95 protein-coding genes and 19 pseudogenes (2 of these 114 running past the window's edge) are annotated in these 111,498 nt (G+C 69.2%); 44 read left to right on the top strand and 70 right to left on the bottom strand.

Annotated elements, in window-relative coordinates; translation table 11 throughout:
* Positions 1 to 818, bottom strand: the 5' portion of a protein-coding gene (locus ACFJGX_RS08445) for a class I SAM-dependent methyltransferase (protein WP_382154041.1). Its footprint begins 58 nt before the window's first position; only the first 818 of its 876 coding nucleotides appear in the window; it begins with the start codon at positions 816 to 818; its stop codon lies off the left edge, out of view.
* A 54-nt stretch (positions 819 to 872) separates the two neighbouring features.
* Here ACFJGX_RS08445 and ACFJGX_RS08440 point away from each other — a divergent pair, with 54 nt between their 5' ends.
* From ACFJGX_RS08440 to ACFJGX_RS08430, 3 genes are all read left to right on the top strand, one after another.
* Positions 873 to 1,916 carry a serine/threonine protein kinase gene (locus ACFJGX_RS08440; protein WP_382321994.1) on the top strand — a complete coding sequence of 348 codons (1,044 nt, stop codon included), beginning with the start codon at positions 873 to 875 and terminating at the stop codon, positions 1,914 to 1,916.
* A 271-nt stretch (positions 1,917 to 2,187) separates the two neighbouring features.
* Positions 2,188 to 2,637 carry a MarR family winged helix-turn-helix transcriptional regulator gene (locus ACFJGX_RS08435; protein ID WP_382321996.1) on the top strand — a complete coding sequence of 150 codons (450 nt, stop codon included), beginning with the start codon at positions 2,188 to 2,190 and terminating at the stop codon, positions 2,635 to 2,637.
* A 61-nt stretch (positions 2,638 to 2,698) separates the two neighbouring features.
* The gene (locus ACFJGX_RS08430) at positions 2,699 to 3,127 is read left to right on the top strand and encodes an organic hydroperoxide resistance protein (RefSeq protein WP_382321998.1); all 429 of its coding nucleotides are present in this window, start codon (positions 2,699 to 2,701) and stop codon (positions 3,125 to 3,127) included.
* A 92-nt stretch (positions 3,128 to 3,219) separates the two neighbouring features.
* Here ACFJGX_RS08430 and ACFJGX_RS08425 read toward each other — a convergent pair.
* The 12 genes and pseudogenes from ACFJGX_RS08425 to ACFJGX_RS08370 form a co-directional block, all read right to left on the bottom strand.
* Positions 3,220 to 3,552: pseudogene (locus tag ACFJGX_RS08425) on the bottom strand (hypothetical protein); the annotation flags it as partial.
* Between the two features lie 93 nt (positions 3,553 to 3,645).
* Positions 3,646 to 4,593, bottom strand: a complete 948-nt coding sequence (locus ACFJGX_RS08420; protein WP_382322000.1) for a response regulator — start codon at positions 4,591 to 4,593, stop codon at positions 3,646 to 3,648.
* Between the two features lie 25 nt (positions 4,594 to 4,618).
* Positions 4,619 to 5,744: pseudogene (locus ACFJGX_RS08415) on the bottom strand (ATP-binding protein).
* Positions 5,745 to 5,797: 53 nt separating this feature from the next.
* A complete protein-coding gene (locus ACFJGX_RS08410; RefSeq protein WP_382325743.1) occupies positions 5,798 to 7,123 on the bottom strand; it encodes a sensor histidine kinase in 1,326 nt (441 codons plus the stop codon).
* Complete coding sequence (locus ACFJGX_RS08405; RefSeq protein ID WP_382322004.1) at positions 7,116 to 8,546, bottom strand: class I SAM-dependent methyltransferase; 1,431 nt, start codon at positions 8,544 to 8,546, stop codon at positions 7,116 to 7,118. Before ACFJGX_RS08405 ends, ACFJGX_RS08410 begins: the two co-directional genes overlap by 8 nt.
* A 115-nt stretch (positions 8,547 to 8,661) precedes the next feature.
* Positions 8,662 to 10,608 (bottom strand): molecular chaperone HtpG, encoded by a 1,947-nt coding sequence (gene htpG, locus ACFJGX_RS08400; protein ID WP_382322007.1) that lies wholly within the window; start codon positions 10,606 to 10,608, stop codon positions 8,662 to 8,664.
* Positions 10,609 to 10,690: 82 nt separating this feature from the next.
* On the bottom strand, positions 10,691 to 11,719 hold the full coding sequence (locus ACFJGX_RS08395) for an esterase/lipase family protein (protein WP_382328194.1): 1,029 nt from the start codon (positions 11,717 to 11,719) through the stop codon (positions 10,691 to 10,693).
* Between the two features lie 302 nt (positions 11,720 to 12,021).
* On the bottom strand, positions 12,022 to 13,443 hold the full coding sequence (locus ACFJGX_RS08390; RefSeq protein ID WP_382322011.1) for an 8-oxoguanine deaminase: 1,422 nt from the start codon (positions 13,441 to 13,443) through the stop codon (positions 12,022 to 12,024).
* Position 13,444: 1 nt separating this feature from the next.
* The gene (locus ACFJGX_RS08385) at positions 13,445 to 14,869 is read right to left on the bottom strand and encodes a nucleobase:cation symporter-2 family protein (RefSeq protein WP_382328192.1); all 1,425 of its coding nucleotides are present in this window, start codon (positions 14,867 to 14,869) and stop codon (positions 13,445 to 13,447) included.
* Positions 14,870 to 15,007: 138 nt separating this feature from the next.
* Positions 15,008 to 15,914: pseudogene (locus tag ACFJGX_RS08380) on the bottom strand (LysR family transcriptional regulator).
* Positions 15,915 to 15,919: 5 nt separating this feature from the next.
* Entirely contained in the window at positions 15,920 to 16,597 is a 678-nt protein-coding gene (locus tag ACFJGX_RS08375; protein WP_382328190.1) for a pseudouridine synthase, read from the bottom strand.
* 458 nt (positions 16,598 to 17,055) lie between these two features.
* Positions 17,056 to 17,790 (bottom strand): Crp/Fnr family transcriptional regulator, encoded by a 735-nt coding sequence (locus ACFJGX_RS08370; protein ID WP_382322015.1) that lies wholly within the window; start codon positions 17,788 to 17,790, stop codon positions 17,056 to 17,058.
* Positions 17,791 to 17,953: 163 nt separating this feature from the next.
* Here ACFJGX_RS08370 and ACFJGX_RS08365 point away from each other — a divergent pair, with 163 nt between their 5' ends.
* From ACFJGX_RS08365 to ACFJGX_RS08325, 9 genes and pseudogenes are all read left to right on the top strand, one after another.
* A complete protein-coding gene (locus tag ACFJGX_RS08365) occupies positions 17,954 to 19,900 on the top strand; it encodes an AMP-binding protein (protein ID WP_382322017.1) in 1,947 nt (648 codons plus the stop codon).
* 17 nt (positions 19,901 to 19,917) lie between these two features.
* Positions 19,918 to 20,715: an ABC transporter ATP-binding protein gene (locus tag ACFJGX_RS08360; RefSeq protein ID WP_382322018.1), complete on the top strand. Its 798-nt coding sequence runs from the start codon at positions 19,918 to 19,920 to the stop codon at positions 20,713 to 20,715.
* A 14-nt stretch (positions 20,716 to 20,729) separates the two neighbouring features.
* A complete protein-coding gene (locus ACFJGX_RS08355) occupies positions 20,730 to 21,659 on the top strand; it encodes a branched-chain amino acid ABC transporter permease (protein WP_382153993.1) in 930 nt (309 codons plus the stop codon).
* Between the two features lie 27 nt (positions 21,660 to 21,686).
* Positions 21,687 to 22,765: pseudogene (locus ACFJGX_RS08350) on the top strand (branched-chain amino acid ABC transporter permease).
* 91 nt (positions 22,766 to 22,856) lie between these two features.
* Complete coding sequence (locus tag ACFJGX_RS08345) at positions 22,857 to 24,194, top strand: ABC transporter substrate-binding protein (protein ID WP_382322020.1); 1,338 nt, start codon at positions 22,857 to 22,859, stop codon at positions 24,192 to 24,194.
* Between the two features lie 114 nt (positions 24,195 to 24,308).
* Positions 24,309 to 25,118, top strand: coding sequence for an ABC transporter ATP-binding protein (locus ACFJGX_RS08340; protein ID WP_382322021.1), 810 nt, complete (start codon positions 24,309 to 24,311; stop codon positions 25,116 to 25,118).
* Positions 25,119 to 25,238: 120 nt separating this feature from the next.
* Positions 25,239 to 26,492: a phenylacetate--CoA ligase family protein gene (locus tag ACFJGX_RS08335; protein ID WP_382322022.1), complete on the top strand. Its 1,254-nt coding sequence runs from the start codon at positions 25,239 to 25,241 to the stop codon at positions 26,490 to 26,492.
* A gap of 157 nt (positions 26,493 to 26,649) precedes the next feature.
* The gene (locus ACFJGX_RS08330) at positions 26,650 to 27,636 is read left to right on the top strand and encodes a tripartite tricarboxylate transporter substrate-binding protein (RefSeq protein ID WP_382322024.1); all 987 of its coding nucleotides are present in this window, start codon (positions 26,650 to 26,652) and stop codon (positions 27,634 to 27,636) included.
* 83 nt (positions 27,637 to 27,719) lie between these two features.
* On the top strand, positions 27,720 to 28,736 hold the full coding sequence (locus ACFJGX_RS08325) for a Bug family tripartite tricarboxylate transporter substrate binding protein (RefSeq protein WP_382322026.1): 1,017 nt from the start codon (positions 27,720 to 27,722) through the stop codon (positions 28,734 to 28,736).
* A gap of 158 nt (positions 28,737 to 28,894) precedes the next feature.
* Here ACFJGX_RS08325 and ACFJGX_RS08320 read toward each other — a convergent pair whose 3' ends face one another.
* Entirely contained in the window at positions 28,895 to 29,224 is a 330-nt protein-coding gene (locus tag ACFJGX_RS08320) for a DUF1840 domain-containing protein (RefSeq protein WP_382322027.1), read from the bottom strand.
* A gap of 183 nt (positions 29,225 to 29,407) precedes the next feature.
* On the opposite strand from ACFJGX_RS08320, the gene ACFJGX_RS08315 reads away from it, so the two are divergent.
* The 9 genes and pseudogenes from ACFJGX_RS08315 to ACFJGX_RS08275 all read left to right on the top strand — a co-directional run bounded on the left by ACFJGX_RS08315 (position 29,408) and on the right by ACFJGX_RS08275 (position 38,437).
* A complete protein-coding gene (locus ACFJGX_RS08315) occupies positions 29,408 to 31,852 on the top strand; it encodes a bifunctional salicylyl-CoA 5-hydroxylase/oxidoreductase (protein ID WP_382322029.1) in 2,445 nt (814 codons plus the stop codon).
* The gene (locus ACFJGX_RS08310; protein WP_382322030.1) at positions 31,849 to 32,349 is read left to right on the top strand and encodes a MarR family winged helix-turn-helix transcriptional regulator; all 501 of its coding nucleotides are present in this window, start codon (positions 31,849 to 31,851) and stop codon (positions 32,347 to 32,349) included. The genes ACFJGX_RS08315 and ACFJGX_RS08310 overlap by 4 nt, the downstream gene beginning before the upstream one ends.
* Entirely contained in the window at positions 32,346 to 33,203 is an 858-nt protein-coding gene (locus tag ACFJGX_RS08305) for an enoyl-CoA hydratase family protein (RefSeq protein WP_382328188.1), read from the top strand. Before ACFJGX_RS08310 ends, ACFJGX_RS08305 begins: the two co-directional genes overlap by 4 nt.
* An 85-nt stretch (positions 33,204 to 33,288) precedes the next feature.
* Positions 33,289 to 34,403 (top strand): annotated as a pseudogene (locus tag ACFJGX_RS08300) (acyl-CoA dehydrogenase family protein).
* Between the two features lie 119 nt (positions 34,404 to 34,522).
* Positions 34,523 to 35,677: pseudogene (locus ACFJGX_RS08295) on the top strand (AMP-binding protein); the annotation flags it as partial.
* Positions 35,678 to 35,698: 21 nt separating this feature from the next.
* Positions 35,699 to 36,103, top strand: coding sequence for a hypothetical protein (locus ACFJGX_RS08290; protein WP_382328643.1), 405 nt, complete (start codon positions 35,699 to 35,701; stop codon positions 36,101 to 36,103).
* A gap of 82 nt (positions 36,104 to 36,185) precedes the next feature.
* Positions 36,186 to 36,581: a RidA family protein gene (locus tag ACFJGX_RS08285; RefSeq protein ID WP_382322031.1), complete on the top strand. Its 396-nt coding sequence runs from the start codon at positions 36,186 to 36,188 to the stop codon at positions 36,579 to 36,581.
* 190 nt (positions 36,582 to 36,771) lie between these two features.
* Positions 36,772 to 37,988 (top strand): annotated as a pseudogene (locus tag ACFJGX_RS08280) (PQQ-dependent sugar dehydrogenase).
* A 131-nt stretch (positions 37,989 to 38,119) separates the two neighbouring features.
* Entirely contained in the window at positions 38,120 to 38,437 is a 318-nt protein-coding gene (locus ACFJGX_RS08275) for a c-type cytochrome (RefSeq protein WP_382322033.1), read from the top strand.
* 28 nt (positions 38,438 to 38,465) lie between these two features.
* Here the strand turns inward: ACFJGX_RS08275 and ACFJGX_RS08270 are convergent, their stop codons facing one another.
* Positions 38,466 to 38,690, bottom strand: a complete 225-nt coding sequence (locus ACFJGX_RS08270; RefSeq protein WP_382153949.1) for a hypothetical protein — start codon at positions 38,688 to 38,690, stop codon at positions 38,466 to 38,468.
* Positions 38,691 to 38,789: 99 nt separating this feature from the next.
* Here ACFJGX_RS08270 and ACFJGX_RS08265 point away from each other — a divergent pair, with 99 nt between their 5' ends.
* On the top strand, positions 38,790 to 39,395 hold the full coding sequence (locus tag ACFJGX_RS08265) for a hypothetical protein (protein WP_382322034.1): 606 nt from the start codon (positions 38,790 to 38,792) through the stop codon (positions 39,393 to 39,395).
* 21 nt (positions 39,396 to 39,416) lie between these two features.
* On the opposite strand, the gene ACFJGX_RS08260 is transcribed toward ACFJGX_RS08265, so the two are convergent.
* The 8 genes and pseudogenes from ACFJGX_RS08260 to urtA form a co-directional block, all read right to left on the bottom strand.
* Entirely contained in the window at positions 39,417 to 39,665 is a 249-nt protein-coding gene (locus ACFJGX_RS08260; RefSeq protein WP_291120365.1) for a PsiF family protein, read from the bottom strand.
* A gap of 450 nt (positions 39,666 to 40,115) precedes the next feature.
* Positions 40,116 to 40,457 carry a zinc ribbon domain-containing protein gene (locus tag ACFJGX_RS08255; protein WP_382322036.1) on the bottom strand — a complete coding sequence of 114 codons (342 nt, stop codon included), beginning with the start codon at positions 40,455 to 40,457 and terminating at the stop codon, positions 40,116 to 40,118.
* A 10-nt stretch (positions 40,458 to 40,467) separates the two neighbouring features.
* Positions 40,468 to 41,694, bottom strand: coding sequence for a formamidase (fmdA, locus tag ACFJGX_RS08250; RefSeq protein ID WP_382322038.1), 1,227 nt, complete (start codon positions 41,692 to 41,694; stop codon positions 40,468 to 40,470).
* 42 nt (positions 41,695 to 41,736) lie between these two features.
* A pseudogene (gene urtE / locus ACFJGX_RS08245) lies at positions 41,737 to 42,428 on the bottom strand (urea ABC transporter ATP-binding subunit UrtE).
* Between the two features lie 13 nt (positions 42,429 to 42,441).
* A complete protein-coding gene (gene urtD, locus ACFJGX_RS08240; RefSeq protein ID WP_382322041.1) occupies positions 42,442 to 43,185 on the bottom strand; it encodes an urea ABC transporter ATP-binding protein UrtD in 744 nt (247 codons plus the stop codon).
* Entirely contained in the window at positions 43,182 to 44,402 is a 1,221-nt protein-coding gene (gene urtC / locus ACFJGX_RS08235) for an urea ABC transporter permease subunit UrtC (RefSeq protein WP_382328186.1), read from the bottom strand. Before urtC ends, urtD begins: the two co-directional genes overlap by 4 nt.
* Before the next feature lie 24 nt (positions 44,403 to 44,426).
* Complete coding sequence (gene urtB / locus ACFJGX_RS08230; RefSeq protein ID WP_382153929.1) at positions 44,427 to 45,341, bottom strand: urea ABC transporter permease subunit UrtB; 915 nt, start codon at positions 45,339 to 45,341, stop codon at positions 44,427 to 44,429.
* 67 nt (positions 45,342 to 45,408) lie between these two features.
* Positions 45,409 to 46,687: pseudogene (urtA, locus tag ACFJGX_RS08225) on the bottom strand (urea ABC transporter substrate-binding protein).
* A gap of 148 nt (positions 46,688 to 46,835) precedes the next feature.
* Here urtA and ACFJGX_RS08220 point away from each other — a divergent pair.
* Both ACFJGX_RS08220 and ACFJGX_RS08215 read left to right on the top strand, forming a co-directional pair.
* Entirely contained in the window at positions 46,836 to 50,261 is a 3,426-nt protein-coding gene (locus ACFJGX_RS08220) for an ATP-binding protein (RefSeq protein WP_382328184.1), read from the top strand.
* A 4-nt stretch (positions 50,262 to 50,265) separates the two neighbouring features.
* Positions 50,266 to 51,171: a response regulator gene (locus ACFJGX_RS08215; protein WP_382328182.1), complete on the top strand. Its 906-nt coding sequence runs from the start codon at positions 50,266 to 50,268 to the stop codon at positions 51,169 to 51,171.
* A 105-nt stretch (positions 51,172 to 51,276) separates the two neighbouring features.
* Here ACFJGX_RS08215 and ACFJGX_RS08210 read toward each other — a convergent pair whose 3' ends face one another.
* Positions 51,277 to 51,507 (bottom strand): hypothetical protein, encoded by a 231-nt coding sequence (locus ACFJGX_RS08210; RefSeq protein WP_382322048.1) that lies wholly within the window; start codon positions 51,505 to 51,507, stop codon positions 51,277 to 51,279.
* Positions 51,508 to 51,741: 234 nt separating this feature from the next.
* On the opposite strand from ACFJGX_RS08210, the gene ACFJGX_RS08205 reads away from it, so the two are divergent.
* Positions 51,742 to 52,296 carry a bacterioferritin gene (locus ACFJGX_RS08205; RefSeq protein ID WP_382322050.1) on the top strand — a complete coding sequence of 185 codons (555 nt, stop codon included), beginning with the start codon at positions 51,742 to 51,744 and terminating at the stop codon, positions 52,294 to 52,296.
* Positions 52,297 to 52,314: 18 nt separating this feature from the next.
* Here the strand turns inward: ACFJGX_RS08205 and ACFJGX_RS08200 are convergent, their stop codons facing one another.
* From ACFJGX_RS08200 to ACFJGX_RS08180, 5 genes are all read right to left on the bottom strand, one after another.
* On the bottom strand, positions 52,315 to 52,923 hold the full coding sequence (locus ACFJGX_RS08200; protein ID WP_382322051.1) for a class I SAM-dependent methyltransferase: 609 nt from the start codon (positions 52,921 to 52,923) through the stop codon (positions 52,315 to 52,317).
* Positions 52,924 to 52,925: 2 nt separating this feature from the next.
* On the bottom strand, positions 52,926 to 53,687 hold the full coding sequence (locus ACFJGX_RS08195) for a PIG-L deacetylase family protein (protein ID WP_382322052.1): 762 nt from the start codon (positions 53,685 to 53,687) through the stop codon (positions 52,926 to 52,928).
* A complete protein-coding gene (locus ACFJGX_RS08190) occupies positions 53,675 to 54,718 on the bottom strand; it encodes an acyl-CoA dehydrogenase (RefSeq protein ID WP_382322054.1) in 1,044 nt (347 codons plus the stop codon). The genes ACFJGX_RS08195 and ACFJGX_RS08190 overlap by 13 nt, the downstream gene beginning before the upstream one ends.
* Entirely contained in the window at positions 54,715 to 55,398 is a 684-nt protein-coding gene (locus ACFJGX_RS08185) for a glycosyltransferase (RefSeq protein ID WP_382322055.1), read from the bottom strand. The genes ACFJGX_RS08190 and ACFJGX_RS08185 overlap by 4 nt, the downstream gene beginning before the upstream one ends.
* A gap of 97 nt (positions 55,399 to 55,495) precedes the next feature.
* A complete protein-coding gene (locus ACFJGX_RS08180; protein WP_382322056.1) occupies positions 55,496 to 56,326 on the bottom strand; it encodes an NmrA family transcriptional regulator in 831 nt (276 codons plus the stop codon).
* 160 nt (positions 56,327 to 56,486) lie between these two features.
* Here ACFJGX_RS08180 and ACFJGX_RS08175 point away from each other — a divergent pair, with 160 nt between their 5' ends.
* Positions 56,487 to 57,452, top strand: a complete 966-nt coding sequence (locus tag ACFJGX_RS08175; protein WP_382322057.1) for an AraC family transcriptional regulator — start codon at positions 56,487 to 56,489, stop codon at positions 57,450 to 57,452.
* A 14-nt stretch (positions 57,453 to 57,466) separates the two neighbouring features.
* Here ACFJGX_RS08175 and dkgB read toward each other — a convergent pair whose 3' ends face one another.
* Together dkgB and ACFJGX_RS08165 are read right to left on the bottom strand one after the other, a co-directional pair.
* Positions 57,467 to 58,276, bottom strand: a complete 810-nt coding sequence (dkgB, locus tag ACFJGX_RS08170) for a 2,5-didehydrogluconate reductase DkgB (protein ID WP_382322058.1) — start codon at positions 58,274 to 58,276, stop codon at positions 57,467 to 57,469.
* Between the two features lie 24 nt (positions 58,277 to 58,300).
* A complete protein-coding gene (locus ACFJGX_RS08165; RefSeq protein ID WP_382322059.1) occupies positions 58,301 to 59,509 on the bottom strand; it encodes an MFS transporter in 1,209 nt (402 codons plus the stop codon).
* Between the two features lie 99 nt (positions 59,510 to 59,608).
* Here ACFJGX_RS08165 and ACFJGX_RS08160 point away from each other — a divergent pair, with 99 nt between their 5' ends.
* Together ACFJGX_RS08160 and ACFJGX_RS08155 are read left to right on the top strand one after the other, a co-directional pair.
* Positions 59,609 to 60,499, top strand: coding sequence for a LysR substrate-binding domain-containing protein (locus ACFJGX_RS08160; protein ID WP_382153902.1), 891 nt, complete (start codon positions 59,609 to 59,611; stop codon positions 60,497 to 60,499).
* A 23-nt stretch (positions 60,500 to 60,522) separates the two neighbouring features.
* Positions 60,523 to 61,308, top strand: coding sequence for an IclR family transcriptional regulator C-terminal domain-containing protein (locus ACFJGX_RS08155; protein WP_382322060.1), 786 nt, complete (start codon positions 60,523 to 60,525; stop codon positions 61,306 to 61,308).
* A gap of 16 nt (positions 61,309 to 61,324) precedes the next feature.
* Here the strand turns inward: ACFJGX_RS08155 and ACFJGX_RS08150 are convergent, their stop codons facing one another.
* Both ACFJGX_RS08150 and ACFJGX_RS08145 read right to left on the bottom strand, forming a co-directional pair.
* On the bottom strand, positions 61,325 to 61,762 hold the full coding sequence (locus tag ACFJGX_RS08150; RefSeq protein WP_382328180.1) for a tripartite tricarboxylate transporter substrate-binding protein: 438 nt from the start codon (positions 61,760 to 61,762) through the stop codon (positions 61,325 to 61,327).
* A gap of 73 nt (positions 61,763 to 61,835) precedes the next feature.
* Positions 61,836 to 62,156: pseudogene (locus tag ACFJGX_RS08145) on the bottom strand (tripartite tricarboxylate transporter substrate-binding protein); the annotation flags it as partial.
* On the opposite strand from ACFJGX_RS08145, the gene ACFJGX_RS08140 reads away from it, so the two are divergent.
* Positions 62,086 to 62,322 (top strand): hypothetical protein, encoded by a 237-nt coding sequence (locus tag ACFJGX_RS08140; RefSeq protein ID WP_382328178.1) that lies wholly within the window; start codon positions 62,086 to 62,088, stop codon positions 62,320 to 62,322. The pseudogene ACFJGX_RS08145 and the gene ACFJGX_RS08140 overlap by 71 nt on opposite strands.
* A gap of 14 nt (positions 62,323 to 62,336) precedes the next feature.
* On the opposite strand, the gene ACFJGX_RS08135 is transcribed toward ACFJGX_RS08140, so the two are convergent.
* The 4 genes from ACFJGX_RS08135 to ACFJGX_RS08120 all read right to left on the bottom strand — a co-directional run bounded on the left by ACFJGX_RS08135 (position 62,337) and on the right by ACFJGX_RS08120 (position 64,662).
* Positions 62,337 to 63,158 carry a class II aldolase/adducin family protein gene (locus ACFJGX_RS08135; RefSeq protein ID WP_382322062.1) on the bottom strand — a complete coding sequence of 274 codons (822 nt, stop codon included), beginning with the start codon at positions 63,156 to 63,158 and terminating at the stop codon, positions 62,337 to 62,339.
* A 121-nt stretch (positions 63,159 to 63,279) separates the two neighbouring features.
* Positions 63,280 to 63,732, bottom strand: coding sequence for a LysR substrate-binding domain-containing protein (locus tag ACFJGX_RS08130; RefSeq protein ID WP_382328176.1), 453 nt, complete (start codon positions 63,730 to 63,732; stop codon positions 63,280 to 63,282).
* On the bottom strand, positions 63,704 to 64,168 hold the full coding sequence (locus tag ACFJGX_RS08125; protein ID WP_382328174.1) for a LysR family transcriptional regulator: 465 nt from the start codon (positions 64,166 to 64,168) through the stop codon (positions 63,704 to 63,706). The genes ACFJGX_RS08130 and ACFJGX_RS08125 overlap by 29 nt, the downstream gene beginning before the upstream one ends.
* Positions 64,169 to 64,179: 11 nt before the next feature.
* Positions 64,180 to 64,662, bottom strand: coding sequence for an Lrp/AsnC family transcriptional regulator (locus tag ACFJGX_RS08120; RefSeq protein WP_382322064.1), 483 nt, complete (start codon positions 64,660 to 64,662; stop codon positions 64,180 to 64,182).
* Positions 64,663 to 64,763: 101 nt separating this feature from the next.
* On the opposite strand from ACFJGX_RS08120, the pseudogene mdeB reads away from it, so the two are divergent.
* A pseudogene (mdeB, locus tag ACFJGX_RS08115) lies at positions 64,764 to 67,366 on the top strand (alpha-ketoglutarate dehydrogenase).
* Here mdeB and ACFJGX_RS08110 read toward each other — a convergent pair.
* Positions 67,350 to 68,339 carry a 2-hydroxyacid dehydrogenase gene (locus ACFJGX_RS08110; protein WP_382325747.1) on the bottom strand — a complete coding sequence of 330 codons (990 nt, stop codon included), beginning with the start codon at positions 68,337 to 68,339 and terminating at the stop codon, positions 67,350 to 67,352. The pseudogene mdeB and the gene ACFJGX_RS08110 overlap by 17 nt on opposite strands.
* Positions 68,340 to 68,486: 147 nt before the next feature.
* Between ACFJGX_RS08110 and ACFJGX_RS08105 the strand changes: the two genes are divergently transcribed.
* The 5 genes and pseudogenes from ACFJGX_RS08105 (at position 68,487) to ACFJGX_RS08085 (ending at position 74,680) form a co-directional block, all read left to right on the top strand.
* Entirely contained in the window at positions 68,487 to 68,966 is a 480-nt protein-coding gene (locus tag ACFJGX_RS08105) for a hypothetical protein (protein WP_382322066.1), read from the top strand.
* A pseudogene (locus ACFJGX_RS08100) lies at positions 68,960 to 70,002 on the top strand (class I adenylate-forming enzyme family protein); the annotation flags it as partial. The gene ACFJGX_RS08105 and the pseudogene ACFJGX_RS08100, both read left to right, overlap by 7 nt.
* Positions 69,979 to 70,488 (top strand): hypothetical protein, encoded by a 510-nt coding sequence (locus tag ACFJGX_RS08095; protein ID WP_382328641.1) that lies wholly within the window; start codon positions 69,979 to 69,981, stop codon positions 70,486 to 70,488. The pseudogene ACFJGX_RS08100 and the gene ACFJGX_RS08095, both read left to right, overlap by 24 nt.
* 268 nt (positions 70,489 to 70,756) lie before the next feature.
* Positions 70,757 to 72,853 carry a phospholipase D-like domain-containing protein gene (locus ACFJGX_RS08090; RefSeq protein WP_382322068.1) on the top strand — a complete coding sequence of 699 codons (2,097 nt, stop codon included), beginning with the start codon at positions 70,757 to 70,759 and terminating at the stop codon, positions 72,851 to 72,853.
* A 123-nt stretch (positions 72,854 to 72,976) separates the two neighbouring features.
* Positions 72,977 to 74,680, top strand: coding sequence for a DUF6396 domain-containing protein (locus ACFJGX_RS08085; protein WP_382328172.1), 1,704 nt, complete (start codon positions 72,977 to 72,979; stop codon positions 74,678 to 74,680).
* A gap of 57 nt (positions 74,681 to 74,737) precedes the next feature.
* Here the strand turns inward: ACFJGX_RS08085 and ACFJGX_RS08080 are convergent, their stop codons facing one another.
* From ACFJGX_RS08080 to ACFJGX_RS08055, 6 genes are read right to left on the bottom strand one after another with little or no spacing between them, the layout of a single operon-like run.
* Positions 74,738 to 76,051, bottom strand: coding sequence for an amidohydrolase family protein (locus ACFJGX_RS08080; RefSeq protein ID WP_382322070.1), 1,314 nt, complete (start codon positions 76,049 to 76,051; stop codon positions 74,738 to 74,740).
* On the bottom strand, positions 76,045 to 76,875 hold the full coding sequence (locus ACFJGX_RS08075; RefSeq protein ID WP_382322071.1) for a creatininase family protein: 831 nt from the start codon (positions 76,873 to 76,875) through the stop codon (positions 76,045 to 76,047). The genes ACFJGX_RS08080 and ACFJGX_RS08075 overlap by 7 nt, the downstream gene beginning before the upstream one ends.
* A gap of 11 nt (positions 76,876 to 76,886) precedes the next feature.
* The gene (locus ACFJGX_RS08070) at positions 76,887 to 77,954 is read right to left on the bottom strand and encodes a Rieske 2Fe-2S domain-containing protein (protein ID WP_382322072.1); all 1,068 of its coding nucleotides are present in this window, start codon (positions 77,952 to 77,954) and stop codon (positions 76,887 to 76,889) included.
* Between the two features lie 17 nt (positions 77,955 to 77,971).
* A complete protein-coding gene (locus ACFJGX_RS08065; RefSeq protein ID WP_382322073.1) occupies positions 77,972 to 78,973 on the bottom strand; it encodes an ABC transporter substrate-binding protein in 1,002 nt (333 codons plus the stop codon).
* A 48-nt stretch (positions 78,974 to 79,021) separates the two neighbouring features.
* Positions 79,022 to 79,843 carry an ABC transporter permease gene (locus ACFJGX_RS08060; RefSeq protein ID WP_382153863.1) on the bottom strand — a complete coding sequence of 274 codons (822 nt, stop codon included), beginning with the start codon at positions 79,841 to 79,843 and terminating at the stop codon, positions 79,022 to 79,024.
* Complete coding sequence (locus ACFJGX_RS08055) at positions 79,840 to 80,691, bottom strand: ABC transporter ATP-binding protein (protein WP_382153860.1); 852 nt, start codon at positions 80,689 to 80,691, stop codon at positions 79,840 to 79,842. Before ACFJGX_RS08055 ends, ACFJGX_RS08060 begins: the two co-directional genes overlap by 4 nt.
* A gap of 163 nt (positions 80,692 to 80,854) precedes the next feature.
* Here ACFJGX_RS08055 and ACFJGX_RS08050 point away from each other — a divergent pair, with 163 nt between their 5' ends.
* The gene (locus ACFJGX_RS08050) at positions 80,855 to 81,778 is read left to right on the top strand and encodes a LysR family transcriptional regulator (protein WP_382322075.1); all 924 of its coding nucleotides are present in this window, start codon (positions 80,855 to 80,857) and stop codon (positions 81,776 to 81,778) included.
* Here ACFJGX_RS08050 and ACFJGX_RS08045 read toward each other — a convergent pair.
* The 7 genes and pseudogenes from ACFJGX_RS08045 to ACFJGX_RS08015 form a co-directional block, all read right to left on the bottom strand.
* Positions 81,775 to 82,725: a PDR/VanB family oxidoreductase gene (locus ACFJGX_RS08045; protein ID WP_382328170.1), complete on the bottom strand. Its 951-nt coding sequence runs from the start codon at positions 82,723 to 82,725 to the stop codon at positions 81,775 to 81,777. The two genes, ACFJGX_RS08050 and ACFJGX_RS08045, sit on opposite strands and share 4 nt — an antisense overlap.
* 87 nt (positions 82,726 to 82,812) lie before the next feature.
* Complete coding sequence (locus ACFJGX_RS08040) at positions 82,813 to 83,139, bottom strand: hypothetical protein (protein ID WP_382322077.1); 327 nt, start codon at positions 83,137 to 83,139, stop codon at positions 82,813 to 82,815.
* A gap of 21 nt (positions 83,140 to 83,160) precedes the next feature.
* Positions 83,161 to 84,090, bottom strand: a complete 930-nt coding sequence (locus tag ACFJGX_RS08035; RefSeq protein WP_382322078.1) for a hypothetical protein — start codon at positions 84,088 to 84,090, stop codon at positions 83,161 to 83,163.
* Positions 84,091 to 84,115: 25 nt separating this feature from the next.
* Positions 84,116 to 85,003 (bottom strand): patatin-like phospholipase family protein, encoded by an 888-nt coding sequence (locus tag ACFJGX_RS08030; protein WP_382328168.1) that lies wholly within the window; start codon positions 85,001 to 85,003, stop codon positions 84,116 to 84,118.
* Between the two features lie 10 nt (positions 85,004 to 85,013).
* Positions 85,014 to 85,361 (bottom strand): hypothetical protein, encoded by a 348-nt coding sequence (locus tag ACFJGX_RS08025; RefSeq protein ID WP_382328166.1) that lies wholly within the window; start codon positions 85,359 to 85,361, stop codon positions 85,014 to 85,016.
* A 79-nt stretch (positions 85,362 to 85,440) separates the two neighbouring features.
* Positions 85,441 to 85,584, bottom strand: a pseudogene (locus tag ACFJGX_RS08020) (alpha/beta hydrolase); the annotation flags it as partial.
* 475 nt (positions 85,585 to 86,059) lie between these two features.
* Positions 86,060 to 87,814, bottom strand: coding sequence for an ATP-binding protein (locus tag ACFJGX_RS08015; protein ID WP_382328164.1), 1,755 nt, complete (start codon positions 87,812 to 87,814; stop codon positions 86,060 to 86,062).
* 173 nt (positions 87,815 to 87,987) lie between these two features.
* Between ACFJGX_RS08015 and ACFJGX_RS08010 the strand changes: the two are divergent.
* Positions 87,988 to 89,336, top strand: a pseudogene (locus ACFJGX_RS08010) (esterase-like activity of phytase family protein).
* A gap of 18 nt (positions 89,337 to 89,354) precedes the next feature.
* Here ACFJGX_RS08010 and ACFJGX_RS08005 read toward each other — a convergent pair.
* The 6 genes from ACFJGX_RS08005 to ACFJGX_RS07980 all read right to left on the bottom strand — a co-directional run bounded on the left by ACFJGX_RS08005 (position 89,355) and on the right by ACFJGX_RS07980 (position 95,785).
* Positions 89,355 to 90,005 (bottom strand): response regulator transcription factor, encoded by a 651-nt coding sequence (locus tag ACFJGX_RS08005; RefSeq protein WP_382153834.1) that lies wholly within the window; start codon positions 90,003 to 90,005, stop codon positions 89,355 to 89,357.
* 93 nt (positions 90,006 to 90,098) lie between these two features.
* Positions 90,099 to 91,724, bottom strand: coding sequence for a class I adenylate-forming enzyme family protein (locus ACFJGX_RS08000; protein WP_382322081.1), 1,626 nt, complete (start codon positions 91,722 to 91,724; stop codon positions 90,099 to 90,101).
* A 2-nt stretch (positions 91,725 to 91,726) separates the two neighbouring features.
* Positions 91,727 to 92,707, bottom strand: a complete 981-nt coding sequence (locus ACFJGX_RS07995; protein WP_382322082.1) for a Bug family tripartite tricarboxylate transporter substrate binding protein — start codon at positions 92,705 to 92,707, stop codon at positions 91,727 to 91,729.
* Between the two features lie 20 nt (positions 92,708 to 92,727).
* Positions 92,728 to 93,984 carry a thiolase family protein gene (locus ACFJGX_RS07990; protein WP_382322083.1) on the bottom strand — a complete coding sequence of 419 codons (1,257 nt, stop codon included), beginning with the start codon at positions 93,982 to 93,984 and terminating at the stop codon, positions 92,728 to 92,730.
* Positions 93,981 to 94,973, bottom strand: coding sequence for a fumarylacetoacetate hydrolase family protein (locus ACFJGX_RS07985; RefSeq protein WP_382322084.1), 993 nt, complete (start codon positions 94,971 to 94,973; stop codon positions 93,981 to 93,983). Before ACFJGX_RS07985 ends, ACFJGX_RS07990 begins: the two co-directional genes overlap by 4 nt.
* On the bottom strand, positions 94,970 to 95,785 hold the full coding sequence (locus ACFJGX_RS07980) for a cyclase family protein (protein WP_382322085.1): 816 nt from the start codon (positions 95,783 to 95,785) through the stop codon (positions 94,970 to 94,972). The genes ACFJGX_RS07985 and ACFJGX_RS07980 overlap by 4 nt, the downstream gene beginning before the upstream one ends.
* Here ACFJGX_RS07980 and ACFJGX_RS07975 point away from each other — a divergent pair.
* From ACFJGX_RS07975 to ACFJGX_RS07960, 4 genes and pseudogenes are all read left to right on the top strand, one after another.
* Positions 95,775 to 96,059, top strand: a pseudogene (locus tag ACFJGX_RS07975) (TetR/AcrR family transcriptional regulator); the annotation flags it as partial. The gene ACFJGX_RS07980 and the pseudogene ACFJGX_RS07975 overlap by 11 nt on opposite strands.
* A gap of 268 nt (positions 96,060 to 96,327) precedes the next feature.
* The gene (locus ACFJGX_RS07970; RefSeq protein ID WP_382328162.1) at positions 96,328 to 96,579 is read left to right on the top strand and encodes a hypothetical protein; all 252 of its coding nucleotides are present in this window, start codon (positions 96,328 to 96,330) and stop codon (positions 96,577 to 96,579) included.
* 136 nt (positions 96,580 to 96,715) lie between these two features.
* Positions 96,716 to 97,246 (top strand): annotated as a pseudogene (locus ACFJGX_RS07965) (hypothetical protein); the annotation flags it as partial.
* 41 nt (positions 97,247 to 97,287) lie between these two features.
* Complete coding sequence (locus tag ACFJGX_RS07960; RefSeq protein ID WP_382328640.1) at positions 97,288 to 97,680, top strand: helix-turn-helix domain-containing protein; 393 nt, start codon at positions 97,288 to 97,290, stop codon at positions 97,678 to 97,680.
* A 289-nt stretch (positions 97,681 to 97,969) separates the two neighbouring features.
* Here the strand turns inward: ACFJGX_RS07960 and ACFJGX_RS07955 are convergent.
* Positions 97,970 to 98,870, bottom strand: a pseudogene (locus ACFJGX_RS07955) (LysR family transcriptional regulator).
* A gap of 121 nt (positions 98,871 to 98,991) precedes the next feature.
* On the opposite strand from ACFJGX_RS07955, the gene ACFJGX_RS07950 reads away from it, so the two are divergent.
* Positions 98,992 to 99,429: a PACE efflux transporter gene (locus tag ACFJGX_RS07950; protein WP_382322088.1), complete on the top strand. Its 438-nt coding sequence runs from the start codon at positions 98,992 to 98,994 to the stop codon at positions 99,427 to 99,429.
* A 121-nt stretch (positions 99,430 to 99,550) separates the two neighbouring features.
* Here the strand turns inward: ACFJGX_RS07950 and ACFJGX_RS07945 are convergent, their stop codons facing one another.
* From ACFJGX_RS07945 to ACFJGX_RS07920, 6 genes are all read right to left on the bottom strand, one after another.
* Entirely contained in the window at positions 99,551 to 100,366 is an 816-nt protein-coding gene (locus tag ACFJGX_RS07945) for a crotonase/enoyl-CoA hydratase family protein (RefSeq protein WP_382322089.1), read from the bottom strand.
* A gap of 3 nt (positions 100,367 to 100,369) precedes the next feature.
* Entirely contained in the window at positions 100,370 to 100,999 is a 630-nt protein-coding gene (locus tag ACFJGX_RS07940) for a TetR/AcrR family transcriptional regulator (protein ID WP_382322090.1), read from the bottom strand.
* A gap of 84 nt (positions 101,000 to 101,083) precedes the next feature.
* Entirely contained in the window at positions 101,084 to 102,055 is a 972-nt protein-coding gene (locus tag ACFJGX_RS07935) for a PDR/VanB family oxidoreductase (protein ID WP_382322091.1), read from the bottom strand.
* Positions 102,056 to 102,067: 12 nt separating this feature from the next.
* Positions 102,068 to 102,859, bottom strand: coding sequence for an SDR family NAD(P)-dependent oxidoreductase (locus tag ACFJGX_RS07930; protein WP_382322092.1), 792 nt, complete (start codon positions 102,857 to 102,859; stop codon positions 102,068 to 102,070).
* Between the two features lie 7 nt (positions 102,860 to 102,866).
* On the bottom strand, positions 102,867 to 103,844 hold the full coding sequence (locus ACFJGX_RS07925) for a Bug family tripartite tricarboxylate transporter substrate binding protein (RefSeq protein WP_382322093.1): 978 nt from the start codon (positions 103,842 to 103,844) through the stop codon (positions 102,867 to 102,869).
* 46 nt (positions 103,845 to 103,890) lie between these two features.
* Positions 103,891 to 105,165 carry a Rieske 2Fe-2S domain-containing protein gene (locus tag ACFJGX_RS07920; RefSeq protein ID WP_382322094.1) on the bottom strand — a complete coding sequence of 425 codons (1,275 nt, stop codon included), beginning with the start codon at positions 105,163 to 105,165 and terminating at the stop codon, positions 103,891 to 103,893.
* Between the two features lie 154 nt (positions 105,166 to 105,319).
* Between ACFJGX_RS07920 and ACFJGX_RS07915 the strand changes: the two genes are divergently transcribed.
* Together ACFJGX_RS07915 and ACFJGX_RS07910 are read left to right on the top strand one after the other, a co-directional pair.
* Positions 105,320 to 106,069 carry an IclR family transcriptional regulator gene (locus ACFJGX_RS07915; RefSeq protein ID WP_382153793.1) on the top strand — a complete coding sequence of 250 codons (750 nt, stop codon included), beginning with the start codon at positions 105,320 to 105,322 and terminating at the stop codon, positions 106,067 to 106,069.
* 79 nt (positions 106,070 to 106,148) lie between these two features.
* On the top strand, positions 106,149 to 106,505 hold the full coding sequence (locus ACFJGX_RS07910; RefSeq protein WP_382328638.1) for a DUF1090 domain-containing protein: 357 nt from the start codon (positions 106,149 to 106,151) through the stop codon (positions 106,503 to 106,505).
* Positions 106,506 to 106,524: 19 nt separating this feature from the next.
* On the opposite strand, the pseudogene ACFJGX_RS07905 reads toward ACFJGX_RS07910, so the two are convergent.
* The 6 genes and pseudogenes from ACFJGX_RS07905 to ACFJGX_RS07880 all read right to left on the bottom strand — a co-directional run.
* A pseudogene (locus ACFJGX_RS07905) lies at positions 106,525 to 108,119 on the bottom strand (MFS transporter).
* A gap of 55 nt (positions 108,120 to 108,174) precedes the next feature.
* Positions 108,175 to 109,077: a 3'-5' exonuclease gene (locus tag ACFJGX_RS07900; protein ID WP_382328160.1), complete on the bottom strand. Its 903-nt coding sequence runs from the start codon at positions 109,075 to 109,077 to the stop codon at positions 108,175 to 108,177.
* 169 nt (positions 109,078 to 109,246) lie between these two features.
* On the bottom strand, positions 109,247 to 109,666 hold the full coding sequence (locus tag ACFJGX_RS07895; protein ID WP_382328636.1) for a Bug family tripartite tricarboxylate transporter substrate binding protein: 420 nt from the start codon (positions 109,664 to 109,666) through the stop codon (positions 109,247 to 109,249).
* 7 nt (positions 109,667 to 109,673) lie between these two features.
* Positions 109,674 to 110,204, bottom strand: a pseudogene (locus tag ACFJGX_RS07890) (Bug family tripartite tricarboxylate transporter substrate binding protein); the annotation flags it as partial.
* Between the two features lie 91 nt (positions 110,205 to 110,295).
* The gene (locus tag ACFJGX_RS07885) at positions 110,296 to 111,258 is read right to left on the bottom strand and encodes a Bug family tripartite tricarboxylate transporter substrate binding protein (protein WP_382328158.1); all 963 of its coding nucleotides are present in this window, start codon (positions 111,256 to 111,258) and stop codon (positions 110,296 to 110,298) included.
* Positions 111,259 to 111,299: 41 nt separating this feature from the next.
* Positions 111,300 to 111,498, bottom strand: the end of a protein-coding gene (locus tag ACFJGX_RS07880) for an FAD-dependent oxidoreductase (protein ID WP_382328156.1). Its footprint extends 1,568 nt past the window's final position; only the last 199 of its 1,767 coding nucleotides appear in the window; the start codon falls outside the window, past its right edge; it ends in the stop codon at positions 111,300 to 111,302.

The raw sequence follows: 111,498 nt of genomic DNA, 5'->3' as shown, positions 1-111,498 counted from the left end.
AAACGCTGCCTGGCGCGCTCCTGCGTGCCATGGCGGTCCGAGCCCATTCTACGGGCCAGAATCAATTCGTTCTTGAGCGAGTGTTCCCACCCCACCAGCTCGGTGACGGTCACGCTGTAACCCTGGGCTTCGAGCTGCAGGCAGCGCAGCACGTTGGTGATCTGGCTGCCGAACTCGCGCGTGTGCAGCGGGTGGCGCCAGAGCTCGGCCAGCGGTGTGCGCGACAGGCTCAGCGCCTTGTGCTTGCGCATCACGCCGGCCACCTCGGCCTGGCAGCACGGCACCAGCACCATGTGGCTGGCCTGCTTGGCCAGGCCGAACTGGATCGCGTCGTCGGTCGCGGTGTCGCAGGCGTGCAGCGCGGTCACCACATCGACCGTGGGCGGCAGCGCCGGGTGGGTGAGCGCCTGTTGCACGGTGGTGGCGAGAAAGTCCATGCGCTCGAAGCCCAGGCGCGCGGCCAGGGCCTGCGATTTCTCCACCAGCTCGGCGCGGGTTTCCACGCCGGTCACGCGGCCCACCGGCTTGTCCTTGAAGAACAGGTCGTACAGGATGAAGCCGAGGTAGGACTTGCCCGCGCCGTGGTCGGCCAACGTCACGTCGCCGCGCGCGGCCAGCACCTCGGCCAGCAGGGGCTCGATGAACTGCACGAGGTGATACACCTGTTTGAGCTTGCGCCGCGTATCCTGGTTGAGCTTGCCCTCGCGCGTGAGGATGTGCAGTTCCTGGAGCAGCGCGACGGACTGGCCGGGCCGCAGTTCGGGCAGCTGCTCTTGCAGCGTGGGCGTGGGCCGCGCATTCGCCTTGTGTTTCGACATGCGCCGATCATAGGTGAGCCCCTTTGGCCTCATGGCCAGCAGCGACAATCGCGCATGATTTCCAACAACGACAGCAGCAGCCACCCCTACAGCACCCTCACACCCGACGTGGTGCAGGACGCGCTGGCCCACATCGGCCTGTGGGGGGACGGGCGCCTGAGCGCGCTCAACAGTTTCGAGAACCGCGTGTACCAGATCCATCTGGAGGCGCCGGTGGAGGGGGTGGATCAGGTGGTGGCGAAGTTCTACCGGCCCGGGCGCTGGAGCGATGCGCAGATCGCCGAGGAGCATGCTTTTGCCGAGGAGCTGGTGGCGGCCGAGATTCCGGCGGTGCCGCCGCTGCGCGTGCAGGGCGAGACGCTGCACCACTTCGGCGGCTTCACGTTCGCGGTGAGCCCGCGCCGGGGTGGGCGCCGGCCCGAGCTGGACAATTTCGAGGTGCTGGAGTGGATCGGCCGTTTTCTCGCGCGCATCCACACCGTCGGCGCGCAGCGACCGTTTGCGGTGCGCCCGGCGCTGGATGCCGCGGCCTTCGCGCACGAGCCGCGCGACTGGCTTATGGCGCATGCGGCGATCGCGCCCGAGGTGCGTGGTGCCTGGGCTTCTGCGCTGGAGGAGGCGCTGGCCCTGATCGAGGCGCACCCGGTGCTGCGGGCGGGCGCGGTGGTGGACGAGGACGGCATTCAGCGCATCCGCCTGCACGGGGATTGCCACCCGGGCAACATTCTCTGGACGCCCGAGGGCCAGCCGGGCGCGGGCCCGCATTTCGTGGACCTGGACGATGCGCGCATGGGGCCGGCGGTGCAGGATCTGTGGATGTTGCTGTCGGGCGATCGGCGTCAGCAGATGCAGCAGCTGGGGGCGCTGGTGGACGGCTATGAACAGTTCCGGCCGTTCGATCGCCGTGAGTTGGCGCTGATCGAGCCTCTGCGGACTTTGCGCCTGATCCACTACAGCGCCTGGGTCGCTCGGCGGTGGGACGATCCCGCTTTTCCGATCAACTTTCCCTGGTTCGGCAGCCGGGACTATTGGCAGGGACAGGTGGACATGCTGGTGGAGCAGATCGAGGAGATGCAGGGTGAGCCTTTGATGGCCTGAGTCCTGTTTCTGTTTGAGACCTCGCGGGGGCCGGTGGCGGTGCCCGCGTTCTCCGGCCCTGCTCGCGGGCGTCTGCCTGGGTTCGCCACCACCCTCTCGTCAACACCGCATGCAGTCATCCAACGTGAGGGCAACCGCGAGCAGGGCCGGAGAACGCGCACCCACGCCAGCCACCCTCGCACCATGTCACCCCAATGAAAGCCCCCAACCCCAAAATGGTTGCTCAAAATTAAATTGCACACAATACAAACAACCCATACAGTACCACCCCATGAAGACCGAAAGCCTCCCCAGCGACCAAGCCCTCAAGCTCGACCACCAGTTGTGCTTCGCGCTCTACTCCGCCTCGCTGGCGATGACCAAGCTCTACAAGCCCCTGCTCGAAGAGATGGGCCTCACCTACCCCCAATACCTCGCCATGCTCGTGCTGTGGGAAAACGACGGCGTCACCGTCTCCGAACTCGGTGACCGCCTCTACCTCGACTCCGGCACCCTCACCCCCCTGCTCAAGCGGCTCGAAACCGCCGACCTCGTGACCCGCCTGCGCGACGTGCAGGACGAACGCCGCGTGCTCATCCGCCTCACCGCCGCCGGCCGCAAACTCAAGGCCCGCGCCGCGCGCATCCCCGGCTGCGTGCTGCAAGCCACGCAATGCGACGTGTCCGAAGTGATGGCGCTCACACAGCAGGTGCAAACCCTGCGCGACCGCCTCACCGCCTGATCATTCCCTTTCACCCACCCCCAGCTTCCACCCGAAGCCCTTCAACCTCAGGAGCCACACCATGCCCACCTCCCTCGACAAAGTTCTCTACACCGCCCGCGCCCACACCACCGGCGGCCGCGACGGCGCTTCGCGCAGCGACGACGGCCTGCTCGACGTCAAGCTCTCCCCGCCCAAGGCCATGGGCGGCGCCGGCAACGCCACCAACCCCGAACAGCTCTTCGCCGCTGGTTACTCCGCCTGCTTCATGGGCGCGCTCAAGCACGTCGCCGGCATGAAGAAAGTGGCCGTGCCCGCCGACGCCTCCATCGACGCCGAAGTGGACATCGGCCCGATCCCGGCCGGCTTCGGCATCGCCGCGCGCCTGGCCGTGAGCCTGCCCGGCGTGGACCGCGCCGTGGCCCAGGACCTGGTGGACACCGCCCACAAAGTGTGCCCCTACTCCAACGCCACCCGCGGCAACATCGACGTGACCATCACGCTGAAGTAAGCCCTTCCCTGGCACCCAGCAAAAAAAGCCCACCGGTTCGCACCGGTGGGCTTTTTTTCTGATGCTTTTCGCGGCGCTCAGTTGCGGTCGTGCGGATCGTGGATCACCGTGCTGGTGCCCACCCCCACGCCCACGCTGGCCCCACTGTTGCCGATGCGCGTGCTCGTCCCCACCCCCGCGCCGGCACTGACCTGGCCGCGCTGGTTCACACCCACCCCGACGCCGACCGGTCCGACACCGGTGCTCACACCGGCACTCACCCCGCCGGTGCCCGCGCCCACGCCGATCGAAAACGGGCCCAGGGGCACACCCACCCCGATGCCCACGCCTGCCGAGCCACAGCCGGCCAGCAAGGCGGCTCCCGCCAGCAACACCCCCGCGACACCGCGGAGGACAACAGAGTGGTTTTGAGGTGAAGTGGTCATGGCACGGGTCCTTGAATGCGGAACAGATGCCATTGTGAGCGCGGGTTCAGCCAAAAGTGCCCTCCGTTGTGCAACGTTTCGTCACAAGCCCGCTCAGACGCCCCCCTGGCCCAGGCGCTCGATCGCGTCCGCGAGCCAGTCCGTCGGCAGAGCGGCTGCTTCCACAGGCCGCACCGCCCAGGCGCCGTCCACGGCCACCGCCTCGGCCAGCCCACCCTGCCAGAGCAGCCAGGCCAGCCAGGCGCACTGGGGCGCCGTCGGCCATTCGCCCACCGGCAGGGAGAGCAGCGCCGTCAACACCGTGCCGTCGGCCAGTTGCACATGGTCCCCCTGGAGTTCGCCGCCCAGGGCCTGGGCCAGCACCGACAGGGCGCCCGCACCGTCGCGCCGCGGGCCGAACTCGCGCAGCCACTGGCGCAGGTGGGCCGCGATGGCCGCGCCGCGCTGGGCCTCGGCCTGCATCAGGTCCGCGTGGTCCCAGCGGTTCCAGTCGATGGCCGGCTGGGTGCTGCCCACGCGCAGCGCGGCCTGGGCAAAGCGGTGCAGCGCCTGCTCCACGTCCTCGCTGTGCACCGCCGCGCCCACCATCAACAGCGCCGACAGGCGGTTGGCCAGCAATTGGCCCTGCTGGGCCATCAGCCGGTCGCGCATCAGGCTGTCGCGCTCGCTGCGCAGCTCGGCCAGTTCGAGCGCGTTCTTCAGGTCGGCGCGCAGGCTCTCCAGCTCCCAGGGCTTGTTGATGTAGCGGTAGATCTCGCCGGTGTTGATGGCCTCGATGGCATCGCCCAGTTCGGAATACGCGGTGGTCAGCATGCGCACCACGCCGGGGTAGTACTCGCGCGCATGGCGCAGCAGCTCGTTGCCGTACTCACCCGGCATGCGCTGGTCGCACACCAGCACGGCGATCTCGGCGCCATGCGCCGCGAGCATCGCCCGGCCCTCTTCCACCGAGGTCGCGGTGAGCACCGGTGCCAACGGACTCACCAGGCGCTCGAAGTACTTCAGGGCCATGGCCTCGTCGTCAACGTACAAAATTTTCACGGGCTTCACGGATTCTCCTGACTGGTCATTGCGCGAAAGGGAAATAGAGGGACACGCTGGCGCCTTGGCCGGCCTCGGACCTCACGACGATGGAGCCGCCCAGCGAGGTCATCACGCGGCGGCAGAACACCAGGCCCATGCCGCTGCCCCCCGCTGCTGGCGCGGGTGGTCAGGGGTTCGAGCGTCAAGCGGCCCAACACCTCGGCCGGAATGCCGGGGCCGTTGTCGCGCACCTGGATGGCGGCCTGCACCGGCAGGCCCGGCGCGGGGGCCTCGCGCAACAGCACCACGTGCACATTGGGCTGGGCCGGCGGGTTCGGGCGCAGTGCCAGCACCGCATTCTTGACCAGGGTGCAGAGCACGAGGTAGAGCAGGTCCCGGCGGCCGGGCAGCACGAAATCGTCGGCGAGATCGCTGGTGAGCCACTGCGCCTCGTCGTGGTCGAACGGGTATTCCTCGCGCACCGCCTGCACCAGGTCGCTGGCGCGCAGGCTGGGCGCGCTGTCGGGCTGGTAGGCGTCGCGCGCGGTCTGCACGAAGGTCGACACCAGCGACTGCGCGTACTCCGCCCGGCGCTGCGCGGCCTCGATCATGAACAGCACGTCGCCCGGCTTCTGTTCCTGGATGTGCGCCACGCCACGGTCCCCTTCCGTGGGGTCGACATGGCGCTCGCGCATGGCCGACAGGTAACCCTGCACCGTGGCCAGCGGCGTGGTGACCTCGTGCGCCAGAAAACCCAGGGTCTCGCGCAAGGTGGCCGCTCGCCGCTCGATCAGGGCCCGCTCGCGCGCGCGTTCCTGGCTGGCCTGCAGCGCGTCGCGCAGGGACTGCCGGGTCAGCGCTTCGTCCAGCGGCTTCTCCAGGATCTTTTCCACGTGCCCCTGGTTGACAGCGGACATCGCCATGTCCTTGTCGGCGTAGGCCGAGACCAGCAGGCGCGCCACGTGCGGGTACTGCTGGCGGACTTCGCTGAGCAGGGTCACGCCGTCGCGCTGCGGCATGGCGTAGTCGGTGAGCAGCACGGCCACCTCGTGGCCGCGCTGGGCCAACACGGCCAGGGCCTCGTCCGCGCTGCCGGCGGTGAGCACCACGAACTCGTCGCCATACAGGCGGGCAAACCACTTGCAGGCCTGCAGCTCGTCGTCCACCATCAGGATGGCATGGGCGCCCAGCAGGCCGCGCGTCACGGAGGCGTCGTCGGATTTCATTCGGGCCTCGGCAGGTCAAAGGTGAATTCGGTCCAGCTGCCCAGCTCGCTTTCCACCGCCAGCGTACCGCCATGCCGGTGCACGATGCCGTAGCTCACGCTCAGGCCCAGCCCCAGACCGGCCCCCACATCGCGGGTGGTGAAGAAGGGCTCGAACACCCGACTCAGGTTGTCCGGGTCGATGCCCGAGCCGTTGTCGCGCACGGAAACGCCCAGGCGGTGGCCTTGCAGGGTGGCCGTCACCGCGATGCGGGGCTGTTCGCGCTTGGCCGCCTGCAGGGCGAGCGCGGCATTGCTCAACAGGTTGATCAGCACGCCGATGATGGCCGGCTCGTCGCCCAGCACGTGGCTGTCCTGCGGCAGATCGATCACCACGTCGACGCCCTTGAGTTCGTAACCCGCCAGCCGCACGGCCGAGCGCACCGCGTTCTCGAGCAGGAAGGGACGCAGGCTGTCCTGACCGGGCTTCTGGTAGGCGAAGGTCTTGAGGTCGGTGACGATGTTCTGGATGCGCTGCATGCCTTCACGCGCATCGACCAGGCTCTCCTTGAGCATCTCGTCGCTCTGGGCGCCTTTGCAGGTCAGGCCCATGTTGATCGCCATCAGGCTGTAGTTCACCGGGTTGTTGAGCTCGTGCAGCAGGCCGGCCGAGAGCGTGCCGATGGCCGCCATCTTCTCGCGCTGCAGCAGCTGGCCCTTGACCTCGGCCAGCGTCTGGTTGATCTCGCGCAGCGAGGCGTTCTTCTCGGACACCTCGTGCTGCAACTGGAACAGGCGCAGACGGGCCTTCTCGTTGAACCAGGTGCACACCGCGCTGGCCCCGGCGGAGAACAGGATGAACAGCGAATTCGTCACCATGCGCGCCGTGCTGCTGGCCGCGTCGGGGTGCAGCGCACAGGCCACCACATAGAGGACCAGCGTGACGACGCCAAAGCCGATGCCTTCGAAGAAGCTGATCGGCAGGATGATGCCGACCGCGTACAGCGCCAGGTGCAGGCCCACGAAGTAGATCGACTGCGCGCCGTCGGTCTCGTAGATCATGAAGGCGATCATGATCTGCGGCAGCAGCAGCCAGAGCATGGTGAGCGAGCGCACATGGCGGCGACCGAATTCGGTGAACAGCACGCGCAGGATGCCCAGCGTGAGCACCACCACCAGCACGCGCAGCAGGGTGAATTCGAGCAGGCAGTCCGGGTACGAGAAATAGTCCAGGCCGAAGCCCGCGAGCACCAGCACGATGGACGTGATGCTGCCCGCCTTGCTGTAGGTCAGGCGGAAGTCCGAGAGCTGCTGCTCGTAGGGCGAGCTCGGCCGGTCAGCCATTTTCAAGTGCCATGGCCTTCAGGTTTGCGTTGACCACCACTTCCGCGAAGATGTTGACGCCCGTGGCGTCGGTGTACATGATCGCGGGCGCGTTCACCTCTTCCATCACGGACTGCATCTGCTTCTCGTCGCGGTAGATCAGGTGCCACTCCAGCAGGTGCTCCATGCCGTAGCGCTCCGGGTTGTCGGCGTGCACGTTGGTGACCAGCAGATGGGCGCCCGGGTTGCTGCGCGAGAGGAAGTAACGGATCAGCCGCGCGCACACCTTGTCCGACAGGTAGTCGAACAGGCCGGCGCAGTAGACGAAATCGAAACCCTCGCCGTCGGCCGGTGCGGTGTCGCGGGTGGCGCGCTTGAGCAGCTCGTGCACCGATTCCTGCACGTACTCCACCTGCACCTTCGACTTGTGCAGCTGCGCGGCCTCCTCGATCTTCTGGCGCGTGTAGTTCAGGGTCTCCAGGCTGAAATCGATCAGGGTGAACTGCAGGCGCGAGAGGTCTTCGCCGGTGGCGATGAGCTTCTGGATCTCCACGCCCGGTCCGCAGCCCACGTTGAGGATGCGCACCGGCCGGCCCTTGCTGGCGGCGCTGGCCACGGCCTTCTTGAGGAACTCGACCAGGATGTCGATGCGGTTGCGGTGCGCCACGGCCACCGCCGCGCGCAGGAACATGGCGTTGACGAGCTGGATGTAGGTGCTGCTGCCCTGGCGCGGGTCGCCCAGGATCTGGTTGACCATCTCGTAGTCACCCGCATAGCCCAGCGGCTTGGCGAAGGTGCGGTAGACGAAGGGCGCGCGCAGCACCAGGGGGTGCAGCGCCGTCTGTGCGAAAGACCGGTGCAGCAGCGAGTCTTCCACCGGCAGGCGGGAGGCCTCGTCCTCCAGCCGCACCAGGAACTCCTTGCCCTTGATCATCAGGGGCTCGGCCATCGCGCCGAACACCTCGTCGGTCAGGCGCCCGTCGGGCAGGCGCGGCAGGGAATCGACCATGTCGGCCTGGTCGATCCAGCGCGCGGTCTCGGACAGGAAGGCACGGAACTCGCTGATGGTGACCTGGTAGCTCTGCCGGATCTTGAAGCGCGACTCCCAGTCGGCCACGAAACGGGCCGCCTCTTCGCGCACCTGGCTCACGTTGCCCCGGATCGCGTTGAGGTCGGACCATTCGTCGATGAGCGCCACCGAGATCACCGCCATCAGGCCGGTGTTGAGCAGGCTCACCACCACCGCCTTGCCCTTGTAGATGATGCGGTCGCCTGACCGAATGGTCAGCTCGCTGAGCACCTCGCTCACCTGCACGATGGAGTACGGGTTGTAGATCTCCATCACCAGCGAGCGCCGCTGCAGGCTGGTGAGGGTGCCGCGCGCGCTCTCTCCCTGGCTGTTGCGGAAGGTGACGACGTGATCGAATGGTCGCTGTAGGTACACGTTGTGGCCGGTGGATCAGGTGGACGGGGCAGGTGCGGTGCACTGCGCCTTTGAAGACTCCCCGGCCCCGAGTGTAGTCAACCCCCATGCCGTGCTCATGGCACGGGGTTTGTCCTCAGACCAACAGGGCGTTGACGCGCTTCACATAGGCCGCCGGGTCGTCCGGCAGACCGCCTTCGGCCAGCAGGGCCTGGTCGAACAGGATGTGGGCCAGGTCGTCGAAATGCGCGCTGCCTTCGAGCTTTTTCACCAGCGCGTGTTCGGCGTTGACCTCCAGGATCGGCCGCACCTCCGGCGCGGGCTGGCCGGCCTGCTTGAGCATGCGGGCCAGCTGCGTGGAGTAGTCGCCGTCCTCCACCACCAGGCAGGCCGGGGAGTCCACCAGGCGCGAGGTGACGCGCACGTCCTTGGCCTTGTCCTTGAGGCTTTCCCTGAGCCGCTCCAGCACCGGTTTGAAGGTCTCGGCGGCGGCCTCGGCGGCCTTCTTCTCGTCCTCGTCCTGCAGCGAGCCCAGGTCCACCGCGCCCTTGGCCACGCTCTGCAGCGGGGTGCCGTCGAACTCGTGCAGGAAGGACAGCGCCCACTCGTCCACGCGGTCGGTCATCAGCAGCACCTCGATGCCCTTCTTGCGGAACACCTCCAGCTGCGGGCTGTTCTGCGCGGCCGCGCGGTTGTCGGCGGTGATGTAGTAGATCGCGGCCTGGCCTTCCTTCATGCGGGCCTTGTAGTCGGCCAGCGCGGTCAGCGCCGTGCCATGGGTGCTGGCAAAGCGCAGCAACCTGGCGATCTTGTCGCGGTTGGCGAAGTCCTCGCCCAGGCCTTCCTTGAGCACAGCGCCGAACTCGGCGTAGAACGCGGTGTACTTGCCCACGTCCTTCTCGGCCGCGGCCTTGTCCTCGGCCGAGACCACGTCGGTCACGCCGTCCGCGCCTTCGCCCGGCGCCGGCGCCTGGTCCTTCTTCGCCAGGTCTTCCAGCATCGCGAGCACGCGGCGGGTGTTGCCTTCGCGGATCGCCTTCACGTCGCGGCTTTCCTGCAGCAGCTCGCGGCTCACGTTGAGCGGCAGGTCGGCCGAGTCCACCACGCCCTTGACCCAGCGCAGGTAGGAAGGCATCAGGGCCTCGGCCTCGTCCATGATGAAGACGCGCCGCACGTAGAGCTTGATGCCGGCCTTGCGGTCGCGGTTCCAGAGGTCCTGCGGGGCCTTGGCCGGGATGTAGAGCAGCTGGGTGTACTCGGTGCTGCCTTCCACGCGGTTGTGGCTCCAGGCCAGCGGCGCCTCGGTGTCGTAGCTCAGGTTCTTGTAGAACTCGGCGTACTGCTCGTCGCTCACGTCCTTCTTGCTGCGGGCCCACAGCGCGTTGGCCGAGTTCACGGCCTCCCATTCGTCGAGCAGCACCTGCTCGCTCTTCTCGGCGTCCCACTCTTCCTTCTGCATCAGGATGGGCAGGCTGATGTGGTCGGAGTACTTGCCGATGATGGACTTGAGCTTCCAGCGGTCGAGGTAGTCGCTGGCGTCGTCGCGCAGGTGCAGGATCACGCTGGTGCCGCGCGCGGCGCGCTCGAGGGTCTCGACCTCGAAGTCGCCCGTGCCGCCGCTGGTCCAGCGCACGCCCTCGGCCGCCGGCAGGCCGGCGCGGCGCGATTCCACGGTGATCCTGTCGGCCACGATGAAGCCGGAATAGAAGCCCACGCCGAACTGGCCGATGAGCTGGGCGTCCTGCTTCTGGTCGCCCGAGAGGCGGCTCATGAAATCCTTGGTGCCGCTCTTGGCGATGGTGCCCAGGTGGTCGATCGCCTCCTGCGCGCTCATGCCGATGCCGTTGTCCGTGATGGTGATGGTGCGCGCCTCGCGGTCGAAGGCCACGCGCACCTCGAGATTGGGCGCGTCCTCGAACAGGGCCGCGTTGTTCAGCGCCTCGAAGCGCAGCTTGTCGCAGGCGTCCGACGCGTTGGAGACCAGCTCGCGCAGGAAGATGTCGGGGTTGGAATAGAGCGAGTGCGTGACCAGGTGCAGCAGCTGCGCCACTTCGGCCTGGAAGGACAGGGTTTGTTTGCTCATGGGGGTCGACTGACGTGAAAACGAAGGAACGCGCTCCGGAAGAGCGCAACGCGAGGCGGAATTATGGGCTGGCCGCCGGATTTCAAGCCTCGACCACGGCCGGCGCCAGCCAGGCCCGCAGTTGCTCGGCCACCACCGGGCTGGAGAGCAGCTCCAGGTGGCCCGTGCGGTGCACCGTGCGCTGGCTCTCGCGCGCGAACACCAGCCGGTGCCGGGGGTCGTCGTGCTGGCCCAGCGCGCTGCGCAGCGGCACCAGGCCGTCGCCGGTCAGGCGGTCGGCCAGCAGGCCGCGCTGCGGCGCCAGCGTGGCGGCGATGGTGAAGCAGGCCACGCCCTCGGGCAGGGGCAGGGGTTCGCGGTGGTCGGCACTGGAGCCGAAGCGCTCGCGGCCCTGCCAGTCGGCGTCGCGCACGTGGCCGTGGCGCAGGTCGGTGATGCCGGCGCTGCGCAGCTGGCCCAGGCGCGTGAACGGCGCGGTGAAGGGGGTCGAGGCCAGCAGCACGTCCACCCCATGGCCGGCGCGCTCCAGCGGCGCGCCCTGGTGGGGCGTGCCCAGGAACACCAGGTGCTGGAGCAGCGGGCGCCAGCGGTGGTCGGCCTGCCGGCCCTCTTCGCAGGCGGCGCGCGCCACCAGCCCGCCCATGCTGTGGCCGATGAGGGTGATGGAGGCCAGCGGCACTGGCGACTGCGCCACCAGCACTTCCAGCTGGCGCGCGAATTCGCGGCCGTTGGTGGAGGTGTGCAGGCCGCTGTTGTAGCGCAGGTAGACCGGCGTGGCGCCCAGGGCCTGCGCGAGGAAGGCGCCGTGGTCGTGGCCGTTGCGTTGCCATTGCGTGTCGTTCATGCACAGGCCGTGCAGCAGCACGATCAGGTGCGGCGTGGCCGGCCCCAGCCGCTGATGCAGCAGCGGCCGGTTCTCCAGCGGCAGGCGCCGGCCCGCGTGGCGCAGTTCCATGGCCTGGGCCAGCGGGTTGCCGGTTTCCAGCAGGCGGTCGCCCAGCACGCCGTTGAGCGCGGCCAGCACGGCCTCGCGGCCGGGCGAGGGCTCGGGGTGGCGCGTGGGGTCGTCCACCATGGGCAGCAAGGTGCGCCAGCGCGCTGTCCAGCCCATGGCCCACCAGCTGCGTGACGCCGCGAATGCCCTGGTAGATCTGGCCGGTCAGGCCGCCGGTGCGGCCCGGCTCGAGGCCGGCGGGCAGGCCCAGGCGGTTGCGCACCGCCTGGTGCACGCCCTCGGCCACGCCGATCGCGCCGGTGGTGGCCTGCGTGACGAGTTGCACCGCGGCCTTCAGGTCGGCCGGGCGCACGTGGCGCAGCAGCGCCTCGCGGGTGGGCTTGAGCGGGGTCATGGGCCATTGTGGCCCCGGAAGGTGCGGGTGTGTGTGACAGGATGCGCGCCGCCGCCCTGCCCTCTCAGGCGGTGTGCGGGTGCCGGGCCGATTCGTAGAGGGCGCGCGCCAGCGCGCGGTGGCGCGCCAGCAGGGGGTCGAGTTCCATGCCCACCAGGCGGCCGTCGCGCACCCGCACGCGGCCGTTGATCACGCTCAGCGCCACGTCCGCGCTCTGGCAGAACACCAGCGCGGCCACCGGGTCGTGGCCGGCACCGGCGTGCGCCACGCCACGCAAGTCGAAGGCCACCAGGTCGGCCGAGAGGCCGGGCACCAGCGCGCCGATGTCGTCGCGGCCCAGCACGCGCGCGCCGCCCAGGGTGGCGATCTCCAGCGCCTCGCGCGCGGTGAGCGCGGCGGGGCCGAAGCCCACGCGCTGCAGCAGCATCGCCTGGCGCACCTCGCCCAGCATGTGGGCGCCGTCGTTGGAGGCGCTGCCGTCCACGCCCAGGCCCACCGGCACGCCCGCGCGGCGCATCGCTCCCACCGGGGCGATGCCCGAGCCCAGGCGCATGTTGGAACACGGGCAGTGCGCCACGCCGGTGCCGGTGCGGCCGAACAGCGCGATGCCCGCCGGGTCGAGCTTGACGCAGTGCGCATGCCACACGTCGCGGCCGACCCAGCCCAGGTCCTCGGCGTACTCGGCCGGCGTCATGCCGAATTTCTCGCGCGAGTAGGCGACGTCGTTGTCGTTCTCCGCCAGGTGCGTGTGCAGCGACACGCCGTGCGAGCGCGCGAGCACGGCCGATTCGCGCATCAGGTCGCGCGAGACCGAGAACGGCGAACACGGCGCGAGCACGATGCGCCGCATGCTGTGGCGCGAGGCGTCGTGCCAGCGGCCGATCAGGCGCTCGCTGTCGGCCAGGATCGCCGCCTCGCTCTCCACCACCGAGTCGGGCGGCAGGCCGCCGGCGCTGCGGCCCACGCTCATGCTGCCGCGCGCGGCGTGGAAGCGCATGCCCATGGCGTCGGCGGCCTCGATGGAATCGTCCAGCCGCGAGCCGTTGGGGAACAGGTAGAGGTGGTCGCTGGTGGTGGTGCAGCCCGAGAGCATCAGCTCGGCCATGGCCGTCTGCGTGGACACGCGCACCATCTCGGGCGTGAGCCGGGCCCACAGCAGGTAGAGGTTGTTGAGCCAGCCGAACAGCTCGGCGTCCTGCGCCTCGGGCACCACGCGCGTGAGGCTCTGGTACATGTGGTGGTGGGTGTTCACCAGCCCGGGCATCAGCACGTGGCCCTGCAGGTCGATGGCTTCGGCGCCGCCGCTGGCGATCGCCTCGCGCCAGGGCGCCGGCAACTCGGCCGTGGGCCCGACCCACTCGATCGCCGGCCCGTTCACCACCACCGCCCCGTCGGCGATCTCGCGCCGCTGGGCGTCCATGGTGACCACCACGTCGGCGTGGCGAAGGATCAGGGGGGCGGCGGCTGCCTGGGCAACAAGGTTCATGTCATTCCGTTCCGTGTGAAGTGCGCGCGGCCAGCAGGAACGAGCGCTCCTTGGACACCACGCCGTGGTAGAAAAGGTTGAGCACCATGGCCGCGCAGGTCCCCAGCACGATACCGCTGTGCGTGAAGGGGTGCGTCCAGGCCGGCAGGTGCTGGAAGAAGTTCGGTGACAGCGTGGGGATGAGCCCCAGGCCGATGGAGATCGCGATCACGTAGAGCGCGTGGCGCTCCTTGCCGTAGTCGATGGCGCCCAGGATGCGCACGCCCGTGGCCGCCACCATGCCGAACATCACGATGCCCGCGCCGCCCAGCACGAAGGCGGGCACCGAAGCCACGATGTGCGCCACCTTGGGGAACAGCGCCAGCAGGATCAGGAAGCCACCCGCCATCGCCGCCACGTAACGCGAGCGCACGCCGGTCACGGTGACGAGCCCGACGTTCTGCGAGAACGAGGTGTAGGGAAAGGTGTTGAACACGCCACCGATCAACGTGCCCAGGCCATCGGCGCGCAGGCCGCGCGTGAGCAGCTGCGGCGTCATGCGGCGGCCGGTGATCTCGCTGAGCGCCAGGAACATGCCGGTCGATTCGACCAGGGTGATCAGCATCACGATGCACATCGAGAGGATGGCCGTGAACTCGAAGCGCGGCAGGCCGAAGTGCAGCGGCGTGGTCACCGCCACCCAGCTGGCGTCCGACAGGCCGTCGAAGTTCATGTAGCCCAGCGCCAGCGACACCACCACGCCGGCCATCACGCCGAGCAGGATCGAGATGTTGGCCCACACGCCCTTGGCGAAGCGCGTGATGCCCAGCACCACCAGCAGCACCAGCGCCGCGATCGCGAGCTTGGCCGGGTCGCCGTAGTCGGGGTTCGCCACGGCGTGCGCCACGCCGTCGACCATGCGCGTGACCGTGGGCTGCCCGCCCGCGGCCCAGTTGATCGCCACGCCCATGAGCGAGACGCCGATCAGCGTGATGACCGTGCCGGTGACCAGCGGCGGAAACACGCCCAGCAGCCGCCCCATGAGCGGCGCGACCAGCATGCCGAAGAGGCCGGCCACGATGGTGGCGCCGTAGATCGCCTGCAGGCCCAGCGAGGGGTCCAGGCCGATGGCGATCATCGGCCCGACGGCGGCGAAGGTCACGCCCATCATCACCGGCATGCGGATGCCGAAGCCCCACAGGCCCAGCGCCTGGATCAGCGTGGCGATGCCGGCGACCAGCAGGTCGGCGTTGATGAGGAAGGCGATGTCCGCCTTCGACAGGCCCAACGCGCCGCCGACGATGAGCGGCACCGCGACGGTGCCGGCGTACATCACGAGGACGTGCTGCAGGCCCAGGGCCGCGCAGCGGGGGAGGGGAATTTTCTGGTGGACCGCGTCGCTCTCGGGTTTGTCTCCGGCGCCGGTCGTCTTGGTATCGGGAAGCATCTGGGGCCTTTCTGCCGGCTCGCGCACAAGGCGGCGCATCGGCCAGCGGGCGCAGTTCAGGAGCCCGCTCGCGCGGGCGCAAAGTCAATAAATCACCCCAGGTGTGCACGAAAAGTGCACACCCCGACCCCCGCTTCGTCAGGGCCCGACCAGCGCGCTCTCCAGACCGTCGGTGACGTGCCGCGCCAGCAGCTCGGCCGCCGCGCTCAGCGCCGAGCCCGCGCGCGTCACCAGCGCCAGGCTCTGGGGCCGCAGGCCCGCGTCGCGCAGCGGCACGAACCGCAGCCGGCCGGCGCGCACGTCGTCGGCCACGTCGAGGCGGTTGAGCAGGGTGATGCCCACGCCCTGCGCGGCCAGCTGGCGCATCAGGGCGGTGGAGGTGGTTTCGATCACCGGCGACACGCTCACGGCGGAGCGGCCGAAGGCGCCGTCGAGGATGGGGCGCAGCGACATCGGGGCGGCCGGCAGGATGAGCGGAAAACCCAGGCAGTCGGCCAGGGTGGTGGTGGCGCGATCGGCCAGCGCGTGGCCCGGCGGCACCACCGCGCCCAGCGGCCATTCGCTCGCGAACAGGGTGCGCAGGCCGGTGGTCTCGGGCACGTCGTAGGCCAGCGCGAGTTCGGCGTCGCCCTCGGCCACGGCGCGCAGCACCCCGGCGATGGGCAGGTCCAGCAGCTTGAGGTGGATGCCCGGGTGCGCCGCGCGGCAGCGCTGCACGATGCCGGGCAGAAAGGCGCCGGCCAGGCCGGTGGTGGTGGCGCAGCGAGGCCTCGCCCTGTCGCAGGCCGCGCACCGCCTCGATGTGCTGGCGCACCGCGTCGAAATCGCGCAGGGTGGCGCGCGCATGGGCCAGCACGATCTCGCCGATGGGCGTGAGCTTGAGCTTGTTGTGGATGCGCTCGAACAGCGGCGCGCCCAGCTCCTCCTCCAGGTTGAGGATCTGGCGGTTCACCGCCGTGGGCACCACATGCAGCTGCTCGGCGGCCTTGCGGATCGAGCCCGCGCGCACCACCTCGATGAAATAGCGCAGGACTTTCGCGTGCATGCCGCTCAGAAGCGCTCGTCGGCCCCGAGAAAGCGCCACTGCCCCACCGGCAGGTTGCCCAGCAGCACCCGCCCGATGCGGATGCGCTTCAAGCCCACCACGTGCAGGCCCACCTGCTCGCACATGCGCCGGATCTGGCGCTTCTTGCCCTCGGTGAGCACGAAACGCAGCTGCTCGGGGTTCTGCCAGTCCACCTGCGCGGGCCGCAGGGCCTGGCCGTCCAGGCTCAGGCCGTGGCGCAGCAGGGCGAGCTGCGCGGGCGGAAAGACGGCCTGCACGTCCTGCGCCACCACGCCCGCGCCTTGCGGGCCGTTGGGCGCGAAGTGCACGCGCACCAGGTATTCCTTTTCCACGCCGCTGCTCTCGCCGATCAGGGTGCGCGCCACGCGGCCGTCCTGCGTGAGCACGAGCAGGCCGGTGGAGTCGATGTCGAGCCGCCCGGCCGGTGCCAGGCCGCGCGTGTGTTCGGGCGCGAAACGCCGGCCGTCGCCGGGCATGCGCGCGTCGCCGCGCCACTGGCTGGGCGCGCCGATCAGCGTGGCCGCGGCCTCGTGGCCGTCCTCGGGCTGGCCGCTCACATAGCCCACCGGCTTGTGCAGCAGGATGGTGACCTGCCCGCTCTGCTGGTGGCGCGCCTGCGGCGCGACCTCGACCTGCGCATCGGGCGGCACCGGCTGGCCCATCACCGCGGGCTGCGCGATTGACCGTCACCCAGCCGCGCGCGATCCATTCGTCGGCCTCGCGGCGCGAGCACAGGCCGAGGTCGGCCATGCGCTTGTTGAGGCGCACTTCACCGCGCACGTTGCCGACCCGCGCGAGGTCGGGCCGGTGGGCCGGCGGGCGCGGCGCGGGTGCGGGACCGCGCGGCGCTCGCTCGGCGGCGGCCCGGGGGGCCTCGGCGCGGCGCGGGGCCGGGCGCTCGCTGCGCGGCCCTTCGGGGCCACCGCGTGGGGCGCCGTACCCGGGCGAAGGTTCGCGCGGCGGCTTGGGCGCCGAAGCCGACACGCTCTTGGCGCGCGCCGGGCCGGGCGGGCGCACCGGGGCGCGGCGCGGGGCGTAGGGATCGGAGGGGGTCTTGCTGGCAGCGCCCGGTTTCAGCTTGAGCGTGCGGGCGGCGGGTTTGTCGGTCGTCATGGGGGGATCATCCCTCATCCAATGTGCCGGAGCGCAAGGCCACCAGATCGAGCACGCGCAGGCCCCCGTATTCCACGCGGATCCAGCCCTTGGCCGCCAGCGTGGTCAGCGCCTCGTTGACGCGCTGGCGCGAGAGGCCTACCAGGTAGGCCAGCTCCTGCTGGGTGATGCGCAGCACACCGCCCACGTTGGGCGAGAGCAGCGGGTGGAACAGCGAGGCCAGGTTGCGCGCCACGCGCAGGTCGGGGCTGTTGAGGCGGTCGATCTCGCGCGCCGCGATGAACTGGCCCAGGCGCTCGTTGAGCTGGTGCATCACGAAGCGGTTGAAGCCGATCGAGTGGTCCAGCAGCCAGTCGAAGGTCTCCACCGGCAGGCCGGCCACGCGGCTGCGGCGCAAGGCGAGGATGTTGTAGCGGTACTGCTCGTGCTTGAGCACCGTGCCTTCGCCGAACCAGCCCCCCGGCGCCACGCCGGTGAAGGTGATCACCGGGCCCTGCGAATCGTCGTTGCTCATCTTGAGCAGGCCGTCGACCAGGCCGAACCAGTAGGTGACCGGGCGGCCGAAGCGGCAGATGTGGTCGCCCGCCTCGGCATCGCCCACCACCAGCGCGGCCACGGCGCGCTCGCGCTCGGTGGGCGTGAGGCTTTTCAGCCAGGGAATCTCGGCCAGTTCCTCCTGAGTGGGCGGGCGCGCGCGGTCGCGCAGAACGGTGCCGGAACGGCGGGAGGTCAAGGCGCTCATGGGTGGGAATGGTCTAGGGAAAGTCCTAGGAGGGTTGACCCCAGATTGTCGTCGAACCGACAACATAACGTCAAACGAAGGCCTACCATGCGCAGCAGAACGAAATGTCTCAACCGGGACATTTCAAGCACCGGCGCCACGGCACCGGCCTCAGGAGACACGCATGCAACACACGTTCCCCCGGCTGCTGCTGGGCCACGCGCAAAGCCACCCGGAGGGTGCGGCGATGCGCGAGAAGGAATACGGCATCTGGCAGACGACGACGTGGGCCGGCATGGCCGAGCTGGTGGAGCGCCTGGCCTGCGGGCTGCACCAGGCGGGCCTGCAGCGCGGCGAGCACATGGTGGTCATCGGCGCCAACCGCCCGCGCCTGTACGCCACGATGCTGGCCGCGCAGTCGCTGGGCGCGATCCCGATCCCGCTGTACCAGGACGCGGTGGCCGCCGAGTGCGTCTTCCCGATCAACAACGCCGAGGTGCGCTTCTGCGTGGTGGAAGACCAGGAGCAGGTCGACAAGATGCTGGAGATCCGCGAGCGCTGCCCGCAGCTCAGCCACCTCTACTACGACGACCCGCGCGGCCTGCGCAACTACGACCAGCCCGGCCTGCGCAGCATGGCCTCGCTCATCGAAGCCGGCCAGGCCCACGCCAAGGCCCACCCCCAGCTGTTTCGCGAACAGGTGGAGCTGGGCCGCACCGAGGACGTGGCCGCCATGTTCTTCACCAGCGGCACCACCGGCAACCCCAAGGGCGTGGTGCACACCCACCAGACCCTCATCAACCGCGCCACCGTGGGCGCCAGGTTCGACAAGCTCACCCGCGAAGACGAGATCCTGGCCTACCTGCCCCCGGCCTGGATCGGGCAGAACATCTTCAGCTACGCGCAGTGGCTGGTGGCCGGCTACGTGGTGAACTGCCCGGAGTCGGCCTCCACGGTCACGATCGACCTCAAGGAAGTCGGCCCGACCTACTACTTCGCGCCGCCGCGCATCTTCGAAGGCCTGCTCACCAGCGTGATGATCCGCATGGAAGACGCCGGCGCGATCAAGCGCGGCATGTTCCACCGCTTCATGGCGCTGGCCCGCCGCGTGGGCCCGGACCGCATGGACGGCAAACCCATCGGCCTGCTCGACTCGATCAAGTACCGCCTGGGCGACTGGCTGGTCTACGGCCCGCTGCGCAACAACCTGGGCATGAGCCGCGTGCGCGTGGCCTACACCGCGGGCGAAGCCATCGGGCCCGACCTCTTCAGCTTCTACCGCTCCATCGGCATCAACATGAAGCAGCTCTACGGCTCCACCGAGACGGCCGTGTTCGTCTGCCTGCAGCCCGACCACGAGGCCCGCGCCGACACCGTGGGCGTGCCCTGCGAGGGCGTGGAGATCAAGCTCTCCGAGACCGGCGAGATCCTGGTCAAGTCCCCCGGTCTGCTCAAGGGCTACTACAAGAACGAGGCCGCCACGGCCGAGGTGCTCACCGCCGACGGCTGGTACCACACCAGCGACGCGGGCTTCATCGACGCCTCGGGGCACCTGAAGATCATCGACCGCGTCAAGGACGTGGGGCGCCTGAAGGGCGGCGCGCACGACGGCGCCATGTTCGCGCCCAAGTACGTGGAGAACAAGCTCAAGTTCTTCTCCCACATCAAGGAGGCCGTGGCCTACGGCGATCAGCGCGAGCGGGTCTGCGTGATGGTCAACATCGACTTCGAGGCGGTGGGCAACTGGGCCGAGCGGCGCAACCTGCCCTACGCGGGCTACACCGACCTGGCGCAGAAGCCCGAGGTGTACGAGCTCATCCGCGAGTGCGTGGAGAAGGTCAACGCCGACCTCAGCCGCGACGAGCTGCTCGCGGGCAGCCAGATCAGCCGCTTCCTGGTGCTGCACAAGGAGCTGGACGCCGACGACGGCGAGCTCACCCGCACCAACAAGGTGCGCCGCGGCTTCATCGCCGAGAAGTACGGCGTGCTGGTCGAGGCGCTGTACGGCGGCAAGGCCGAGCAGTACATCCAGACGCAGGTGAAGTTCGAGGACGGGCGCACCGGCTCGGTCAGCGCCACGCTCAAGCTGAGCGACGCCAAGACCTTCACCCCCGTCAAGGCCGCAGCCTGATTGAGCCAGACCCCAACATGACACAGAAGAAGATCGGCGACGTCGTCCTCAACGTCCAGAACATCAGCCTGCGCTTTGGCGGCGTCAAGGCGCTGACCGACATCAGCTTTGACGTGCGCGAGCACGAGGTGCGCGCCATCATCGGGCCCAACGGCGCGGGCAAGAGCTCCATGCTCAACTGCATCAACGGGGTGTACCAGCCCCAGGAGGGCTCGATCAGCTTCCGGGGCCGCACCTTCAGGCACATGAACAGCCGCCAGGTGGCCGAGATGGGCATCGCGCGCACCTTCCAGAACCTGGCCCTCTTCAAGGGCATGAGCGTGATCGACAACCTCATGACCGGGCGCAACCTGCGCATCAGGAGCGGGCTGCTCGCGCAGGCCTTCCGCAACCCCTTCGGCATCGGAGGGGCGCAGAAGGAAGAAGAAGCGCACCGCGAGTTCGTCGAACACATCATCGACTTCCTGGAGATCCAGGCCTACCGCAAGACGCCGGTGGGGCAGCTGCCCTACGGGCTGCAGAAGCGCGTGGACCTGGGCCGAGCGCTGGCCATGGAGCCGCAGGTGCTGCTGCTGGACGAGCCGATGGCGGGCATGAACCTGGAGGAGAAGCAGGACATGAGCCGCTTCATCCTGGACGTGAACGACGAGTTCGGCACCACCATCGTGCTGATCGAACACGACATGGGCGTGGTGATGGACATCTCCGACCGCGTGGTGGTGCTGGACTACGGCAAGAAGATCGGCGACGGCACCCCCGAGGAAGTCCGCCGCAACGAGGAGGTCATCAGCGCCTACCTCGGCACGAGTCACTGAACGAGAACGACACCATGGCATTTTTTCTTGAGACTCTCTTCGGCGGCCTGATGGTGGGCATGCTGTATTCCCTGGTCGCGCTGGGCTTCGTGCTGATCTTCAAGGCCTCGGGCGTCTTCAACTTCGCCCAGGGCGCCATGGTGCTCTTCGCCGCCCTGGCCATGGCCCGCTTCTCCGAGTGGATCCCCCTGTGGACCGGCGTCGAGAACAAGTGGGTGGCCAACGCCGCGGCCTTCGTGGCGGCGGGCGCGCTGATGTTCGCCATGGCCTGGCTGATCGAGCGGCTGGTGCTGCGCCACCTGGTGAACCAGGAGGCCGCCACGCTGCTGATGGCCACGCTGGGCATCACCTACTTCATCGACGGCCTGGGCCAGAGCCTGTTCGGCAGCAACATCTACAAGATCGACATCGGCATGCCCAAGGACCCGGTGTTCGTGCTGGACTCGGTGTTCCAGGGCGGCCTGCTGCTCAACCAGGAAGACGTCATCGCCGCGGCCATCGCCGCCGCGATGGTGATCGCGCTCAGCCTGTTCTTCCAGAAGACGGCCACCGGCCGGGCCCTGCGCGCCGTGGCCGACGACCACCAGGCCGCGCAATCCATCGGCATCCCGCTCAACCGCATCTGGGTCATCGTCTGGTGCGTGGCCGGCCTCGTGGCGCTGGTGGCCGGGATGATCTGGGGCTCCAAGCTGGGCGTGCAGTTCTCGCTCACCACCATCGCGCTGCGCGCGCTGCCGGTGGTGATCCTGGGCGGCCTCACCTCCGTGCCCGGCGCCATCATCGGCGGCTTGATCATCGGCGTGGGCGAGAAGCTCTCCGAGGTCTACCTCGGGCCGTTCGTGGGCGGCGGCATCGAGATCTGGTTCGCCTATGTGCTGGCGCTGGTGTTCCTGCTGTTCCGGCCCCAGGGCCTGTTCGGCGAAAAGATCATCGATCGCGTGTGACCCAGAACAAAAAAGAGAAAGCCCGCCATGTTCTATCGTGAAAACGGTCAATTCAAGACCACCTACCGCGCCGACCAGCAGATCTTCCCGATCGCGCAGGACCGCTGGTTCATCCTGGCCCTGATCGCGCTGGCCTTCGTCGCCGTGCCCATGCTCGCCAGCGACTACCTGATGCGCGCCATCCTGATCCCCTTCCTGATCTTCTCGCTCGCCGCCGTGGGCGTGAACATCCTGGTGGGCTACTGCGGCCAGATCTCGCTGGGCTCGGGTGCCTTCATGGCCGTGGGGGCCTATGGCGCCTACAACTTCTTCGTGCGCGTGCCCGGCATGCCGCTGGTCCCGGCGCTGATCCTGGGTGGGCTGTGCGCCACGCTGTTCGGCATCCTGTTCGGCCTGCCCAGCCTGCGCGTGCGCGGTCTGTACCTCGCGGTGGCGCAACGCTGGCCGCGCAGTTCTTCGCCGACTGGATGTTCCTGCGCATCAAGTGGTTCACGCTGGACACGCCCTCGGGCTCGGTGGCGGTGTCCAACCTGCAGGTCTTCGGCCTGCCGCTGGAGAGCGCCGCAAGCAAGTACCTGTTCTGCCTGGCGGTGCTGGCGGTCATCGCGCTGCTGGCCAAGAACCTGGTGCGCAGCGCCATCGGCCGCGAGTGGATGGCGATCCGCGACATGGACGTGGCCGCCGCCGTGATCGGCATCCGCCCGATGTACGCCAAGCTCAGCGCCTTCGCGGTGAGCAGCTTCATCATCGGCGTGGCCGGCGCGCTCTGGGCCTTCGTCTACCTCGGCGCGTGGGAGCCCTCGGCGTTCTCCGTGGACTACTCCTTCCGCCTGCTGTTCATGGTGATCATCGGCGGCCTGGGTTCCATCATGGGCAGCTTCTTCGGCGCGGCCTTCATCGTCGTGCTGCCCATCGCCCTGAGCCAGTTCCTGCCCTTCGTGGCCGGCCTGTTCGGCTTCTCCATTTCCACCACCGCGGTCTCGCACGCCGAGCTGATGATCTTCGGTGGGTTGATCGTGTGGTTCCTGATCGTCGAGCCCCATGGGCTGGCGCGGCTGTGGTCCATCGGCAAACAGAAGCTGCGCCTGTGGCCCTTCCCGCACTGAGCGGCAGGTTGCTCGCAAGTACCGATGTTTTTCGTGGTGTTTGAGCGTTTACTGAGTGTGTGTTTCAACCTTTCATGACATGGAGACAACTATGAAACTTCGCAAGATCGTTGTGGCCGCCACGGTGGCGCTCGCGGGCGCCGCGTCGCTGGTGTCGACCGCCGCACTGGCCCAGGCCAAGGAGCAGTACCTGCCCGTGCTGTCGTACCGCACCGGCGCCTACGCGCCCAACGGCACGCCCACCGCCAACGGCATCGTCGACTACTACAAGCTGGTCAACGCGCGCGGCGGCATCAACGGCGTCAAGCTGCTGGTGGAAGAGTGCGAAACCATGTACGACACGGCGCGCAGCGTGGAATGTTATGAACGCCTCAAGGGCAAGAACGGCGGCGCCGCGCTGATCCACCCCTGGGCCACTGGCGCGACCTTCGCGCTGACGGAAAAAGCCTCGGTCGACAAGATCCCGCTGATCACCACCGGCTATGGCCGCAGCGAGAGCGCCGACGGCACCATCTTCAAGTGGAACTTCCCGCTGCTGGGCACCTACTGGGTGGCGGCCGACGTGATCGTCCAGGCCATCGCGCAGAAGGAAGGCGGCCTCGACAAACTCAAGGGCAAGAAGATCGCCCTCGTGTACCACGACTCGCCGTTCGGCAAGGAACCGATCCCGCTGCTGCAGGAGCGCAGCAAGATGCACGGCTTCGAACTGCAGCTGCTGCCCGTGGCCGCGCCCGGCGTGGAACAGAAAGCCACCTGGCTGCAGATCCGCCAGTCGCGCCCCGACTACACCCTGCTCTGGGGCTGGGGCGTGATGAACTCCACCGCCCTGAAGGAAGCCCAGGCCACCGGCTACCCGCGCGAGAAGATGTACGGCGTGTGGTGGTCCAGTGCCGAGCCCGACGTGAAGGACGTGGGCCAGGGCGCCAAGGGCTACAACGGCGTCACGCTGCAGCACGGCACCGACAAGAACGCCCCCATCATCAAGGAGATCCTGGCCAAGCTGCACGACAAGGGCCAGGGCACCGGCCCGCGCGACGAGGTCGGTGAAACCCTGTACCTGCGTGGCGTGGTCAGCGCCGCCGTGGGCATCGAAGGCATCCGCGCCGCGCAGGAGCGCTTCGGCAAGGGCAAAGTCATGACGGGCGAGCAGGTGCGCTGGGGCCTGGAAAACCTGAACCTGACGCAGGCCAAGCTGGACGCGCTGGGCTTCAAGGGCGTGCTGCGCGGCCCCATCAGCACCTCGTGCGCCGACCACGTGGGCGCGGGCGCTGCGCGCATCCACACCTGGGACGGCACCAAGTGGACCTTCACCTCCGACTGGATCGAGGCCGACCAGCAGATCATCAAGCCCATGGTGAAGACCACGGCCGCGAAGTACGCGGCCGAGAAGAAGCTGACGGCCCGCACCCCGGCCGACTGCCAGAGTTAAGCACCCCCGCCGCGCTGCGCGCGCGGCGGTTCTCTCGCGGCTGGTTTTTCCAGCCGCCATCTGCCAGGGTGGCGCGCCGCCCTGGCAAATGGTCCCCAAGGAATCGGAATCTCCATGAACACGCCCAACACCGTTCTCAACGTCAACGGCATCGAGGTCATCTACAACCACGTCATCCTGGTGCTCAAGGGCGTCTCGCTGCAGGTGCCCCAGGGCCAGATCGCGGCCATCCTGGGCGGCAACGGCGCGGGCAAGACCACCACGCTGCGCGCCATCTCCAACCTGCTCAAGGGCGAGCGCGGCGAGGTCACCAAGGGCAGCATCGAGCTGCGCGGCGAGCGCATCGAGAACCTCTCGCCCGCCGACCTCGTGCAGCGCGGCGTGGTCCAGGTCATGGAGGGGCGCCACTGCTTCGCCCACCTCACCATCGAGGAGAACCTCATGACCGGCTCCTACACCCGCAAGAGCAAGGCCGAGGTCGCGGCCAACCTGGAGAAGGTCTACACCTACTTCCCGCGCCTGAAGACCCGGCGCACCAGCCAGGCCGCCTACACCTCGGGCGGCGAGCAGCAGATGTGCGCCATCGGCCGCGCCCTCATGACCAACCCCAGCGTGATGCTGCTCGACGAACCCTCCATGGGCCTGGCCCCGCAGATCGTCGAAGAGGTCTTCGAGATCGTCAAGGACCTCAACCAGAAGGAGAAGGTCACCTTCCTGCTGGCCGAGCAGAACACCAACATGGCGCTGAAGTACGCCGACTACGGCTACATCATGGAGAGCGGGCGCATCGTGATGGACGGCGTGGCCAGCGAGCTGCGCAACAACGAGGACGTCAAGGAGTTCTACCTCGGCATGGGCGGGGGCGAGCGCAAGTCCTTCAAGGACATCAAGAGCTACAAGCGCAGAAAGCGCTGGCTGGCATAAATCGGCTCCCCCCGCGCCGCGCCGCCGGCGCGTCACCCCTCAGGGGCGACGCCTGCGGCCCGGCAAAGCCGGTTCCGCGGCATCCTGGTTTCAGTCACTTCACCTTCACACATCGCAGCCATGGCACAGCCTGAATTCTTCGACGCCCTGGAAACCCGATCGCCCGAGCAACGCGAGCGCGAGCAGATGGGCGAGCTGGCCACCCAGGTGGCGCACGCCCAGCGGCACAGCACCGCCTTCGCCGAGATCCTGCGCGGCGTGGACGCGCAGGCGGTGAACAGCCGCGCGGCCCTGGCGCGCCTGCCCGTCACGCGCAAGACCGAGCTGCTCGAACGCCAGAAGGCCTCGCGCGCCAGCGACCCCTTCGGCGGTTTCTCCACGCTGCGCCGCGGCCCGGCCATGGCGCGCGTCTACGCCTCGCCCGGCCCGATCTACGAACCCGAGGGCGCCACGCGCGACTACTGGCGCGCCGGGCGCTGCCTCTACGCGGCGGGCTTCCGCGCCGGCGAGCTGGTGCACAACGCCTTCAGCTACCACATGACCCCGGGCGCCTTCATCCTGGAGTCCGGCGCCCACGCCGTGGGCTGCTCGGTCTTCCCCGCCGGCACCGGCCAGACCGAACAGCAGCTGCAGGCCATCACCGAACTCCAGCCCGAGGCCTACACCGGCACGCCCAGCTTCCTGCGCATCCTGGTGGAGAAGGCCCAGGCCGAGGGCATCGACATCGGCAGCATGCGCAAGGCCGTGGTGGGCGGCGAGGCATTGCCGCCCAGCCTGCGCGACTGGTTCGCCGAGCGCGGTGTGGCGGTCTACCAGAGCTACGCCACCGCCGACCTGGGCCTGGTGGCCTACGAGACGAGCGCGCGCGAGGGCCTGGTGGTGGACGAGGGCGTGATCGTCGAGATCGTGCGCCCGGGCACCGGAGAACCCGTGCCCGAGGGCGAGGTGGGCGAGCTGGTGGTCACCACCCTCAACCCGGCCTACCCGCTGATCCGCTTCGGCACCGGCGACCTCTCGGCCATCCTGCCCGGCGCCTGCCCGACCGGGCGCACCGCGCCGCGCATCAAGGGCTGGATGGGCCGCGCCGACCAGACCACCAAGGTGCGCGGCATGTTCGTGCACCCAGCCCAGGTGGCCGACATCGCGCGGCGCTTCCCGCAGGTGAAGAAGGCCCGCCTGGTGGTCAGCGGCGAGATGGCCAACGACCAGATGTGCCTGCGCGTGGAGGCCAGCGAGGCCGACAGCGGCCTGCGGCAGCAGATCGAGGCCGCCGTGCGCGAGGTCACCAAGCTGCGCGCCCAGGTCGAGCTCGTCCAGCCAGGCTCCCTGCCCAACGACGGCAAGGTGATCGAGGACGCGCGCAGCTACCAGTAGGAAAAGCCCCGCAACCATCGCGGAACTGACGCCAAACTGACGCCAAAAGTGCGCCAACGAGGGTTTTCCCCGGCCCGGAGCTAAGTAATTTCCGCGATACGGACAAGGGATGGCGGGGCTACGATCGCCCGGTAATCAACCTCTCAAGGAGCATCGTATGAAGAAGATCCTCGCCCTGGCGGCCTTGGCTGCAAGCATTTCGTCAGGCGCCTTCGCGCAGGGCTTCCCCAACAAGCCCATCTCCTTCGTGGTGCCCTTCGCCGCGGGCGGCCCGACGGACCTGGTGGCACGCCGCCTCGCCGAAGCCATGCGCAAGCCCCTGGGCGGCGCCAACATCGTGGTGGAAAACGCCGCCGGCGCCGGCGGCACCATCGGTGCCACCAAGGTGGCCCGGGCCGCGCCGGACGGCTACACCCTGCTGGTCTGGCACATCGGCATGGCCGCCACCACCAGCCTGTACCGCAAGCAGACCTTCAAGCCGCTCGAAGACTTCGAGTACCTGGGCGCGATCAACGACGTGCCCATGACCCTGCTGGGCAGCAACAAGCTCAACGCCAACACCTACCGCGACTTCGAGGCCTACATCCGCGCCAACGGCGGCAAGCTCAACCTGGCCCACGCCGGCCTGGGTTCCGCGTCGCACATCTGCGGCCTGATGTGGCAGTCGGCCATGAAGCTCGACAAGTCGCTGACCACCATCCCCTATGGCGGCACCGCGCCGGCCATGAACGACCTCATCGGCGGCAACGTCGATGTGATGTGCGACCAGACCACCAACACCACCTCGCAGATCGAAGCCGGCCGCGTGAAGGCCTTCGCGGTCACCACCGCCAAGCGCCTGGACAACCACAAGCTGCTCAAGGACTACCCCTCGCTGCAGGAAATGGGCCTCAAGGACTTCAACCTGACCATCTGGCACGGCCTGTACGCCCCCAAGGGCACGCCGCCCGATGTGACCAAGAAGCTCAACGAAGCCCTGCAGGTGGCCCTGAAGGACCCGGCTTTCATCAAGAGCCAGATCGACCTGGGCGCCATCGTGGTGACCGACAACCGCGTCACGCCGGCCGGCCACAAGGCCTTCGTGGCCAGCGAAATCGCCAAGCTCAAGGCCGCCATCGACGGCGCCGGCCAGTACGCCGACTGATTTCGTGCCGCACGCCCGAAAGGGCGGCTCCATGCAAGCCGCCCTCGGGCGGCTTTTCTTTTTGCCACCCAAGGAGACATCGCATGGACGACAAGCCGTTTTCCGCCTCGCGCCGCCACCACCTGCGGACCCTGGCCGCCGCCACCGCCGCCCTGGGCCTGCCAGGCCTTGGCTGGGCGCAGGCCGCCTGGCCGAGCAAACCGGTGCGCATCGTCGTGCCGTTCGCGCCCGGTGGCACCACCGACATCCTGGCCCGTGTGCTGGCGCCCGAGCTGAGCAAGACCCTGGGGCAGTCCTTCGTGGTGGAAAACCGCGCCGGCGCCGGCGGCAACATCGGCGCCGAGGTGGTCGCCAAGTCGCCGGGCGACGGCTACACCCTGCTCATGGGCACGGTGGGCACGCACGGCATCAACAAGTCGCTCTACGACAAGCTGCCCTACGACCCGCAGAAGGACTTCGCGCCCATCACCCTGGTGGCCGGCGTACCCAACGTGATGGTGATGGGCACCAAGCGGGCGCAGGCCCTGGGCATCACTAGCGTGGCCGACTTCGTGAAGTACGCCAAGGCACACCCCGGCCGGCTGAACATGGCCTCCAGCGGCAACGGCACCTCCATCCACCTGGCGGGCGAGCTGTTCAAGTCGCGCACCGGCATCTTCATGACGCACATTCCCTACCGCGGCTCCGGACCGGCGCTGACCGATCTGCTGGCGGGCTCGATCGACGTGATGTTCGACAACCTGCCCTCGGCGATGCCGCACATCCAGGCCGGCAACCTCAAGGCCTTCGCGGTGACCAGCGCGGTGCGCTCATCGGCCCTGCCCGACGTGCCCACGGTGGCCGAGGCCGGCAACCTGCCCGGGTTCGAAGCCAGCTCGTGGTTCGGCCTGCTCGCGCCCACCGGCACGCCGACCGAGGTGGTGAACCGGCTGCAGCAGGAGACCGCCAAGGCCCTGAACCTGCCGGCGGTGAAAGAGCGCCTGGTGGCCCAGGGCGCCATCCCCAGCGGCAACACGCCGGCCGAATTCGCGCGCCTGATCGACGCCGAGACCACCAAGTGGGCCGCCGTGGTCAAGGCCTCCGGCGCCCGCGTGGACTGAAGAACCCGCGCAGCGGCGCGGCCCGCAACGAAAGAAGTGCACCCTCCAGAGGCATCAAGGGTCCGGCTGCGCCGGCCCGAGATGCCGTCCCCCTCGAAGCGCCGAAGGCGCGCCACGGAGGGGGGAAGCCGCGCAGCGGCGCAGGGGGGTGTTTCTCCTCACACTCCCCAGACGATCTCGACGTTCGCCTTCTCGCAGCGCTCCAGCATCTCGATGAAAGGTGCGGCGCGCATGCGCAGGCTCACCGGGTCGACCTGCGCGTCGTCGTGTTGGCCTTCCGCTTCCGCTTTCTCTTTCTGCTTCTGACGGGCCGCGTCGTCCGCCGCCACGGCGGCCCGGATCTTCTGCACGGCCGCGTCCATTTCGCCGGGCTGGATGATGCCCGGGCCCGACAGACGCTTGCCCAGGATCTCCAGCATGCGTTGGCCGTGCTGCTGCAGCATGACGAGGTCGCCCGTTTCGCGGGACTTGAATCGATACACAGACATGAGTGCCTCCGGGGGTGGTGAGGTAAGGCCATTCTTGCACCTACACGCCATGGAAAACCAGGGGATTTGTAGGAAGGACGTCCCGACGGATGTAGGACGCATGGCCCGGGGCGTCGCCGCAGCCGAATGGGCTACGGGTTTACCCGATTGGAGTTGTATATTTTAAACCTAAACTAATTAGGCATGAAAACATCCGTTCCAGCGCTTCGGCGCATCCTGTGCATCGGTGGCGGCCCGGCGGGCCTGTACTTCGCTCTGCTCATGAAGCGGCGCGACCCCTCGCTCACCGTCACGGTGGTCGAGCGCAACCGGCCGTTCGACACCTTCGGCTGGGGCGTGGTGCTGTCGGACCAGACCCTGGGCAACCTGCGCGAGGCCGACCCCGAATCGGCCGCGCTGATCGGTGAAGCCTTCAACCACTGGGACGACATCGAGGTCTTCTTCAAGGGCGGCCGCGTGCGGTCCGGCGGCCACGGCTTCTGCGGCATCGGCCGCAAGAAGCTGCTCAACATCCTGCAGGAGCGTTGCCTGGCGCTGGGCGTGAACCTGGTGTTCGAGACCGACGTGACCGACGACCAGGCGCTCGCGGCGCAATACGAGGCCGACCTGGTGATCGCCAGCGACGGCCTCAACAGCCGCATCCGCACGCGCTACGCCGACACCTTCCAGCCCGACATCGACACCCGGCAATGCCGCTTCGTCTGGCTCGGCACCAAGAAGACCTTCGACGCCTTCACCTTCGCCTTCGTGCAGACCGAACACGGCTGGTTCCAGGCGCACGCCTACAAGTTCGACGGCGAGACCTCCACCTTCATCGTGGAAACGCCCGAGGAGGTCTGGAAGGCGCACGGCATCGACCAGATGAGCCAGGAAGACGGCGTGGCCTTCTGCGAGAAGCTGTTCGCCCCCTACCTCGACGGCCACGCCCTCATCAGCAACGCCTCGCACCTGCGCGGCTCGGCGATCTGGATCCGCTTCCCGCGCGTGATCTGCCACACCTGGGTGCACTGGCAAGAGATTGCTCGCCCCCACGCTCCACCGCTGCGCGGGTCGCTGCCCCCCGAGGGGGCTGATCCGGCTTGGGGCGGCCCGGCGCCGGATCACGGCGGCCGCAAGACCCCCATCGTGCTCATGGGCGACGCCGCGCACACCGCGCATTTCTCCATCGGCAGCGGCACCAAGCTCGCGCTGGAAGACGCGATCGACCTGGCCGACGAGTTCTCGCGCCACGCGAACGCCGACGTGGCCGAGGTGCTGCAAGGCTACGAGGCGCGCCGCAGCGTGGAGGTGCTCAAGATCCAGAACGCCGCGCGCAACTCCACCGAGTGGTTCGAGAACGTGGACCGCTACACCGGCATGGAGGTCGAGCAGTTCGCCTACTCGCTGCTCACGCGCAGCCAGCGCATCAGCCACGAGAACCTGCGCCTGCGCGACGCGAAATGGCTCGAAGGCTATGAGGCCTGGCTGCAGACCCAGGCCCAACCCGGCGTGCCGGTGAAGAAACACCCCACGCCGCCCATGCTGCTGCCGCTCACGGTGCGCGGCGTCACGCTGAAGAACCGCATCGTGGTCTCGCCCATGGCGCAGTACAGCGCGGTCGACGGCGTGGTGGGCGACTACCACCTGGTGCACCTGGGCGCGCGCGCCATGGGCGGCGCCGCGCTGGTGATGGTGGAGATGACCAGCCCCACGCCCGAAGGCCGCATCACCCCCGGCTGCCCGGGCCTGTGGAACGAGGCGCAGCAGGCCGGCCTGAAACGCATCGTCGATTTCGTGCACGGCCACAGCAGCGCCAAGATCGGCCTGCAACTGGGCCACAGCGGCGCCAAGGGCTCGACCCAGCTCGGCTGGGAGCAGATCGACGAGCCCCTGCCCAGCGGCAACTGGCCGCTGCTCTCGGCCAGCGCCGTGCCGTATGGCGAACAGAACCAGGTGCCGCGCGCCATGACGCGCGCCGACATGGACGCCATGACGGCGGCCTTCGTCGCTTCCACCCAGCGCGCGGCCGAGGCCGGCTTCGACTGGTTGGAACTGCATGCGGCCCACGGCTACCTGCTGTCCAGCTTCATCACCCCCCTCACCAACCAGCGCACCGACGACTACGGCGGCTCGCTCGCCAACCGCTGCCGCTACCCGCTGGAGGTGTTCACCGCCATGCGCGCGGCATGGCCGGCCGACAAGCCGTTCAGCGTGCGCATCTCCGCGCACGACTGGGCGCCGGGCGGCAACACGCCCGACGACGCGGTCGAGATCGCGCGCCTCTTCAAGGCCGCCGGCTGCGACCTGATCGACGTGTCCTCGGGCCAGACCACGCGCACGGCCAAGCCGGTGTACGGCCGCATGTACCAGACGCCGTTCGCCGACCGCGTGCGCAACGAGGCCGGCATCCTCACCATGGCGGTGGGCGCGATCACCGAAGCCGACCACGCCAACAGCATCATCGCGGCCGGCCGCGCCGACCTCTGCGCCGTGGCGCGCCCGCACCTGGCCGACCCGGCCTGGACGCTGCACGAAGCCGCCAAGCTGCAGACCCGCGCCATCGAATGGCCGCGCCCCTACGAGAGCGGGCGCGACCAGCTCTACCGCGAGATCGCCCGCCAGCAAGCCCTCAACGCCCCTACACCATGACCCCTCCTTCACCGCTCGACCTCGAAGCCCGCGCCCACAGCGAACACGCGCACGAGCTGCGCCTGTGGCTGCGGCTGCTGACCTGCTCGCAACTGATCGAGAAGCGCGTGCGCGCCGGCCTGCGCGAGCAGTTCGACACCACGCTGCCGCGCTTCGACCTCATGGCCCAGCTCGAACGCCACCCCGACGGGCTGAAGATGAAGGAGCTCTCGCACCGGCTCATGGTCACCGGCGGCAACGTCACCGGCATCACCGACCAGCTCGTCAACGAAGGCCTGGTGGAGCGCATGGGCGTGGACGGCGACCGGCGCGCCTTCCGCGTGCGCCTCACGCCGCACGGCCGCGCCAGCTTCGTCGAGATGGCCCAGCAGCACGAGAGCTGGATCGTCGAAGCCTTCGAAGGCCTGAGCCCGCGCGACCTGGACAGCCTGCACAAGCTGCTGGGCAAAGTGAAACAGCACCAGCTCGAACTCAACCAGCGGATCGACGAAGAATGAAACACCCCATCCCCGACCACAACCCGATGCGCGGCCAGTACGGCCCCAAGGCCACGCCCGCCCCCACCCACTTCGCGCTCCGCGTGGGCGACGACGGCGTGCGCCCCGTCACGCTCAACCGGCCCGAGCGCAAGAACCCGCTGACCTTCGACTCCTACGCGGAGCTGCGCGACTGGTTCCTCGGCCTGCAGAAGGCCACCGACGTGCGCGCCGTGGTGCTCACCGGCGCGGGCGACAACTTCTGCTCGGGCGGCGACGTGCACGAGATCATCGGCCCGCTCACGAAGATGAGCATGCCCGAGCTGCTGGCCTTCACGCGCATGACCGGCGCGCTGGTGAGCGCCATGCGCGCCTGCCCGCAGCCCATCGTGGCCGCGATCGACGGCGTGTGCGCCGGTGCCGGCGCGATGATGGCGCTGGCCTCCGACCTGCGCCTGGGCACGCCGCAGACGAACACCGCCTTCCTGTTCACCCGCGTGGGCCTCGCGGGCGCCGACATGGGCGCCTGCGCGCTGCTGCCGCGCATGATCGGCCAGGGCCGCGCCAGCGAGCTGCTGTTCACCGGCCGCGCCATGAGCGCCACCGAAGGCCACGCCTGGGGTTTCTTCAACGCGCTGCACGACAGCGCCGCCCTGCTGCCCGCCGCGCACAAGCTCGCCGCGCAACTCGCGCAAGGCCCCACCTTCGCGCACGGCATGACCAAGACCATGCTGCACCAGGAGTGGGCCATGACGCTGGACCAGGCGATCGAAGCCGAGGCCCAGGCCCAGGCCATCTGCATGCAGACGCAGGACTTCCGCCGCGCCTACGAGGCCTTCGCGGCCAAGCAGCGCCCGGTCTTCGAAGGAGATTGACGTGGTCGCCTTCGAACACCCGCACGGCCTGCGCCCACCCCAAGCGCAGTGGGAACTGCCTTTCTTCGACGCCCACCACCGCGAGATGGCGCCGCGCCTGGCCGACTGGGCCGCGCTGCAGGGTGTCGATGAAACCGACGACCGCGCCGCCTGCCGCGACTGGGTGGTGCGCCTGGGCCAGGACGGCTGGCTGCGCTACTGCGTGCCCGGGGCCCACGGCGGCGCCCTGCCCTCGCTGGACTCGCGCTCGCTGGTGATCCTGCGCGAAACCCTGGCCTTCCATTCCCCGCTGGCCGACTTCGCTTTCGCCATGCAGGGCCTGGGCAGCGGCGCCATCACGCTCGCCGGCACCCCGGCCCAGAAGGCGCGCTACCTGAGCGCGGTCGCCAGCGGCCAGAAGATCGCCGCCTTCGCGCTCAGCGAACCCGACGCCGGCTCCGACGTGGCCGCCATCGCCAGCGCGCGCCACGCAGGCGGCGGGCGGCTGGGCGCTCGACGGCAGCAAGACCTGGATCAGCAACGGCGACCTGGCCGACTTCTATGTGGTCTTCGCCAAGACCGACCCCGAGGCCGGCGCGCGCGGCATCAGCGCCTTCATCGTCGACGCCCGGCAACCCGGCCTGGACAGCAGCGAACACCTCCACGTGATGGCCCCGCACCCGCTGCGCAACGCTGCGCTTCAGCGGCTGCGCCGTCGGCCCCGACGCCATGGTCGGCCCGCTGCACGGCGGCTTCAAGCTCGCCATGCAGACGCTGGACATCTTCCGCGCCTCGGTCGCCGCCGCCGCGCTGGGCATGGCGCGGCGCGCCTTCGCCGAAAGCGTCGCGCACGCGAAGCAACGCAAGATGTTCGGCCAGACCCTGGCCGACTTCCAGCTCACGCAGGCCCGGCTCGGCGAGATGAGCGCGCTCATCGACGCCGCCGCCGTGCTCACCTACCGCGCCGCCTGGCAGCGCGACTGCAGCGCCACGCAGGGCGCGGGCACGCCGGCCTACACCACGGCCGCGGCCACCGCCAAGCTCACCGCCACCGAAAACGCGCAGCGCGTGATCGACATGGCGCTGCAGATGTTCGGCGGGCGCGGCGTGCAGGTGGGCCAGAAGGTCGAGAGCCTGTACCGCGACATCCGTTCGCTGCGCATCTACGAGGGTGCGAGCGAGGTTCAACTGTTGATCCTTGGCAAGGCCGCATTGAAATGAGCACCCCCGCCGCGCTTCGCGCGACCCCCTCAAGGGGGCAATGCCTGCGGCCCGGCAAAGCCGGTTCCGCGGCATTTCTGGTTCAAGGCACTTCGCGCCGACGTCACTGGAATGAGTGAATGATGAAAATTGCCATCCCGTCCGCCCAGCCCGACCACTTCGTGCACGACCGCCTGCCCCCGCCGGCGCAGTGGCCGGAACTGCGCTTCGACCGGCCCGAGCTGCAACTGCCCGCGCAGGTCAACGCCGTGCACGCGCTGTTCCAGCGCGCCATCGCGGCGGGCCATGGCGACCGCCCGCTGTTTCGCAGCGAGGAGCGCACGCTGACCTACGCGCAGGCGCAGCTCGAGGTGAACCGCATCGCCAACGCGCTCACGGTGGAGCTGGGCCTGGTGCCCGGCAACCGCGTGCTGCTGCGCGGCGGCAACTCGGTGCGATGGCGCTGGCCTGGCTGGGCACGGTGCAGGCCGGCCTGATCGCGGTGCGCAGCCATGCCGCTGCTGCGCGCGAAGGAGCTCGGCGCCATCCTCACCAAGGCCCAGCCCTCGGTGGCGCTGTGCGACGTGAAACTGCAGGACGAGCTCAAGGCGGCGCTCGCGGCCGATCCCGCCATGGCCGGCATGAAGCTGCTGACCTTCAACACGGCCGAAGGGGAAGCGCCGCACTCGCTTGAAGCCCTGGCGCGGCGCCAGTGCGAACACGGCACGCCCTGCCCCACCGCCGCCACCGACATCGCGCTGCTGGCCTTCACCTCGGGCACCACCGGCACGCCCAAGGCCGCCGTGCACACCCACCGCGACGTGCTCGCCGCCTGCGAGACCTGGCCGCGCCACGTGCTGCGCGCCACGCCGGACGACATCGTCATGGGCTCGCCGCCGCTGGCCTTCACCTTCGGCCTGGGCGGTCTGCTGGTCTTCCCCATGTGGGCCGGCGCCTCAGTCTACTTCCCGTCCATCCCCTACACGCCCGAGGCCATGGTGCAGCTCATCGGCCGCGTGGGCGCCACCATCTGCTACACCGCGCCCACCTTCTACCGCCAGATGGCCGCGTTCGCGCGCCAGCACGGCATCGGCCGCCTGCGCATCAGCGTGAGCGCGGGCGAGGGCCTGCCCGATGCCACGCGCCAGCTCTGGAAGGAAGCCAGCGGGCTGGAGATGCTCGACGGCATCGGCGCCACCGAGATGTTCCACATCTTCATCTCCTCCCCGCCCGAGGCGGTGCGCCGCGGCGCCATCGGCCAGGTGGTGCCGGGCTACGAGGCGCGCGTGGTGGACGACGAAGGCCGGCCGCTGCCCATGGGCGAGGTCGGCAAGCTCGCCGTGATCGGCCCGACCGGCTGCAAGTACCTCGACGAACCGCGCCAGACCCAGTACGTGCGCGATGGCTGGAACTTCCCCGGCGACGCCTTCCGCCAGGACGCCGACGGCTACTTCTTCTACCAGGCGCGCACCGACGACATGATCATCACCGCCGGCTACAACGTGGCCGGCCCCGAGGTGGAGGCCGCGCTGCTGCAGCACCCGGCGGTGGCCGAGTGCGGCGTGGTCGGCAAGGCCGACGAGGAGCGCGGCCAGATCGTGCTGGCCTATGTGGTGCTCAAACCCGGCGAAGCCGCCGACGCGGCGCAGGTCAAGGCGCTGCAGGAGCACGTGAAGCAGAACATGGCGCCTACAAATACCCGCGCGAGGTGGTCTTCGTGAACCAGCTCCCGCGCACCGAAACCGGCAAGCTGCAGCGCTTCGCGCTGCGCCAGCAAGCCCAACAACATCGAAGCCAACCGACATGATGAAACACCTGCAACCGCCCGGCTGGGCAGCACCCAAGGGCTACGCCAACGGCATCGCCGCGCGCGGCACCCACGTCTACGTGGGCGGCCAGATCGGCTGGAACGCCGCCCAGGTGTTCGAGAGCGACGACTTCATCGCCCAGACGCGCCAGACCCTGCTCAACGTGCGCGACGTGCTCGCCTGCGCCGAGGCCGGGCCGCAGCACATGGTGCGCATGACCTGGTACGTGATCGACCGGGTGGAGTACAACGCGCGCCTGCGCGAACTCGGCGAGGTCTACCGCGAGGTGATGGGCCGCCACTTCCCGGCCATGACCTGCGTGGAGGTGAGCGCGCTCATGGAAGCGCGCGCCAAGGTGGAGATCGAAGTCACGGCGGTGGTGCCGGACTGAGCGCCGGCGTGCACGCTGCAGTGCACCAAGACAACGACAGCGCAGGGGACTCCTGGGTGCGGCCGCGGGTTTGATTCCAGAATGGCCGGTTCCGAAGGATGGTCCTTCGGGATTCACCCCTCGGAGGAGACCCATGAAAAGCACACGACTGTGGATGGCATTGCTGGCCTGCGGGTTGGCGACGGGCGCGATGGCGCAGGCGGGCAAGGACAACCTCCCACGCTCAAGCAGATGAAGGTCTCGGGCGTCGACCTGAACATTCCGCCCGTGCCCCAGGAAGGTCGCAATGCCGAGGCGATCCGCGCCAACCTGCGGTCCGTGAAGCTGCCCCCGGGGTTCAAGATCGAGCTGTACGCGGTGGTGCCCGACGCGCGCCACATGGCGGTGGCGCCCAGCACCAACATGCTGTTCGTGGGCACGCGCAAGACCCGCGTGTGGGCCGTGACCGACCGCAACGGCGACGGCACGGCCGACGAGGTCAAACCCTTCGCGCCTTCGCTCAACTTCAAGGTGCCCAATGGCGTGTGCTGGACCAAGGACGGCTTCCTCGTCGTGGTCGAGCACAACCGCGTGCTCAACTTCCCGGCCGCCGAGTTCTTCTACGAAGGCCCCGACGTGGCGGTGATCGAGGTGGTGGGCCAGGGCAAGCTGATCCCGGAGGAAGAGGAGTCCTTCAACCACGGCGCGCGCGTGTGCCGCGTGAGCGACGACGGCAAGCTCTACATCACGCTCGGCCAGCCGCACAACGTGCAGCCGGCGGGCAAGGTGGCGCTGTACGAGCAGGTCGGCATCGGCGGCATCGTGCGCCTGAACCCCTTCGACGGCTCCGGCCGCGAGGTGTTCGCGCGCGGCGTGCGCAACTCGGTGGGCATGGACATCAACCCCAAGGACAAGACGGTGTGGTGGACCGACAACCAGACCGACGGGCTGGGCGACGAGGTGCCGCCTGGCGAGCTCAACCGCTCCACCGCCGCCGGCCAGCATTTCGGTTATCCCTACTGGAACGGCAAGTTCAAGGTGGCCGGCTCGGCCGCCGCGCCCGACCTCAAGGACATGAAGGAGCCGGCCAACGCGGTGTTCCCGCAGGTGGAGTTCCCGGCCCACCAGGCGCAGCTGGGCATGGCGTTCTACAACGGCGGCATGTTCCCCACCAAGTACCGGGGCGGCATGTTCGTGGCGGCCCACGGTTCCTGGAACCGCACCAAGGCCACGGGCGCGCTGATCAACTACGTGCCGGTCAATGCCGATGGCACCGCCGGCAAGGCCGAGGTCTTCGCCGAAGGCTGGCTGGACGCCAACGGGGTCTACAAGGGCCGGCCGGTGGACGTGGCGCCGATGAAGGACGGCTCGCTGCTGATCTCGGACGACTACGTCGGCGCGATCTACCGCGTGACGTACTCGAATTGATGGCACACCCCCCTGCGCCGCTGACGCGGCTTCCCCCCTCCGTGGCGCGCCTTCGGCGCTTCGAGGGGGGACGGCAGCTTGGGCCGGCGCAGCCGGACCCTCGCTGCCTCTGGCTGAGGCTGTTTCACTCGGTGCGGATCGCACTTCTGCTCATGGTCGTGGGCGGCGCGGGCGCTGCCGCCACTGCCGCCGACCTCGAGGCGGGCAAGGCCCGCGCGGCCACCGCGTGCGCGGTGTGCCACGGCCCGGTGGGCCTGTCGATGCAGCCCAACGTGCCCCACCTCGCGGGCCAGCCGCTGTTCTACCTCACGGAACAGCTGCGGAACTACCGCAGCGGCAAACGCGCGAACGAGGTGATGTCGGTGATCGCCAAACCGCTGACGGACGCCGAGATCGACAACCTGGCGCTCTGGTACTCGTCCTTGCAGGTGCGGGTGGACGCGCCCTGAGGCCGGCGCGGCCGCGGGCGCGGGCACGTCACCAGAGCGCGGAGTCGCGCATGTCGTCGAGCTTGCGGCGCTGGCGCTGCAGGCGCGCCTGCACGATCACCGCCACCACCACGCCCAACATGCCGCCGAGCAGCACCGTCTCGGCGATGGAGAGCGCGCGGCCAAGCCAGGCGGAAACGACCCAGGCGACGCCTGTCAGGCAGGCGGCCCACCCGGCAGCGGCGGCAATGATCAGGGGAAGGTGGTGGGGCATGGAGGGCAAAAGGCGGGCGTCACGGGGAAATCATTCTCGCATTCCCGCCGCCGTTTGGGGACTCTACACTGGCGGCCTCTCCAACACCCCGTTTCGGCCATGGAAATTCTGACCCTGGTGCTGGCCTTTTTCGCCGGCCTCGCTTTTCTCAATTCACTGGACCAGAAAAAACGCATCGAGCTGCTGCGCAAGCACCTGGGCCCGTACCAGATCGACGTCATGCTGGAAAAACTCGCCGAAGGTTACGAGCGGGCCCTGGCGGAGCAAGACCCCGAGCGCCGGGAACAGATCTGGAGCGTGCTGGAAGGGGCCGAGCGCTCCATCGCGAAGCAGTTCACCCGGTTCGTGCACTTTTTCGTCGATGTCGAGGCGGCCGCCACGCGCGTGAGCAAGCTGCCCTTCGCCCTGCCCTGGGCGCACCGCTGGTGTCACCGCGCCACGTTCGACCTGCGCGCGGCCTTCATGGTCCACGCGTACGCCATCACCGAGGCGGTCGACAACAACGCCCAGCGGCCGCCGCGCGACAAGGCCTACCTCATCCTGGCCGAGCTGTTCCTGATGCAGCACACCTGCCACTGGTTCTGCCGCTCGTTCAGCACCGCGTCGACGCGCCTGGTGCGCAGCCACAAGACCGGGTACCGGCAGGTGCTCGCGGCGGTCTCCCCCTACACGCGGCGGGCCTACGGCGAACTCACCAGCCTCTGAACGCGGCCGGCGGCCGGGGCATCAGCCCACGGCGTCCCGGTTGCATTTCTTGTTGAAGCTGGTCTTCGCGGCGCCCGCGAGTTTCTTCTCGGCCGCCGCCATGTCGCAGCTGGCCGCCGCGTCGCGCGTGCATTTCTTCAGGAACGAGGTCTTGGCCGCGCCGGCGAGTTTCTTCTCGGCGGCGGCGGCGTTGCAGCTCGGGCCCTCGGCAAAGGACGCGATGGGCATCAGGGCGGCAACGGCGAAAGAGCACAGGACAACAAGGCGCATGAACATCTCCAGGGACGAAAGCCCCATTGAAGGCGCTGGCGGTGACGCTGTCAAGAATACCCCCCAGGGGTAGACCACCCGACAAACCCTTAGGGTGACAGGTTCACGCTGGCGAATCCAAGCGACTACCTCGCAGGCGCATGGGTCTCAGGCGCTCTGCTCCGCGGGTGTCCCCCGGCGGCTGGTGCCGCCTCCTCCTTTACCCCGCTGCGCAGAACGCCTGAGGCCCATGCGCCAGAAGGGATGCTGGATCGCCAACGGACCGAGTGCCAATGAGGTCATCGGCGCCCAGGGGGAGCGGCGCAGCGAAGTAAAGGAGGAGGGCTGGGCGAAGCCCAGACCGGGGACATGAGCGGAGCCGCTCCCCCTGGGCGCCGATGACCGGTGCAACGCAAAAAAACAACGTCGACCCGCCGACGAACCAGCGCCGGCCCACGAAGGAAGGGGGTCTCAATGGGAAATCATCCAGGGGCGCTTGCTCGGAAAGGCCTTCGCGCCGTTCGGCGCCGTCACCGTCGCCTTGCTGCGGCCCGAGCTGCAACAGCCGCAGCTCGCCGGGTGCTTGAGGCGCTGGTAGTCGCGCGAGGTCTTGGGTTCGTGGCGCGCGCGCTCGTTGATGCCGATGGCGGTGCGCGTGCCCCCGTCCATGAGCGCCAGCCGCGGCGCGCTCACGAAGACGCGTGCCGAAGCGGTGCCGCAGTCCGGGCAGGCGGCGGGCTCGTTGCGCTCGCTCAAGGAGCGGAACGCATCGAAGCCCCCGCAGGACGGGCAGTCGTAGTCGTAGGTCGGCATGGCGAGGGCCTCAGAGGTCCGGCGACAGCGGCATCACCACCGAGCCGTCGAGGTGCTTGATCGGGCCGCTCGCGTTCGGGTTGATGTCGAAGTCGAAGATCTGCGTCGGCAGCCACAGCGTGGCGCAGGCGTTGGGCACGTCCACCACGCCGCTGATGTGGCCCTGCACCGGCGCCGTGCCCAGGATGGAGTAGGCCTGCGCGCCCGAGTAGCCGAACTTCTTCAGGTACTCGATGGCGTTCAGGCAGGCCTGGCGGTAGGCCACGTTCACGTCCAGGTAGTACTGCTTGCCGCTCTCGTCCACGCTGATGCCCTCGAAGATCACGTAGTCGTTGTAGGTCGGCGTGATCGGGCTGGGCTTGAAGATCGGGTTCTTGATGCCGTACTTGGCCATGCCGTCCTTGATGATGGACACCTTCATGTGCACCCAGCCGGCCATCTCGATGGCGCCGCAGAAGGTGATCTCGCCGTCGCCCTGGCTGAAGTGCAGGTCGCCCACCGAGAGGCCCGCGCCGTCCACGTAGACCGGGAAGAACACCTTGGAGCCGCGCGAGAGGTCCTTGATGTCGCAGTTGCCGCCGTGTTCGCGCGGCGGCACGGTGCGCGCGCCGGTGGCCGCCGCCTTGGCCTTGGCTTCGCCCGTGAGCTTGCCCATGTGCGCCGTGCCGGCGAAAGGCGGGTTGGCCAGGCCGCTGGTGGCCGGGTCGGAGTCGATCAGCGCCTGCTCGCGCGTGTTCCAGGTCTCCAGCATCTTGGGGTCGGGCAGGCAGCCGATCAACCCCGGGTGGATCAGGCCGGCGTACTTCACGCCCGGCACGTGGCGCGAGGTGGTGAACATGCCGTGGAAGTCCCAGATCGATTTCTGCGCCTGCGGGAAATGCTCGGTGAGGAAGCCGCCGCCGTTCTTCTTGCTGAAGAAGCCGTTGAAGCCCCACAGGCTGTCGTCCTTGGCGCCGATGTCGAGTAGCTCGACCACCAGCAGATCGCCGGGCTTGGCGCCCTTCACGCCCACCGGGCCACTGAGGTAGTGCACCGTGGTGAGGTCGATGTCGCGCACGTCGTCGGCGCTGTCGTTGTTCTGGATGAAGCCGCCGGTCCAGTCGTAGGTCTCGAGCACGAAGTCGTCGCCCGGGTTGACCCAGCAGGCCATCGGGATGTCCGGGTGCCAGCGGTTGTGCACCATTTCGTTGGACGGTGCGGGGGCGTTCAGATCGACTTTGATGAGGGTCTCGGGCATGGCTTGTGCTCCTGGGGTGGACGGGAAAGGGAAAGGGGGGAATCAGACGGAGAGGTAGGACTTGATGTGCTGCTGGTCGGTGTCGGCGCGGTCGGTCTCGTGCACCAGGCGGCCGCCCTCGATGACGAACAGGCGGTCGGCCACGTCCATGGCGAACGAGAGCACCTGCTCGGAGACCACGATGGTGATCTTGCGCATCTTGCGGATCTCGTTGAGCGCCTTGGCGATGTCCTTGATGATGGACGGCTGGATGCCTTCGGTGGGCTCGTCGAGCAGCAGCACCTTGGGGTCGGTGACGAGCGCGCGCGCGATCGCCAGCTGCTGCTGCTGGCCGCCCGAGAGGTTGCCGCCCTTGCGCCGGCGCATGTCCCACAGCACCGGGAATAGCGCGTAGATCTCTTCGGGGATGGTCTTGTCCTTGGCGTTCTCCAGGCCGGTCTGGATGTTCTCTTCCACCGTGAGCGTGGGAAAGATCATGCGGCCCTGCGGCACGTAGGCGATGCCCTTGCGCAGCGCGCTGGAAGCTCTCCAACTGCGAGACCTCCTGGCCGGCCACCGAGATGTGGCCGCTCTTGATCGGCAGCACGCCGATCAGGCTCTTGAACAGCGTGGTCTTGCCCATGCCGTTGCGGCCCATGATGGCCACGGTTTCGTTCTCGCGGCCTTCGAACGAGATGCCGTGCAGCGCCTGGCTCTGGCGCATAGGCGACGACGAGGTCCTTGACTTTCAGCATGGTGGTGACTCCTTCAGTGGCCGAGGTACACGTCGATGACCTTGGGGTCGGCCTGCACCTGGTCCATCGGGCCTTCGGCCAGGATCTTTCCCTGGTGCATGACGGTGACCTTGTGCGCGATCTTCTTGACGAAGTCCATGTCGTGCTCGATCACGATCACGGCGCGGTTCTGGCAGATGCGCTGCAGCAGCTCGGCGGTCAGGTCGCGCTCGCGCGCGCTCATGCCGGCGATGGGTTCGTCCAGCATCAGCAGCTCGGGCTCCTGCATCAGCAGCATGCCGATCTCCAGCCACTGCTTCTGCCCGTGCGAGAGCAGGCCGGCTTCGGTCTCCAGCTTGTCGCCCAGGCCGATGTCCTCGGCCACCGCCTTCACGCGGGCCTGGATCTCCTCGGTGGCGGTGAAGGCCAGCGCCCCCCAGACCGAACGCCCCGAGGGAAAGGACACCTCCAGGTTCTGGAACACCGAGAGGTTCTCGTAGATCGACGGCGTCTGGAACTTGCGCCCGATGCCCTTGCGCACCCGCTTGTGCTCGGGCACCCGGATGATTTCCTCGTTCTTGAACTTGATGCTGCCCGCGCTGGCCTTGGTCTTGCCGCAGATCAGGTCCAGCAGCGTGGTCTTGCCCGCGCCGTTGGGGCCGATGATCACGCGCAGCTCGTTCTTGTCGACGTAGAGCGTGAGGGCGTCGATGGCCTTGAAGCCGTCGAAGGAAACCGTCAGGTCTTCCACGGAGAGGGCGAAGTCGGTGTTGCTCATGAGGTTCTCCGTGGGCTCAGACGCCTTGGCTTCGGGTGCCGTCGGGCAACTTCACCTCGGCCTTGGGTTTGCGCCATCGGTGCATGAGGGGGCGGCGAAGGCGGCTGGGGCCGCGCGGCCGAGGCCTCGCGCAGCGCGGCCTGGCGCGACTTCCACCACGGCACGATCCTGCTTTCCCACAAGCCGGCCAGGCCCATGGGGAAGGCCATGGTCACGCCGATGAAAAGGCCCGCCATCAGGAACAGCCAGAGGTCGGGGAAGCTTTCCGAGAAGAAGGTCTTGCCGGCGTTGACCAGCAGCGCGCCGTACACCGCGCCCACCAGGCTCATGCGCCCGCCCACGGCGGCGTAGATCACCATCTCGATCGAGGGCACGATGCCCACGAAGCTGGGCGACATGAAGCCCACCTGCAGCGTGAACAGCGCGCCACCGATGCCCGACAGCGCGGCCGCCAGGCAGAACACGAAGATGCGGAAGTCGGCCACGTCGTAGCCCGAGAAGCGCACGCGGTCTTCCTTGTCGCGCATGGCCAGCAGCAGGGTGCCGAGCTTGCTGGTCTGGATCCAGCGGCAGACCACGATGGACAGCACCAGCAGGCCCACGCAGACGTAGTACAGGATGTATTTGGCGCTGTCGGTGCGCGTGTCCCAGCCCAGCAGGGTCTTGAGGTCGGTCATGCCGTTGACGCCGCCGGTGTAGCCCTGCTGGCCGATGATGAGCACCGTGAGGATCAGCGCCACGGCCTGCGTGATGATGGCGAAGTACACCCCGCCCACGCGCCGCTTGAACATGGCGAAGCTGACGAGCCAGGCCAGCAGCGTGGGCACCACGATGACGGCGGCCAGCGCGAACGGAAAGCTCTTGAACGGCACCCAGAACGAGGGCAGCTCGGTGAGCTGGTTCCAGTCCATGAAGTCCGGGATGCCGGGGGTGGACTGGATCTTCGTCGCTTCAGGGTCGGAGGCCTCCAGCTTGAGGAACATCGCCATGGCGTAGCCGCCGAGGCCGAAGAACACGCCCTGCCCCAGGCTGAGCACGCCACCATAGCCCCACAACATCACCAGGCCGATGGCCACGAAGGCGTAGGTGAGGTACTTGCCGACCAGGTTGAGGCGGAAGATGTCGAGGCTGAGCGGCAGCACCACCGCGAGCAGCACGGTGAGCAGGACCAGGCTGGCGAGCTGGTAGCGGGTGATCCAGGCTTTCAGGGCGTTCATGACGGACTCCGGGAGACAAAGAAATCAACGACGCACCTTGGATGCGAACAGACCCTGAGGCCGCAGCATCAGGATCACGACGATCAGCGACAGCGTGAGCATCTTGGCCATGGAGCCGGCCATGAAGAACTCGGTGATCGACTGCGTCTGGGCGATGCCGAAGGCCGAGACCACGGTGCCCAGCAGGCTGGCCGCGCCGCCGAAAGTGACGACCAGGAAGGCGTCGACGATGTAGAGCGAGCCCGAGGTCGGTCCGGTGGAGCCGATGGTGGTGAAGGCCGCGCCGGCCACGCCGGCGATGCCGCAGCCGATGGCGAAGGTCAGTCGGTCGGTCTTCCTGGTGTCGATGCCGATGGCGTTGGCCATCACGCGGTTGCTCACCGTGGCGCGCACCCGCAGGCCCCAGCGGCTCTTGTGCAGCGCGATCAGCACGCCGGCGGTGACCACGATCGCCAGGGCCAGCACGAACATGCCGTTGATGGGGATGTCCAGCCCCTCGGCCGGCGCCCAGGAACCCAGCAGCCAGTCGGGCAGCGTGGGGCTCACTTCCTTGGGGCCGATGAAGGTGCGGAAGCACTGCTGCAGCGCCAGGCTGATGCCCCAGGTCGCCAGCAGCGTGTCCAGCGGGCGCTTGTACAGGTGGCGGATCAGCGCCCACTCCACCAGCCAGCCCGCGATGAAGGCGAAGAAGAAGGCGGCCACGATGGCGAACGGAAAGTACGCCGCCACCGCGCCGGGGCTGATCGCATTGGCCAGCGTCGAGCCCAGGAAGACGGTGTAGGCGCCAATGGTCATGAACTCGCCATGCGCCATGTTGATCACGCCCATCTGCCCGAAGATGATGGCCAGGCCCAGGCCCATGAGCAGCAGCACCGCGAACAGGCTCAGGCCGGCGAAGCCCTGCATCAGGCCGATGTTGAGCAGGTCGTTGAAACTCATGTTGAAGACTCCAGGGCAAGAAGGGAGGCGGCCGCGGCGTGGGTGCGCCGCGGCAGGGTGGGTCAGCTCACTGGTAGCCTTTGGGGAACGGATCGGGTTTGATCAGCTCGGGTGACTCCGCCACCACCTTGAAGGTCGCGTCCGGCATGCCCATGGCGATGCGCGACTTGCTCCACAGGTGGTGGTTCGGGTCGAGCTTCACGTAGCCCTCGGGCGCCGTGGTGAGCTCGATGCCGGTGCGCGAGGCGGCCACCACCTTGTCCACGTCGAAGCTCTTGGCCTTCTCGACCGCGGCCTTCCACAGCCAGGGGCCGAGGTAACCCGCCCTGGGTCACGTCGCCGATCACCGCGTCCTTGCCGTACTTGGCCTTGAAGGCGGCCACGAACTTCTTGTTGTTCGCGTTGTCCAGCGACTGGAAGTACTTCATCGACGAGTAGAAGCCCGCGAAGTTCTCGCCGCCCACGCCGGTCATTTCGTCCTCGGTCACCGAGAGCGTGACCAGCAGCTGCTTGTCGCCGGTGATGCCGGCGGCCTTGAGCGCCTTGTAGAAGGCCACGTTGGAGCCGCCCACCACCGCGCAGAAGATGCAGTCGGGCTTCTGCAGCTTGATCTTGTTCATCAGCGAGCCGAAGTTGGTGCTGCCCAGCGGGTAGTACTCCTCGCCGACGACCTTGCCCTTCTGGAAGTTCTCGATGTGCTTGCGCGCGATCTTCATCGAGGTGCGCGGCCAGATGTAGTCGGAGCCGATCAGGAAGAAGGTCTTGGCCTTCTTCTCCTTCTGCGCCCAGTCCAGGCTGTAGAGGATCTGCTGCGTGGCTTCCTGGCCGGTGTAGATCACGTTCTTGGACTGCTCCAGGCCTTCGTAGAAGGTGGGGTAGTACAGCAGGCCGTTTTCCTTCTCGAACACCGGCAGCACGGCCTTGCGCGAGGCCGAGGTCCAGCAGCCGAACACGGCGGCGCAGCGGTCGTTGATCAGCAGCTTCTTGGACTTTTCGGCGAAGGTCGGCCAGTCGGAGGCGCCGTCTTCCTTGATCACCTTGATCTTGCGGCCCAGGATGCCGCCCATGGCGTTGATCTCGTCGATGGCGAGCTGCTCGGCCTGGATGGAGCCCGTTTCCGAGATCGCCATGGTGCCGGTGGACGAATGCAGCTGGCCCACGGTGACTTCGGTGTCGGTCACGGCCAGCTTGGTGGTGTTCACCGAGGCGGTGGGCTGGCCGAAGCTCCAGGCCGGCAGGCCGGCCAGGCCGGCGACGCCCAGCAGCTGCAGCACGCGGCGGCGGCTGGCTTCCGGGGTTTCGAGGCATTCGGACGGCTGGGCATTCGGATCGGAAGGGTGCTTCATGGAGGACTCCTGGGACGTTTGGGGCGGTGGAACCGGCGGTGTGCCGACTGGGGTGAAGACTAGGGAAAGCCCTTGATCCGGCCCATACGTCAAATAACGTAGAGGCCCCGTCTGGTGGGTAGGGCCGGTTCTTGCTAGCGTCCCGGGCATGCCCTCGCCCGAGCCCGCCCACCCCGTCGCCACGCAGAAAATCTTCCGGTTCCGCCGGGAATACAACTCGTGGGTGGCCGACGAGACCATGGAGGACTACGCCCTGCGCTACACGCCGCGCAGCTTCCGCAAATGGAGCGAGTGGCGGGTGGCGAACACCGCCTTCGGCTCGCTGTCCTTCCTGGCGCTGGAGGCCATCGGCGGCGCGATCGCGGTGAACTACGGCTTCGCCAACGCCATGTGGGCCATCCTGGTGGTGGGGCTGGTGATCTTCTTCACCAGCCTGCCCATCGCCTACTGCGCCGCGCGGTACGGGCTGGACATGGACCTGCTCACCCGGGGCGCCGGCTTCGGCTACCTGGGCTCGACCATCACCTCGCTGATCTACGCGGTGTTCACCTTCATCTTCTTCGCCATCGAGGCGGTGATCATGGCGCTGGCCCTGCAGATGGCGACCGACTGGCCGCTGGCCTGGTGTTACCTGATCTCGGCGGTGGTCATCATTCCGCTGGTGATCCGGGGCATCACCCTCATCTCCAAGCTGCAGGCCTGGACGCAGCCGCTCTACCTGTTCCTGCTGGTGCTGCCCTTCGTGTGGATCGGGCTCTCGCAACCCCAGCTGTACCGCGACTTCACCAGCCTCACCGGCATCCGCTCGGGCAGCAGCGAGTTCCACCCGCTGATGTTCGGCGCGGCGGCGGCCGTCATCTTCTCGCTGGTGGTGCAGATCGGCGAGCAGGTGGATTTCCTGCGCTTCATGCCCGAGCGCAAGCGCGAGAACCGCTGGCGCTGGTGGGCCGCGGTGCTGATCCCGGGCCCGGGCTGGATCGTCATGGGCATGCTCAAGATGGTGGGCGGCGCCTTCCTCGCGTTCGCCGCCATGCAGTTCGAGGTGAACCCCGAGCGCACCACCGAGCCCACGCAGATGTTCCTGGCCGGCTTCACCGAGGCCGTGGGCCACCCCGGGCTGGCGGTGGCGATGACGGTGGTGTTCGTGATCCTGGCGCAGGTCAAGATCAACGTGACGAACGCCTACGCCGGCTCGCTGGCCTGGTCCAACTTCTTCGCGCGCGTCACGCACAGCCACCCCGGCCGCGTGGTCTGGCTGGTGTTCAACGTCTGCATCGCCACGCTGCTGATGCTGCTGGGCGTGTTCGCCGGCATCGAGAAGGTGCTGGGCGTCTACAGCAACGTGGCGATCGCCTGGGTCGGCGCGCTGGTGGCCGACCTCATCATCAACAAGCCCTTGGGCCTGAGCCCCAAGGGCATCGAGTTTCGGCGCGCCTACCTGTACGACTTCAACCCGGTGGGCATGGGTTCCATGATCATCGCGGCGCTGGTGGCCAGCCTGGCCTACGCGGGCGTGATGGGCGAAGTCGCGGCGGCCTTCTCGCCCTTCATCGCGCTCGGCCTGGCGCTGCTGCTCTCGCCCCTGATCGCCTGGGCCACCCAGGGCAGGTACTACCTGGCGCGCACGCCCTCGGGCGGCTGGGCGCCCGGCGAGGCGGTGCGCTGCTCGGTGTGCGAGAACCAGTTCGAGTCGGAAGACATCGCCAGCTGCCCGGCCTACCAGGCGCCCATCTGCTCGCTGTGCTGCTCGCTCGAATCGCGCTGCCACGACCGCTGCAAGACCAACTCGCGCGCCATCGATCAGGTGCGCGCCGCCCTCACCGCCGTGCTGCCGCAGGGCGCGATGGTGCGGGTCAACTTCCGCGCCGGCCAGTTCCTCGCGGTCTGGTTGTCGCTGAGCGCGGTCATGGCCTTCCTGATCGGCATGGTCTACCTGCAGGAGAGCCTGCACGCGCCGGCCGAGGCCCTGCAATCGCCCTTGCTCAAGATCTACGCCTTCCTGGTGCTGCTGGCGGCGGTGTGTTCGTGGTGGGTGGTGCTGACCACCGACAGCCGGCGCATGGCGCAGGACGAGTCCGAGCGGCAGACGCAGCTGCTGATGCGGGAGATCGACGCCCACCAGCGCACCGACGCCGAGCTGCAGTCCGCGCGCGACCGCGCCGAGACCGCCAGCCAGGCCAAGACGCGCTACGTGGCCGGCATGACGCACGAGCTGCGCACGCCGCTCACCAGCATCCTGGGCTATGCGCAGATCCTGCTGAAGAACAACGAGATCTCGGTCTGGGTGCGCGAGACCATCGCCACCATGCAGCGCAGCGGCCAGCACATGCACGCGCTGATCGACGGTTCGCTGGACCTCGCGCGCATCGAGGCCGGCCGCCTCAAGCTCGACCCGGTGCCGCTGCCGCTGGGCCAGCTGCTGGAAGACGTGGAGCGCATGGTGCGCCCGCAGGCCGAGGCCAAGGGCCTGCGCTTCGTGGTGCAACAGGAAGGCGAGCTGCCGGCCTGGGTGCGGGCCGACGCCAAGCGCCTGCGCCAGATCCTGATCAACCTGCTGAGCAACGCGGTGCGCTTCACCGACCAGGGCGAGGTCACGCTGCGGCTGGACTTCCGCCAGCAGGTGGCGCGCATCGACGTGATCGACACCGGCATCGGCATCGCCGCGCAGGACCAGAAGCGCATCTTCCTGCCCTTCGAGCGCGGCAGCGCCGGGCGGCGCGCGCTGGACACCGGCACCGGCCTGGGCCTGACCATCACGCACCTGCTCACCGACATGATGGGCGGCGAGCTGCTGCTCAAAAGCCGCCCGGGCCACGGCAGCACCTTCTCGCTGCGCCTGTACCTGCCGCCCATCCCCTCGGACCCGAAACACCCGCTGCCCATCCCCTCCACGCTGCGCGCGGTCACCGGCTACCTCGGCGAGCGCCGCACCCTGCTGGTGGTGGACGACCAGCCGCTGCACCGCCAGCTGCTCGCCAGCATCCTGGTGCCGCTGGGCTTCGTGGTGCGCGAGGCCGCGAGCGGCCAGGAATGCCTGGAGATCATCGAACAGCACGCGCCCCACGGCCTGCTGCTGGACCTCACCATGGACGGGCTCGATGGCTGGCAGACCGCCGCCGCCGTGCGCCAGCTGCTGCCCGCCTCCCGCCTGCCCATCGTGTTCGTCTCGGCCAACCTGTTCGACAACCGGCCCGAGCAGCTGACCGCGCTGGACTGCCAGGGCTTCGTCGCCAAGCCCATGATGGAGTCGGAACTGCTCGACGCGCTCCAGCACGCGCTGGCACTGGAGTGGGTGACCGAGCAGGCGCCGGCCACCCCGCCGGTGAGCTTCGTGCGCCACCGCGTCACCGGCCTGCCGCTGCCCGAAGACCTGCGCGAGGAGCTGCAGCGCCTGGCCCGCCAGGGGCAGGCCGCCGCGCTGCGCCAGCGACTGTGGCAGGCCCAGACCGCCGAACCCGCGCACGCCGCCACGCTGGCGCTGCTGCAGTCCTGCGCGGACCGCTTCGATTTCCAGACCCTGATCGAGTACCTCAGAGACACCGCGGAGCTGACGGAAGATGACATCGACACCTGACCCCATGGCCCCTGTGCCGCCGTCGGTCACGCCCCCCGTGATCCTGGTGGTGGACGACGCCGTGGACACCCTTCGCATGCTGGGCGACGCGCTGGTCGCCGAGGGCTACGTGGTGCTCGCCGCGCGCGACGCCGACGAAGCCCTGGAGCGCTTCGAGGTCGCCGTGCCCGACGGCGTGCTGCTCGACGCGGTGATGCCCGGCATGGACGGTTTCACGCTGTGCGAACGGCTCAAGGCCACGCCGGCCTGGTCGCACGTGCCCATCGTCTTCATGACCGGTCTGTCCGAAAGCGAGCAGATCCTGCGCGGCTTCGCCAGCGGCGGGGTGGACTACGTGGTCAAGCCGCTGCGCATTCCCGAGGTGATGGCGCGCCTGGCCACCCACGTGCGCAACGCGCGCGTGACCCGCCTGGCGCAGGAAGCGGTGGACGTGGCCGGCATGGGCACGGTGGTGCTGGACACGCAGGGCCGCCTGGCCTGGCGCTCGCCCCAGGCCACGGCCTGGCTGGCGCTGGCCTTCGGCCAGGACGCCGCCGCCGGCCAGCGCGCGCGCGAATGGCTGGGCGCCTCGCTGAACCAGCGCGAGACGACGCGCGACCTCGGCCGCCACGGCCGCCTGCTGGCGCGCCACATGGGCCAGGGCAACCTGGGCGAAGCCATGCTGCTGCTCACGCTCACGCCGCCCGACAGCGACGCCGCGCAGCGCCTGCGCGACATCGCGCTCACGCCGCGCGAGACCGAGGTGCTGTCGTGGCTGGCCAAGGGCAAGACCAACCGCGACATCGCCGACATCCTGGGCATGAGCCACCGCACGGTGAACAAGCACCTGGAGCACGTTTTCGAGAAGCTCGGCGTGGAGACGCGCTCGGCGGCGGCGGCGATCGCGGGCAAGCTGCTGCCGCAGGATTGAGCCTTGCCAGGGTCACGCGATCGCCGTGACCTCCCGCATCGCTGGAAGCCTGGCCGTGAAACAGGTGCCCGCCTCTTTCGACGAGCTCCGAAATCTCGAACCAGTTCAGGTCCAGGTTTGCAGCGACCTCGACGGACGACGGCTCACCGCCGTGCACGATCGCGTTGCTAACAGATTCGACAGCAGTTGCTGGACACGCCCGACATCGCACGCCACGGACCCGGACAGGTGGTACCGCTCGACGACGGTGGACGCCGGGTGCGCATCCCGCAATTCCGCCACCACGTCCCGAAGCGCGGACTCGATGTGGGCCACGGGTTCGATGTGGATGCCCATGCCGGACCCAGCCGCCCTCGGGTGAAGTCCAGCACATCGTTGATGAGCTTGGACATGCGCCGGGTAGCCCGACGCGGCACGCAACGGCGCAGAACGGAGACCGTCCGCAGGCACACGCGTTCGAGACGCCAGGTCTGTGCGCCAAAGCACCGACGCGGCCGGGCCGGCGATCCATGCTGGAGGCGGCCCAGATGCCGCCTGCAGAAAATCCCTTCCGCCCCACCCGAGAACACCATGAACCAGCCCCTGAAACCCCTCGACATCACCGAACTGCGCCAGTCCGCGCGCCAGCACATCGAAGAGGGCGCCGTGACCGCCGGCTACAGCGCCAACCGCCAGGAAGTCATCGACCTGCTCAACGAGGCACTGGCCACCGAACTGGTGTGCGTGCTGCGCTACCGGCGCCACCACTTCATGGCCAGCGGCATCCACTCGCAAGCCACTGCGGCCGAGTTCCTGGTCCATTCGAACGAGGAACAGGGCCATGCCGACCAGCTGGCCGAGCGCATCGTGCAGCTCGGCGGCGAGCCCGACTTCTCGCCCGACACCCTGACGAAGCGCAGCCACGCCGAGTACGTCGAAGGCGCCACGCTGGGCGACATGATCCGGGAGAACCTGGTGGCCGAGCGCATCGCCATCGACAGCTACCGCCACGCGATCGAGTTCGTCGGTGCGGACGACCCCACCACCCGCCGGCTGTTCGAGTCCATCCTCGAGGTGGAAGAGGAACACGCGGACGAACTGGCCGATCTGCTGACGCAGGTGCCGGACAAGCCCCGCGCCCTCTGATCCACCACGAGGCCGGCGCTACCAGTCGAAGCCTTCGCGCTCGGCGACCGAGCGCGGGTCGCTGCTCCACACGTGCAGCACGAAGTCCGCCTCGCGCACTTCGCACAGCGTGGGCAGCCCTAGGCCCCGCGCCAGCCGCTTGTGCACGGCCTCGCCGTCCAGCGCGCAGCCATCGATGGGGCGGCGCCAGTGACACGCCAGCACCGTGCCGCCGGGCAGCAGGGATTCGCGCGCCTGCCCGGCGATGGCATCGAGCGAGGCCACGTCCACGAAGTAGCCCAGTTCGCTTATGGCGATCAGGTCGAACCGGCCCACGGGCCAATCGGCCGGCAGGTGCGCCCGCACCACCTCGACGTGGGGAAACGCGGCCAGCCGGGCGCGGGCGAGCTCCACCGCACGGGCCGACACATCCGACACCCGCAAGCGCTCGCAGCGTTCGGCCAGTTGCGCCGAGAGTTCACCGTTGGCGCAACCCGGCTCGTACCCGCTGGTGTAGCGCCGCGTGGGCAGGCAGGCCACCGTCAGCGCGCGCTTGCGCGCCTCGTACCAGCGCGATCGGAAACCCCAGGGGTCGTCGTTCTGCCGGAACAGCTCGTCGAAGTGCCACGGGCTCGGGACGTTGGGCATGGTCAGACGAAGAAGTACTCGTGGCGCCACGCCGCCCGCGCCAGCAGGTGGGGGCCCAGCACCGCGCCCACGCTGGCGCTGCGCGGCGTGAGCTGCGTGACGTGGGCCGCCAGCGCCGCCTGCTTGCGCGCGCAGGCGTCGGTGCTCAGGGCCAGGCGGCGCAGGCGGTGCCAGGGCACGCGCGCGTCGGCGGGGGCAGCCCAATGCCACATCCACACCGGCGCCGCGAGGAAACGACAGCCCACGCGCAGGCACGCGCCCTGGGTGACGCGGCCGGTGCTGTCGTGATCGGGATGGCCGTCCCCTTCCCAGGTGCTCATCACCACATCGCCAGGGCGCAGGAAGAACAGCAACCAGCCGCGCAGCAAGCCGCCTTGGGCCTGCACGTCGCCGTCCGGCAGGGCCAGCATGTGCACCTGCGGTTTCGCGATGCCCAGCCGCGCCAGGCCACGCAGCCGCTCCGCGCGGCGCTGCGCCGCCAGCTCGCAGCGGCCCGGCGGGGACAGCCCGGCGTGGCTGGCCTCCCCGTCGGTCACGGCGACGAACACCACCTCGCCCCCGCGCGCGGCATGCATCGCCACCAGCGCACCGCAGGCGAGCACCTCGTCGTCGGGATGGGGCGCTACCACCACGAGGCGCTGCGACGGCGCGAGCGCCTGCGCCATCGACAGCTCCGAGCACGGCGTGGCGGCCAGCCAGCGTTGCCAGGTGGGTTCGCTGGTGCCCTCGCCTTCGATCCGCCGAGGCGTTTCTACAGCGACCATGGCGCGCCCTCCGCTGCGGCCGTGCGCTCGCCCAGCGCGGCCAGGTCGCGTTCGGCGTGGCTCTGGCGCAGGTAGACCGGCAGGTCCGCCGCCATGCGCGCGAAGCGCCGGTCACGGCAGAACGGCGTGGCGCCCAGCGCGCGGCCCGCTTCGTCCAGCACCAGGGTGGCGCTGCGCTCGGCGCACAGCCGCACGCGCAAGGCCAGCGCGCTGGCGTCCCGCGCGGGGTGCTCGTCGATCCACCTCGCAGCCTCGCGCAGCAAGGCGGCCGTGGATTGCAAGGCCACGTCGACCCGGCCCAACGCGGCCATCCGGAAGGCGCTGCGCTGTTCGGGAGGCGCTTCGGCAATCGCCCGGCGCAAGGTGTTCGCCAGCGCGAGGGCTCCGCCATGCCAGCAGGCGGCGATGCCCGCGCCGCCCTGCCAGAAACCCGGGCGCTGCAGGTAGGCGCCTGCGTCGCCCACGCAGTGGCCCACCGCGTCCTGGAACGTGATGTCCCCGCTGGCGCTGGCCGCCATGCCGACCGCCTGCCACGCGGCGTCCGACACGCACACGCCCGGCTGTGCCATCGCCACGCGCACCAGTTGTGGCTTCGTGCCATCGGCGGACCAGGCGGTGAGCACACCGTGGCTCAGCCGCGCGGCACCGGAGCACCAGGCCTTGCGGCCGTTCAAACGCACTTCGTCCGCTGCGCAGGCCTCGAAACGGGTGCGCCCGCCCGGCGCCTCCGAGGCCCACATGCCCCAGGTGGAGCCGACCGGCCGCGGCGTCCCGGGTGCGACCTCCGCCAGCACGGCCAGGGCATCGAGGTGCCCTTCATAGAGCTTGGCCAGCGACAGGTCATGCTCGGCGACCGCACACAGCAGCTGCCACCGCATCAAGGTGCGGCCCTGGGCAGGCAAAGGCACCTCGTCCAGGCCCTGGTGCACCAGTTCCGCCAGCCCCTGCGCCGGGCCGGCGTCGGGGTCCAGCCGGGCCAGCGCGCCGCTCAGTCGCGCGCGCAGGCATGCGCGGGCGCCGGGAGGGCTCATGCCCCACGCTCTGAGGACATCGGCAGGCGACCCTGGGCCAGGGCAAGCAGGGTCGAACCGAATCCGCCGGGCGCACGGAACAGCTTGCGCGCGCTGGTCACGACGCGCGGCGCGGCCGACCACGCGATGCGCGCGCCCACCGCTTGCAGCGCCAGCACGAAGGCCACATCCTCGCGGGTGGCGAGCGGCTCGAAGCCTCCCGCCCGGTGGTAGGCCTCGGCGCTGACGCCCAGGTTGGCGCCATGGATGTGCTGGTGCCCATCGGCGTCGGTGTAGGTGGCATCGAAGTGGCGGCGCATGGGATCGCCATAGACGCCCCAGTCGGTCACGCTCACCGTGCCGCACACCGCGTCGCTGTCCAGGGCCATCTGCTCGTGCAGCCATTCGGGGGCCACGGTGGTGTCGGCATCGGTGAAGGCGAGCCAGCGCGCGCCCAGGGCCAAGGCCAGGCGCGCGCCCGCCGCGCGGGCCATGCCGACGTTGCGCACGTCGACCGAGGTGGTGACCGCGCCGGCCTCGTGGGCGATGGCCGCCGTGCCGTCGGTGCAGGCATCCAGCACCACGATGGTCAGCACCTGCTCGCCCGCCAGTCCCGGGCAGGCGGCGGCGGCCGACACCGAGCGCAGGCAGACGCCGATGGCCTCTTCTTCGTTGTTCGCGGGAATGATGATGGCCAACAAGGCGTGCTCCGGTGCCGGAAGGCACGATGGGCCATTACATCGGTGGCGGCCCTGCGGGTCTGTTCGGTACCGCGCTGTGCCCGGCCCGGGCGGCGCGTCAGCGCGGCGACCAGGCGCCCTGGGCCGCCGCGTCCCGCGCGAAGTCCGCGAAGTCGCGCGGTGCCCGGCCCAGGGCGCGCTGCACGCCGTCGGCCAAGTGGGCGTTGCGGCCGTCCAGCACGTCGTTGAACAGGTAGCGCAGCAGCTCCACCACCTCCGGCGGCTCGCCCTGCGCCGCCATCGCGTCGGTGAAGGCGTCCAGCGGGATCGGTGTGCAGCGCACCGGCCGGCCGATGGCGCGCGCGATTTCCTCGGCCGCCTGCGCGAACGTGAGCAGGCGCGGGCCGGTCAGCTCGTAGACCTGCCCCCCATGGCCGTCCTGCGTCAGCGCGGCCACGGCCACGTCGGCGATGTCGTCGGCGTCCACGAAGGGCTCGGCCACGTCGCCCACCGGCAGCGCCAGTTCACCGGCGAGCACGCCGTCGAGGAAACCGCCTTCGCTGAAGTTCTGGTTGAACCAGGTGGCGCGCACCACGGTCCAGTCGGCGCCCGAGGCCTGCACCGCCTGCTCGGCCCGTTCCGCGCCCTCTTCCCCGCGCCCGGACAGCAGCACCACCCGGCGCACGCCGCGCTGCACGGCCAGCCGCGCGAACGCGCCCACCGTGTCCGCCGCGCCGGGCACGGCGAGGTCGGGGAAGTACGAGAGGTAGACCGAGCCCGCGCCTTGCAGGGCCGGTGCCCAGGTGGCGGGGTCGTCCCAGCTGAACGGGGGCGTGGCGCTGCGCGAGCCCATGCGCCAGGGCCGGCCGAGCGCGCTCAGGCGCTGCGCGACGCGGCGGCCGGTCTTGCCGTGGCCGCCGAGCACCAGGGTGGGTGAGGGGGTGGTCATGTCGAATCTCCTTGGGATCGGTGCCGACGAATGTGCCGGCTTGCCAGGCGTCCAGTGTCCGCAGGCCACGTGGGATCAACAATGATTCAGAAGCGCTCTTTCATGACCATTCGTCCAGGTGCATTGGACGATGGCACCGCACCGGCCGATACTCCCCGGCATGAAAGCCAAAGACCTCTGGCCCGCCATCGACCCGCTCGGCGAGGCCCTGCATTTCCTGCGCATGAGCGGCAGCTTCTATTGCCGCTCCGAGGTCACGGCGCCGTGGTCGGTGGCCTTGCCCGCGCTCGACGACTGCCTGATGTTCCACGTCGTGACGGCCGGCGAATGCTGGATCGCGGTGCCCGGTGTGGCGCCCCGGCTGCTGCGCGCCGGCGAGTTCGCGCTGGTGCCGCACGGCCAGGGCCATGCCTTCTACAGCGGCCCCGACGTGCCCACCGTCGCGCTGTTCGACCTGCCGCGCCAGACCGTCAGCGAGCGCTATGAAGTTCTGCGCCACGGCGACGGTGGTGCGCCCACCAGCATGGTCTGCGGCGTGGTGCGCTTCGATCACCCGGCGGCCGAGCGGCTCGTGAAGCTGCTGCCGAAACTGCTCTGCGTCGACAGCGCCAGCGCGGGGCAGCACGAGTGGATGCAGCACAGCCTGCGGCTGATGATGTCGGAGGCGCGAACGCTGCTGCCTGGGGGCGAGACCATCATCACGCGGCTGGCGGACATCCTGGTGATCCAGGCCATCCGCAACTGGATGGCGCAGGACCCGGCCGCGCAGACCGGCTGGATCGGCGCGCTGCAGGACAAGCAGATCGGCCGCGCGCTCGCGCTCATCCACCTCGACCCCGCCCGGCCCTGGACGGTGGCCTCGCTGGCCTCGGAGGTGGCGATGTCGCGCTCCGCGCTCTCGGCCCGCTTCACGGCGCGCGTGGGCGAGCCGGTCATGCAGTACCTCGCGCGCTGGCGCATGCATCTCGCGCTGGCGCAACTCAAGGAGGACGACGCGCCGCTGGCCGACCTGGCGAGCCGCCACGGCTACGAGTCCGAGGCCGCCTTCAGCCGCGCCTTCAAGCGCTGGGTCGGCACCTCGCCGGGCGCGGCGCGACAGGCCTCACGCCGCGCGGCCCGGGCCTGAGGGGCCGCCGCCGCTCAGTCCCACACCGGCGCCAGGCCGTCGGGGTTCACCAGGCGCTCGCCCCGGTCCAGCGCGTCGATGCGCGCCAGCTCGCTGTCGCTCAGGCGCAGCGTGGGCGCGAGCAGGTTGCCCTGCAGGTTCTCGCGCTTCGTGGACGAAGGAATCACCGCGAAGCCGCGCTGCAGCGCCCAGGCCAGCACCACCTGGGCCGGTGTCCAGCCGCGCGAGCGCGCCAGCTCGGTGACCACGGCATCGCCCAGCACCTTGCCGTAGGCCAGCGTCATGTACGAGGTGAGGTGGATGCCCTGCTCGCGCGCGAAGGCCACGAGTTTCGGGCTTTGCAGGTAGGGGTGCAGCTCGATCTGGTTGGTGGCGATGGCCTTCGCGCCCACCACGTCGATCGCCTGGCGCAGCAGCGGGATGGTGAAGTTGGAGACGCCGATGTGCGCCGTCAGGCCCTGGGCCTGCGCGGCCTGCAACGCGTGCAGCGAATCCGCCAGCGGCACGGCGCCCGCGGGCGAGGGCCAGTGGATCAGCGTGAGGTCCACCTGGTCCAGGCGCAGCTTGCGCAGGCTCTCCTGCAGGCTGGGCACGAGCTTCTCGGCGGCCAGGTGCTCGGTCCAGACCTTGGTGGTGACGAACAGCTCGCGGCGCGGCACGCCACTCTCGGCGATGGCCTGGCCGACCTCGGCCTCGTTGCCGTAGATCTGCGCGGTGTCGATGTGGCGGTAGCCGAGTTCCAGTGCCTGGCGCACGGCGTCGATGACGACCTGGCCCTGCAGGCGGAAAGTGCCGAGGCCGAAGGAAGGGATGGGGGTGTTCATGGTGTGTCTTTCAAAAAAAGGGAGTCAGTGACCAGCGTACGCCGCTGTGCGTCCGCCGCTGCGGGCCGGTGCCGGGTCGCGCGCGTCGAGGCGGCCGCTCCACACGGTCAGGCCGAACGCGCCGAGCACCACCAGGGCGCCGATCCAGGGCGTGTGGCGCAGGCCGATGCCGTCCACGATCCAGCCACCGCCCCAGGCGCCGAGCGCGATGCCGAGGTTGAAGGCCGCGATGTTCAGGCCCGAGGCCACGTCGATGGCGCGCGGCGCGAAGCGCTCGGCCTGCTGCACCACGTAGACCTGCAGACCCGCCACGTTGCCGAAGGCCACGGCGCCCCAGGCCAGCACGGTCAGCACCATGAGCCAGGGGTTGGAAACGGTGAAGGTCAGCACCAGCAGCACCAGCGCGAGCAGCGAGAAGATGATCTTCAGCGCGGGGATGGGGCCCTTGCGGTCGGCCAGCCTGCCGCCCCAGAGGTTGCCCACCGCCACCGACAGGCCGTAGGCCAGCATCACGCCGCCGACCGCGCTGGCCTGGAAACCGGTGACCTGCTGCAGCATGGGCGCGAGGTAGGTGAAGGCCACGAAGGTGCCGCCGTAGCCCACGGCCGTCATCGCGTACACCAGCAGCAGGCGCGGCTGCCTGAGCACCGCCAGCTGTTGCAGCAGCGAGGCGGGCTGGCTGTGCGCGAGCTTGCGCGGCACGAACAGCAGGCTGCCGACGATGGCCACGATGCCCAGCGCGGCGACCGCGAGGAAGGTGGCGCGCCAGCCGAAGTGCTGGCCGATGAAGGTGCCCAGCGGCACGCCGGTGACCAGCGCCACGGTGAGGCCGCTGAACATGGTGGCGATCGCGCTGGCCGCCTTCTCCTTGGGCACCAGGCCGGTGGCGATGGTCGAACCGATGGAGAAGAACACACCGTGCGCCAGGCCGGTGAGGACGCGCGCGGCGATCAGCGTCTCGTAGCCCGGCGAGAGCCAGGCCAGCAGGTTGCCGACGGTGAAGAGCACCATCAGCGAGAGCAGCAGCGTCTTGCGCGGCAGCTTGCCGGTGAGCGCGGTGAGCACCGGCGCGCCCACGGCGACGCCCAGCGCGTACAGGCTGACCAGCAGGCCGGCCGAGGGCAGGCTCACGCCGAGGTCGGCCGCGATGGTGGGGATGAGGCCGACGATGACGAACTCGGTCGTCCCGATGGCGAAGGCGCTGATGGTCAGCGCGAGCAAGGCTAAAGGCATGAAACCACTCCGAAGGGCTGGAAAGGTTCGCAGTGTGGGCCGGTTCTTTCTTGAGAAAAAGCGGTTGCCTGGAACAACATTTGTGCCGAAAATTCAAGAATGAAGACCACCCTCGACGAACTGCTCGCCTTCAGGACCGTGGTGGACACGGGCTCCATCAGCGCCGCCGCCGAGCAGCTGGGCCAGACCAGCTCGGGCATCAGCCGCGCGCTCAGCCGGCTGGAGCAGAAGCTCAACACCACGCTGATGCGGCGCACCACGCGGCGCCTGGAGCTGAGCGAGGAAGGCCAGCTGTTCCTCGCGCGGGCGCGCGAGATCCTGCAGTCGGTCGAGGCCGCCGAGGACGAACTGGCCTGCCGCCACCTCAAACCCGCCGGCAAGCTGCGCGTGAACGCGGCTTCACCCTTCATCCTGCACGTGCTGGTGCCGCTGGTGAACGACTTCCTGGCCGAGTACCCCGACATCGAGCTGGAGCTGCACAGCGGCGACAGCATCATCGACCTGATCGAGCACCGCGCCGACGTGGCGGTGCGCATCGGCACGCTGCGCGACTCCACGCTGCACGCCAGGCCGCTCACCTCGTACCGCCTGCGCCTGTACGCCAGCCCGGCCTACCTGAAGAAGGCCGGCCGGCCGACCAAGGTGGAGGACCTGGCGCGGCACGCGCTGCTGGGCTTCACCCAGCCCGAGGTGCTCAACACCTGGCCGCTGCGCCACCCCGACGGCGACGGCCTGGCGATCACGCCCACCATCGCCGCCTCCAGCGGCGAGACGGTGCGCCAGCTCGCGCTCGCGGGCGCGGGCATCGCCTGCCTGTCCGACTTCATGACCGGGCCCGACCGCGCCCGGGGTGACCTGGTGCAGGTGCTGATGCGCGACACGCTGGAGCAACGCCAGCCGGTGCACGCGGTCTACTACCGCAACACCGAGCTGGCCTCGCGCATCCGCTGCTTCGTGGACTTCCTGGCGCTGCGCCTGGCCAGCGCCTGAACGCAGCCGGCAGAATCCACCGCATGCCGCCACCACCCTACAACGCCCCCCAGGACATGGAACGCCGCGACTGGATCGCCGGCCTGGAGAAGGGCCTGCACCTGATCGAGGCCTTCGACGCCGAACACTCGCGCCTGACCGCCAGCCAGGCCGCGCAGCGCTGCGGCATGACGCGCACCGCCACCCGCCGGTATTTGCTCACGCTGGTGCACACCGGCCACGTGACCACCGACGGCAAGCTGTTCTGGCTCACGCCGCGCGTGATGCGCCTGGGCCAGGCCTACCTGGAATCGGCGCGCCTGCCGCGCGCCGTGCAGCCCTACCTGCAGCGCGTGACCGCCGGCACCGGCGAGGTCGCCTACAGCGCCGTGCTGGACCACGACGAGCTGGTCTACATCGCGCGCAGCGGCACGCAGCGCCACCTCAACACCGGCTACATGCTGGGCTCGCGCGTGCAGCCGCACCTGACGGCCGCCGGCATGGTGATCCTGGCCGCGCTCGGGCCGGGCTTCTGGGAACCCTGGCTCGCGGCGCAGACGCTGCGCCCCTTCACCTCGCACACCGTGCTGGACAAACAGCAGCTGCAGCAGAACCTGGTGCAGGCGCGCCAACAGGGCTGGGCGATTTCGGAACAGCAGCTGGAGATGAACTACCGGGGCATCGCCGTGCCGCTGTGGGACCACAACGACGAGCTGCTGGGCGCGATGAGCGTGACCATGCCCATGAACAACGAGACCAGCGAGCTCGCGGTCAAGCGCATCCTGCCGGTGCTGCAGGACACCGCGCGCAGCGCGCGGCCCCTGCTGTGAGCTCAAAGGCCCCGCCTTACTCCTTCGGCATCCTGGCCGCCAGCGCCTCCAGCATCGGCAGGCTGGCATCCAGCGAACGCTGCCACTCGGCGCCCGGCAGGTAGCTGATCACCGACGCATAGGACGACGCGGTCTTCAGGAATTCGGGATCTTTCAGGCTGCTCGCGATCGCCTGTTGCAGCCGCGCCTGGATGTCGGCCGGCACGGCCTTGGGCGCGGCGAACCCGCGGTCGGACGGCATCACCACGGCAATGCCCTGCTCCTTGGCCGTGGGCACGTCCTTGATCGCCGGCGCGCGCGTTTCCATGAACTGCGAGACGATGCGCAGCGGCACGGCCTCCTTCTCGGGCGCGGGCACCGCGGTGAGGCTGGTGAACATGAAATCGGTGTGCGCACCCAGCAGCGAGTTCTTCGACTGGCTGGAGCCGTTGAACGGAATGTCGTTGAGTTTCACGCCGGTTGCGCAGTTGCAGCTGCAGCATCGCCAGGTGGCCGTTGGTGCCCACGCCGTTGTAGCCGAAGGTCAGCGAGTTGGGCTTGTCCTTGAGCGCGGCCACCACCTGCGTGAGCGAGGTGTAGGGGCTGTTGGCGCGCGCCACCAGGAAGGTGGGGTCGCTCACCACACGGGCCAGCAGCGAGAGCTGTTTCGGGTCGTACTGCGCCTTCTTGGTCAGCGGCACGAACAGCAGCGGCGGCACATTGACCACGCCGAGGGTGTAGCCATCGCCGGCGGCCCGCTGCACATAGGCGTTGGCGATCTCGCCCGAGGCGCCCACCTTGTTGATGACCACCAGGTTCGCCTTGCCGCCCAGGTGCTTCTGGATGAAGGGCGCCAGGCCGCGCGCCATGATGTCGGTCTCGCCGCCAGCGGCGAAGCCGACGACGATTTCAATGGGTTTGTCGTCGGGCCAGGCGGCGTGGGCGGTGGTCAGGGTCGAGGCCAGCATCGCCGCCAGCACGGCGGTGCGCTTGAAGGTGTTGAACATGGGAAAAATGTCTCCGTCGGTGTTGTGAGGAAAAGGAAAGGATCAGTCGAACAGGTCCGGGTCCGAGCGGCAGATGGCGTCGTAGATGGGCTGGAAATGCAGCCACGCGATGAAGGGCGTGCCCAGGTGCGTCGACGAGTGGGCCACCGCCTCGGCGCCGATGTGCTGCAGCGGATGGCCCGTGGCTTCGGCCTTGAGCTGGATTTCGCAGGCCCGCTCCGCCGCGATGAACCACCAGGCGGCTTCGTCCACGCTGTCGCGGCCGGCCGAGAACAGGCCATGGTTCTGGTGAATGGCGATCTTGTTCTCGCCGAACGCCGCGGCCACGCTCGCGCCGGCGCTGCGCTGCACCACCACGGCACCGGCCTCTTCGGCGATCAGCGCGTGGTCGTTGTGGAAGCTGGCGGCCGTCTGCGTGATCGGGTCGAGCTTGCGGCCGAGCGCGGCCCAGGCCATGCCGTTCGTGGTGTGCGCATGGCACGAGGCCACGATGTGCGGGTTGGCCTCGTGGATCGCGGCGTGCAGCACGAAGCCGGCCCGGTTGACCGCCCAGCGGCCTTCCAGCACCTTGCCGTCGTGGTCGACCAGCAGCAGGTCGGACGTGCGCACACGGCCGAAGTCCATGGCGAAAGGATTCGTCCAGTACAGGTCCGTGTGCTCGGGATCGCGCACCGTCACATGGCCGGCAAAACCGTATTCGTAGCGGAACCGGGCGAACACGCGGCACACCGCCGCCAGGCGTTGCTTGCGGTGCAGGCGTTCCTCGGCGAAGGTCGCGAATTGCGGCGGCTGGGGGAAGTACAGGCCTTCCTGTTCGGGTTGGTAGACGGATCGGCCGGCCTGCGCCGGCGGGTGGGTGTTCATGGTGGGTCTCTGTCCAGGTCGGGTGTTCTGGCTGGGCAGTCTATGAAGGACCCGCCGTGGGCGCCAATCACCAATCGGGCCCAGGCCATAAGCCCGCTTTATGCCCGGGGGACCCCTGGGCTCAGTTCGGGGCCGCCGCCTTGCGCAGGTGGGGCAGAAACTTGTCCAGCAGGACCGACGAAGGCGCCGTCTTGTGCCGCAGCAGCAGCGTCCGCACTTCGAGCCGGGGCAACAGGGGCCGCGCCACCAGTCCTGGCAAGGGCAGCGAGGCCAGCAGTTGCGGCTCGACGAGCGCGATGCCCGCGCCGTGGTACGCCAGCGCGATGCCGGTGATCGACAGCCCCACCTGCACGCGGATGTCCGGCGTGACGCCGGCCTGGCTGAAGGCGCGGTCCACATAGGGGCGCAGCACCGCCTGCGGCAGGTAGGTGATGAGGCCGTGCGGTGCCAGTTCCTCGATGTGGATCTCGGGCCGCGCCGCCAGCGGGTGATCGCTGCGCATGACGCAGGCCACGCTGTTGTGCACCAGCACCTCGGTCACGACTTCAGAGTGCAGCACCGGTTCGTAAGCCACGCCCAGCTCGGCCTCGCCGCTGGCCAGCGCGGTCCAGCACCAGAGGCGAAGCGAGGGACTGCAGCGTGACGCGCGCACCCGGGCTGTCGGCGATGAAGGCCGCCACGGCAGCGGCCCCGTACCCGTTGGCAATCGGCGAGGAGGCCGCGATCGACAGCGTGCCCAGCCGCCCGCCCGCCAGGTCCTGCGCGAGCCGCTCCATCGCGTCCATGCGGCCATAGATGCCCGCCACATCGGGCAGCAGCGCCCGCGCTTCGGGCGTGGGCAACAGCCGGCCACCGGCGCGCTCGAACAACTTCATGCCGATGCGGCTTTCCATGTGCTTGAGCGTCGCGCTCACGGCCGGCTGCGTCACGTTCAACATGCGCGCGGCGGCCGTGACCGTGCCGCCGCGCATGATGGCGTGGAAAACCTCGATGTGCCTCAGGCTGAACATGGGCCGACCGCTCAACCGGCCAGGGGCAGCGCGGTCTTGTAGCGCACCTGCTTGAGCGCGAAGCTCGAGCGGATCTTCTCCACCTGGGCGATCGGCGAGAGCTGCTCCAGGATGAAGCGCTCCAGCGCCGGCATGTCGGGCACGGCCACGCGCAGCAGGTAGTCGGCGTCGCCCGTCATCAGGTAACACTCCATCACCTCGTCGCGGATGCCGATGCGCGCCTCGAATTCCTCCAGCGCCTCGCGGCTCTGCTGCTTGAGGCTGATGGAGATGAACACGTTGAGGTGCAGCCCGAGTTGCTTCGCGTCCAGCAGCGCCACGTACTGGCGGATCAGCCCACGCGCCTCCAGCGCCCGCACCCGCGCCAGGCAGGGCGATGGCGAGAGGTGCACGCGCCGCGCCAGCTCGACGTTGGACAGGCTGGCGTCGTTCTGAAGCTCTTCCAGAATCTTCAGATCGGTGGCATCGAAGTGGTTTGTGCCGTCTGTCTTCATGATCGAAGCATTTTATGCCTACCGACCACGTGGCCGTGCATCCGATCGACACCAACTGCCAGCGGGGCGCGCCTACAGTGCCTGATCCAGGAGAACCCACCATGAACGACGTTTCGAAGCAGCTGCATTTCAGCGAGTCCCTCTCTACCGATCCGGACCCACAAGAGACCCTCGAATGGCGCGATGCCCTGCTCTCGCTGGCGGCCAGCCAGGGGCCGGCGCGCGCGCGGCAGATCCTCGACGAACTCGCGCGCCTGGCGCGCCAGCAGCGCATCGGCTGGCAGCCCGAGCTGAACACGCCGTATGTGAACACCATCGCGGTGGAAGACCAGCCCGCCTTCCCCGGCGACCTCGCGGTCGAGGAGCGCCTGGCCTCGCTGATGCGCTGGAACGCGCTGGCCATGGTGGTGCGCGCGAACCAGGCGTACGGCGAACTCGGGGGGCACATCGCCAGCTACGCGAGCGCGGCCGACCTGTTCGAGACCGGCTTCAACCACTTCTTCCATGCGCGCGGCGAACAACACGGCGGCGACCTGGTGTTCTTCCAGCCGCACAGCGCGCCCGGGGTGTACGCGCGCGCCTTCCTGGAAGGCCGGCTCAGCGAAGCCGACCTGCTGCACTACCGCCAGGAGATCACCGCACCGGCCAGCGGCGCGCGCGGCCTCTCGAGCTACCCGCACCCCTGGCTCATGCCCGACTTCTGGCAGTTCCCCACCGGCTCCATGGGCATCGGTCCGATCAGCTCGATCTACCACGCGCGCTTCATGCGCTACCTCACGCACCGAAACCTGCAGGACTGCGCGGGCCGCAAGGTGTGGGGCGTGTTCGGTGACGGCGAGATGGACGAGCCCGAGAGCATGAGCGCGCTCACCCTGGCCGCGCGCGAGAAGCTCGACAACCTGGTGTGGGTGGTCAACTGCAACCTGCAGCGCCTGGACGGCCCGGTGCGCGGCAACGGCCGCATCATCGACGAGCTGGAAAAACTCTTCGCCGGCGCGGGCTGGAACGTGATCAAGCTGGTGTGGGGCAGCGACTGGGACGGCCTGTTCGCGCGCGACGTCACCGGCGCGCTGGTGCGCGCCTTCGCCCACACGGTGGACGGCCAGATGCAGACCTTCGCCGCCAAGGACGGCCGCTTCAACCGCGACAACTTCTTCGGCCAGAACGAGGAACTGGCCCGCCTGGCGCAGGGCATGACGGACGAGCAGATCGACCGCCTGAAGCGCGGTGCGCACGACCTGGTGAAGATCCACGCCGCCTACGCGGCCGCCGCCGCGCACACCGGCCAACCCACGGTGATCCTGGCGCAGACCAAGAAGGGCTACGGCATGGGCAGCGCGGGCCAGGGCAAGATGACCACGCACAGCCAGAAGAAGTTCGACGGCGCCGACCTGATCGAATTCCGCAACCGCTTCAACCTGCCGCTGAGCGACGAGCAGGCCACGGGCCTGGCCTTCTTCAAGCCCGCCGACGACAGCGCCGAGATGCGCTACCTGAGCGAGCACCGCGCCCGCCTGGGCGGTGCCATGCCCCGGCGCGAGACCGCCTGCGAGGTGGTGCCCGTGCCCGCGATCGACGCCTACGCCGCCTTCGCGCTCAAGGCCGACGGCAAGGAGATGAGCACCACCATGGCCTTCGTTCGCATGCTCGGCGGCCTGCTGAAAGACGGGCAACTCGGCCCGCGCATCGTGCCCATCGTGGCCGACGAGGCACGCACCTTCGGCATCGCAACCTGTTCAAGCAGGTCGGCATCTACAGCAGCGTGGGCCAGCGCTACGCGCCCGAAGACATCGGCTCGGTGCTGAGCTACCGCGAGGCGCTGGACGGGCAGATCCTGGAAGAGGGCATCAGCGAGGCCGGCGCCATCGCGAGCTGGACGGCGGCGGCCACCAGCTACAGCGTGCACGGCCTGGCGATGCTGCCCTTCTACATCTACTACTCCATGTTCGGCTTCCAGCGCGTGGGCGATGCGATCTGGGCCGCGGCCGACCAGCGCTCGCGCGGCTTCCTGCTGGGCGCCACCTCGGGGCGCACCACGCTGGGCGGCGAAGGCCTGCAGCACCAGGACGGCAGCAGCCACCTCGTGGCCGCCACCATCCCCAACTGCAAGGCCTACGACCCGGCCTTCGCGGGCGAACTCGCCGTCATCCTGGACGCGGGCATGCGCGAGATGCTGGTGGAGCAGCAGGACGTGTTCTATTACGTCACGCTGATGAACGAGAACTACGCGCAGCCCGACCTGCCCGAAGGCGCGGCCGAGGGCGTGCTCCAGGGCGGCTACCGCTTCGGCCGTTTCGGGCCCGACAACGCGGCGCAGCAGGTGACCCTGCTGGGCTCGGGCGCGATCTTCACCGAGGTGCTTAAGGCCGCCGCGCAACTGGCCGCGCAAGGCATCGGCGTGCACGTGTTCAGCATCACCAGCTGGAGCGAGCTCGCGCGCGACGGCGTGGCGCGCGGCGAGCGCTCGCACCTCACGCAACTGCTGGCCGACAGCGCGGGCCCGGTGATCGCCGCGACCGATTACGTGCGCACCGTGCCCGAGAGCGTGCGCGCCTTCGTGCCTGAAGGCCGGGCTTTCCACACACTGGGCACCGACGGCTTCGGCCGCAGCGACACGCGCGCCGCGCTGCGCGCCTTCTTCCAGGTCGACGCGGAGCACATCGCGCGGCAGGCGACGGCGGCGCTGCTCAGGCCGGCGCGCTGAGCGCGGGGGCCGGCACGGGCGTCAACGCCCGGCCGGTCTCGAAGAATCCGATCAGGTTGTCCGCCGCCAGGTGGGCCATGCGCAGGCGGGTCGCGCGGCTCGCGCTGGCCATGTGCGGCGTGAGCACCACGTTGGGCAGCGAGAGCAGCCCCGGGTGCACCGCCGGCTCGTGCTCGAACACGTCCAGCCCGGCCGCGGCGATGCGGCCGCTGCGCAGGGCCTCGACCAGCGCGGCCTCGTCCACCACGCCGCCGCGCGCGATGTTCACCAGCGTGGCGCCCGGCTTCATGCGCGCGAGCGCCCGGGCATCGATGAGGTGGTGCGTGGCGGCGCTGTGGGCCAGCGCCAGCACCAGGTGGTCGGCCTCACTCAGCAGCTCGTCCATGCCGACGAAGCAGGCCGGCAGCGCGGCCTCGTCGGCCGCGCTCAGGCGCGTGCGGCTGTGGTAGATCACGCGCATGCCGAAGCCGTGCGCGCCCCGGCGCGCCACGCCCTGCCCGATGCGCCCCATGCCCAGGACGCCGAGCGTGCTGCCGTGGATGTCCTGCCCGGCCATGAAGTCGACGGACCACTTCGTCCATTGACCCTCGCGCACGCAGCGCTCCCCCTCGCCCAGGCGCCGCGCGGTCGCCATCAGCAGCGCGAAGCCGAAATCGGCCGTGGTCTCGGTCAACACGCCCGGCGTGTGCGTGGCCACGACGCCGCGCGCCGACATCGCGGCCAGGTCCAGGTTGCCGAAGCCCACCGCGAGGTTGGCGCAGATGCGCAGCGACGGGCAACGCGCCAGCAAGGCCTCGTCGATCACATCGCCCGCCGTGGACAGCAGCGCCTGCTTGTCCCCGAGCCGACCGGCCAGCTGCGTGGCGTCCAGCACGGTGTCGGCCTGGTTGCTGTCCACCTCGAAACAGGCCTCCAGGCGCTGAATCACTTCGGGAAAAACGGCGCGTGCGATCAGCAGGCGGGGTTTGGGCAAGGATGGGTTCATGGTGCGGCCCAGTATCCCGAGCACCCGGTCCTTCGGTCCATGCGTTCAGCGGATCGGCGTCATGCGGGCGCGGGCATGGAATGCAAAGGGCCCTGTTCCCATACTCGGCGGCCAGTGCCCATTCTTCAGCCACCCATGCCCGCCACCCCCACCCCCACCGAGACCACCGCCCCGTTCATGTTGCTTCAGGGGCGCGTCGAATCGCGGCGCGTGCTGCGGCCCGCGCCCGATGGACCGCGCATGGAGATCAGCTTCAGCGCCGCGCTCGCGTCCGCCCGCCTGGGCCCGGGCAGCGCGGCCTGCAGCTTCATCGGCCACCTCGGCCCCGACGGCCACTACCAGTGGCAAGGGCGCGGCGCGCTCTTCCTGGGCGCGGGCACCGTCAGCACGCGCAGCCGGGGCCAGGGCCAACGGCGGGGCAACACCATCGTCTACCAGGGCGCCATGGTCTTCCGGTCGCACGCGAGCGCGCTGCAATGGATCGACGGCCTGCAGGCGTCCTTCGAATACGTGCAGGACCTGGCGAGCCTGGACGTCACCGTGCGCTGCGAGGAAGCCAGCGCCGCAGAGACCGCCCACCCCTCCACCCCACAGAAAGGACCTTCCCCATGCTGATGCATCAGTTGATCACCGACGGCGCGATGCGCCACCCCGACAAGACCGCCTTCGTCTGGGTGGATCGGCAGGCCCGCCTGTCGTACGCCGAGGCCGTCGCGCAGATGGAGCGCATGGCCGGCGCGCTCGCGCACCTGGGCGTGCGCCAAGGCGACCGCGTCACGGTGTTCGCGCACAACGGCATGGACTACCTGCTGGCATGCTGGGCGCGTGGCGCATCGGCGCGATCGCGGCGCTGGTCAACGTCAAGTTCAAGGACGACCTCGCCTACTACCTGGCCGACCACCGCCCGCGCGTGCTCATCTACACGCACGACATGCGCGACGCCGTGCTCGCGGCCGTGGCCCAGGTGCCGGGCATCGACCACCTGGTGTGCATGGACGGCGCGCAGCCGGGCGCCCACGCTTTGCCCGAGCTGATGGCCCAGGCCTTCGCGGCGCCGCCCGACCCCGAGGACGAGACCGCCATCGCCCACCTCTCCTACACCTCGGGCACCACCGGCAAACCCAAGGGCGCCTGCCTGAGCCACGAACCCACGGTGCGCGCCAGCCGCTGCATCGCCGAGCGCCTGCGCGTGCGGGCGGACGACGTCTCGTTCGGCCCGACCGCGCTGTCCAGCTCCTACCAGCTGGTGGGCAACCTGCTGCCCGCGCTCTCGCGCGGCGCGACCGTGCACGTCATGCGGTTCTGGACCCAGACCGCCGGCTGGGACGCGCTCGAACAGGCGCAGGCCAGCATCCTGGTGGGCAACCCCACGCTGCTGGAAGAGCTGCGCACCGAAAGCGCCCTGCGCGGCCGCGCGCCCGGCCGCCTGCGCATGGGCCTGTCGGGCGGCGGGCCGGTGCCGCCGACCCTCAAGCGCGCCTGGCGCGACGAACTGCGCCTGCCGCTGGTGGAGAGCTTCGGCCAGAGCGAGCTCGGCGGCTTCATGGCGCTGGGCTACCCCGAGCTCGAACCGGAAGACAGCAAGCTGATGCGCGTGGGCCCTGCCCTGCCCGACAAGGAGGTCTGGATGATGGGCCCCGATGGCCAGCGCCTGCCGCCCGGTCAGCTGGGCGAGATCGTGCTGCGTGGCGGCTTCATGTGGGGCTACTGGGGCAAGCCCGGCAAGACGGAGGAGGTGACGGCCCAGGGCCTGCTGCGCACCGGCGACATCGGCCTGATCGACCACGATCGCCACGTCACCATGCGCGGGCGGCGTTCCGAGCTGCTGCACGTCAACGGCGTGAGCTGGTTCCCGCGCGATGTCGAAGAAGCCCTCTGCCGCCAGCCCGGCGTTCGCCAGGCGGCGCTGATCGGTCTGCCGGCCGAGGGCGGTGATGGCGGCGTGCGGCCACGCGCCTTCATCACCTGCCAGGCCGGCGCCGAACCGGACCTGCAGCGGCTCAAGGCGGCGGTGCAGGCCGAGGTGGCCTACGACCTCGCGCCGATGGAGGTGGTGGGCATCGACGAGCTGCCCATGACGCCCACCGGCAAGATCGCCAAGGGCGACCTGCTCGCGCTGGCGATGGCGACGCACTGAACGCCGGCTCATCCAGGCACCAGAGTGTTGCGTCGCGCTCACGCCGTCGCCATGCGCGTTGGTGCGCGCCTCCCTGCGGAGAAACTGGCTTTTTCAACGAACCAGCTAGTGTTTGCATCGAGTTGCCAATTTGAAGCCATGAGATGCATCTTCAAACAGGGTACCCAGTCGCCGCGGGTGTCAATCCAGTGAAGTCCTGCCTTGGATGAAGCGTTGTGGGTCGCGGACCATGCGACGCGATCCACAACGACAACATCAGGAGGGCCTCATGAAGCAGTTGGCCGACGCAGACCTTCTGGACACCGCGTGTCCCCAAACCGTGTACATCGGGATGGATAGCCGGGTGGCGACGGGCACGCAGCAATGGCTGCTGGAGAAAAGCCTTTCGCACCCGATCACCACGGGCAACACCCTCCAGACCTTCATCGGCGGAGAGGAAGGCTTTGGGCAGATCGCGGCCGACCTCGAAGCGGCGCGCCAGAGCATCGACCTCGTGTGCTGGGGGTTCGACCCTGGCATGGCCCTGGTGCGTGCGCAGTCGCGCCCCATGCACCCCTGGGCGATGGGTGAACCCTACGGCGAACTGTTGCGGCGCAAGGCCGCGCAGGGCGTGCTTGTGCGCCTGCTCGTCTGGTACAGCCCCAGCGGGTCGGCCGTGCAGAACTCGCTGGTCGGCTACGTCAACCCCGACGAACCCCTGTCAGGTGGCGTCATCAACGTCACCTCCGACGAAATGGGGGCCGTGACCAGCGGCATGTCGAGCGGGATCGGGGGCTACGCCCACGCGCCTGCGCCCAAGCCGGCCCCGTCCGTGGCCGAGCAGCGGCAGGACTACTGCACCCGCTGGTGGCGCGAAGCCACCGCAGGGATGATCCCGAACCTCGAAGTGCGTTGCCGCGACGGTGTGGCCGGCAAGGTCAAGGCCAGCGTCGGCAACGAAGCCGACCCGCCCAGCGCGGCCGGTGGGCAGCTCGGTGGCTACTTCGACGAAAAGGAACTGATCGAGAACTGGGCGACGCACCACCAGAAACCCCTCCTGATCGACTACGGCCACGCCGGGAAAGGCGCGGGCCAGGGCCCCGGGCACAAGGCCGTGGGTTTCATCATGGGCCTCAACAGCGTGAGCGACTACTGGGACAGCGCCGAACACCGCTTCGACGACCCCTTGCGCGAAAAAGACCACGAAGGCCGCAGCGACGCCCTGTCCAAGGCGGTGGCCCGAACCCGGCCCATCAGCCGCAAGCCCTTGCGCGACTACGCCTGCCGCATCGAAGGCCCGGCATTGATCGATGTGTACCGCAACTTCAGCCAGGCCTGGAACCGCGCGGCGCTGCTGCCCAAGCTGCGATGCGCCAGCAATGCGGGTCACCAGGCCGTTCGCAGCGCGGACCTGAACCCCGCCCTGGTGCCCGCCGCGCTCGCCAGGACCGATGCCGCCCCGTTGGGCCTGCGCCTGCGCCTGCAGGTGCTGCGCACCCAGCCCGAAGAAGGTGGCCGCGACGTGCAAGGGGCGTGGCCGTTCGACAAGAGCATCAAGCAGGCCTACTTCCAGGCCACCGCCTCGGCCCGCAACTACCTCTACCTGGAGAACCAGTACTTCTTCTACGAAGAGTGGGCGCGCCACCTCAAGGTCAAGCGCCAGGCCTTCATGCAGGGCACGCAGGCGGCCAAGGCCACGAGCCGGCAGGCGCCGCCCCTGCACCTGATGGTGGTGATCCCCACGCCCGAGAACGACGGCATGGTGCCGCGCACCTACGACACGCTCAAGAGCCTGGGGCAGGCCCAATCCATGCCCCACCAGCACCGGCTGGTGCAGGAGCGCAGCGAAGACGGCTGGTTCGACCGCAGCGTGTCCCCCGGCGCCACGGACATCGCACGCAGCGCGTTGCAAGTGCGCCAGCCCACGCTGGACAAGGAGGGCGTGCTGATGCAGGACGGCAAGAGCCTGGGGCTCAAGGTGCTGGTGGCGCGGCTGGTGAGCCAGAACCGGGGTGGCAATGCCCGTCTGGGCCAGTACCGCGACATCTACATCCACAGCAAGCTCATGCTGGCCGACGACTGCTTCATGACGCTGGGCAGCGCCAACCTCAACCAGCGCAGCATGGCCGCGGACAGCGAGATCAATGTCGCCACCGACCACATCCCCCACAACCGCGCGCTGCGCCAGCGGGTCTGGGGGCAGTTGACGGGTGGAAAAAGAGACGCGATCGGGGGACAGGGAAGTCCTGCAGAGATGGCGTTGGCTTTCAAAACGTGGCAACGGCTTGCATCGACCAATGCTGGCAACTTGAGAGATGGAGTCGAGCTTTCGGGTCTGTTGGTTGAGTTCAACGACGACCGTACCGCTACTGAACGTGTCGGTTGAGACCTCTACATGACCGTAGCCCACACCATCCTTCGGACCCTAGCGGTTCAGAGTTGCCTGTTCCTTTTGTTTGCCCTCAGCGGATGCCACCCCATGAAAGCCTACAGCGAGCCCTTCACTGCGTTGTCTGACCTTGCTCTGTTGAGCGAAGAAGGTGTGCTGCCGCGCAACATCAACCTCAAGACCTTTGAGCCGCACCGCGAGGCCTTCGCCTGCGAGCACGCGGCCCGCCGCGCTCCCGTCTGGAGCGCCGAGGCACAAGAGCGGTTCGAAGAGGGCATGAGCTTGACCAGCCCGGCCCTGTGGCCCAACGAACGCAACTGGCCTCGGGCCATGAAGCTGTGGGATGAAGCAGCAAGCCAGGGTCACTGGAAGGCCGCCATCATGTGGATTCAGACCGCGCAGACCGGGCAGGGGGAAGACAGCGAGAAGGGGCGCTTCGCGGTGCCACCGCAGGAGCCCGAAGAAGTGGTGCAGCGGGTGGAGGCTTTGATGCGCCAGAACGTGGCCGAGGGCTTTTACCTGATGGGGGTGTTCCACGACACGGGCTACGGCGTCAAGTCCAGCGTGGACCGGGCCTGGGCGTTCTGGGAACTGGCCGCGGACATGGGCAGCGCCAGGGCGCAGACAAAGATTGGAAAAGCCTTGAACGCAGCCAAAGATGACCCTCGTGGAGCATGGTGGGGAAACAAGCGAGTCGCCCTTCAAATGTTGGAATGTGCGTATGCCCAAGGCGATGGCGTCGGTGCTTTCGAGTTGGGTTCGACGGTGGACCGTGCAGCAGCGAATGGGCGAAACCCCGACCTCACTCCAAGTGAAGAATCCGCAGCTCACTTCCCCCGAGCCCGCCAGATCCTGCACGATGCTGTCAAGTTCGGAAGTGAAGATGCGGCCATCCATTTGACGGTTGCGTTTTCCAGTGGCGAACCGCTGGTCAATCGTTTCATCGACAAAGCCAGGTCCGAGCGGTACAGCGTTCTCGCCGATGAGTTGTGGAACAACCCCGATCTGCGTTTCCCCAACCTCGACAAGGTTCTGCCCCTGCCCCCGGCCGTGTTGCCGCAGTGGGACGGCCATCCCGAGAGCCTGATCGACGCGGCCAAGGGCGTGCGCCTCGCGCCCCAGCCCGTGACCACCTCGGCCCACCGGCTCCCGCCCCAGGACCGCGCCCACCTCCCGCCCGGCCACACCCTGCAGGTACCCGCCCACCTGAGCAGTTTCGCCCGCAGATCCTTGGCCGGCTTCACCACCGCGCTGGAAGACAACACCCGGCCCCCGGGCATGGCCCGCGCGCCGTTGGCCGGCTACTGGCAGCCCCGCGTGCTGCCCGCCCACGCCTACGACGATGCCTACACCACCCATCTGCGCCGCGAGCTGGCCGACCTGCCACCCATGCGCTTTCGCGAGCACGAGCGCCTTCAGATCGCCTTGCGGGGCACCACCCTGGCGTACGAGGACGCGGTGCACCGCCTCGTGCGCTGGAACTTCATGGGCATGGCCGTGCCCCAGGTCCTGCCCAAAGACTGGCTGGCCCAGGCCGGCACCGTGCGCGCCATCGCATCGGCCACGCGCACCACCTGCGCCAGCGGCCAGCCGTGCCCGCACAGCGGCATCTGGCAACCCTATGCACTGGACAAGGCGCAGTCCATGGCCCGCGTGCTGAGCACAGCCACGCTGAACGAGACCTGGAAGCGCCAGGCCTTCGTGCCGCAGGGTGAGCGCATGCCCAGCCTGAGCGCCCAGGGCTTGCCCATGGAAGACGATCAGGTGGGCTGGTGGTTGATGCAGGCTTGCGAAATGGGCTTTGGTACACCCATCACGACCTGAAGAAACTCCTGCCGTCGAACTCCCTTCAGAAAAGACCAAGCCCTCGCACCAAGCGGCTCAGTTCGTGGGCCCGGGTGCGTCGAGCGATCGGAAATCCGGCAGGCCAGCGTCGAGCAGGCGGCCTCGGTGCAGCACGCGGCGCTGCGGCCGGCCGCAGGCTTCGGCGCTGTTGCGGCCCGCCAGCAGCACGAGGTCGGCGGGGGCACCCATGCGCAGCCGGCCATCCCAGGCCAGCCCCATCGCGGCGGCGGGCGTGGTGGTGATACTGTGAATCCAGCTCGCGAGCGGGTCGTCCAGGTGGGCCGCGAGCGAACCCAGTGCCAGCACCTGCAGCAGGTCGAAATCGGCGAAGGGCACGAAGGCGTCCTGCACGTTGTCGGAGGCCAGGCTGACCGCCACGCCCAGGGCCCGCGCCTCCCGCAGCGGCGCGATGCCGCGCAGGCGCGGCGTGCGGCCCTCGCCACCGTCCTGCAGCTGCAGGTTGGCCAGCGGCAGGCCGATCAGTCCGACGCCGGCCTCGGCCAGCGCTCGCAGCACGGCGTGGCCTTCGTCGGCCGGCGCCACCGAAAGGGCGCAGGCATGTCCCACCGTCACCCGCCCCTGCCAGCCATGGCGCGCGGTCAGGCGGGCGATGCCGCGCAGGCCTTCGATGTCGTTCTGCAGGTGTTCGTCCGCGTGGAAGTCCAGGTCCAGGCCGTGCGCCACGGCCAGGTCGAACACGCGTTCGAGCAGGCCGCGCTGGCCCGGCATGGGGTGCACCGAGGCGCCCAGCACGCCGCCTTGTTCGGCCACCACCGCCGCCACGGCGGCGCCCGCGCCGGTGTCGGCGAACAGGGCCAGCGGCGAGAGCGAGGCCAGTTGCAGTTCCATGCGGTCCGACCATGCCCCGCGCAAGGCCTGGCCCACGGCCCAGGCCGGTGGCGTGGCCGCGCTCACCCAGTCGATGTGCGTGCGCATGGCTCGCGTGCCGTGCGCGTGGGCGGTGCGCAAGGAGAATTCCATGCGGCGCCGGATGTCCCCGGCCGTCCAGCGCGCTCGGTCTTCACCGGATGCGGCCACGGCTTCGCGCAGCGTGTGGTGGTGGCCGCCAATGCGGGTCGCGGTGTGGCTCTTGTCCAGGTGGGTGTGCAGGTCCACCCAGCCTGAGTTCACGATGCCGTCGGCGAGGTCCACCACCGGCAGGCCGTCGTCCGCCACGGCCGGCGCCAGCGCATCGATGCGGCCGCCCCGCAGGCGCAGGCAGACCGTGCGCAGGCCCGGTGCGGCCGGCGCGAAGGCCTCGCGCGCCGCGGCGTCGAGCAGCGGCTCGGGCACGCGCGCGCGCGCCAGCCAGCAGTCGCCCGCCGGGAAGGCCGCCGCCCCGGCTACCACGCCGTGGCGCTGTCCAGCGAGGCCAGGGGCACGCGGTGCACGTCTTCGAGCACCTGGGCGAACTGGCCGCCCACGAAGTCCAACGTGGCGCGCCCCTTCTCGGCCGTGGCCAGCATCGCATTGCCGCAGGCGCCCTGCGGGTTCAGGTCCTGCGTCTGCCAGGCCACGCGGGCCTTGCCCTCCACATAGGACAGGTAGCGCGAGCCACCACTGAGGGCGCGGTCGGTGCTGGCGAAGTCCTTGGCCCGGTCCATGCGCACGAACTCGGGGTGGATCTGCAGCAGGATGGAACTCTCCAGTTCACCCGCGTGAATGCCGTGGCGCATCTCGTCGTCGCCGATCAGCCCATCGGGCAGACCCAGCTGGTACCAGTTCACGCACACCACCAGCATGTCGAAGCGCTCGCGCAGGTCGCGGGCCACGATGTCCATGATGGACTCCTGCCCGCCATGGCTGTTGAACAGCACCAGCTTGCGCACGCCGGCAGCGGCCACGCAGGCGCCGATCTCGCTCCACAGGGTGATCAGCGTCTGCGCGGACAGGGTCAGCGTGCCCGGGTAGCGCGAGTGCTCGTTGCTCTTGCCGATGGGCTGCGTGGGCAGGAACAGCACCGGCAGCTCCGCGCCCAGGTGCGGCAGCGTGGCCGCCACCATGGCGTTGACGGTGGCCGTGTCCACCGACATCGGCAGGTGCGGGCCGTGCTGCTCGATCGCGCCCACGGGCAGCACGGCGATCACGCTGGCCCGGTCCAGGCGCGAGAAGGCCTCGCTGGTCAGGTCGGCCCAGAAGCGGGAGGGCACGGTGGCGGCGAAGGTGTCGGCCATGGCAACGCCCTTCACGCCGAGGCGGTTTCGACACGGATGCCGAAACGCGCCAGGTTGCGCGGCGTGCGCACTTCCTTCTCGCCGCGCGCCTCCATCATCTTCAGCAGGCGCCGGCGCATCGCCAGGCCCGGCCGGTCGGTGTACATGTGGGCCTCCTCGGCGTTGGCGGGTGCCAGCGGCACGTCCGGGTCCAGCCCTTCGAGGATCAGGATGTCCTCGTTGGTGATGCGGCGGTCCATCTCGATGCAGTCGGCCGCGCTGACTTCGGCCTCCGTGTCGTTGCGGTAGATCCACTGGCACAACATGGAGCGCTCGTCGTCGATGGGCGTGGCCGAGGTCACCAGCGAATGGATCAGGCCGTTGGGGTAGTTGATCTGCGACTTGCGCATGAAGGGCATGTACCACTTGCTCACCATGTGCCGCACCGACTCCAGCCCGCTGTCGCGCACGACGCGCTGGATGTGTTCGTCGGCGTTGAGCACCGGCACATCGCCACGCAGCACCAGACCGTGCTCGGTTTCCTCGATCTCGGTCTTGCGCGGCTTGGCGTCCACCAGGTTGCCGAAGGTGCCCTTGTGCACGAAGCTCGTGTGCGAGAAGTCGAAGAAGTTTTCCATCAGGCGCAGGCCGGTGGCGCGGCAGGGTTCGTAGAACTCGTGGATCAGGCGGAAGCCCGGCGCGCCGTCTTCTTCCAGCACCGGGATGGTGTTGATCGGATCGGGCTCCAGGCAGACCCACACGTAGCCGTAGCGCACGTCCGTCAGGTGGCTCTTCACCTTGTAGGGGATCTTCTGGGCCTCGGGGCTCTGCGGCATGGACACGCATTGCCCCGTGCAGTCGTAGGCCCAGCCGTGGTAGCCGCAGACGATGCGGTCGTCCTCCAGCCAACCCATCGAGAGCTTGGCGGTGCGGTGGCAGCAGCGGTCTTCCATCGAGGCGTAGCGCCCTTCGCCGACTTTCCAGAGCACGATGTCTTCGCCCAGCAGCCGGAAGGCCTTGGGGTGGCCGGCGTCCAGCAGGTGCGTGGGCATGACGGGGTACCAGAAGTGGCGGAACATGGGTTGTTGGGTGATCAGCATGGGCGTGTCTCTTTCGGTTATTGGGGATACAGCTGCTTGACGAATTGCAGGTCGTAGGCCTTGCGCGGGTCGAGTCCGGGGGGCAGCGCCTTGGCGGCCACCATCTCCTGGTAGAAGGCCGTCCAGCGGGCATCGCTCATGGCGCCGATCCGGCCGCCCGCGGCGTCGCCCGACTCGACCAGGCCGTACTGCTTCATCTGCGCCATGGCGTAGGCGATCTGTTCGTCGGTCATCTGCGGGTTGTTCGCCTTGATCAGGCGAGAGGCCGGCGCGGGGTCCTTGAAAAAGGCGCGCCATCCTTCCACCGTGGCTTTGACGAAGTCGCCCACGAGCTTGGGGTTTTCCTTGATGAGCCGTTGGGTGGTGTCGATGGTGTACATGTAGGTGGACCATCCGTAGTCCGCCAGCAGCATGCAGTCCATGGCGAGGTTCTGGCGCTTGAACTGGAAGCCGTCGTTGGTGATGTACCCCTGCTGCACCATCTTGGGGTCCTGCAGCAAGGCGGCGTAGCTCATGTCGAAGGGGCGCAGCTGGCTGTCGTCGAAACCGTAGCGGGCCTTCAGCCAGGGCCAGAAGCTGCCGCGCGCGAGCTGGGCTACGCGGATCGGCGCGCCCTTCATGTTCTCCAGCTTGGCGTACGCCCCCTGGTGATGCACCAGGCACTGCGGGTCGCGCTGGAACACGGCGGCCACCGACACCAGGGGAATGTCCTCGCGCACCGCGTTGAGGGCGCGCATGCTCCAGCCGTTGACGAAGTCCATGCGGCCCGAGACCATCAGCTGCATGTTGTTGCCCTGCGGGCCGACCTGCGTGACCTTGACGTTCAGGCCGTGTTTTTCGTAGATGCCTTCGGCCAGCGCCGCGTAGTAGCCGCCGTGTTCGGCGGAGGCGTAGAAACTCAGCGCCACGTTGACCTCGCGCGGGGCCTGCGCCTGGGCGGGGAGCGCCACGGCGGTCAGCGACACGAGACAGGCGGCCAGGGCGCCGCGCGCCGAACCAAGAACCGATCGGACATTCATGGGGAGAACTCCTTGTGGGGGGTGGGGCGAAAACGGAACGGGTGAAACTCAGTGCTCGGTCTTGACGGTGCTCTCGTGCCACGCGCCGAGCACGCGGTTCGAGATAAAAACCATCAGCGCGAACAGCACGATGCCGGTGAGCGAGATCAGGAACAGCGAGGCGAACATGCGCGGCACCTTCAACTGCACGCCCGATTCGAGAATGATGTAGGCCAGCCCCGACTGCGTGCCGCCGGTGCCGGCCACGAACTCGGCCACCACGGCACCGATCAGCGCCAGGCCGCTGCTGATGCGCGCGCCGGCAAAGAAGTACGGCAGCGCGGCCTTGAGCTTGAGCCGGGTCAGGGTCTGCCAGTTCGAGGCGCGGTAGATCCGGAACAGGCTCTGCAGGTTGGGCGCCACCGAGCGCAGGCCCAGCGTCATGTTGGACACGATGGGAAACAGCGCCGTGATGCTGGCGATCGTCACCAGGGCCACGAAGGTGTTGCTGACCCAGATGATGATCAGCGGGGCGATCGCCACGATGGGCGTCACCTGCAGGATCACCATGTAGGGCATGACGCTCTGTTCCAGCAGGCGGCTCTGCGACAGCAGGAACGAGATCGCCACGCCCAGCAGCACCGCCACCGCGAAGGCCAGCACCGTGACCTTGAGCGTGAACAGCAGGCCGGTGAAGAGCAGGTCCGAATCCGCGTACAGGGCCTTGAGCACGTCGAGCGGCCCCGGCAGCACGTACACCGGCAGCGACAGGGCCACCACCACCAGCTGCCACACGGCCAGCAGGCCCACGCCGATCGCCAGCACCGGCAGCTTGCTCGAGCCCCAATTCACCTGGCGCGCGGCGTTGCGGGAAATGTCCGGGCTCTTCATGGTGCGATCTCCTCGCCCCGGCTGGCCGCGTCCAGCGCGGCGCTCAGGCGGGTCATGTACTGCAGGTACTCCGCCGACAGGCGGAAGGCCGTGCCCCGGGGGAAGGGCGCGTCGATGCCCACCTCGGCGATCACGCGCCCGGGCCGGGCCGCCATCACCACCACGCGCGACGACAGGTAAACCGCCTCGTGCAGGCTGTGCGTGACGAACACCACCGTGAGCTTGCGCTCGTGCTGGATGCGCATCAGGTCGTCGTTGAGCTTGTTGCGCGTCATCTCGTCCAGCGCGCCGAAGGGTTCGTCCATCAGCATCAGGTTGGGCTCGGTGACCAGGGCGCGCGCGATCGACACGCGCATCTGCATGCCGCCTGAGAGCTCCCTCGGGTAGGCCTGCTGGAAGGCGCCCAGGCCCACCAAGTTCAGCACCTCTTCCACCTTGCGCTGGATCGTGGCGCGGTCCAGCGTGCCCTTGAGTTCCAGCGGCAGGGCCACGTTCTCGAACACGCGGGCCCAGGGCATCAGCGTGGGGTCCTGGAAGACGAAGGCCAGCTTCTGGTCGGGCCGCTCCAGCACCGGGGTGGTCTCGCCCCACCACTGGATCGAGCCCTCGGTGACCGCGCCCAGGCCCGAGAGGATGCGCAGCAGCGTGCTCTTGCCGCATCCCGAGGGACCGATCAGGGTGACGAAGTCGCCGCTCCAGATCTCCAGCCGGGCCCGTTCCAGGGCCACCGTGCCATTGGCATAGCGCTTGCTGACGTTGTCGACCTGGATGATCGGCGCGCCCCGGTGGTAGAGGCCCTTGCCATCGCACCGGGGCAGCTCGGCCCTCGCGGTGTTCAAGGCGTTCAAAACTGCGGTGTCCAAACCTGTTGCTCCTCGTGGGTGACCGGCCTCTTCGAACCGGTGTTGCCTGGAATGTCCCTGGACTCTCGTGCCTTGCGCCACCGCGCCAAGGTTGAACTAGTATCCCGATGTGCCAACCCCCAGTCCATGCGGACTGTGTATGAAAACCATGCGCCAAAAAGATGATCTGTCGCTGAACTTCTACCTGCTTCGGTGCCTGGTCGCGCTGGTCGATCACTCGCAGGTGACGCGCGCCGCCGATGCGCTGGACATCAGCCAGCCGGCCATGAGCCGGGCCATGAGCCAGTTGCGGCAACTGACCTCGGACCCGATCCTGGTGAAAGCCCAGGTCGGGCTTGTGCCGACCGCCAAGGCCATGCAGCTGCGCGAGTTCGCGCTGCGCATCCTCCACGAGATGGACCAGCTGCTCGGGCAGGCCATCGCGTTCGACCCCGAGACGGCGCGCCGCAACTTCCGGGTGGTCGCCACGGACTACCTGGAATGCGTGTTCATGGACCCCCTGGTCACGCGCCTGGCGCAGAACTACCCCGGCATCTCGGTCTCGGTCTGCCACCCGGTGCATCCGCGCAACCTCAACCAGGTGCTGGAGAGCGGCGAAGCCGACTTCTGCGTGGGCATGCTGCCGCCCGCGGTGGAGGACCTGCGCCACCGCGTGATCTTCCGCGACCGCGTGGCCTGCATCGCGGCCAATGGGCATGCCGCCGTCGGGCAGACGCTCAGCCCCGAGGCCTTCGCCGCGCTCGACCACGTCGTGATCAAACCCACGGTGCACGCGTTTGGCGATGCGGTCGACAAGGCCCTGTCCCAACTCGGGCTGGCGCGCCACATCCGGCTCACGACACCGAGTTACCTCTCCGTGCCGTACCTGATCGAAAAGACCGGCATGGTGGCCCTGATGCCCGAGTCACTGGCCCAGCGCTTCTGCGAGCGCTTCGCGCTCGCCACCGTGGAGGTGCCGATCGAGCTGCCGCCCTACGACGTCTACCTCTACTGGCACGAGCGCACGCACCACCACCGGGACCACATCTGGTTCAAGGAACAGGTGATGCTCGACCTCAAGGGCGCGGGTTAGAGGTCGAGCACGAGGCGCTCGCCGAGCGAACCGGCGCAGCAGAGCGCCAGCTGGTGCTGCCGCTCGTGCGCGCTGAGGAAGGCGTCGCCATGCACGGGCTGGCCTTCGAGGTAGGGCGTCACGCAGCTGCCGCACACCCCGGCCTCGCAGGAGGTGAGCGGGTTCAGCCCCGCGCCCCGCAGCGCCTGCAGCAGGGTCTGCCCCGCCTCCACCCGCACGCTGCGGCCGCTGCGCGCCAGCGCCACGGTGTAGCGGTCGAGCCCCGTCGGGTTCGCCGCCGGTTCGGCCGCGAAGCGCTCTTCGTGCAGCTGCGCGCCGGGGCATTGGCTGGTGGCCTGCCGGGTCGCGGCCATGAAGCCCGCCGGGCCGCACACGTAGAAGTGCGTGCCCTCCGGTTGGTGCGCGCAGAAGGCCGACAGATCCACCCGATGCGAAGGCGTGTCATCGAAGTGGAAGCGCACCTGGGCGGCCCAGGGCGCCGCCTGCAGTCGGCCCCGAAAGGCCGCGTGGGCACGGCTGCGCGCGAAACAGACCAGGTTGAAAGAGTGGCCCCGGCGGCCGAGTTCGTGCGCCATCGCCACCAGGGGCGTGATGCCGATGCCCCCCGCCAGCAGGCAATGGTGGACCGCCTCGGGCACCAGCCGGAAGTTGTTGCGGGGTGCGCCGATCACCAGGCGGGTGCCCACCTTGAGCGTGTCGTGCATCCAGCGCGAGCCGCCCCGGCCACCCGCCTCGCGCTTCACGCCCACCACATAGGGACCGTTCGCCTCATGCAGGTTGCACAGCGAGTACTGTCGCGGGCCCACGGCGGTGTGCACGTCGATGTGCGCGCCGGCCTCGAACGGGGGCAAAGGCCCGTCCGTCCGGCTCAGTTCAAAACAGGAGACCTCGTCGGTCTCCCGCGACACGGCGCTGACCACCACATCCAGCAACAGGTTCTGATTCATGCGCCGAGTATCGGAACCGGGCCGCGTGCCCGACAAGCGCGCGCGGCGCATGGGCCGCATCCACCCAGCGCATGCCGGGTGCGCCGCTCAGTCCGTGCCGGCGCTCAGCCCGAGCAGGAAGACCGCGTGCGGCCGCCCGGCGCGAGCGGCCTGCTCCAGCCAGGCCGTGGCGCGCGCCACGTCGCGCGGCACGCGCGGGCCGTAGGCCGCCGGTCCCTGCATCAGCATGAAGCCCGCGCGCTCGGCGGCTTCGGCATCGCCCAGCGCGGCCAGTTGCTCGTAGAGCGCGAGCGAGCGCTCGTACTCGGCGATGTAGTGGGCGTGGTGGGCCCGCTCGATACCCATGGGTTGCGCAACGGCCGGACCAGCCGCCGCCAGCAGGAGGGCGGCGTGGAGAAGAAATCTGCGTGACATCAATGACTCCTTGTGAACGGTTCAGGACAACAGCGGCGCCAGCGCCGCCTGGATGCGCTGCTGCTGGGGCGTCGTGGTCATGGCCACCAGCAGTTGCCGAAAGCGCGGCGACTGCAGGCCCGAGCCGATGTACTGCCAGCGGTAGGCGCCCAGCAGGCCGGCGGCGAGGCGGGCGTCTTGTCCCGGCGCGAAGCGGCGCGGGTTGGTGTCGGTGAAATAACGCGCGTCGGCGGTGGCCTGTTGCCGCAGGATGCCGTCGATCGCGCCCAGCAGGCCGATCAGGTCGTCCACCGCCACGTCGCGCTCGCGCGGCGTGAGGCGCCCATGTTCGCGCTCCCACTCCAGCTCGTCGAGGATGGCGTGCTGCGACTCCTCCTTCCAGTGGAAGAGGAACACGTCCTTGTAGAGCCCGGCGATGTCTTCCATGGGCTGGATGCTCTGGCGGTAGTGCACCTGGGTGAACAGTTCGATGTGGCAGGTGAGCGCGAGCACCGCCCAGGTGGACGCCTCCAGCACCTGCGAGGCCACGGCGTTCGCGGTGGGCAGGAACTCGTAGCCTTCGGCCATGCCCGCCGCGGCCAGGCGCTCGACGCGGCGGAACAGCTCCTGGTGCTTGAGTTCCTCGTCGGTGAAGCGCACCAGCGCCTCCAGCGCGACCTGGTCGCCGAACCAGTGGTGGCGGCTGCACGAGAGCATCTGGATGCCGATGAAGCGCTCGACCAGGCCGAACATGTTGGCGTAGGTGCGGCCCTGCACCTGGCTCAGCCGCAGCTGCTCGGCGGGTTTCAGGAAATCGAGCCGGCTGATGCGCGAGAGCCCGTCGGGCAGGAAGGGTTTGCCGAAGTCGAGCCGGCGGGCGCGGATCACGTCGTGCTCGATGTCCCAGCGCACGCGGCGCGAGGCGGCGATGCAGTGGGCGTAGCGCTCGGTGTGGACGGTGGTGTGGGTCATGCGTCTGAGTTCCATGGGGAGGGGTTCATTCAATGAAGGTCAGCTCGCGCTCGGGTGCCTGCGCGGCCTCCAGCGCGGCCACGATGTCGAGCAGCCGCGCCTCGGCCGCGCGCCAGCCGGCCTCGAACAGGGCCGGCATGGCGGCGGTCTCCCACAGGCTGACCGGGCGCTCCAGGTCCAGCTCCAGGCCGATCAGCTTCTGCCCCCGGGCCTGCGCGGCCTCGGTGCGCGCCTGCATCAGGTTGTTGATGAGCGTGGTGCTGGTCTGCGCCACCAGGCGCGAGACGCGGTCCACCCGGCGCGGCAGGCCGCCGAAGAAACCGAGCGAGAGCACGACGCGCGCATCGGCCGCCGCCGCCAGGGGCAGCGGGTCGGAGAGCACGCCATCGACCAGGCGCCGCCCGCCGATGCGCACACTGGGGAACAGGATGGGCACCGCCATGCTGGCGCGCAGCGCGTCCACCAGGCGGCCTTGCGTGAGCACCACGGCCTGGCCGGTGGCGGCGTCGGTGGCGGCCACGCGCAGCGGCGTGGGCAGGTGCTCCAGGCGCGTGTCGCCGAAGGCGTTGCCGATGCGCTCGGCGATGAGGCGGTCGTCGCGCAGCGCGAAGCCCTCGCCAAAGCCCGCGAGCCTGGGCGCGATGAGCTGCAGGTAGGCGCGCCAGCGGCGCTGCTGCGTGAGCTCGGCCGACCACAGCGTGGTGGCCAGGCGCACGGCCTCTTCGCCGTGCATACCCTGTGCCACCTGCGCGCCGAACAGCGCGCCCGAGCTGCAGCCCACCACCAGATCGGGCCGGATGCCCTCGCGCGCCAGGCGCTCGGCGATGCCCAGCGCCGCGATGCTGCGCACACCGCCGCTGCCCAGCACCAGGGCCAGCCGATGGGGGAACGAGGAGAAAGACGGGTTCTGCATGCGCACCTCCTCAGTGCGCGAGGAAATCCACCACGCGGCGGATCACCTCGGGGTTGCGCGCCACGCGGTGGTGCCCCAGGCCGTGCGTGGCCTTGAACTGCGTGCAGGGCATCGCGGCAGCGAGCGAGAGCCCGTGCTCGAACGGAATCTCTTCGTCGGTCTCGTCGTGCACCAGCAGCGCGGGCAGGCCGGCCTGGCGCGCCATCTCCAGCACCGACATGCGGCCCCAGTCGAGCCGGCCGCCGTAGCGCTGCACGAAGAGCTCGCGCACGCGCCCCAGCACCTCGGGCGTGAGGCCGATGTGCCGCGCGAACATCTCGACGAACCAGTTGCAGTGGTTGAAGGAGCTGATGAGCACCAGCCGCGAGGTGCGCAGCGCCCCAGTCGCGCGCGGCGAACATCGCCATCGCGGCGCCGAAGGAATGGCCGATGACGGCGTGCAGCGGACCGGCGTGGCGCGCCACGGCCGCCACGGCGTTGGCGAACTCCACCATGTCGGTGCGGTGGCCCGACGAGCGCCCATGCGCCGGCGCATCGAAGGCCACCACGCGAAAGCCCGCGTTCAACAGCGGGCCCACCATGCGACCCAGGTGCATGGCGTTCGAGCCCCAGCCATGCACCAGCAGCACCGCCGGCCCCTGCCCCCACTCGTACACCGCGAGCTCACCCGCGCCGCACGGCAGGCGGCGCGGGCGCGTCTGCTCGCGCACCGCCAGCGGCCACTTGCCGAGCGCCGCGCGCGGCGGCGTGGCGAGCTGGCGGTAGGCCAGGCGCGCGGCCACGGCGGGCGCGCAGCGGCACAGCCAGCCGTAGGCGCGGCGCAGCGAGGGCGTGCCGCGCGTTTCGGCAAAACGGCCCAGACGCGGCGGGCGTGGGCTCGGCACCACGGCGGGGGCCGCGTGGGGCGATTCGAGATCGGGCGAGAACTGGTGTCTCATGGGGGTTCCTTCGGTCGGGCCCGCCACACGGGCGGCGTGGCAGGGTTTTGAATCTACCGACGCACCCCGTTCGCAACCACGTGAAATTGGTCATGCCCCGAAGGACATGGGCACGCGCCTACAGCCCTTGCAAGGCCGCGAGCAGCTGCGCGCTCGACACCGGTTTGATCAGCAGCGGCAGGCGGTGCCGCGCGGCCGATTCGCGCAAGGCCGCGTGCGTCTCGCCGCTGATGAGCAGCACGCGCTGGCCCCGCTCGCGCAGAGTCAGCGCGAGGTCCAGGCCCGAGGCCGCGTGCGGCAGCCGCACGTCGCAGATGCGCGCGTCGCCATACGCCGCCTGCGCCAGCGCCTCGGCCGCCGTCTCCACGTGCAGCACCTGCAGGCCCCAGCCCACGAGCTGGTCGCGCGTGGCGCCGGCCACCAGCGAGTCGTCTTCCACCAGCAGCACGCGCTCCACCGCGAACGCGGGCGAGGGCACGGCGTGCTCGGGCAGGGGCAGCAGCGCGCCCGGCATCGAATGCGCTTCGTGCGCCGGCGCCGGCGCGGCCTCGGGTGGTGGTTCGGCGCGCGGCAGGCTCACCGTCATGCAGCTGCCTTGCCCCAGCGCCGAGCGCACCGCGATGTCGCCGTTCATCAGCAGCGCGAGCCGCCGCGCGATCGCCAGCCCCAGGCCCAGGCCCTGGCGGCGGTCGCGCGCCTCGTTGTGCATCTGCACGAACTCTTCGAAGATGCGCGCCTGCGCCTCGGGCGCGATGCCCAGGCCCGCGTCGCGCACCTGCAGCCGCCAACACCCACCGTCACCCCGGCGCAGCGCCACCAGCACGGTGGCGCCGGCGGGCGAGAACTTGATGGCGTTGTCCATCAGGTTGGAGAGCACGCGCACCAGCATCAGCCCATCGGCCAGTGCGAAGGCCTCGGGGCGCACCAGCGCGACGAGGCGCACGCCCGCCGCCTCGGCCACGGCGCTGTGCTGGCGCACCAGGCTCGCCACCAGCGGCGCGAGTTCGGTGGGCCGCAGCTCGGCCTGCACCACGCCCGAGTCCATGCGCGTGAGGTCCAGCACCTGCGACAGCAGGTCGTCCAGCGCGCGCCACGACTGGCCGATGCCGTCGATGGCGCGCAGGGCCGCGCGGTCCTGCGCGCGCTCGGCCAGGCTCACCAGCGGCGCGAGGTACAGGCCGATGGCGTGCACCGGCTGGCGCAGGTCGTGGCTCACCGCCGCGAAGAAGCGCGACTTCGCCAGCCCCAGCGCCGCGATCGTGTCGGCCGCCGCCTCGGCGCGGCGCCGCTGCTCCACCTGGCGCATCACGCCGATCTCCTGCGCGCGCGAGAGGAACACCATGGTGATGGTCATGAGGATGCCGCCGATGCCCATCAGAACCAGCAGCGTGTGGCCGCCCAGGCCGTCGACGATCAGGCGCACCGAGGTCGGCAGCACCGCCAGGCACAGCGCGATGGTGGTGCGCACGACATCGCCGGTGAGGCGCACCGCGATCAGCGTGGCATTGCCCAGCAGGTAGCTCATGAGCACCGCGAGCATGGGCACGTTGTCGGGCACGTAGAGGAACCAGCAGGCGCTGCCCACGAAGGCCATCAGCACCCACATGTAGAGGCGGTACGCGCGCTGGCGGCGCGCCTTGGGCAGGGCGCGGAACGCCGGGCGGTTGACGTGCCACCAGCGCAGCAGGCCCATGCCCGCGATGACGGAGAACCACGCGGCCGGCTGCTGCCAGGGCAGGGCGGTGGCGAACATGAGCGCGCACAGCAGCTCGCAGGCGCGCAAGGCCCAGAGCGAGGCCACCGTGTGGGCGCTGTCCTCGGGGTCGGGCTGATCGTCCCGGCGCGCGCGGGGGGAAAGGGCGTCCCGGTGCATGCCGGCATCTTGCGCACCGGCGGGCCGCCTGTCTTCGCAATGCGCGCGCCAACGCCTGGCATGGCGTGCGAGGCCGTCAACGCCCCGTCATCAAAAGGTCGCACCGCTGTCATGGCAGGGCGGCAAGCTCGGCCCCGATCCGCGTCCATTGACCCCAACGAAGGCACCCTCTCATGAAGCTGCACCCCCCTGCCCTGCTCGCCCTGGCCGTCGCCAGCCTGAGCCTGTCCGCCCAGGCCCAGACCGCTTACCCGGCCACCCTCGCGGGCACGCCTTGCTGCCAGCGCAGACCCTGATCGCCGCGCCCAAGGACGCGCCGGCCGACCTGCGCGTCAGCGGCAAGTTCACCACCGACCGCCGCGTCGAGGCCATCGGCAGCGTGGAAGGCCTGTCCGCCGGCCGGCCCACGGGGGTGTCGCTGCCCTTCAAGGGCCAGCCTGTTCAGGGCCACTCAGGCATCAAGCGCATGGCCGACGGCAGCTACTGGCTGCTGACGGACAACGGCGCCGGCGCCAAGGCCAACTCGCCCGACTTCATGCTGTTCCTCAACCACTACCGGGTGGACTTCAAGAGCGGGCAGTTCAAGCGCCTGGGCACCGTGTTCCTGCACGACCCCGACAAGAAGGTGCCGTTCCGCATCGTGCACGAGGGCACGGCACAACGTTACCTGACGGGCTCGGACCTCGACACCGAGAGCTTCCAGATCGCGGACGGCCACTTCTGGATCGGCGACGAATTCGGCCCCTACCTGATCAAGGCCGACATGAAGGGCCGCGTGAAGGCGGTGTACGAAACCCAGGTGGATGGCAAGACCGTGGTTTCGCCCGACCACCCGGCGGTGAAGACGCCCGGTGCGCAGGGCGGCGAGGTCAAGTTCCAGGTGCGCCGTTCCAAGGGCTTCGAGGGCATGGCCTCATCGCCCGACGGCAGCAAGCTCTACCCCCTGCTGGAGGGTGCCGTGTGGGACGAGGCCACCAAGGCGCCGGAAGCCATCGACGGCAGGCAGTACCTGCGCGTGCTGGAGTTCGACGTGAAGACGGAGAAGTGGACCGGTCGCCACTGGAAGTACGTGCTGGAGGCCAACCACCACGCCATCGGCGACTTCAACATGATCAGCCCCACCGAAGGCCTGATCATCGAGCGCGACAACGGCGAAGGCACGGCCGACAAGGCCTGCCCGGAAGCCACGAAGCGCGCCGATTGTTTCCACGACCTGGCCAAGTTCAAGCGGGTCTACAAGGTGGAGCTGAACGAAGCCCACGTGGGCGGCCCCCTGCGCAAGATCGGCTACATCGACCTGATGAACATCGCCGACCCGAACCAGCTGGCCCGCAAGCCGCTGAACAACGGCGTGCTCACCTTCCCGTTCTTCACCATCGAGAACGTGGACATCGTCGATGCGCGGCACATCGTGGTGGGCAACGACAACAACCTGCCGTTCTCCAGCAGCCGCGACCCCAACAAGGCAGACGACAACGAGCTGGTGCTGCTCGAAGCGGGCGACTTCCTGTCGGCGCGCTGAGCCCGGCCCGAGCGGGCTTCACAGGCGGTCGGCGTCGAGCTGCGCCGCCTGCGTGCGGTTGGACACCTGCAGCGCCTTGAAGATCTCGCTCATGTGGTTCTTCACCGTGCCCTCGCTGATGCCCAGCGTGCGCGCAATGAGTTTGTTGCTCATGCCCTGGCGCAGCAGCTGGCGCACCTCTTCCATGCGCGGCGTGAGCACCACCTCGGGCCGCCGCGCTTCGGGGGCGCGGTGCGCGAAAGGCAGCTTTCGGCCCTGCAGCGCCGCGCCGATCGCGGCCATGATCTGCGCCGAGGGCGCGCTCTTGGGCACGAAGGCGTGAACGCTGGGAATCTCCAGCGTGCGCCGCACCACGTCGGGCGACGTGAGCGCCGAGATCACCACCAGCGGCAGGCCCGGGTGGCGGTGCGCGAGTTCGGCCAGGCGAAAACCGCGCTCCATGCCGGGCATGTTCAGGTCCACCAGGGCCAGCCCGGCCGCCGGGTGCGCCTGGGCCGCGCGCATCAGCGCGTCGCCATCGCCCACCTCCAGGCAGACCACCTCGCCGAGCAGGCCGGCCACGAGGCCGCGCATGCCGTCGCGCACCAGCGCGTGGTCGTCGGCGATCAGGACCGTGGTGGGTGGCGGGGTGTCGCAGCAGCGCGAAGGGGAGGAAGCGTCAAGGCACACACCGCCATCTTGCGCAGACTCAGGCCAGCTGTCTTCGCAAACCGCGCGCCAAGGCTTGGCAATGCGCGCGCGAAAAGCTCATTCAGGCCGTGCTCATGTGTTCAACGGCGTCGATGCCGGCCAATCCAGGGCCTGATCCGGTCGGTCCACCAGGAGCTGGCACAGCACGCGGGCCAGGGGTTTCTCCGAGGCGGTCTTGGGAATGGCATCCAAGGGCAGGACCTGCTGCAGGACCACGGGCCGGGTCAAGGCGGCGTGGAGCGCCGCGACAGCGGGTTCCCGCTGGACAGGCGCTCCCGGCTTGAAGACGACCGCCGCCACCACATCCGATTCGCCGGGAACGCGGGACGCGGCAGGCACACCGAACACGAAGACGTCGTCCACCAGCGCGGTTTCGGCCAGCGCCTTTTCAATGGCCGCGGCGTCGATGAAGTCGCCATTGCGGCGGATGCCGTGACCCAGGCGAAAGTCGAAGAACAGCCAGCCCTGCGCATCGGCGTGCACCACGTCGCCCGTCCACAGCCAGCCACCGCGGCACTTGGCTTCGGACGCGTCGGGGTCGTCCACATAGGACACCTGGAAAGGCGTGCCGTCCGAGGAGCGGATCAGCAGTTGGCCCCGCTCGCCGGGTGCCACGTCCTGCCCCGCGCCGTCCACGATGCGCGTGCTCAGTGAAGGTGGCGGCTGGCCGATGCTGCCGATGGGCCCGACCCCGGCGGGCTTCATCGTCAGGCCGCCCTCGGCGGTGCCGTAGAACTCCAGCAGGCTCACGCCGAAGCGGTGTTCGAAGTCGTTCCAGATGGCCGCCGGCATGCCGGCGGACACCACCAGGCGCACCTGGTGGTCGCGATCGGCCGGCGTCGCGGGGTCGCAGTAGATGGCGGTGGTCATGCCACCGAGCAAGGTCAGGCTGGTGCAGCGGTGTTCACGCACCGTGCGCCACATCCGGCGCTTGCTGAACCGCCGCGAGAAGACCACGGGCAGCCCGCGGACCAGGGCCGCGCCCAGGGTCACCAGCTGAGCGTTGGCGTGGGTCAGCGAGAGTCCGGAGTACAGCCTGTCGCCCGGGCCGTACCCGAAGGCCGTGGCGGCCATGCGGGCCGTGTCGGTGAACTTGCGGTGGCTGTACACGATGCCCTTGGGGTTCCCGGTGGTGCCCGAGGTGAAGAGGATCTGCATGTCCTCGTCGGCGGGGCGCCGAAGGGCGGCAAGCGCGGGCGACGCGGTGGCGGCGGGCAGGCTGTCGTAAGGCACCACGCCCGCGACCAGGGGCACGCCGGGGTGGCCGAGCACCGCCATCAAACGCAGGTCGGGGCAGGCGCCACGCACCGCCAGCGCTCCCTGCAGCGCTTCGGGCTCCGCGATCAGCAGCGAACAGCGCGTCTTGGTCAGCATGTAGGCCAGCCGCTCGGGGGGCGTGCGAGGGTCCATGGGCACCAGCGTGAGCCCGGTGAGGCCGCTGGCGACCAGCATCTCCACGAATTCCGGGTGGTTGGCGATGAGAAGGGCCACCCGTTCACCGGGGCGAAAACCTTGCTGGCTCAGGCCGGTGGCAAGGCGTGTGGCGGCCCGCCACAGCTGCGCATAGGTTCGGCGCTGGGTGCCTTCCTCCTCCTTCGCCGCGGCGTGGTCGACGAAGGTCAGGGCCAGATCGTCGCCGCGCTCGCGCGCCAAGGCTTCCACCAGATCGGCGATCGTGTGCGGGGTCGCGGGTGCCATGCTCAATCCGCCTTGATGCCTTTTTCCCGGATCAGCTTGCCCCACTGCGCGGATTCCTGGACGGTCAACTGGTCGAGCTCGCCGGGCATCGAGCCCTGGGGATCGATGCCCATGTCACCGAGCCGCTTGCGCAGTTCGGGTTCCTGCAGCGTGGCCTGGATGGCGCGGGACATCTGGTCCACCGCATTCGCCGGTGTGCCCGCGGGGGCCCAGACGGCGTTCCAGCCGGTGAGCTCAAAACCGGGCACCGTCTCCTTCAGGGTGGGAACTTCCGGCAGCGCGCTCATGCGGGTGCCCGTGGTGACCGCCAGGGCCTTCACCTTGCCACTGCGCACCAGCGGAACGGCCGAGGACTGCGTTTCGATCTTGACGTGGATCTGGTTGGCCATGAGGTCGGTGTTGGCCGCCGCGCTGGTGCGGTAGGGCACGTGCAGCAGATCGATGTCGGCGCGCTGCTTGAGCAGCTCCATGCCCAGGTGGGGCGCGCTGCCATTGCCGAAGGACGCATAGACCAGGGCGCCGGGATGGGCCCGCGCATGTTTGATCATGCCCGCCACGTCATCGAAAGGCACCGACGGGCTGGCGAGCAGCACATAGCCCCCCTTGGAGATCAGGCTCACCGGCGCGATGCCGCGCACCGGGTCGTAGGGGAGCTTGGCGTAGATGTGCGGATTCATGGTCATCAGCTGGTTGAATCCGAACAGAAAGGTGTAGCCGTCCGGTGGCGCGTTCAGGGCCTTGTCGGCCCCCAGGATGCCGGAGGCGCCCGGGGTCGGTTCGACCACGATGGGTTGGCCCAGGCGCCGTGCCAGCCGATCGCCGATCAGGCGCGCCATGACGTCCGGGCCGCTGCCCGGGCTGGCGGGCACCACCAGCCGGATGGGTTTGCTGGGCCAGGGGGTTTGTGCCCACAGGGGCGATGCCACCGCGAGGCTGGCCAGGCACGCCAGCGCGTGGCGGCGGGGGATGGGGGTTCGTTTCATGTCAGGGCTCCTTGGGGTGTTCAAGCTCGTCTCTGGCGGCCGGCGCCAAGGAGGGTGACGCAAGCGACGGCCTCCTCGTTCTCGATGAATCCGCCACCGTTCTCCGCGAGGGCCACGCGCGCACCCGCGACCTGTCGCGGGCCCGCCTGCCCGCGCAGCTGCTGCGTCAGCTCGGCGATCTGCATCAGACCGGTGGCGCCGATCGGATGGCCCTTGGATTCGAGTCCACCCGAGACATTGATGGGCAGCGATCCGCCGAGCGCCGTCGCGCCGGATTCGGCAAACACGCCCCCTTCGCCGCGGGCACAGAAACCCAGCGCCTCGGTCTGGAGGATTTCGCCGAACGCGGTGGCATCGTGGACCTCGGCCACGTCCACGTCCTCGGGCCCGATGCCCGCGCCTTCGTAGGCGGCCAGGGCGGCCCGGCGCGTGATGGCGAGGTCCACGTCGTCGTCGTGGCGGGGAAGACCGCTCACCAGTTGGCAAGCCAGCACATCGACGGGTGCCACGCCGGACAGGCGCCGCAGTCCCGCCGCGTTGCAGACGAGCACGGCCGCGGCCCCGTCCCCGATCGGCGCGCACATCGGCAGCGTCAGGGGGTCGGCGATGGCACGGGCGGCCAGCACCTCGTCGATGGACCACGCATCGCGGTATTGCGCGAGCGGGTTGTGCACCGAGTGCGCGTGGTTCTTGGCCGCCACGGCCGCCAGCTGGCGTTGCGTCAGGCCGTGGCGCTGCATGTGGTTCACGGCCAGCGCCGCGTAGATGTCCATGAAGACACTTCGCTGCGGCGAAGAAGCCGCCGGGTCGGCCGGCGCGCCGGCCGCGCCTTTCAGGCGCTCCAGGTAGGCCAGCAGCTCGCCCTGGCGGGTCACATCGAAGCCGCCGCCGAAGATCTCGAAGGACTTGGACTTGTTCGCGTCGTACAGCTTCTCGGCCCCCACCGCGAGCGCCATGTCGGCGCTGCCGCTGCACACGCTCTGGCACGCCAGCCAGAAGGCCGTCGAGGCGCTGGCACAGGCGTTCTCGACGTTGACGATGGGCACCCCGGCGATGCCGAGTTCGCGCAGCACGACCTGGCCGGCCACCATGTGCTGGCCTTGCAGGTAGGAGGCCGCCACGTTGGAAAAGTACGCCATCTGCACCTGCGCCCCGGTGGCCCCGGCATCCGCCAGCGCCGCGCGCACCGCCGTGGCGGTGAGCTGGTGCAGCGTGGCATCGGCGAACTTGCCGGTCGGTGTCATGCCGACGCCCACGATGTAGACGGCAGAGTTCATGCTCCGCCTTTCAGGGCAGCGCCGGACGCGACGATGGTGTTCTCCAGAATGCCGATGTGCTCGGCCTCCAGCTCGATGCGGTCCCCGGGCTGCAGCAGCCGGCCGGTCTCCACGCCACAACCCCGCGCGAAGGTGCCCGAGGCGAACACCTCCCCGGCGTGCAAGGTGCAGGACCGGCTGGCGTAGGCGATCAGGTCCTCGAAGCCGATTTCCATGCTGGCCGTGCTGTCCACGGTCTGCGTCTCCCCGTTGAGCCGCGAGGTCACGCGCAGCTGGTACAGGTCGGGCAGCTCGTCCAGCGTGACGATGCAAGGGCCCAGCGCGTAGGCGCCATCGAAGTCCTTGCTCTTGCCCGCGGGCTGGCCTTCGGCCGCCTGCACGTCGCGGGCCGTGAAGTCGTTGAACAGGGTCACGCCCAGGATGAAATCGCGCGCCCGGTGCTGGGGAATGTCCCTGCCCGTGCGCCCCAGAACGATGGCGAGTTCCAGCTCGTAGTCGAGTTTCTGCGCGAAGGCGGGCCATTCGATGGCCTGGCCGGGCCCGGCCAGGTTCAAGGGGTTGGCGGTGTAGAAGCGCGGCACGCTGAACCAGTTGGCGGGCAGATCCAGCTGGCCTTCCTGGCGCGCCGCTTCCAGGGCCGCCGCGGGATCCGGGCTGGCCTGCGCGCGTTGGCGCGCGCGCATTGCCAGGAAGAATTTCGGGTGCGCCGTCATCGTGCCCCAGTCGCGCATCAGGGGTGGGCGTTCGAGCGGGGTCAACAACCCATAACCACCGGGTGGCACTTCGTTCGGATGCCCGGGGCGGTGGGCCTCGGCATCCCGGCGCGCCTGCGCGAGCGCGTCTTCGCCTGCCGCGATCAGGGCGGCCATGGACGAAAAGCGGGCGTCGCCCGCATGCCGGCTGGTCAGGCACAGGAGGGCGCCATCGCCCTGGAGAACGCCGAGCCGGGGCGGCTGCGTGGGCGCGGATCGGTAGGTGACGAGTTTCATGGCGTCTTCAGGAGGTCGGGAAGGAAGGCGACGGCGCGGGCCGGTGCCGCGCTGGTGCGCGCCAGCTTGATCGGAAAGAAGCCGACGTGGAAACCGCTGGCCGGCAGCGCTTCCAGGTTGCAGAGCTGCTGGACGATGAAGGCTTCGCACTCCGTGATGGCCTTGTGCGCGTCCCACAGATACCGGCGGTCGCCGGTGCGGTGGAAATCGGCCGCCATCGTGGGAAACGGCCGATCCCAACCCACGGCGTCGGTGCCCAGCACCTTGGCGCCCAGGCCGGTGAGATGGAGCGTGCTTTCGCGCGTCATGCCCGGGTACTGGAAAAAACCCGGCTCCCCGATCCGGAAGCGCTCCTGCCCCGTGCGCAGCAGCACCGCGTGGCCGGCGATGTCGCCCACGCCGGCCACGCCCAGGGCCTCGTTCAGCATGGCGGGGGTGATCGCGCCACAAGGCTCGACCATGGCGCGCAAGTCGAGCACGACGCCCGGGCAATAGAGCTCGTCCAGGGCAATCTGATCGATCGTCCGGGCCGGTTGGCCCGCGCAGCGGGAGCCGCTGTGCATCGGCGCGTCCACGTGCGTGCCACAGTGCGAGGACATGTCGGTCAGGACTTCCGATCCCCAGCCCTCCCCGTCCGGGAGGTCTTCGTGGGTGCAGCCGAAAAACGCGCAGAAGCGGTCCTTGCCTTCGGCTTCGTGGGGGCGCTGGTATTCGATCCGGGGAGCGACAACGCCGGCCGCTGCACTGAGCGCGGGCGGCAGAAGGTCTCGGTCCTGGGGATCCAACAAGGTGCTGAGGTCGATGAGTTTCATGTTTATACGTCCGTGTAATTTGAGTTTATACGCACGTATGACTTCATGTCAACAGGCACAATGGCCGAACCGATTTGAGCGCTCGACGGCGGGCGCGGGAGAGCACATGGCCACGAAAAAGTTGAGTCCGACTGGCAGGCGCCCACGCGCCGAGGCCGTGGGCGAATCAGAACGCCCCAACACGCAGGCGCTGATCCTGGACGCGGCGGAGCAGCTGTTCGCGGCCCAGGGCTATGGCGGGACGAGCATTCGCCAGATCGCGGAAGCCGCCGGGGTCAACCTAGGCATGTTCCATTACTACTGGGGTTCCAAGCAGGCGCTGTGTCGCGCCGTGCTGGAGCGCCGCCTCGGGCCCATCATGGCGGAGCGCATGGCCCGGCTCTCGTCCGCCGTGGAGACGAACGCCCCCATCGAGGACCTGCTGCTGGCCGCCATGGAGCCGTCGCTGCGTGTGGCGGGCGCCGCCGCGGAGCAGCGCGACGCGTTCCGGAGCTTCTATGGCCGCATGCTGGCCGACCCATCCCCCCGACGTGCGGGAAGCGATGGGATCGATCGTGGACGGGTTCGCCAAGGACTTCATGCAGGAGCTGCATCGGCGTTGCACGCACCTCGACGACAAGGAGTTCTACTGGCGCATGGTGTTTCTCTTTGGCGCCTTCTTCTACGCCCACAACGCCCACGACCGGATCCTGACGCTGCTGGGTGCGGAGTTCACCGCCCCACCGATTGAAGATGCCGCGAAGTACCTGGTGCGCTTTGTCGTGGGCGGCCTGCAGGCCACGCCGCTGGCATAGCCTGCCCGGGCCGTGCCCGGCTTCCTGAGCACAAGCCGCTCAATCGATTCGCTTCTGTTCATATTCCCGCGATATTGTTCGTTTTGATCAAAACGCTGGATACTGGCAGCCGTCCCAATCAGGAGGCAGTTCCACCATGCTCACGGAGTGGTCCACCGACAGCGTGCCGGCCGCCACGCGCTTCGACGAATGGCGCGAGGCGTGTTGCGAGCACGTGTACGCGCTGACGCCGCAGCGCCAGCCGGCGGTGCACCCGCGCCCACCCTTCCATGGCGCGATCGCGCGGCGCCACCTGGGCGCGCTGGACGTGACCGACATCGTCTGCGACGGCCACCTGGTGCAGCGCCGTGAACAGGACATCGATGAGTGCCCGGGCGACACCTACTACGTGTACCTGCAGCGGCAGGGCCGCGCGTGGTTCGAGCAGCAGGGCCAGCGCTGTGTGGCCGAGGCCGGCGACATCGTGATCGCCGACCCCAACCTGGCCTTTCGCACCGGCACCGACGGGGTGTTCGATTTCCGCCTCTGGCGCATCGAGCGCGCGCGGCTGCACCCCTTGCTGGCGCTGCGCTCGGGTGAGCGGCTGCCCATGCACCACATCGACCGCGCGCACACCGAGCGCGAGCTGATCGCGAACTGGCTCGACGGCCTGTTGCGGCACCACGCGGGGCTTTCCGCCACGAGCCGGGACATGGCCCTGGGCACGCTGTGCGCGCTGGTGGCGGGTGCGGTGGGTGCGGGTCCCGATCAGCACGAGCCCACGCGGCTGGCGCGGCGGCGCGCGCTGTTGCTGCGCGTGCAGCAGCAGGTGGAGCAGCGCTCGAGCGAGATGGACTTGACGCCCGAGCGCGTGGCGCGGGCGTTCGGCGTGTCGCTGCGCACGCTGCACCAGCTGTTCGCGCTGTCGGACGGCAGTTTTCACGAATACCTCACGCGCGCCCGGCTGACGCGCGCGCGCACGCGCTGTTGCGCGACCCGGCGTCGCGCCACCTGGGCACGGCCGAGATCGGTTTCGCGGCGGGCTTTGGCGAGGTGTCGACCTTCTACCGGCGCTTCAAGCAGCGCTATGGCGTGGCGCCGGGGGAGTTCCGCGCGGGCTGAACGGCCCGCAGGCCGGTCAAGTTCACCCGGGAGCGGCCGATACAAGAGGCATCTTTTCTCCCCGCTTGGAAGCCCCATGGACGTTTCTCCCGCCGCCCTTGTTCACGCCGTCGCCGACATGAAGCGCGATCAGGTCACCAGCGAAGTGCAGATCCAGGTGCTGAAGAAGGCGCAGGACATCCAGTCGTCCAGCGCCATGGCGATGCTCAACGCCTTGCCGGCCGCCCTGCCGCTGGCCAGCGGCGGCTCGCTGGGCACGCAGGTCAACGCGCTGGTCTGAGCGCCCGGCTCAGGCCGCTCCGCTCGTCGCGGCCTGCCGCATCAACTCGATGAAGCGCTTGGCACCGAGGCCCATGGGCCGGTCGGTGTGCCACACCACGTCCACCCACACGCGCAGCTGGTTGCTGATGTTGTTGAAGCGGATTTCCGTCAGCGTGCCGGCCGCCACCATGGGCGCGATGAGGCTGCGCGGCAGGTAGGCCCAGCCCAGGCCGGCCTGCACCAGGCTGAGCGTGGCGAGGTGGCTGTCGGTGCGCCAGATGTGGCGCGAGAGCAGCAGGCGGGGGTCGCGCCCGCGCGGGTCGCGGCTGACCACGGCGATCTGGCGGATGTCGATCAGGTCGTTCAGCTGCAGCTGGCCCTGGCGCGCCCGCACCTCGGGGTGAGAAGGTGAAATCACCGCCACCAGGATTTCCTGACCCAGTTCCTGAAAGCCTTCGCGCTCATCGGTGCCCGGGCGCTCGAACACGAGCGCGAGCTGCGCGTCGCCCGCGTGCAGCATGCGCAGCGCATCGGCCTGCGGGGCGGACAGCACTTCGACGATGAGCGCGGGGAACTCGGCTGCGCAGCACGGCCAGCGGCTGGCTCCAGGGTGCGGACAGCAGCTCGGGCGCGATGGCGATGGTGAGCTGGCGCTCCAGCCCCTGGTGCAGGCCTTCGGCGTGCGCCTGCAGCTGGCGCAGCTGGCTGGCGAGCTGCCGGGCCTGCGGCTCCAGCGCGCGCGCCACGTCGGTGGGTCTGGGTTCGCGCGCGCTGCGGTCGAACAACACGAGATCGAGCTCGGCTTCCAGGTGGGCAATGGTCATGCTCACGGCCGAGGGCACGCGCCCGAGCTGACGCGCGGCGGCCGAAAACGAGCCGGCGTCGAGCACCGCGAGGAAGACGCGCACGTTGTCGCTGGAAAAGGCCATGGCGGCTAACTTATCAGATTTTCTGAAAGTATCTGACTTTTATCGTCAGCCAAGCCGACTTACCATGCGCTCATTGCCTCAGCCACACCGGCCCGGAGGCCAGGGAAATCGGAGTTCCGCCATGCAAGGCATCAAACGCAAAGTCGTCTACATCACCCTCTACGAGATCATCGCCATCACCATGTCCACCACGGGCCTGGCCCTGCTGTCGGGCGCCAACATGGGCCACGCGAGCGTGGCGGCCATTGCCGCCTCGGCCATCGCGGTGATCTGGAACCTGGTCTACAACACCTTGTTCGAGCGCTGGGAGGCGCGCCAAGCCAGGCGCGGGCGCAGTGTGCTGCGCCGCGTGGCGCACGCCATCGGTTTCGAAGGGGGCCTGGTGATCACGCTGGTGCCGCTGTTCGCCTGGTGGCTGGACATCTCGCTCTGGCAGGCCTTCGTGCTGGACCTGGGCCTGATCGTGTTCTTCCTGGTCTACACCTTCGTGTTCAACCTGGCGTTCGACAAGATCTTCGGCCTGCCGGCCTCGGCCCAGCCCGCGCCGCAGGGCGCCTGAAGCAACGCCCACCAGAGGCATCGAGGGTCCGGCTTCGCCGGCCCAAGATGCCGTCCCCCCTCGAAGCGCCGAAGGCGCGCCACGGAAGGGGGAAGCCGCGCAGCGGCGCAGGGGGGTGCTTCTAGATCGTCTTGAAATCGCCGCTGCGGCCCAGGCCGGCGGCGAAGCGGCCCGCGCCGTCGGCGCCCTGCTCCCAGTGCGCCTCCACGCCGTTGTGCCATTCACGGCGCATGGCTTCGCGCAGGGGCAGGCCGTAGGTTTCGTGCACGGTGCGGCGGTCGGCGCGCACAGCGGCCTGCGGGAAGCGCGCGATCTCCTGCGCCATGGCCTCGGCGGCCGCGCGCGCACCGCCCTCGCCCACCACCTTCTCGCACATGCCGATGGCCAGCGCTTCGGTGGCCGGCACCTTGCGGCCGGTGAGGATGATTTCCATCGCGCGGCCCTGGCCCACGAGCCGGGGCAGGCGCACGGAGCCGCCGTCCAGCAGGGGGATGCCCCAGCGCCGGCAGTAGACGCCGAAGTAGGCGGTGTCGGCCATGACGCGGATGTCGCACCACAGCGCGAGCTCCATGCCGCCGGCGACGGCCGGGCCTTCCACGGCGGCGATGACGGGTTTGGAGAGTTCGAGCCGCGTGGGCCCGAGCGGGCCGCGCGGCGCGTCGTTGGCGCCCATGGGGAAGGCCAGGCCGCGCGAGATGTCGGCGTCGAACTTCTCGCGGTCGTTCAGGGTGCTGGCGTACTTCAGGTCCCAGCCGGCGCAGAAGGCGCCGCCCTCGCCCCAGAGCACGGCCACGGAGGCGCTTGAGTCCTTGTCGAAGGCCTGCAGCGCGGCCACGAGGGCATCGGCGCTCTCGGGGTCCATCGCGTTGCGCGCTTCGTCAAACCGGCTGTGGACGATGGTCCAGACCGGGCCGTTCTTTTCGGTTCGCACTGCCATGTGTCATGTCTCCTGCTGTCCGGCGGCGCGCCGGCGGGTGGTCAATGAATGCTCGATGAGCTGCCTGGGGGAAAGCTTGGCGAATTGCAGGCGCCCGGCCTGGTGCAGCACCAGCGTGCCGATGAGCTGCGCGAAGGTGGCCATGGCCTCGGCGTCGGGCGGGCTGTGGCGGCTGCGCCGGGCGTGCGGCGAGAGCAGCACCAGGGTGTCCATCAGCGCCTTGTTGAGCGCGAGGTCGTGTTCCTTGCCGACGCCGAGTTTCTTCAGGCCGTTGAAGGCGTAGAGGCCGAGGTTCACCTCGTAGGGGCGCGCGAGGTAGTGGTCGAGAAAGGCCTTGGCGGCGCGCTCGTGCGGCAGGCCCGCGCCCGCGCCGCTGGCGGCGGCGGACACGTGGGCGTGCAGGTCGGCCAGCGAGGTGGCGAGCAGCTCGGCGTAGATCAGCTCCTTGCTCGCGAACAGCGGGTAGATGGCGCCGGTGGTGCAGCCGGCGCGCTGCGCGATCTGGCGCATGGTGGCGCCCTGCAGGCCCTCTTCGCCAAACACCTCGCTCGCGGCGGCGAGGATGGCCAGGCGCTTCATGTCGCGCACGCTGGACGCCCAGGGGCCGGTGGAACTCGATGGGGGAGGGTTCATGTATCAACGGTACGTTTCAGTAACGTTGTTATATTACCGCCGAAAAAAGAGCCGCGCAAGGGCCGCGCGGCGGGTGGGGTGGGCTCAGGCGTCGAGCACGAGGCGGCCCGAGCGGCAGCGCGAGACGCAGACCATCATGGACTTGTTGGCCGCGCGCTCCTGCTGGGTGAGGATGAGGTCGTGGTGCTCCACGTCGCCCGAGATGACCTTGGTCTCGCAGGCGCCGCACACGCCTTCGCGGCAGCTGTGGTCCAGGGTCACGCCGGCGTCGAGCAAGGCGTCGAGCAGCACCACGCCGGGCGCGACCTGCACGGTCTTGCCGGACTTGCGCAGTTCCACGCTGTAGCCCACCGCGGCCGTGGTGTCGGCCACGGGCGCGCCGGCGGCGAAGCGTTCCAGGTGCACGTTCGCCTGGCCCAGTTGCGCGCAGGCGCGTTCGTAGGCGTCGAGCATGGGCGCGGGGCCGCAGGCGTAGAAGTGGGTGTCCTTGGCGTGGCCGTCGAGCAGTTGCACGAGGTCGGGTGGCCCGCCGTGTTCGTCGTCGAAGTGGCAGCGCAGCGACAGCGCGGGGTGCGCCCGCACCAGGGCCTCGATGTCGGCCACGAAGGCCGCTTCCTTGCGGCTGCGCGCGCAGTAGATGAGCCAGGCCGGGCGCTGCAGTTCGGCCAGGCGCTGGAGCATGGCGAACACCGGTGTGACGCCGATGCCGCCGGCCAGCAGCACGCTGCGCGGCGCGTCTTCCTGCAGCCGGAAGTGGTTGCGCGGCGCACCGATGGCGATGACCTGGCCCACGCGCAGCTGCTCGTGCACGTAGCGCGAGCCGCCCCGGCTGTGCCGGTCGTTGAGCACGGCGACCACGCAGCGGTGGCTCTCGCCCGGGTTGGTGAGCGAGTAGCTGCGCACCAGGCCATTGCCCAGGTGCAGGTCGATGTGGGCACCGGCCTCCACCACGGGGAAGGCGGTGCACGGCGCCACGGGACGCAGCTCGACGCTGACGATGCCCGTGGCCTCGTGCCGGAGGTTGTGGACCAGGGCCTGCAAGGTGGGAGACGACATGCCAGTCACCACTCACATGATGTGCAGACCACCGTCGACCATCAACGTGGTGCCGGTGATGAAGGACGCTTCGCCCGAGGCCAGCCACACGATGGGCCAGGCGATTTCTTCGGGCGAGGCCCAGCGGCCGATCAGCGAGCTGTCCTTGCGCTCGGTCTTGAGCTGCTCGACGCTCTTGCCCGCGCCCTGCGCGCGGCCGACGTGGAAGTCGGTCAGTGTGGAACCGGGGCAGACCGCGTTGGCGCGCACGCCGTGCGGCGCTTCCTCGAAGGCCAGGCTGCGCGTGAACGCGAGCTGGGCCGCCTTGGTCGCGTCGTACAGCGCCATGCCCTTGCGCCCGGTCACGGCGTAGCAGGACGAGACGTTGACGATGGCGCCCGCGCCGCTGTGCCGCAGGGCCGGCAGGGCCGCGCCGCAGTAGTTGGACATGCCCACCAGGTTCACGCCCACCATGGCCTGCCATTCGGCGGCCGTGGCGTTGGCGGCGGCGGTGTAGTTGCGCATGGCCGCGTTGTTGACCAGGATGTCGAGCCCACCCCATTGCCCGGTGCACTGCGCCACCGCCGCTTTCGCGGCGGCCTCGTCGGCCACGTTGGCGGCAACGGTGCTCACGCGCGCTTGCGGCATGGCCTGCAGGATGCTTTCCTGGGTGCGCGCCAGGGCCTGGGCGTCGGCGTCCACCAGCAGCACGGCCGCGCCTTCGCGGCAGAACAGCCGGGCCGCGGCGGCGCCGATGCCGGCGCCCCCGCCGGTGATCAGCGCGGTCTTGCCCGCCAGACGGGGTTCGCGTTGGGGTTCGCTCATGGGTCGCTCACTCCGCCTTGGCGCCGGTGGCCTTGATGACCTTGCCCCAGCGCACGATCTCGGTGCCGATCCAGTCGCTGAACTGCTTGGGCGAGCCCGCGATGATGTCGAACTCCATCTCGTGCAGGCGCTTCTGGATCTCGGGCGAGTTCAGGATGCGCACCATCTCTTCGTTGTAGCGGTTGATGATGGCCGGTGGCGTGCCGGCGGGTGCGAGCAGGCCGATCCACGAGGTGGCCTCGAAGTCCTTCAGGCCGGACTCGGCGAGCGTGGGCACATCGGGCGTGCTGGGAAAGCGCTTGGGGCCGGTGGAGGCCAGCAGCTTGAGGCGGCCTTCCTTCACGAAGCCCTGCACGTTGCCCGGCACGAAGAAGCCGGCCTGGATGTTGCCCGCGATCAGGTCGGTGACGGCCGGGCCCGCGCCCCGGTAGGGCACGTGCGTCATGTGGAAGCCCGCCGCCGACTTCATCATTTCCATGGTGAGGTGCGAGGCGCTGCCCATGGCGATCGAGCCGTAGGTGTATTTCGTCGGGTTGGCCTTGGCCTTGGCGATGAAGTCCTTGACGTCGGTGAAACCGGAGGCGGGGTTCACCGCCAGGTATTGCGGAGCCTTCACCGCGAGCGTGATCGGGGCCAGGTCCTTCACCGGGTCGTAGGGCATCTTGTCGAACAGCGTGACGTTGATCGCCAGCGGACCGTTGTAGCCGATCAGCAGCGTGTGCCCATCGGGCGCGGAGCGCGCCACTTCATAGGCGCCGATGTTGCCGCCCGCGCCGGGCTTGTTCTCGACCACGAAGGGCTGGCCGAACGCCTTCTGCAGCTCGGGGCCGATCAGGCGCGCGAGCACGTCGTTGGTGCTGCCGACGATGGGCACGATGATGCGCACCGGCTTGCTCGGGCGCCAGTCGGCGCCTTGCGCCCAGGCCGAGGTGGCCGCGCAGGCCGCGAGCGCGACGGCGGCCGCGAGTTTGAGATGGGACTTCATGGGTGTCTCCTGTGTTGGTCTGTCGTGGGGGAAAAGGGGAAGCCGCTCAGAGGCTGAAGACCGGTTTCTTCGTGGCGTCGGCGAGTTCCTCGCGCGCCCAGGCCACCGGGTCCTGCTCCTTGGGCAGCAGCACGCCGGCGGGGCGCACGTGCTGTGCGCTGGCGTCGAGCGCGGGCGGCGTCTGGCCCTGCTCCAGGCCGAGCGCGGCTTCGTGCAGCATGCGGCGCGCCATCACGATGGCCTTGTCGGTGGGCAGCAGTTTCTCGGCCTCGTGGTCCTGGATGGTGCCCATGCTTTCCTGCAGCGAGTAGTCCTGCGCGGAGAAGCCGAAGACGCCGCTGTAGGAGCGGTCTTCGCGCTGGGCCACGCGGTCCATGCCGTAGTCGTTGTCGCGGTTCTGCTTGGGGATGAAGCTGCCCGGCGCCTCGTACTCGACGTGGATGCCCTTGCCCTCCTGCATCGCGGTGCGCTCTTCCTCGGTGAGCGGCTGGCCGGGTTGCCAGTTGATGCTCCAGGCCCAGCAGTTGTGGTCGTCGATCGGCACCCACACATGCGCACCCAGCGCGTGGTCGCCGAACGGCGCGATGAGCGTGAACCAGGGGAACAGCCACTGCGTGATGCGCCAGTAATAGGAATCGGGCTCGCCGTTGCGGCGGCCGAACAGGCTCAGGCCGAAGGGCGTCTGCTCGATCTCGAACTTCACGTTGCCGTCGGCCTTGATGTAGTCCAGCGCCTTGACGCCCTGGTGCATGGGGTCGGTGTCGACCTCGAAGCGGTGCACGTAGGACACGTGGGCGGTGTCGATGCCGCCTTCCATGGCCTGCAGCCAGTTGCTGTATTGCAGGCGCTTGGAGACGAACACGTGTTCGGGCGGCAGCGTGCACCACTCCAGCTCGGGCGGCGCGGGCTGCTGGTCGGCCGGGCCCATGTAGGTCCAGACGATGCCGCCGCGCTCGACGCAGGGATAGCCCTTGATGTGCATGCGCGCGCAGGCCTGCGGCGCGGAAGGCACGTCCACGCACTGTCCATCGCCGTCGAACTTCACACCGTGGTACGCGCAGCGGATGCCGTTTTCCTCGTTGCGGCCGAAGTAGAGCGAGACGCCGCGGTGCGAGCAGAACTCGCCGATCAGGCAGGCCTTGCCGTCGGTGTTGCGAAAGGCCAGCAGCTTCTCGCCGAGCAGCTGCACGCGCACCTGCGGCCCGTCGGCCTCGGGGATTTCGCTCGATGCCAGCGCGGGCACCCAGTAGCGGCGCATGAGGTTGCCCATGCGGGTGCCGGGACCGACGCGGGTGAGCGTTTCAGACATTTCCTTGTTCACTGGGGGGACTCCGTGGGGTGGGTTGCTTGTACGTCAGGTGAGACAGGTGTCCATTCTAGAAATCCCACTTGATCCATGTCAAAGAAAATGAGCCGACTGTCCATCAGGCGGACGCATTTCATACAATGCGGGCTCCAACACCCGGGAGATGGCGATGAGCATCGACAAGAGCAACGAAGGCGTGCGCGCCGTGGACCGCGCGCTGGACATCCTGATGGCCTTTCGCGCGGGCGACCGGCAGCTGAGCGCGAGCGAGCTGCTCAAGCGCGTGGACCTGAGCCGCCCCACGCTGTACCGGCTGCTGCGCACGCTGGAGCTGCGCGGTTTCATCGTGTCCGTGGGCGAGCCGCAGCGTTTCCAGCTCGGCCCGTCGGTGGCGCACCTGGCGCACATGTGGACCTCGGGCCTGGACCTGGCAACGCTGTCGCAGCCCATGATGCGGCGCCTGTGGGAACAGACGGGCGAGACGGTGGCGCTGCTGGTGCACCACGGCGAGGAGCGGGTGTGTGTGGCGGAGATGCCGAGCGCGCAGCCGCTGAGCTTCAAGCGCGGCGTGGGCCACAGCGAGAAGGTGATCCTGGGCGCGAGCGGGCGCGCCATTCTCGCGTTCGCGCCCGATGCGCTGCACTACATCGAGGGCCGCATCCCGAAGGCGCGCCAGAAGGCCTACCTGGACGAGCTGGTGCGCATCCGCGAGGCCGGCTATGCGATCAGCCGCGACGAGCTGATCCGGGGCGCGGTGGCGATCGCCGCGCCGTTTTTCTCGGCCGGCGCCAAGGTGGTGGGCTCGCTCGCGGTGTACGGCCCGAGCGCGCGCGTGGACGACGCGCAGGTCAGGCGCATCGCGCAATGGCTGCTGGAGGCCGCGCGCGATCTCTCGCAGAAGGCCGGCGCCGGCCCATAGCGCGCGGGCCTATGATGGCCGCTTCATCCCCTCAGGAAGGAACCGCCCATGAAAGCCATCGCCGCCCTGTGCTGCGCCTCTGCCCTGCTGGTGTTCGCCGCGCCGACGCTGGCCGAACGAGCCCTCTTCCGCCTGCCAGGCCAAGCGCCGCAACATCGAGGCCCAGCTGGCCAACGCCACCGAGCACGGCCGCAAGCAGGAAGTGGCCGGGCTGAAGAAGGCCTTGCGCGCCAACCAGGCCAACTGCACCGACGCATCGCTGGAGAAAGAGCGCAGCGCCGAGATCAGACAGGCGCAGAAGAAGGTGGCCGAGCGCGAGAAGAGCCTGCGCGAGGCCCAGCAGAAAGGCGACCCGAAGAAGCTGGCCGAGCGCCAGGCCAAGCTGGACGAGGCGCGCCGTGAACTGACCGAGGCCGAGCGGCCGATCGAGCGCTGAACGGCCTGCGCGCCGCCGTTCAGACGGTGGTTTCCATCAGGCAGCGGGTGACGCGCGGCGGTTCGTCGCCAAGGTGAAAGGCGAGCTTGCGGTCGCGCAGCGCGACATCGGCGGCGGTGACGCGGTCGAAGCGGCGCAGGTGGTCCGTCCACGACTCGTCGACGATGACCTCGACGAAGCGGCCCGGGTCGTTGATGTCGTGCAGCAGCTCCCAGGACAGGGCGCCGTGGCGCAGCCGGCCGCGCCGGCTTTCGTTGAGCATCAGCAACCGGAATTCCGCCGCGCGCGCGGGGTCGACGCGGTACTCGATGCTGACCATCACATGGCCATGCCCCGGCGGCTCGGGGGTCGACGGGGCGGGGAAGATGCGCTTGGGGGTGAGGTCGTCTTCCAGCCCGGCGTCGGGCATCCAGCGGTTGACGGCCGCCATGGCGCTGATGCCGCTGACGGCGGCGATGCCCAGGCAGACGGGCACGCTGGTCCAGGTGGCGACCTGGCCCCAGAGCGCCGCGCCCGCCGCGCTGCCGCCCATGATGGACATCTGGTAGATCGACATGCCGCGCGCGCGCACCCAGTCGGGCAGGCCCATCTGGATCGACACGCTGAGCGTGTTGCGCCACGGTGATCCAGGCCGCGCCGCCGAGGAACATCGCGGGCACGGCGATCCAGAGCTGGTGGGTCACGGCCATGACGGCCATCGCCGTGGCCTGCACCGCGGCGCCGCGCAGCACCAGACCGTCGCGCGAGTAGCGGCGGCGCAGGCGCGGCAGGAAAGCGGTGGAGGTGATGGCGCCCGCGCCCATGGCCGCCAGCAGCAGGGTGAAGGTGCCGGCGCCGCCGTCCTGCATGCCGCGCGCGATCAGGGCCAGCAGGGCCATCAGCGCGGTGGAGTGGAAGAAGAAGATCGAGATGCGCAGCAGCACGCCCTTGAGCAGGTAGGACTGCGCCACGTACTGCAGGCCCACGCGCATCGCCGAGCCCAGGCGCTCGCGGCCCAGCGGGTTGGGGGTGTGCTCGCGCTTCCAGCGGCTGATGATGATGGCCGCCCCGATCGACAGCAGCGCGTTGAACAGGAAGACCCAGGCGCTGCCGGCGCTGGCGATCAGCGCGCCGGCGACCAGCGGGCCGATGATGCGCGAGGCGTTCATCGACACGCCATTGAGCCCGAGCGCCGCCGGCAGCTGCGAGCGGGGCACGAGCTCGGGCACGATGGCCGAGAAGACCGGCCAGCGCATCGCCATGCCGATGCCGTTGGCGAAGATCAGCACCAGCAGCAGCGGGGGCGTCATCACGTCGAGGAAGATGACCACGCTCAGCAGGGTTGCGCACCGCCGCCACCCACAGCTGGGTGAAGAGGAAGTAGCGCTTGCGGTCCAGGTTGTCGGCCAGCGCCCCGCTGGGCAGGCCGAGCAGGAACACGGGCAAGGTGGCGGCCGTCTGCACCAGCGCCACCCACAGCGGCTTGGTGGTCAGCGAGGTCATCATCCAGGCCGCCGCCACCTCGCTCATCCACATGCAGATGTTGGCCATGAGCCAGGTGGTCCACAACATGCGGAACACCGGCAGACGCAGGGGAGCGATGGGCGAGAGGCTGTCGTCGTCGGCTTGGGACATGGTGGGGCCACTGTAAAGGACAAAGCCAGGGCCGCTGCGCCCGGGAAAGGGGTTCTTACAGCCCTCTTTGCGACACCACGCCCGGTCTGGCCGAGTAGCGCACCAGGCCGTCCAGGGCCTCGATCTCCACGCGCGCCTGGCGCCGGCCATAGACCTCGGCCTTGAGCCATTCGAGTTCGGCGTCCAGGCGTTCCTGGTCGGCCAGGGTGCAGTACCAGACCTTGGCATCGCCGTCCCACCGGTAGCCCCGGGCCTTGAGCAGGTCCTTGGACTCGAACGGCGAGCCGGTGGCGCGCAGCTTGAAGCTGGCCTGGGCCGCCACCGAGATCAGCCGGTTCAGGCCGGTGGCCGGGCCCTGCGGGCCCACGGGCCGCGAGAGCACCTGCAGCAAGGCGTGGCAATCCACCTGGGCGCGGTGGGCGTCGTAGAACCAGCCGTGGTTCTGCGCCAGCGCGCTGAGCTTGGCCGACTCGGCGCCCGCGGCCTTCCAGTCGATGTCCGCGAAGGAGCAGGCCCAGGCCTTGGCCGCGAAGCCGGGGAAGCGCGCTTCCACGAAAGGGCGGTCGAAGCCGGCGTTGTGCGCCACGATGAGATCGGCTTGGGCCACCAGGGCCTCGACCTGCGCATCGTCCAGCCGGTGCCCGGCCACCATGTCGTCGCTGATGCCGGTCACCTGCTGGGCCACGGCCGGGATCGGCATGCCCGGGTCTTCAAAGCCTTCGAACAGCGTCACCGGCCCGAACGGCAGGCCCGAGGCGAGGTCCACGTCCACCAGCAGCATCGCCAGTTCGATGATCTTGTCGGCCTGGTGCGACAGGCCGGTGGTCTCGGTGTCGAGCACCAGCACGCGCCGGCTGCCCGACGCGGCCTGCCCGGCCTGCGCGGGGCCGTAGTCCGTGACGGGCACGAGGCGGCGCAGGACGCGGAAGTCGGGGTTCCGCTCCAGGCGTTGCGCCATCTCCTCCAGGGTAAGTGTGGGCGGGAGCGGGGCGCAGGGGGCCGGCTTGGCCCGTCTGGCACGCGAGACAGAGGGGGCGGCGGGCACGGGCAGGGGCTCCAACGGGCCCGGCAGGTCAAATTCGAAGCTGGACTGATTCATCCATGAAGCCTACCTCACCCGCCGCCTCTCAAGGCATTTCAATCCGAGCTGCGCTGATGATGCCCTTCCACATGGCCGCCTCCGCCGCGAGGTGGGTGCCGAATTCCTCGGCCTTGAAGGCGGAGGGCACCAGGCTCATGCCGCGGATCTGCTCCTGCATCTTCGGCTCGGCCATCATGGCCGCGAACTCGCTGCGCAGCCGCGCGACCACGGGCGCGGGCGTGCGCGTGGGCACGAACATGCCGTACCAGTAGGTCATGGTGTAGCCGCCGGGAATCAGGTTGAGTTCCTGCAGCGTGGGCAGCTCGGGCAGGCCGGGATCGCGCGCCAGGCCGGTGGTGGCCAGGCCACGCACGGTCTGCGCAGCGATCTGCACCTTCTGCGTGGTGAGGTTGTCGATCGAGCTGTCGATCTGGCCGCTGCGCCACGCCCTGCGCAACCTCGCCACTGCTCTTGTAGGGCACGTGCACCATCTCCAGCCCGGCGCGGGCCTTGAGCAGCTCCAGCGCCAGGTGGCCGGCCGAACCCACACCGGCCGACCCAAAGGTGTACTTGCCGGGGTTGGCCCGCACGGCGGCCAGGAATTCGGGCGCGGTACGGAACGGCAGCTTCGGGTTGACCACCAGCGCGAAGTTGCCCACGCCCACCTGGCCGATGGGCACGAAGTCGCGCAGGAAATCGAAGCGGGTCTTGCGCAGGTAGGGCAGCAGCACCACGGGCGAGGCGGTGAGCAGCACGGTGTGGCCGTCGGCGGGCGCGGCGGCGACGAATTCCGTGCCCAGCTGCGTGCCGCCGCCGGGTTTGTTTTCCACGATCACGGCCTGGCCCAGCGGTGTCGCCAGGCGTTGCGCGATCAGCCGGGCCACGAGGTCGGTGCCGCCGCCCGGGCCTTGCGGCACCACGAGGCGGACCACGCGTTCCGGGTAGTCGGCGGCCAGGGTCGTGGGGGCGACGGCCGCGATGCCGGCGAGGGCGAGGGCGTGCATCACGCCGCGAAGGAATGTTCTTCTCATGTCGGTCTCCTGGGGGGTGGTCGTCGGGTCGGGTCTGGCTGCCCGTTCGCTGACGCCGCGGGTGTCAGTCGCCGCGGATGTCGTTGCTTTCGATCAGCTTCTTCCACATGGCGGCCTCGGTCGCCACGTTGTCCTTGAACTGCGCGGGGCCCAGTTCGGAAGGCAGCAGCACGAAGTCCTTCACGCGCTGCAGGATCTCGGGGTCCTTCATCGCGGTGGTGAACTCGCGCTGCAGGCGCTGCACCACGGCCGCGGGTGTGCGCACCGGGACGAAGAGCCCGTACCAGTAGGTCATGTGGTAACCGCCGGGCACCACGCCGGTCTCGTTGAAGGTGGGCAGCTGCGGCAGGTTGGGGTCGCGCGCGAGCCCGGTGGTCGCCAGCGCCCTCACCTTCTGGGTGTCGATCAGCGCCTTCTGGATCGTGAGGATGTCGATCGACACGTCGATCTGCCCGCTCAGCAGGGCCTGGGCGATGTCGCCGCTGCTCTTGTAGGGCACGTGCACGAGCTCGATGCCGGTCTTGCTCTTGAGCAGTTCCAGCGCCAGGTGCCCGGCCGAGCCCATGCCGGCGGAGCCGTAGGTGTACTTGCCCGGGTTCGCCTTGGCGGCTTCGATGAACTCGGCCAGGGTGCGGAACGGCAGCCTGGGGTTGACGACCAGCGCGAAGGTGCCCAGCCCCACCTGGCCGATGGGCGTGAAGTCGCGCGGCAGCTCGAAGCGCGTCTTGCGCAGGTAGGGGATGGTCAGCACCGAGGACGACGACAGCATGATGGTGTGCCCATCGGGCGGCGAGGAAGCCACGTACTCGGCACCGGTCTGCGTGCCCGCGCCGGGCCGGTTCTCGACCACGATGGGCTGGCCCAGGGAAGGCGACATCTTCTGGGCCAGCACGCGCGCCACCAGGTCGGTGCCGCCGCCGGTGCCGTGGGGCACGACGAATTTGATGACACGCGTGGGAAAGTCATTGCGCAGGGCCGTCAGGGGCAGCACGGCGGCCAGCAGGAGGGTGGGCAGGTGGAGGCGCATGGTTCGTGTTCTGGAAGTGGGGTGAACAGCGGGGATGGCGTTCAATCGAGTGTGGCGGCGGCCCCTGCCCCGGTCCATTCGCTTTTGGCCCGCGCGGGCTTCGCGTTCTGCGAAGCAGCCGACGGTGTGCCCGCCGAGTCCACGATGTGGCGCGCGGCCCGGTAGGCGAAGGCGATGGCCGGCCCGAGGTTGCAGCCCGCGGCAGGGTGCGTGCCCAGGCTGGGGTTGTTCATGTCCACG

This window comes from Hydrogenophaga sp. UC242_50 (assembly GCF_042697355.1).
In the GTDB taxonomy this organism is placed as follows: domain Bacteria; phylum Pseudomonadota; class Gammaproteobacteria; order Burkholderiales; family Burkholderiaceae_C; genus Hydrogenophaga.
The sequence above is the reverse complement of the archived record's forward strand: the minus strand, read 5'-3'. Positions and strand labels throughout refer to the sequence as shown.

Excerpts from the sequence above, each read along its gene's own strand:
- ACFJGX_RS08375 (WP_382328190.1), bottom strand. The coding sequence starts at position 16,597 with ATGGGCCAGCCGGTGCCGCCCGATGCGCAGGTCGAGGTCGCGCCGCAG.
- ACFJGX_RS08365 (WP_382322017.1), top strand. The coding sequence starts at position 17,954 with ATGCAACACACGTTCCCCCGGCTGCTGCTGGGCCACGCGCAAAGCCAC.
- ACFJGX_RS08175 (WP_382322057.1), top strand. The coding sequence starts at position 56,487 with ATGAAAGCCAAAGACCTCTGGCCCGCCATCGACCCGCTCGGCGAGGCC.
- ACFJGX_RS08325 (WP_382322026.1), top strand. The coding sequence starts at position 27,720 with ATGGACGACAAGCCGTTTTCCGCCTCGCGCCGCCACCACCTGCGGACC.
- ACFJGX_RS08030 (WP_382328168.1), bottom strand. The coding sequence starts at position 85,003 with ATGCAGAACCCGTCTTTCTCCTCGTTCCCCCATCGGCTGGCCCTGGTG.
- ACFJGX_RS08015 (WP_382328164.1), bottom strand. The coding sequence starts at position 87,814 with ATGCACCGGGACGCCCTTTCCCCCCGCGCGCGCCGGGACGATCAGCCC.
- ACFJGX_RS07995 (WP_382322082.1), bottom strand. The coding sequence starts at position 92,707 with ATGAAACGAACCCCCATCCCCCGCCGCCACGCGCTGGCGTGCCTGGCC.
- ACFJGX_RS08070 (WP_382322072.1), bottom strand. The coding sequence starts at position 77,954 with ATGCTGATCACCCAACAACCCATGTTCCGCCACTTCTGGTACCCCGTC.
- ACFJGX_RS07970 (WP_382328162.1), top strand. The coding sequence starts at position 96,328 with ATGGGATCGATCGTGGACGGGTTCGCCAAGGACTTCATGCAGGAGCTG.
- ACFJGX_RS07915 (WP_382153793.1), top strand. The coding sequence starts at position 105,320 with ATGAGCATCGACAAGAGCAACGAAGGCGTGCGCGCCGTGGACCGCGCG.
- ACFJGX_RS08045 (WP_382328170.1), bottom strand. The coding sequence starts at position 82,725 with ATGAATCAGAACCTGTTGCTGGATGTGGTGGTCAGCGCCGTGTCGCGG.
- ACFJGX_RS08035 (WP_382322078.1), bottom strand. The coding sequence starts at position 84,090 with ATGACCCACACCACCGTCCACACCGAGCGCTACGCCCACTGCATCGCC.
- ACFJGX_RS08310 (WP_382322030.1), top strand. The coding sequence starts at position 31,849 with ATGACCCCTCCTTCACCGCTCGACCTCGAAGCCCGCGCCCACAGCGAA.
- ACFJGX_RS07935 (WP_382322091.1), bottom strand. The coding sequence starts at position 102,055 with ATGTCGTCTCCCACCTTGCAGGCCCTGGTCCACAACCTCCGGCACGAG.
- ACFJGX_RS08125 (WP_382328174.1), bottom strand. The coding sequence starts at position 64,168 with ATGTTCAGCCTGAGGCACATCGAGGTTTTCCACGCCATCATGCGCGGC.
- urtC (WP_382328186.1), bottom strand. The coding sequence starts at position 44,402 with ATGAACGCCCTGAAAGCCTGGATCACCCGCTACCAGCTCGCCAGCCTG.
- htpG (WP_382322007.1), bottom strand. The coding sequence starts at position 10,608 with ATGAGCAAACAAACCCTGTCCTTCCAGGCCGAAGTGGCGCAGCTGCTG.
- ACFJGX_RS07990 (WP_382322083.1), bottom strand. The coding sequence starts at position 93,984 with ATGAACTCTGCCGTCTACATCGTGGGCGTCGGCATGACACCGACCGGC.
- ACFJGX_RS08120 (WP_382322064.1), bottom strand. The coding sequence starts at position 64,662 with ATGAAGACAGACGGCACAAACCACTTCGATGCCACCGATCTGAAGATT.
- ACFJGX_RS08065 (WP_382322073.1), bottom strand. The coding sequence starts at position 78,973 with ATGAATGTCCGATCGGTTCTTGGTTCGGCGCGCGGCGCCCTGGCCGCC.
- ACFJGX_RS08195 (WP_382322052.1), bottom strand. The coding sequence starts at position 53,687 with ATGGTCGCTGTAGAAACGCCTCGGCGGATCGAAGGCGAGGGCACCAGC.
- ACFJGX_RS08095 (WP_382328641.1), top strand. The coding sequence starts at position 69,979 with ATGATGGGCCCCGATGGCCAGCGCCTGCCGCCCGGTCAGCTGGGCGAG.
- ACFJGX_RS08155 (WP_382322060.1), top strand. The coding sequence starts at position 60,523 with ATGCCGCCACCACCCTACAACGCCCCCCAGGACATGGAACGCCGCGAC.
- ACFJGX_RS08270 (WP_382153949.1), bottom strand. The coding sequence starts at position 38,690 with ATGCCCCACCACCTTCCCCTGATCATTGCCGCCGCTGCCGGGTGGGCC.
- ACFJGX_RS08215 (WP_382328182.1), top strand. The coding sequence starts at position 50,266 with ATGGCCCCTGTGCCGCCGTCGGTCACGCCCCCCGTGATCCTGGTGGTG.
- ACFJGX_RS08210 (WP_382322048.1), bottom strand. The coding sequence starts at position 51,507 with ATGGGCATCCACATCGAACCCGTGGCCCACATCGAGTCCGCGCTTCGG.
- ACFJGX_RS08345 (WP_382322020.1), top strand. The coding sequence starts at position 22,857 with ATGAAACTTCGCAAGATCGTTGTGGCCGCCACGGTGGCGCTCGCGGGC.
- ACFJGX_RS08040 (WP_382322077.1), bottom strand. The coding sequence starts at position 83,139 with ATGTCACGCAGATTTCTTCTCCACGCCGCCCTCCTGCTGGCGGCGGCT.
- ACFJGX_RS08285 (WP_382322031.1), top strand. The coding sequence starts at position 36,186 with ATGATGAAACACCTGCAACCGCCCGGCTGGGCAGCACCCAAGGGCTAC.
- ACFJGX_RS08320 (WP_382322027.1), bottom strand. The coding sequence starts at position 29,224 with ATGTCTGTGTATCGATTCAAGTCCCGCGAAACGGGCGACCTCGTCATG.
- ACFJGX_RS08430 (WP_382321998.1), top strand. The coding sequence starts at position 2,699 with ATGCCCACCTCCCTCGACAAAGTTCTCTACACCGCCCGCGCCCACACC.
- ACFJGX_RS08385 (WP_382328192.1), bottom strand. The coding sequence starts at position 14,869 with ATGCTTCCCGATACCAAGACGACCGGCGCCGGAGACAAACCCGAGAGC.
- ACFJGX_RS08255 (WP_382322036.1), bottom strand. The coding sequence starts at position 40,457 with ATGCCGACCTACGACTACGACTGCCCGTCCTGCGGGGGCTTCGATGCG.
- ACFJGX_RS08260 (WP_291120365.1), bottom strand. The coding sequence starts at position 39,665 with ATGCGCCTTGTTGTCCTGTGCTCTTTCGCCGTTGCCGCCCTGATGCCC.
- ACFJGX_RS08330 (WP_382322024.1), top strand. The coding sequence starts at position 26,650 with ATGAAGAAGATCCTCGCCCTGGCGGCCTTGGCTGCAAGCATTTCGTCA.
- ACFJGX_RS08265 (WP_382322034.1), top strand. The coding sequence starts at position 38,790 with ATGGAAATTCTGACCCTGGTGCTGGCCTTTTTCGCCGGCCTCGCTTTT.
- ACFJGX_RS08220 (WP_382328184.1), top strand. The coding sequence starts at position 46,836 with ATGCCCTCGCCCGAGCCCGCCCACCCCGTCGCCACGCAGAAAATCTTC.
- ACFJGX_RS08160 (WP_382153902.1), top strand. The coding sequence starts at position 59,609 with ATGAAGACCACCCTCGACGAACTGCTCGCCTTCAGGACCGTGGTGGAC.
- ACFJGX_RS08390 (WP_382322011.1), bottom strand. The coding sequence starts at position 13,443 with ATGAACCTTGTTGCCCAGGCAGCCGCCGCCCCCCTGATCCTTCGCCAC.
- ACFJGX_RS08135 (WP_382322062.1), bottom strand. The coding sequence starts at position 63,158 with ATGAACACCCACCCGCCGGCGCAGGCCGGCCGATCCGTCTACCAACCC.
- ACFJGX_RS08165 (WP_382322059.1), bottom strand. The coding sequence starts at position 59,509 with ATGCCTTTAGCCTTGCTCGCGCTGACCATCAGCGCCTTCGCCATCGGG.
- urtB (WP_382153929.1), bottom strand. The coding sequence starts at position 45,341 with ATGAGTTTCAACGACCTGCTCAACATCGGCCTGATGCAGGGCTTCGCC.
- ACFJGX_RS07980 (WP_382322085.1), bottom strand. The coding sequence starts at position 95,785 with ATGAAACTCATCGACCTCAGCACCTTGTTGGATCCCCAGGACCGAGAC.
- ACFJGX_RS08335 (WP_382322022.1), top strand. The coding sequence starts at position 25,239 with ATGGCACAGCCTGAATTCTTCGACGCCCTGGAAACCCGATCGCCCGAG.
- ACFJGX_RS07985 (WP_382322084.1), bottom strand. The coding sequence starts at position 94,973 with ATGAAACTCGTCACCTACCGATCCGCGCCCACGCAGCCGCCCCGGCTC.
- fmdA (WP_382322038.1), bottom strand. The coding sequence starts at position 41,694 with ATGCCCGAGACCCTCATCAAAGTCGATCTGAACGCCCCCGCACCGTCC.
- ACFJGX_RS08315 (WP_382322029.1), top strand. The coding sequence starts at position 29,408 with ATGAAAACATCCGTTCCAGCGCTTCGGCGCATCCTGTGCATCGGTGGC.
- ACFJGX_RS08440 (WP_382321994.1), top strand. The coding sequence starts at position 873 with ATGATTTCCAACAACGACAGCAGCAGCCACCCCTACAGCACCCTCACA.
- ACFJGX_RS07950 (WP_382322088.1), top strand. The coding sequence starts at position 98,992 with ATGCAAGGCATCAAACGCAAAGTCGTCTACATCACCCTCTACGAGATC.
- ACFJGX_RS08290 (WP_382328643.1), top strand. The coding sequence starts at position 35,699 with ATGGGCGAGGTCGGCAAGCTCGCCGTGATCGGCCCGACCGGCTGCAAG.
- ACFJGX_RS08090 (WP_382322068.1), top strand. The coding sequence starts at position 70,757 with ATGAAGCAGTTGGCCGACGCAGACCTTCTGGACACCGCGTGTCCCCAA.
- ACFJGX_RS08050 (WP_382322075.1), top strand. The coding sequence starts at position 80,855 with ATGCGCCAAAAAGATGATCTGTCGCTGAACTTCTACCTGCTTCGGTGC.
- ACFJGX_RS08000 (WP_382322081.1), bottom strand. The coding sequence starts at position 91,724 with ATGGCACCCGCGACCCCGCACACGATCGCCGATCTGGTGGAAGCCTTG.
- ACFJGX_RS08370 (WP_382322015.1), bottom strand. The coding sequence starts at position 17,790 with ATGAGCGCCTTGACCTCCCGCCGTTCCGGCACCGTTCTGCGCGACCGC.
- ACFJGX_RS07940 (WP_382322090.1), bottom strand. The coding sequence starts at position 100,999 with ATGAACCCTCCCCCATCGAGTTCCACCGGCCCCTGGGCGTCCAGCGTG.
- ACFJGX_RS07945 (WP_382322089.1), bottom strand. The coding sequence starts at position 100,366 with ATGGCAGTGCGAACCGAAAAGAACGGCCCGGTCTGGACCATCGTCCAC.
- dkgB (WP_382322058.1), bottom strand. The coding sequence starts at position 58,276 with ATGAACACCCCCATCCCTTCCTTCGGCCTCGGCACTTTCCGCCTGCAG.
- ACFJGX_RS08340 (WP_382322021.1), top strand. The coding sequence starts at position 24,309 with ATGAACACGCCCAACACCGTTCTCAACGTCAACGGCATCGAGGTCATC.
- urtD (WP_382322041.1), bottom strand. The coding sequence starts at position 43,185 with ATGAGCAACACCGACTTCGCCCTCTCCGTGGAAGACCTGACGGTTTCC.
- ACFJGX_RS08395 (WP_382328194.1), bottom strand. The coding sequence starts at position 11,719 with ATGGGCTGGACAGCGCGCTGGCGCACCTTGCTGCCCATGGTGGACGAC.
- ACFJGX_RS07925 (WP_382322093.1), bottom strand. The coding sequence starts at position 103,844 with ATGAAGTCCCATCTCAAACTCGCGGCCGCCGTCGCGCTCGCGGCCTGC.
- ACFJGX_RS08360 (WP_382322018.1), top strand. The coding sequence starts at position 19,918 with ATGACACAGAAGAAGATCGGCGACGTCGTCCTCAACGTCCAGAACATC.
- ACFJGX_RS08190 (WP_382322054.1), bottom strand. The coding sequence starts at position 54,718 with ATGAGCCCTCCCGGCGCCCGCGCATGCCTGCGCGCGCGACTGAGCGGC.
- ACFJGX_RS08075 (WP_382322071.1), bottom strand. The coding sequence starts at position 76,875 with ATGGCCGACACCTTCGCCGCCACCGTGCCCTCCCGCTTCTGGGCCGAC.
- ACFJGX_RS08105 (WP_382322066.1), top strand. The coding sequence starts at position 68,487 with ATGCCCGCCACCCCCACCCCCACCGAGACCACCGCCCCGTTCATGTTG.
- ACFJGX_RS08435 (WP_382321996.1), top strand. The coding sequence starts at position 2,188 with ATGAAGACCGAAAGCCTCCCCAGCGACCAAGCCCTCAAGCTCGACCAC.
- ACFJGX_RS08205 (WP_382322050.1), top strand. The coding sequence starts at position 51,742 with ATGAACCAGCCCCTGAAACCCCTCGACATCACCGAACTGCGCCAGTCC.
- ACFJGX_RS08180 (WP_382322056.1), bottom strand. The coding sequence starts at position 56,326 with ATGACCACCCCCTCACCCACCCTGGTGCTCGGCGGCCACGGCAAGACC.
- ACFJGX_RS08410 (WP_382325743.1), bottom strand. The coding sequence starts at position 7,123 with ATGGCTGACCGGCCGAGCTCGCCCTACGAGCAGCAGCTCTCGGACTTC.
- ACFJGX_RS08060 (WP_382153863.1), bottom strand. The coding sequence starts at position 79,843 with ATGAAGAGCCCGGACATTTCCCGCAACGCCGCGCGCCAGGTGAATTGG.
- ACFJGX_RS08355 (WP_382153993.1), top strand. The coding sequence starts at position 20,730 with ATGGCATTTTTTCTTGAGACTCTCTTCGGCGGCCTGATGGTGGGCATG.
- ACFJGX_RS08305 (WP_382328188.1), top strand. The coding sequence starts at position 32,346 with ATGAAACACCCCATCCCCGACCACAACCCGATGCGCGGCCAGTACGGC.
- ACFJGX_RS07900 (WP_382328160.1), bottom strand. The coding sequence starts at position 109,077 with ATGGCGCAACGCCTGGAGCGGAACCCCGACTTCCGCGTCCTGCGCCGC.
- ACFJGX_RS07885 (WP_382328158.1), bottom strand. The coding sequence starts at position 111,258 with ATGCGCCTCCACCTGCCCACCCTCCTGCTGGCCGCCGTGCTGCCCCTG.
- ACFJGX_RS08200 (WP_382322051.1), bottom strand. The coding sequence starts at position 52,923 with ATGCCCAACGTCCCGAGCCCGTGGCACTTCGACGAGCTGTTCCGGCAG.
- ACFJGX_RS07930 (WP_382322092.1), bottom strand. The coding sequence starts at position 102,859 with ATGAGCGAACCCCAACGCGAACCCCGTCTGGCGGGCAAGACCGCGCTG.